The organism is Bradyrhizobium sp. NBAIM18, assembly GCF_020193825.1.
GTDB lineage: Bacteria > Pseudomonadota > Alphaproteobacteria > Rhizobiales > Xanthobacteraceae > Bradyrhizobium > Bradyrhizobium yuanmingense.
Genome location: NZ_JADYVO010000021.1, coordinates 1 through 113248, shown reverse-complemented (window position 1 = coordinate 113248; position 113248 = coordinate 1). Strand labels below are relative to the sequence as shown.

General features: G+C 65.6%; 105 protein-coding genes and 3 riboswitches (1 of these 108 cut by a window edge). Of the genes, 36 read left to right on the top strand and 69 right to left on the bottom strand.

Annotation, left to right across the window (positions count from 1 at the left end):
* The 4 genes in view from I6F17_RS31370 to I6F17_RS31355 are tightly spaced (at most 11 nt apart) and all read left to right on the top strand, a layout consistent with a single transcriptional unit that may run on beyond the window.
* On the top strand, window positions 1-371 hold the final stretch of the coding sequence (locus I6F17_RS31370; RefSeq protein ID WP_225127788.1) for a glycosyltransferase. The gene continues 760 nt to the left of window position 1, outside the view; only the last 371 of its 1131 coding nucleotides appear in the window; its start codon lies off the left edge, out of view; the stop codon is at window positions 369-371.
* On the top strand, window positions 368-1456 hold the full coding sequence (locus tag I6F17_RS31365) for a glycosyltransferase (RefSeq protein WP_225127787.1): 1089 nt from the start codon (window positions 368-370) through the stop codon (window positions 1454-1456). The genes I6F17_RS31370 and I6F17_RS31365 overlap by 4 nt, the downstream gene beginning before the upstream one ends.
* Window positions 1453-2577 (top strand): glycosyltransferase, encoded by a 1125-nt coding sequence (locus I6F17_RS31360; protein ID WP_036034787.1) that lies wholly within the window; start codon window positions 1453-1455, stop codon window positions 2575-2577. The genes I6F17_RS31365 and I6F17_RS31360 overlap by 4 nt, the downstream gene beginning before the upstream one ends.
* An 11-nt stretch (window positions 2578-2588) precedes the next feature.
* Window positions 2589-3653, top strand: a complete 1065-nt coding sequence (locus I6F17_RS31355) for a UDP-glucuronic acid decarboxylase family protein (protein ID WP_036034790.1) — start codon at window positions 2589-2591, stop codon at window positions 3651-3653.
* Between the two features lie 48 nt (window positions 3654-3701).
* On the opposite strand, the gene I6F17_RS31350 is transcribed toward I6F17_RS31355, so the two are convergent.
* Both I6F17_RS31350 and I6F17_RS31345 read right to left on the bottom strand, forming a co-directional pair.
* Window positions 3702-6014, bottom strand: coding sequence for a TonB-dependent receptor (locus tag I6F17_RS31350; protein WP_225127784.1), 2313 nt, complete (start codon window positions 6012-6014; stop codon window positions 3702-3704).
* A complete protein-coding gene (locus I6F17_RS31345) occupies window positions 5995-7059 on the bottom strand; it encodes a HoxN/HupN/NixA family nickel/cobalt transporter (RefSeq protein WP_225127782.1) in 1065 nt (354 codons plus the stop codon). Before I6F17_RS31345 ends, I6F17_RS31350 begins: the two co-directional genes overlap by 20 nt.
* A 123-nt stretch (window positions 7060-7182) precedes the next feature.
* On the opposite strand from I6F17_RS31345, the gene I6F17_RS31340 reads away from it, so the two are divergent.
* Both I6F17_RS31340 and I6F17_RS31335 read left to right on the top strand, forming a co-directional pair.
* Window positions 7183-7335, top strand: a complete 153-nt coding sequence (locus I6F17_RS31340; RefSeq protein ID WP_156447252.1) for a hypothetical protein — start codon at window positions 7183-7185, stop codon at window positions 7333-7335.
* A 72-nt stretch (window positions 7336-7407) separates the two neighbouring features.
* Entirely contained in the window at window positions 7408-7608 is a 201-nt protein-coding gene (locus I6F17_RS31335) for a hypothetical protein (RefSeq protein ID WP_036034798.1), read from the top strand.
* Window positions 7609-7623: 15 nt separating this feature from the next.
* Here the strand turns inward: I6F17_RS31335 and I6F17_RS31330 are convergent, their stop codons facing one another.
* The 10 genes from I6F17_RS31330 to I6F17_RS31285 form a co-directional block, all read right to left on the bottom strand.
* The gene (locus I6F17_RS31330) at window positions 7624-8625 is read right to left on the bottom strand and encodes a formate dehydrogenase subunit gamma (RefSeq protein ID WP_036034896.1); all 1002 of its coding nucleotides are present in this window, start codon (window positions 8623-8625) and stop codon (window positions 7624-7626) included.
* A 40-nt stretch (window positions 8626-8665) separates the two neighbouring features.
* The gene (gene fdh3B, locus I6F17_RS31325) at window positions 8666-9262 is read right to left on the bottom strand and encodes a formate dehydrogenase FDH3 subunit beta (RefSeq protein ID WP_036005105.1); all 597 of its coding nucleotides are present in this window, start codon (window positions 9260-9262) and stop codon (window positions 8666-8668) included.
* A gap of 13 nt (window positions 9263-9275) precedes the next feature.
* Window positions 9276-12218, bottom strand: a complete 2943-nt coding sequence (locus I6F17_RS31320) for a formate dehydrogenase subunit alpha (RefSeq protein ID WP_036034800.1) — start codon at window positions 12216-12218, stop codon at window positions 9276-9278.
* Between the two features lie 14 nt (window positions 12219-12232).
* Window positions 12233-12442: a twin-arginine translocation signal domain-containing protein gene (locus I6F17_RS31315; protein ID WP_036005112.1), complete on the bottom strand. Its 210-nt coding sequence runs from the start codon at window positions 12440-12442 to the stop codon at window positions 12233-12235.
* Between the two features lie 29 nt (window positions 12443-12471).
* Window positions 12472-13251: a molecular chaperone TorD family protein gene (locus I6F17_RS31310; RefSeq protein ID WP_225127780.1), complete on the bottom strand. Its 780-nt coding sequence runs from the start codon at window positions 13249-13251 to the stop codon at window positions 12472-12474.
* A gap of 129 nt (window positions 13252-13380) precedes the next feature.
* The gene (locus I6F17_RS31305) at window positions 13381-13992 is read right to left on the bottom strand and encodes a DUF3306 domain-containing protein (protein WP_225127778.1); all 612 of its coding nucleotides are present in this window, start codon (window positions 13990-13992) and stop codon (window positions 13381-13383) included.
* A complete protein-coding gene (locus tag I6F17_RS31300; protein WP_225127776.1) occupies window positions 13989-14504 on the bottom strand; it encodes a DUF3305 domain-containing protein in 516 nt (171 codons plus the stop codon). The genes I6F17_RS31305 and I6F17_RS31300 overlap by 4 nt, the downstream gene beginning before the upstream one ends.
* On the bottom strand, window positions 14501-15508 hold the full coding sequence (locus I6F17_RS31295; protein ID WP_225127774.1) for a DUF6352 family protein: 1008 nt from the start codon (window positions 15506-15508) through the stop codon (window positions 14501-14503). Before I6F17_RS31295 ends, I6F17_RS31300 begins: the two co-directional genes overlap by 4 nt.
* Window positions 15505-16044: a DUF6505 family protein gene (locus tag I6F17_RS31290; protein ID WP_225127772.1), complete on the bottom strand. Its 540-nt coding sequence runs from the start codon at window positions 16042-16044 to the stop codon at window positions 15505-15507. The genes I6F17_RS31295 and I6F17_RS31290 overlap by 4 nt, the downstream gene beginning before the upstream one ends.
* Complete coding sequence (locus I6F17_RS31285; RefSeq protein WP_225127771.1) at window positions 16041-16781, bottom strand: biotin/lipoate--protein ligase family protein; 741 nt, start codon at window positions 16779-16781, stop codon at window positions 16041-16043. The genes I6F17_RS31290 and I6F17_RS31285 overlap by 4 nt, the downstream gene beginning before the upstream one ends.
* Window positions 16782-16945: 164 nt before the next feature.
* Here I6F17_RS31285 and I6F17_RS31280 point away from each other — a divergent pair, with 164 nt between their 5' ends.
* A complete protein-coding gene (locus tag I6F17_RS31280) occupies window positions 16946-18916 on the top strand; it encodes a 4Fe-4S binding protein (protein ID WP_225127768.1) in 1971 nt (656 codons plus the stop codon).
* Between the two features lie 30 nt (window positions 18917-18946).
* On the opposite strand, the gene I6F17_RS31275 is transcribed toward I6F17_RS31280, so the two are convergent.
* The gene (locus I6F17_RS31275; protein ID WP_225127827.1) at window positions 18947-20236 is read right to left on the bottom strand and encodes a c-type cytochrome; all 1290 of its coding nucleotides are present in this window, start codon (window positions 20234-20236) and stop codon (window positions 18947-18949) included.
* A gap of 88 nt (window positions 20237-20324) precedes the next feature.
* Window positions 20325-20585, bottom strand: a complete 261-nt coding sequence (locus I6F17_RS31270; protein ID WP_128262436.1) for a hypothetical protein — start codon at window positions 20583-20585, stop codon at window positions 20325-20327.
* A 236-nt stretch (window positions 20586-20821) separates the two neighbouring features.
* Here I6F17_RS31270 and I6F17_RS37815 point away from each other — a divergent pair, with 236 nt between their 5' ends.
* A complete protein-coding gene (locus tag I6F17_RS37815; RefSeq protein ID WP_260346694.1) occupies window positions 20822-20944 on the top strand; it encodes a hypothetical protein in 123 nt (40 codons plus the stop codon).
* 6 nt (window positions 20945-20950) lie between these two features.
* On the opposite strand, the gene I6F17_RS31265 is transcribed toward I6F17_RS37815, so the two are convergent.
* Complete coding sequence (locus tag I6F17_RS31265) at window positions 20951-21094, bottom strand: hypothetical protein (RefSeq protein ID WP_193760202.1); 144 nt, start codon at window positions 21092-21094, stop codon at window positions 20951-20953.
* Between the two features lie 162 nt (window positions 21095-21256).
* On the opposite strand from I6F17_RS31265, the gene I6F17_RS31260 reads away from it, so the two are divergent.
* Entirely contained in the window at window positions 21257-22393 is a 1137-nt protein-coding gene (locus I6F17_RS31260) for a GNAT family N-acetyltransferase (RefSeq protein WP_225127766.1), read from the top strand.
* A 19-nt stretch (window positions 22394-22412) separates the two neighbouring features.
* Here I6F17_RS31260 and I6F17_RS31255 read toward each other — a convergent pair whose 3' ends face one another.
* The gene (locus I6F17_RS31255; protein ID WP_036034901.1) at window positions 22413-23630 is read right to left on the bottom strand and encodes an NAD(P)/FAD-dependent oxidoreductase; all 1218 of its coding nucleotides are present in this window, start codon (window positions 23628-23630) and stop codon (window positions 22413-22415) included.
* A gap of 409 nt (window positions 23631-24039) precedes the next feature.
* Here I6F17_RS31255 and I6F17_RS31250 point away from each other — a divergent pair, with 409 nt between their 5' ends.
* The 3 genes from I6F17_RS31250 to I6F17_RS31240 all read left to right on the top strand — a co-directional run bounded on the left by I6F17_RS31250 (window position 24040) and on the right by I6F17_RS31240 (window position 28333).
* Window positions 24040-25386 (top strand): polysaccharide biosynthesis C-terminal domain-containing protein, encoded by a 1347-nt coding sequence (locus I6F17_RS31250; RefSeq protein WP_225127756.1) that lies wholly within the window; start codon window positions 24040-24042, stop codon window positions 25384-25386.
* A gap of 206 nt (window positions 25387-25592) precedes the next feature.
* Window positions 25593-26768: a glycosyltransferase family 4 protein gene (locus I6F17_RS31245; protein WP_036034821.1), complete on the top strand. Its 1176-nt coding sequence runs from the start codon at window positions 25593-25595 to the stop codon at window positions 26766-26768.
* A gap of 29 nt (window positions 26769-26797) precedes the next feature.
* Window positions 26798-28333, top strand: a complete 1536-nt coding sequence (locus tag I6F17_RS31240) for a hypothetical protein (protein WP_225127754.1) — start codon at window positions 26798-26800, stop codon at window positions 28331-28333.
* A 135-nt stretch (window positions 28334-28468) separates the two neighbouring features.
* Here I6F17_RS31240 and I6F17_RS31235 read toward each other — a convergent pair whose 3' ends face one another.
* The 5 genes from I6F17_RS31235 to I6F17_RS31215 all read right to left on the bottom strand — a co-directional run bounded on the left by I6F17_RS31235 (window position 28469) and on the right by I6F17_RS31215 (window position 34591).
* On the bottom strand, window positions 28469-29416 hold the full coding sequence (locus I6F17_RS31235; protein WP_036023609.1) for an ABC transporter substrate-binding protein: 948 nt from the start codon (window positions 29414-29416) through the stop codon (window positions 28469-28471).
* Between the two features lie 99 nt (window positions 29417-29515).
* Entirely contained in the window at window positions 29516-30556 is a 1041-nt protein-coding gene (locus I6F17_RS31230) for a ribose ABC transporter permease (protein ID WP_128262443.1), read from the bottom strand.
* Complete coding sequence (locus I6F17_RS31225) at window positions 30549-32072, bottom strand: sugar ABC transporter ATP-binding protein (protein WP_225127752.1); 1524 nt, start codon at window positions 32070-32072, stop codon at window positions 30549-30551. Before I6F17_RS31225 ends, I6F17_RS31230 begins: the two co-directional genes overlap by 8 nt.
* 138 nt (window positions 32073-32210) lie before the next feature.
* On the bottom strand, window positions 32211-33656 hold the full coding sequence (xylB, locus tag I6F17_RS31220; RefSeq protein WP_225127750.1) for a xylulokinase: 1446 nt from the start codon (window positions 33654-33656) through the stop codon (window positions 32211-32213).
* An 11-nt stretch (window positions 33657-33667) separates the two neighbouring features.
* Window positions 33668-34591: a LysR family transcriptional regulator gene (locus I6F17_RS31215; protein ID WP_225127748.1), complete on the bottom strand. Its 924-nt coding sequence runs from the start codon at window positions 34589-34591 to the stop codon at window positions 33668-33670.
* 107 nt (window positions 34592-34698) lie between these two features.
* Here I6F17_RS31215 and I6F17_RS31210 point away from each other — a divergent pair, with 107 nt between their 5' ends.
* From I6F17_RS31210 to I6F17_RS31160, 11 genes are all read left to right on the top strand, one after another.
* Window positions 34699-35022, top strand: coding sequence for a Dabb family protein (locus I6F17_RS31210; protein WP_036034831.1), 324 nt, complete (start codon window positions 34699-34701; stop codon window positions 35020-35022).
* Window positions 35019-36098 carry a maleylacetate reductase gene (locus I6F17_RS31205; RefSeq protein ID WP_225127746.1) on the top strand — a complete coding sequence of 360 codons (1080 nt, stop codon included), beginning with the start codon at window positions 35019-35021 and terminating at the stop codon, window positions 36096-36098. The genes I6F17_RS31210 and I6F17_RS31205 overlap by 4 nt, the downstream gene beginning before the upstream one ends.
* Before the next feature lie 4 nt (window positions 36099-36102).
* Complete coding sequence (locus I6F17_RS31200; protein WP_225127744.1) at window positions 36103-37467, top strand: amidohydrolase family protein; 1365 nt, start codon at window positions 36103-36105, stop codon at window positions 37465-37467.
* A 20-nt stretch (window positions 37468-37487) separates the two neighbouring features.
* Complete coding sequence (locus I6F17_RS31195) at window positions 37488-38390, top strand: NAD(P)-dependent oxidoreductase (protein WP_225127742.1); 903 nt, start codon at window positions 37488-37490, stop codon at window positions 38388-38390.
* Between the two features lie 14 nt (window positions 38391-38404).
* Window positions 38405-39289 carry an intradiol ring-cleavage dioxygenase gene (locus I6F17_RS31190; RefSeq protein WP_225127740.1) on the top strand — a complete coding sequence of 295 codons (885 nt, stop codon included), beginning with the start codon at window positions 38405-38407 and terminating at the stop codon, window positions 39287-39289.
* A gap of 50 nt (window positions 39290-39339) precedes the next feature.
* Complete coding sequence (locus tag I6F17_RS31185) at window positions 39340-40734, top strand: FAD-linked oxidase C-terminal domain-containing protein (protein WP_225127738.1); 1395 nt, start codon at window positions 39340-39342, stop codon at window positions 40732-40734.
* 10 nt (window positions 40735-40744) lie between these two features.
* Complete coding sequence (locus I6F17_RS31180) at window positions 40745-42268, top strand: sugar ABC transporter ATP-binding protein (protein ID WP_225127736.1); 1524 nt, start codon at window positions 40745-40747, stop codon at window positions 42266-42268.
* Window positions 42261-43211, top strand: a complete 951-nt coding sequence (locus tag I6F17_RS31175) for an ABC transporter permease (RefSeq protein WP_036034844.1) — start codon at window positions 42261-42263, stop codon at window positions 43209-43211. Before I6F17_RS31180 ends, I6F17_RS31175 begins: the two co-directional genes overlap by 8 nt.
* Window positions 43208-44185: an ABC transporter permease gene (locus I6F17_RS31170; protein ID WP_225127734.1), complete on the top strand. Its 978-nt coding sequence runs from the start codon at window positions 43208-43210 to the stop codon at window positions 44183-44185. Before I6F17_RS31175 ends, I6F17_RS31170 begins: the two co-directional genes overlap by 4 nt.
* A 41-nt stretch (window positions 44186-44226) precedes the next feature.
* Entirely contained in the window at window positions 44227-45201 is a 975-nt protein-coding gene (locus tag I6F17_RS31165; RefSeq protein WP_193760200.1) for a sugar ABC transporter substrate-binding protein, read from the top strand.
* 68 nt (window positions 45202-45269) lie between these two features.
* On the top strand, window positions 45270-45557 hold the full coding sequence (locus tag I6F17_RS31160) for a YciI family protein (protein WP_036034851.1): 288 nt from the start codon (window positions 45270-45272) through the stop codon (window positions 45555-45557).
* Window positions 45558-45808: 251 nt separating this feature from the next.
* On the opposite strand, the gene I6F17_RS31155 is transcribed toward I6F17_RS31160, so the two are convergent.
* The 13 genes from I6F17_RS31155 to hydA form a co-directional block, all read right to left on the bottom strand.
* A complete protein-coding gene (locus tag I6F17_RS31155) occupies window positions 45809-46801 on the bottom strand; it encodes an oligopeptide/dipeptide ABC transporter ATP-binding protein (protein WP_225127732.1) in 993 nt (330 codons plus the stop codon).
* Window positions 46798-47787 carry an ABC transporter ATP-binding protein gene (locus I6F17_RS31150; protein ID WP_225127730.1) on the bottom strand — a complete coding sequence of 330 codons (990 nt, stop codon included), beginning with the start codon at window positions 47785-47787 and terminating at the stop codon, window positions 46798-46800. Before I6F17_RS31150 ends, I6F17_RS31155 begins: the two co-directional genes overlap by 4 nt.
* A gap of 31 nt (window positions 47788-47818) precedes the next feature.
* Complete coding sequence (locus tag I6F17_RS31145; RefSeq protein WP_036034858.1) at window positions 47819-48742, bottom strand: ABC transporter permease; 924 nt, start codon at window positions 48740-48742, stop codon at window positions 47819-47821.
* Window positions 48739-49680 carry an ABC transporter permease gene (locus I6F17_RS31140; RefSeq protein ID WP_036023577.1) on the bottom strand — a complete coding sequence of 314 codons (942 nt, stop codon included), beginning with the start codon at window positions 49678-49680 and terminating at the stop codon, window positions 48739-48741. The genes I6F17_RS31145 and I6F17_RS31140 overlap by 4 nt, the downstream gene beginning before the upstream one ends.
* A gap of 17 nt (window positions 49681-49697) precedes the next feature.
* The gene (locus tag I6F17_RS31135; protein ID WP_225127728.1) at window positions 49698-51302 is read right to left on the bottom strand and encodes an ABC transporter substrate-binding protein; all 1605 of its coding nucleotides are present in this window, start codon (window positions 51300-51302) and stop codon (window positions 49698-49700) included.
* A 146-nt stretch (window positions 51303-51448) separates the two neighbouring features.
* Window positions 51449-53119: an ABC transporter ATP-binding protein gene (locus tag I6F17_RS31130; RefSeq protein ID WP_225127715.1), complete on the bottom strand. Its 1671-nt coding sequence runs from the start codon at window positions 53117-53119 to the stop codon at window positions 51449-51451.
* Window positions 53116-53964 (bottom strand): ABC transporter permease, encoded by an 849-nt coding sequence (locus I6F17_RS31125; RefSeq protein WP_036005271.1) that lies wholly within the window; start codon window positions 53962-53964, stop codon window positions 53116-53118. The genes I6F17_RS31130 and I6F17_RS31125 overlap by 4 nt, the downstream gene beginning before the upstream one ends.
* Window positions 53961-54995 (bottom strand): ABC transporter permease, encoded by a 1035-nt coding sequence (locus I6F17_RS31120; protein WP_036034903.1) that lies wholly within the window; start codon window positions 54993-54995, stop codon window positions 53961-53963. Before I6F17_RS31120 ends, I6F17_RS31125 begins: the two co-directional genes overlap by 4 nt.
* A 28-nt stretch (window positions 54996-55023) precedes the next feature.
* Window positions 55024-56643 (bottom strand): ABC transporter substrate-binding protein, encoded by a 1620-nt coding sequence (locus I6F17_RS31115; protein WP_225127713.1) that lies wholly within the window; start codon window positions 56641-56643, stop codon window positions 55024-55026.
* Window positions 56644-56762: 119 nt separating this feature from the next.
* Complete coding sequence (locus tag I6F17_RS31110; RefSeq protein WP_225127711.1) at window positions 56763-58199, bottom strand: NAD(P)/FAD-dependent oxidoreductase; 1437 nt, start codon at window positions 58197-58199, stop codon at window positions 56763-56765.
* Window positions 58196-58945 carry an SDR family oxidoreductase gene (locus I6F17_RS31105; RefSeq protein ID WP_225127709.1) on the bottom strand — a complete coding sequence of 250 codons (750 nt, stop codon included), beginning with the start codon at window positions 58943-58945 and terminating at the stop codon, window positions 58196-58198. Before I6F17_RS31105 ends, I6F17_RS31110 begins: the two co-directional genes overlap by 4 nt.
* A 1-nt stretch (window position 58946) precedes the next feature.
* Window positions 58947-59921, bottom strand: a complete 975-nt coding sequence (locus I6F17_RS31100; RefSeq protein WP_225127707.1) for an NAD(P)-dependent oxidoreductase — start codon at window positions 59919-59921, stop codon at window positions 58947-58949.
* A 16-nt stretch (window positions 59922-59937) separates the two neighbouring features.
* Window positions 59938-61407 carry a dihydropyrimidinase gene (gene hydA / locus I6F17_RS31095; protein WP_225127705.1) on the bottom strand — a complete coding sequence of 490 codons (1470 nt, stop codon included), beginning with the start codon at window positions 61405-61407 and terminating at the stop codon, window positions 59938-59940.
* A gap of 56 nt (window positions 61408-61463) precedes the next feature.
* Here hydA and I6F17_RS31090 point away from each other — a divergent pair, with 56 nt between their 5' ends.
* Complete coding sequence (locus I6F17_RS31090; protein WP_036005298.1) at window positions 61464-62126, top strand: aspartate/glutamate racemase family protein; 663 nt, start codon at window positions 61464-61466, stop codon at window positions 62124-62126.
* Here the strand turns inward: I6F17_RS31090 and I6F17_RS31085 are convergent.
* From I6F17_RS31085 to I6F17_RS31040, 10 genes are all read right to left on the bottom strand, one after another.
* On the bottom strand, window positions 62123-62782 hold the full coding sequence (locus I6F17_RS31085; RefSeq protein ID WP_225127694.1) for a flavin reductase family protein: 660 nt from the start codon (window positions 62780-62782) through the stop codon (window positions 62123-62125). The two genes, I6F17_RS31090 and I6F17_RS31085, sit on opposite strands and share 4 nt — an antisense overlap.
* Before the next feature lie 5 nt (window positions 62783-62787).
* The gene (locus tag I6F17_RS31080; protein WP_225127692.1) at window positions 62788-63720 is read right to left on the bottom strand and encodes an N-carbamoyl-D-amino-acid hydrolase; all 933 of its coding nucleotides are present in this window, start codon (window positions 63718-63720) and stop codon (window positions 62788-62790) included.
* A gap of 103 nt (window positions 63721-63823) precedes the next feature.
* Window positions 63824-65500 carry a long-chain-fatty-acid--CoA ligase gene (locus I6F17_RS31075; protein ID WP_225127689.1) on the bottom strand — a complete coding sequence of 559 codons (1677 nt, stop codon included), beginning with the start codon at window positions 65498-65500 and terminating at the stop codon, window positions 63824-63826.
* Window positions 65497-66792 (bottom strand): aminotransferase class III-fold pyridoxal phosphate-dependent enzyme, encoded by a 1296-nt coding sequence (locus tag I6F17_RS31070; protein WP_225127687.1) that lies wholly within the window; start codon window positions 66790-66792, stop codon window positions 65497-65499. The genes I6F17_RS31075 and I6F17_RS31070 overlap by 4 nt, the downstream gene beginning before the upstream one ends.
* A gap of 10 nt (window positions 66793-66802) precedes the next feature.
* Complete coding sequence (locus I6F17_RS31065; RefSeq protein WP_225127685.1) at window positions 66803-68383, bottom strand: hydantoinase B/oxoprolinase family protein; 1581 nt, start codon at window positions 68381-68383, stop codon at window positions 66803-66805.
* Window positions 68380-70389, bottom strand: coding sequence for a hydantoinase/oxoprolinase family protein (locus tag I6F17_RS31060; protein WP_225127683.1), 2010 nt, complete (start codon window positions 70387-70389; stop codon window positions 68380-68382). The genes I6F17_RS31065 and I6F17_RS31060 overlap by 4 nt, the downstream gene beginning before the upstream one ends.
* Before the next feature lie 445 nt (window positions 70390-70834).
* Complete coding sequence (locus I6F17_RS31055; RefSeq protein WP_225127681.1) at window positions 70835-72352, bottom strand: PLP-dependent aminotransferase family protein; 1518 nt, start codon at window positions 72350-72352, stop codon at window positions 70835-70837.
* Between the two features lie 90 nt (window positions 72353-72442).
* Window positions 72443-73891, bottom strand: coding sequence for an NAD-dependent succinate-semialdehyde dehydrogenase (locus I6F17_RS31050; protein WP_225127679.1), 1449 nt, complete (start codon window positions 73889-73891; stop codon window positions 72443-72445).
* A 142-nt stretch (window positions 73892-74033) separates the two neighbouring features.
* A complete protein-coding gene (locus tag I6F17_RS31045; protein WP_225127669.1) occupies window positions 74034-75467 on the bottom strand; it encodes a PepSY domain-containing protein in 1434 nt (477 codons plus the stop codon).
* A gap of 12 nt (window positions 75468-75479) precedes the next feature.
* Window positions 75480-77837: a TonB-dependent receptor gene (locus tag I6F17_RS31040; RefSeq protein WP_225127667.1), complete on the bottom strand. Its 2358-nt coding sequence runs from the start codon at window positions 77835-77837 to the stop codon at window positions 75480-75482.
* 114 nt (window positions 77838-77951) lie between these two features.
* A riboswitch (cobalamin riboswitch) is annotated at window positions 77952-78154 on the bottom strand.
* Between the two features lie 72 nt (window positions 78155-78226).
* Here I6F17_RS31040 and I6F17_RS31035 point away from each other — a divergent pair.
* On the top strand, window positions 78227-78799 hold the full coding sequence (locus tag I6F17_RS31035) for a histidine phosphatase family protein (protein WP_225127665.1): 573 nt from the start codon (window positions 78227-78229) through the stop codon (window positions 78797-78799).
* Here I6F17_RS31035 and cobT read toward each other — a convergent pair.
* From cobT to cbiE, 8 genes are all read right to left on the bottom strand, one after another.
* Complete coding sequence (gene cobT, locus I6F17_RS31030; protein ID WP_225127663.1) at window positions 78792-79844, bottom strand: nicotinate-nucleotide--dimethylbenzimidazole phosphoribosyltransferase; 1053 nt, start codon at window positions 79842-79844, stop codon at window positions 78792-78794. The genes I6F17_RS31035 and cobT overlap by 8 nt on opposite strands.
* 5 nt (window positions 79845-79849) lie before the next feature.
* On the bottom strand, window positions 79850-80599 hold the full coding sequence (gene cobF, locus I6F17_RS31025) for a precorrin-6A synthase (deacetylating) (RefSeq protein ID WP_225127825.1): 750 nt from the start codon (window positions 80597-80599) through the stop codon (window positions 79850-79852).
* A gap of 45 nt (window positions 80600-80644) precedes the next feature.
* Window positions 80645-81322 (bottom strand): energy-coupling factor ABC transporter permease, encoded by a 678-nt coding sequence (locus I6F17_RS31020; RefSeq protein ID WP_225127661.1) that lies wholly within the window; start codon window positions 81320-81322, stop codon window positions 80645-80647.
* A 36-nt stretch (window positions 81323-81358) separates the two neighbouring features.
* Window positions 81359-81578, bottom strand: a riboswitch (cobalamin riboswitch).
* Window positions 81579-81623: 45 nt separating this feature from the next.
* Window positions 81624-82355, bottom strand: coding sequence for a uroporphyrinogen-III C-methyltransferase (gene cobA, locus I6F17_RS31015; RefSeq protein WP_036005341.1), 732 nt, complete (start codon window positions 82353-82355; stop codon window positions 81624-81626).
* Complete coding sequence (locus tag I6F17_RS31010; RefSeq protein WP_225127659.1) at window positions 82352-83662, bottom strand: cobyrinate a,c-diamide synthase; 1311 nt, start codon at window positions 83660-83662, stop codon at window positions 82352-82354. Before I6F17_RS31010 ends, cobA begins: the two co-directional genes overlap by 4 nt.
* Complete coding sequence (gene cobM, locus I6F17_RS31005; RefSeq protein WP_225111825.1) at window positions 83662-84444, bottom strand: precorrin-4 C(11)-methyltransferase; 783 nt, start codon at window positions 84442-84444, stop codon at window positions 83662-83664. Before cobM ends, I6F17_RS31010 begins: the two co-directional genes overlap by 1 nt.
* Window positions 84441-84809: a cobalamin biosynthesis protein gene (locus tag I6F17_RS31000; protein WP_225127657.1), complete on the bottom strand. Its 369-nt coding sequence runs from the start codon at window positions 84807-84809 to the stop codon at window positions 84441-84443. Before I6F17_RS31000 ends, cobM begins: the two co-directional genes overlap by 4 nt.
* Window positions 84806-85987, bottom strand: a complete 1182-nt coding sequence (cbiE, locus tag I6F17_RS30995; RefSeq protein ID WP_225127655.1) for a precorrin-6y C5,15-methyltransferase (decarboxylating) subunit CbiE — start codon at window positions 85985-85987, stop codon at window positions 84806-84808. Before cbiE ends, I6F17_RS31000 begins: the two co-directional genes overlap by 4 nt.
* On the opposite strand from cbiE, the gene I6F17_RS30990 reads away from it, so the two are divergent.
* Window positions 85986-86732, top strand: a complete 747-nt coding sequence (locus I6F17_RS30990; RefSeq protein WP_225127653.1) for a cobalt-precorrin-6A reductase — start codon at window positions 85986-85988, stop codon at window positions 86730-86732. The two genes, cbiE and I6F17_RS30990, sit on opposite strands and share 2 nt — an antisense overlap.
* Here I6F17_RS30990 and cobJ read toward each other — a convergent pair.
* From cobJ to I6F17_RS30955, 7 genes are read right to left on the bottom strand one after another with little or no spacing between them, the layout of a single operon-like run.
* Window positions 86708-87442 carry a precorrin-3B C(17)-methyltransferase gene (cobJ, locus tag I6F17_RS30985; protein ID WP_225127642.1) on the bottom strand — a complete coding sequence of 245 codons (735 nt, stop codon included), beginning with the start codon at window positions 87440-87442 and terminating at the stop codon, window positions 86708-86710. The genes I6F17_RS30990 and cobJ overlap by 25 nt on opposite strands.
* Entirely contained in the window at window positions 87439-88170 is a 732-nt protein-coding gene (locus tag I6F17_RS30980; RefSeq protein ID WP_225127640.1) for a precorrin-2 C(20)-methyltransferase, read from the bottom strand. Before I6F17_RS30980 ends, cobJ begins: the two co-directional genes overlap by 4 nt.
* A gap of 2 nt (window positions 88171-88172) precedes the next feature.
* Window positions 88173-88802, bottom strand: a complete 630-nt coding sequence (locus tag I6F17_RS30975; RefSeq protein WP_225127629.1) for a precorrin-8X methylmutase — start codon at window positions 88800-88802, stop codon at window positions 88173-88175.
* The gene (cobG, locus tag I6F17_RS30970; protein WP_225127627.1) at window positions 88802-89965 is read right to left on the bottom strand and encodes a precorrin-3B synthase; all 1164 of its coding nucleotides are present in this window, start codon (window positions 89963-89965) and stop codon (window positions 88802-88804) included. The genes I6F17_RS30975 and cobG overlap by 1 nt, the downstream gene beginning before the upstream one ends.
* Window positions 89962-93210, bottom strand: a complete 3249-nt coding sequence (gene cobN / locus I6F17_RS30965; RefSeq protein ID WP_225127626.1) for a cobaltochelatase subunit CobN — start codon at window positions 93208-93210, stop codon at window positions 89962-89964. The genes cobG and cobN overlap by 4 nt, the downstream gene beginning before the upstream one ends.
* A complete protein-coding gene (gene cobW / locus I6F17_RS30960; RefSeq protein WP_225127623.1) occupies window positions 93210-94244 on the bottom strand; it encodes a cobalamin biosynthesis protein CobW in 1035 nt (344 codons plus the stop codon). Before cobW ends, cobN begins: the two co-directional genes overlap by 1 nt.
* On the bottom strand, window positions 94241-94615 hold the full coding sequence (locus I6F17_RS30955) for a DUF1636 domain-containing protein (protein WP_036005458.1): 375 nt from the start codon (window positions 94613-94615) through the stop codon (window positions 94241-94243). Before I6F17_RS30955 ends, cobW begins: the two co-directional genes overlap by 4 nt.
* 94 nt (window positions 94616-94709) lie before the next feature.
* Window positions 94710-94930, bottom strand: a riboswitch (cobalamin riboswitch).
* Window positions 94931-94970: 40 nt separating this feature from the next.
* On the opposite strand from I6F17_RS30955, the gene cobO reads away from it, so the two are divergent.
* Together cobO and I6F17_RS30945 are read left to right on the top strand one after the other, a co-directional pair.
* Window positions 94971-95606 (top strand): cob(I)yrinic acid a,c-diamide adenosyltransferase, encoded by a 636-nt coding sequence (gene cobO, locus I6F17_RS30950; protein ID WP_225127621.1) that lies wholly within the window; start codon window positions 94971-94973, stop codon window positions 95604-95606.
* A gap of 5 nt (window positions 95607-95611) precedes the next feature.
* Window positions 95612-97060 carry a cobyric acid synthase gene (locus I6F17_RS30945; protein WP_225127619.1) on the top strand — a complete coding sequence of 483 codons (1449 nt, stop codon included), beginning with the start codon at window positions 95612-95614 and terminating at the stop codon, window positions 97058-97060.
* Here I6F17_RS30945 and cobD read toward each other — a convergent pair.
* Window positions 97049-98014: a threonine-phosphate decarboxylase CobD gene (cobD, locus tag I6F17_RS30940; RefSeq protein ID WP_225127612.1), complete on the bottom strand. Its 966-nt coding sequence runs from the start codon at window positions 98012-98014 to the stop codon at window positions 97049-97051. The two genes, I6F17_RS30945 and cobD, sit on opposite strands and share 12 nt — an antisense overlap.
* 11 nt (window positions 98015-98025) lie before the next feature.
* Window positions 98026-98967, bottom strand: coding sequence for an adenosylcobinamide-phosphate synthase CbiB (cbiB, locus tag I6F17_RS30935; protein ID WP_225127591.1), 942 nt, complete (start codon window positions 98965-98967; stop codon window positions 98026-98028).
* A 123-nt stretch (window positions 98968-99090) separates the two neighbouring features.
* On the opposite strand from cbiB, the gene cobU reads away from it, so the two are divergent.
* From cobU to bluB, 3 genes are read left to right on the top strand one after another with little or no spacing between them, the layout of a single operon-like run.
* Complete coding sequence (gene cobU, locus I6F17_RS30930; RefSeq protein ID WP_225127570.1) at window positions 99091-99594, top strand: bifunctional adenosylcobinamide kinase/adenosylcobinamide-phosphate guanylyltransferase; 504 nt, start codon at window positions 99091-99093, stop codon at window positions 99592-99594.
* Window positions 99591-100373: an adenosylcobinamide-GDP ribazoletransferase gene (cobS, locus tag I6F17_RS30925; RefSeq protein WP_225127568.1), complete on the top strand. Its 783-nt coding sequence runs from the start codon at window positions 99591-99593 to the stop codon at window positions 100371-100373. Before cobU ends, cobS begins: the two co-directional genes overlap by 4 nt.
* A gap of 4 nt (window positions 100374-100377) precedes the next feature.
* A complete protein-coding gene (gene bluB / locus I6F17_RS30920) occupies window positions 100378-101010 on the top strand; it encodes a 5,6-dimethylbenzimidazole synthase (RefSeq protein ID WP_225127565.1) in 633 nt (210 codons plus the stop codon).
* Window positions 101011-101097: 87 nt separating this feature from the next.
* Here the strand turns inward: bluB and I6F17_RS30915 are convergent, their stop codons facing one another.
* From I6F17_RS30915 to I6F17_RS30905, 3 genes are all read right to left on the bottom strand, one after another.
* On the bottom strand, window positions 101098-101370 hold the full coding sequence (locus tag I6F17_RS30915) for a hypothetical protein (RefSeq protein WP_225127564.1): 273 nt from the start codon (window positions 101368-101370) through the stop codon (window positions 101098-101100).
* A gap of 43 nt (window positions 101371-101413) precedes the next feature.
* Entirely contained in the window at window positions 101414-101890 is a 477-nt protein-coding gene (locus I6F17_RS30910; RefSeq protein WP_036005431.1) for a hypothetical protein, read from the bottom strand.
* Window positions 101891-102299: 409 nt separating this feature from the next.
* Window positions 102300-103229, bottom strand: a complete 930-nt coding sequence (locus tag I6F17_RS30905) for a LysR family transcriptional regulator (protein WP_225127562.1) — start codon at window positions 103227-103229, stop codon at window positions 102300-102302.
* A 128-nt stretch (window positions 103230-103357) separates the two neighbouring features.
* Between I6F17_RS30905 and I6F17_RS30900 the strand changes: the two genes are divergently transcribed.
* Window positions 103358-104296 (top strand): ring-cleaving dioxygenase, encoded by a 939-nt coding sequence (locus I6F17_RS30900; protein WP_225127560.1) that lies wholly within the window; start codon window positions 103358-103360, stop codon window positions 104294-104296.
* Window positions 104293-104919, top strand: coding sequence for an alpha/beta hydrolase (locus tag I6F17_RS30895; protein ID WP_225127549.1), 627 nt, complete (start codon window positions 104293-104295; stop codon window positions 104917-104919). Before I6F17_RS30900 ends, I6F17_RS30895 begins: the two co-directional genes overlap by 4 nt.
* Before the next feature lie 40 nt (window positions 104920-104959).
* Here the strand turns inward: I6F17_RS30895 and I6F17_RS30890 are convergent, their stop codons facing one another.
* Window positions 104960-105934, bottom strand: coding sequence for a magnesium transporter CorA family protein (locus tag I6F17_RS30890; protein ID WP_225127547.1), 975 nt, complete (start codon window positions 105932-105934; stop codon window positions 104960-104962).
* Between the two features lie 84 nt (window positions 105935-106018).
* Here I6F17_RS30890 and I6F17_RS30885 point away from each other — a divergent pair, with 84 nt between their 5' ends.
* On the top strand, window positions 106019-107038 hold the full coding sequence (locus I6F17_RS30885; protein WP_225127545.1) for an arginase family protein: 1020 nt from the start codon (window positions 106019-106021) through the stop codon (window positions 107036-107038).
* A gap of 220 nt (window positions 107039-107258) precedes the next feature.
* Here the strand turns inward: I6F17_RS30885 and I6F17_RS30880 are convergent, their stop codons facing one another.
* The 3 genes from I6F17_RS30880 to styA form a co-directional block, all read right to left on the bottom strand.
* The gene (locus I6F17_RS30880; RefSeq protein WP_225127543.1) at window positions 107259-107786 is read right to left on the bottom strand and encodes a flavin reductase family protein; all 528 of its coding nucleotides are present in this window, start codon (window positions 107784-107786) and stop codon (window positions 107259-107261) included.
* Window positions 107786-108088, bottom strand: a complete 303-nt coding sequence (locus I6F17_RS30875; RefSeq protein WP_225127541.1) for an EthD family reductase — start codon at window positions 108086-108088, stop codon at window positions 107786-107788. Before I6F17_RS30875 ends, I6F17_RS30880 begins: the two co-directional genes overlap by 1 nt.
* 69 nt (window positions 108089-108157) lie before the next feature.
* On the bottom strand, window positions 108158-109408 hold the full coding sequence (styA, locus tag I6F17_RS30870; RefSeq protein ID WP_225127538.1) for a styrene monooxygenase subunit StyA: 1251 nt from the start codon (window positions 109406-109408) through the stop codon (window positions 108158-108160).
* A 93-nt stretch (window positions 109409-109501) separates the two neighbouring features.
* Between styA and I6F17_RS30865 the strand changes: the two genes are divergently transcribed.
* A complete protein-coding gene (locus tag I6F17_RS30865) occupies window positions 109502-110398 on the top strand; it encodes a LysR family transcriptional regulator (RefSeq protein WP_225127536.1) in 897 nt (298 codons plus the stop codon).
* Window positions 110399-110577: 179 nt separating this feature from the next.
* Here I6F17_RS30865 and I6F17_RS30860 read toward each other — a convergent pair whose 3' ends face one another.
* Window positions 110578-111390, bottom strand: coding sequence for a nickel-binding protein (locus I6F17_RS30860; RefSeq protein WP_036034994.1), 813 nt, complete (start codon window positions 111388-111390; stop codon window positions 110578-110580).
* A 269-nt stretch (window positions 111391-111659) separates the two neighbouring features.
* Between I6F17_RS30860 and I6F17_RS30855 the strand changes: the two genes are divergently transcribed.
* Window positions 111660-112859, top strand: coding sequence for a hypothetical protein (locus tag I6F17_RS30855; protein ID WP_225127535.1), 1200 nt, complete (start codon window positions 111660-111662; stop codon window positions 112857-112859).
* Window positions 112860-113248: the final 389 nt, after the last annotated feature.

Sequence of the window (113248 nt, the reverse complement as noted above, 5' to 3'; positions counted from 1 at the left end):
GCGCGCGCGCGACCATCCATGTGCCGCGCGGGCCTTACGTCGCCCTGCTGCCGGGCATCCCGACCATCCGCGTCTTCGAGGCGCTGGCCTGCGGCATTCCCCTGGTTTCGGCACCCTGGTCGGATGAGGAAGGCCTGTTCCCCGAGGGCGCTTATCTCAGCGTTGGCGATGGCCAACAGATGAAGCATGCGCTTCGGTCCGTCATCGACGATCCGGAATTCTCTGCCGCGATGGTGGAGAACGGCCTGAAGGTCATCAGGGATCGTCATACCTGCCGCCACCGCGCCGAGCAGCTCATTGACATCGTCACCGACCTCAGGGATTCCAGCCGTTCGGCACGGCCTCAGCACGACATCGGAGCCGTCGCATGAAGATCTGCTTCTTCGGATCCAGCCTCGTCTCGTCCTACTGGAATGGCGCTGCCACCTACTACCGTGGCATGCTGAAGGAGATCGCGGCGCTGGGCCATGAGGTCACCTTCTACGAGCCCGACGCCTTCGACCGCCAGTCGCATCGCGACATCGACGAGCCGGATTGGGCCAGGGTGGTGGTCTATCCCGCGACCGCCGACGGCTGGCGCCGCTCGCTCGACACAGCCGCACAATCGGCCGACATGCTGGTCAAGGCCAGCGGCGTCGGCGTCTTTGATCTCGAGCTGGAGAACGCCGTCGCCGCGCTGCCCTCGCGGCTGACGCGGATCTATTGGGACGTCGATGCTCCCGCCACGCTCGAGGCGATGGAAAGCGATCCGCAGCATCATCTGCGTCGCGCGATCCCATACTACGACATGGTCCTGACCTATGGCGGCGGCGAACCCGTCGTCTCCGCGTATCGATCAGTGGGCGCGCGGGACTGCGTGCCGATCTACAACGCACTCGATCCCTCCACGCATTTTCCGTCACCGCCCAATCCGCGCTTTGCCTGCGATCTCAGCCTGCTGGCGAACCGCCTGCCCGACCGCGAGACGCGCGTCGAGCATTTCTTCCTCGACGTTGCACGCCATCTGCCCGAAAAGTCCTTCGTGCTCGGCGGCTCCGGCTGGGACGACAAGGACGCCTCCGCCAATCTGCGCAAGGTCGGCCATGTCGGTACCGCCGATCACAACGCGTTCTTCGGCTCCGCGCTCGCCACGCTCAACGTCAATCGCGACAGCATGGCGCGCTATGGCTTCTCACCGCCGACGCGGGTGTTCGAAGCAATCGGCGCCGGCGCGTGCCTGATCACCGACGAGTGGGCCGGCATCGATCATTTCCTCGAACCCGGCCGCGAGGTGCTGGTGGCCGCCGACGGAGCCGAGGTGGCCGAGCACCTCACCGCGCTCGATCCCGAGCGGGCCCGGTCGATCGCCCGCCGCGCCCGCGCACGCATCCTCAGCCAGCACACTTACCGGCAGCGCGCCCGCCAGTTCAACGATCTCTTCGTCGCCCACAGCTCCCGAATCGAGGCAGCAGAATGAACCTCTCCATCGTCGTCATCGGTCTTTCGGTCACTTCGTCCTGGGGCAACGGTCATGCCACGACCTACCGCGCCCTGATCGAAGCGCTGGCGCGACGAGGTCACCGCGTCACGTTCCTGGAGCGGGACGTGCCCTGGTATCGGGATCACCGCGACCTGACCAAGCCCTCTGCCTGGACTGTCGAATTGTACCAATCTTCGAAAGATGTTCCGCGCCAGTTCGGCAAGCTGATCCGCGATGCCGATCTGGTGATCATCGGCTCTTATGTTCCTGACGGGATCGCGCTCGCCGAATGGGCCACGACGCACGCGAGGGGCATCACCGCGTTCTACGACATTGACACGCCGGTCACTCTGGCGCGGCTGGAGCAAGGCCTCGCCTATCTCTCGGCGGCCATGATCCCGCGCTTCGATCTCTATCTGTCGTTCACCGGCGGACCGGTGCCCGGCATGATCGAGCAGAGCTACGGCAGTCCGCTCGCGCGTGTGCTTTACTGCAGCGCAGACGCGGAGATCTACGCGCCGAAGCAGGCACCGCCGAAATGGGCGCTCGGCTATCTCGGGACCTACAGCGAGGACCGGCAGCCCGTTCTCGAGGAGCTGCTGCTGGCACCGGCGCGCACGCTGCCGTCGGATCAATTCGTCGTCGCCGGTGCCCAATATCCGGACATTATCGCCTGGCCCGCCAACGTTACGCGGATCGAGCACCTCTCGCCGAAGCAGCACCCGGAGTTCTACGCGGCGCAGCGTTTCACGCTGAACGCCACCCGCGCCGACATGAAGGCGCTGGGCTTCTCCCCGAGCGTCCGGCTGTTCGAGGCGGCGGCCTGCGGCACGCCCGTGATCTCGGACCGCTGGCCGGGGATCGAGACGATCTTCGCGCCCTCGAAGGAAATCCTGCTGGCAGCCAGCCCGCGCGAGGTCGTCGAGATCCTGCGCGACATGCCGGAAGAGCAACGGCGCACGATCGCACACAACGCGCGGCGGCGGGTTCTCGCCGATCACACGCCCGACCATCGCGCACGGCAGCTCGAGACCTATTACGCCGAGGCAGCCGCGCGGCGCCGCCGCAAGACGGCGCCGCTCCCCGTCGTTCGCCCCATGCAGGTCGCCCAACTCTGAAAGGCCACGTCATGACGCTCCAGACCCGCATCCACGCATCCCGCCGCTCGCCGACGGTCCTGGTCGCCGGCGGCGCCGGCTTCATCGGATCGCATCTCTGCGACGCGCTCCTGCAACGCGGCAGCATGGTGATCTGCCTGGACAATTTGTTCACGGGAACCACCGACAACATCCGGCCCCTGCTCAACCATCCGAACTTCCGCTTCATCGAGCATGACGTACGCGATTCCATCGAGATCGAGGGCGAGATCGACCGGATCTACAGCCTCGCCTGCCCGGCCTCGCCCCGCCATTATCAAGTCGATCCGGTCGGAACGATGAAGACCTGCGTGCTCGGCTCGATCAACCTGCTCGAACTGGCGCGGCAGAAGGGCTCCCGGATTCTTCAGGCCTCCACCAGCGAGGTCTACGGCGACCCGGAGGTGCATCCGCAGCCGGAATCCTATCTCGGCAACGTCAATCCGGTCGGGCCGCGGGCCTGTTACGACGAAGGCAAGCGGGCCGCGGAGACGCTGATGTTCGACTATCGGCGGATGCACGGGACGGAGATCAAGGTCGCGCGCATCTTCAACACCTACGGCCCGCGCATGCTCGAGAATGACGGCCGCGTCGTGTCCAACTTCATCGTGCAGGCGCTGCGTGGCGAGCCGATCACGATCTACGGCCAGGGCACGCAAACCCGCAGCTTCTGCTTCGTTGACGATCTCGTGCGGGGGCTTCAGCTCCTGATGGAGAGCCCCGCCTCGGTCAGCGGTCCGTGCAATCTCGGCAATCCGCACGAGGTCACGATCGAGGCCATCGCCCGTGAGGTGCTGGCATGCACCGAATCCGCGTCCCCGCTGCGCTTCGAGCCCCTGCCGAAGGACGATCCCAGGCGGCGCAAGCCCGTGATCGATGCCGCCGAGAAGATTCTGGGATGGCGTCCGAGGGTGGCATTGAAGGACGGCCTTCAAGCGACCATTGCCTATTTTGCGCTCCGTCTCGCCGGGGAATCGCCCACGCTCGTGCCGGCCATCGCCACGCGCAGGACACGCCCTCCAGCACGCGGCCGCCTGACGATGTCCGAGCAACCGTGAAGGTCATTGCTTGGCAGGCTCGCCCGGTGAACCGCTCGCGCAATGAACCTAGAACGTCCCGGCCACAGTGACGCGGAACGTCAGCGGCTCCACCGGATGCAGCACGTAGTCCATGACGCCGTTCTGACAAACGGCCGCCGGCGCGGTACCCGATGTGCAGAGATTGTAGAGCGTGTCGGTCTTCAACAGCGAGCCATAGGCATAGGTGATCTGGTTCGCCTTGCTGTTGAAGAGGTTGAGCACGTCGAACTGGATGCGCCAGCCGTTCTCGCTGCGGTAGCCGAGCCGCGCGTTGACGAGGCCGGTCGGCCGCGAGCGGAACGCATTGTCCTCGGTCAACGGGCTCGCGCCGATGTAGCGCCAGCGCGCGCTGCCGAACCAGCCGGTCTTCTCGCCAAGCGTTATTCCGGCCGATGCCACCATCGCCGGGGCGTTGGGAATGTAGTTGCCGGGCGCATTGCCGATCTGCGCCTCGGGATAGCCGGCGAGCGAGGCATGGACCGCGGCCTGCTCGTCGTCACGGCCCCGGAAGCGCGCATGCGTCATTGCGAGATCTGCGTCGATGTCGATCCAGGACCGCGGCCGGTAATGATTGGTCCACTCGAAGCCGTAGCGGCGGCTGGCGCGGGTTGCCGAGGTATCACCGGCATCGCCGGAGAACAGGATCTCAGAATCCTGGTCCAGGAGGAAGAGGCTCAGAGAGCTGTCGAGGCCGGGAACGATCCTGCTGCGAACCCCGACCTCCCCGCCTCTGGTGCGCACCAGGAGCGGCGACGCCGTGACCCTTGTCGCGGGATCGGTGGGATTCTCCGTCGTGGTCGCACCGCGGGCATCGTTCGAGTGCATGCCGTAGCCGGCGCCGAGGAAGAATTCCGTATGATTGAACGGACCAAGCACCATCCTGAATTTCGGGCTGCCGAGCGCGGCATCGGCGCGACCGGAATTTGCGGCGTTGAACAGAGAGGTGACGTCGGCGGCGTAATAATCGCCCCGCCAGCCCAACGTCGTCCTGAGCCAGTCGGTCCAGCGCACCGTGTTCTCGGCAAAGACCCCGACGCTGCCCTCGCCGACCTTGTCGCTGCGGATATTGCCGATGAAGCCGCGCCGGAACGTATTGGTGAGCGCGAGGTCGATCGCATCATAACGCGATTGCAGACCGAAGGTGGTCTGCATCGGCAGGCCGGCAAAGGAGCCGTTCAGCGTGCGCGAGACATTGGCGCCCGCCATCAAGCGGTCGTCGTGCTGGTGGAACTGGTCGCCGAGCACGGGATCGTCGAGGAAGTAAGTGAAATTATTGAAGAGGTCGAGCTGGCTCTTCACCAGATAGGCGTTGGCTTTCCATGAACCGACGTCGTCGGTCTGCGCGATGCGCCCGGACAGCGCAAAGCGGTTGGCGTGGCCACCGTCGCTCGGATCTTCCGAACCATACCGGCCGATCAGGCCGCTGGTGATGGCGCGCTGCGGCACCTGGTCGGTCGCATTCCATTTGTTGACGTAGGCCATGCCGGTGAGCGACATGCCGTCGGTCGCGGTGCCCTGGCTGTAGCGCACGAGGCCGTTGAGCTTTCGCACGTTGTCCGGATTGTCCCACGGGCCGTCGTACGTACCGATCTCGCCGGCCACCAGCAGCGAACCGTCGCCAACTTTCGCGGAATCCATGCCGAGCAGACGGCGGTAACCGAAGCTGCCGGCGCTCACCTGCGCCAGCCGCCTTGTGCTGTCGATCAGGCCGATGTGAACGCTTCCGACCGAGGCGAAGTCGCCTTCGTCGGCGAAGTAAGGTCCCTTGCGCACGTCCATTGCGGCGATGGTTTCAGGGATCAGCCAGTTGAGATCGGCATAGCCCTGGCCATGCGCGTGGGTGCGCATGTTGACGGGGACGCCGTCGACGATGATCGCCAGATCGGTGCCGTGGTCGAGATTGTACCCACGCAGGAAATACTGGTTGGCTTTGCCCTCGCCGGAATGCTGCGTCACGATCAGACCGGGCACGGCTTCGAGCGCCTCGCCCGGCCGTGTGAAAGGGCGTGCGTTGATCTCATCGCCGGAGACGGTGATCTCGCTGGCCATGCCGGCCGCGGCCCTTGCACCCGAGCCGGCACTGCGCGGATCCGACGCCTGCGCCGTCGCGGAAGACACGAAGATGCGGCGGCCGGCCGCGGGCGATCTGGCGGCACGGCGCGATGCGGCCGTCATCTTGCGCCCGGGCGCGACGCCGCCACTGACCTCGACCGGCGGCAGTTCGCGTGAGGTGTCATTGCTCTGTGCAAGGGCGCGGCCGTCATCCGCGAGCAACGCCAAGACCGAGAGTGCCGTCAAAGCGCCGCCGTGACGACCGTGCTCAGGCCGCCTCGGTCGCATCGGTGCATTCCAAAACTTTCGTGCCGGCGTGGCGAGGCTCGTTCCCGAACATGCGGCGATAGAGCACGACCGAGACGAGCCATGCGACCGCAAACAGCGCGATCACGACAAAGCCGACATTGGCAAGCGACTCGTTGAGGTCCTCGACCAGCACCCATGCGCCGCCGGAGAGACCGAGCCGCTCGCCGATCAGGCCGAGCGCTTCGATCCCGCCGATGAACAGTGCAACCGCGACGGAGGCGCCGGTGATCGTGAGATTGTACCAGAGCTTGCGCAAGGGATCGACGAAGGCCCAGCGATAGGCGCTCACCATCAGCGCGGAATCGGCAGTGTCGACCAGCGCCATGCCTGCAGCGAACAGCGCGGGGAAAACCAGCACATCGGCGAGCGAGGCACCGCGCGCGGCTTCGCTGGCGGAAATGCTGAGCAGGCTGATCTCCGTCGCGGTGTCGAAGCCGAGGCCGAACAGGAAGCCGAGCGGGTACATGTGCCAGGGCTTCGTCACCAGACGGAACATGGGGCCGAGCAGCCGGGCCAGAATACCGCGGCTGGCAAGCAGCGCATCGAGCTGCGCAGCATCGTGAACGCCCTGCTCCCGCGCCGCGCGAAACGTCCGCCACAGGCCGACGAAAATGACGAGGTTGATCGCGGCAACCGCAAGCAGGAACAGCGCCGAGACTGAGGTGCCGATGAGACCGCCGACCTCCTTGAGCAGGCTGTCGCCGCCAAGGCTCACGACGCCCAGTGCCAGCAGCATGGTCGCCACCACGACGACGGTGGAATGGCCGAGCGCGAAATAGAGGCCGACGCTGCGCGGCGTCTCGCCGCCGTGCATCAGCTTGCGCACGACGTTGTCGATCGCGGCAATGTGGTCGGCATCGACGGCGTGACGCAGGCCGAACACCCAGGCCAGCAAGGCGGTCGCCATCACCGTCGGCCGCTCGCCGAACAGCGTGAAGGCCCAGGCCCATGCCGCGATGTTGGCGGCGACGAGCCCGCCGAGCAGCGCCGCCGTTCCGGGCTCGACCGCCCGCAAAGTCCGCATCGCTGCTCGTTCCATTCGCTCGCCCTTACAGTATGACGTTTATCAAAATTTCTCATACTGGCAAGAGCAAGAGCCGGACCAGTTTCGGTCTGCCCCCTGACGAGCCGACGGAATGCGAGCCAAATGGCGGGCCTGATGGAGGAATTCCGCGTCAGCGGGATCACCGCGCCGATGCGGGATGGGCGCTCGCATTGGCAAGCAGATATCCAGTTTGACGCCGAAGTTGACGGTCGTCAGGGGGAGCTAGACCCACGCAACTGGAACCCATTGCTGTGAAGCCGCTCACATCCGATTCGACGATCCCGATGTATTCATCGTGCCGGGTGGAGATGGCAGACGGAGACGCGCATGAAACTCCTCATGCTCTCGCTAATCGCAGCCATGCTTCTCGCCGGTGCGGCCAATAGCGTGTTCAGGCCGCAGGCAGTACCTCATTTCGGTCAGCCCGGCATGGCGTCCATTCAAAACATGCAGACGGGCCAAGCCGACAAGCTTCCCGAGCAGGAGCTGCAGGACCGCTCCGTCTTGTTTGCGAAAGAGCCGCGGTAGGCCGGCAGGTCCGCTTTATTCGGCCGCTGCGGTCGCGGGTTGCCGCTGCCCGTCGTTCGGTCCCGTTCGCGCCATCTGCTCGTCGAGCCAGAGGCTGTGGTGCTCGCGCGCCCAGTTGACGTCGACTTCGCCCGAGCCCATGGCCGCGAACGCACCTTCCATGCCGATGGTGCCGATATAGATGTGCCCGATCATCGCCGCGACGAACAGGACCGCCACAATGGAGTGGACGATCTGGGCCATCTGCATGCTTTCGATACCCGTGCCGTAGAACGGGAACATCAGCGCATAGCCGCTCGCCGCGACGAGCCCGCCACCGATCACGACGATCCAGTAGATCATCTTCTGGCCCCCATTGAAGCGATTGGCCGGCGGATGGTCATGCCCGATCAGGCCGCCACCCCGCTTGGCCCATTCGATATCCACCTTATTGGGGATATTGCCGCCGATCCACATCAGGAAGATCAGCACGACCCCCAGCGTGAACGGGAAACTCAGATAATTGTGGGCGTATTTGGCCCATTGCGACCATTCGGAAAAGGCCTCGAAACCGATCAGCGGCAATAGCAGTTGCCGGCCAAAGGTGACGTTGAGGCCGGAGATCGCCAGGATGATGAAGCAGGTTGCCGTCATCCAGTGCACGAAACGTTCGAAACCGTTGAAGCGCACGATGGTGCGGCCCGAGCGGCCGCTTTCCAGCCGAACCATGCCGCGGGTGAGATAGAAGATCATGATCAGGGCGATCATGCCGATGATGGCAACGCCGCCGATCCAGGGCAGCGTCACCATGCGGAATTCCCGCCATTCCCGCCCCTGCGGCTGCTCGAGAACGCCGGACCGCTGATCCGGAATGCTGACACGCCCTTGAATCCGGTTCAGCTCCTGCAGAAGCTGCTGTTCCTTGACCGAGCTTGCAGTCGGATTGACCTGCTGAGCACTCGCAGGCGCCGCCATCGCCAAGAGAAGCAGCGTGCAAACGCCGAACGCCAGGCGAATGAACCTTCCAAATGACGCCATCACGTCCTCCCCGGTATTTGCGCGCCCTTCTGTTGCCACCTCAGGACTCGATCGCCTCGCGATAAGCGGTCTTCCAGCCCCATGCACCCGAGCCATAGCCGCGCTTCATGACGCGCTCCTTGTAGATCTGTGCGATGATCTCGCCGTCGCCCGCCAGCAACGACTTGGTCGAGCACATCTCAGCGCACAGCGGCAGCTTGCCTTCGGCCAGCCGGTTCGCACCGTACTTCGCATATTCCTCCTTGCTGCCGTCGGCCTCAGGGCCGCCGGCGCAATAGGTGCACTTGTCCATCTTGCCCCGCGAGCCGAAGTTTCCGACCTTTGGATATTGCGGCGCGCCGAACGGACAGGCGTAGAAGCAATAGCCGCAGCCGATGCAGAGGTCCTTGGAGTGCAGCACCACGGCATCGGCCGTGGTGTAGAAGCAGTTCACCGGACAGACCGCCGCGCAGGGCGCGTCCGTGCAGTGCATGCAGGCCATCGAGATCGAGCGCTCACCCGGCTTGCCGTCGTTGATCGTGACGACACGCCGCCGGTTGATGCCCCAGGGCACCTCGTGCTCGTTCTTGCAGGCGGTGACGCAGGCGTTGCACTCGATGCAGCGATCAGCGTCGCAGAGAAACTTCATCCGAGCCATGTGCGTGCTCCTCTCAGGCTGCGACGATCTGACAAAGCGTGACCTTCGGCTCCTGCATGCCGGTTGCAGGATCGTAGCCGTAGCTCGTGATCGTGTTGGCGCTCTCGCCCAGCACGATCGGATCGGTGCCGGCAGGATAGTTCTTGCGCAGGTCGTTACCGCCGAGCCAGCCGCCGAAATGGAACGGCATCCAGGCGACGCCCTTGCCGACGCGTTCGGTCACCATCGCCTTCATCTTGGCCCGCGAGTTGTTCTCAGCGCCGCTCACCCAGACCCAGCCGCCGTCCTTGATGCCGCGATCGGCGGCATCAGCCGGGCTGATCTCGATGAACATGTCCTGTTGCAATTCGGCGAGCCACGGATTGGTGCGGGTTTCCTCGCCGCCGCCTTCGTATTCGACGAGACGTCCGGAGGAGAGGATCAACGGGAACTGCTTGGCGATCCCCTTCTCCACCGCCGCCTTCTGCACCGAGAAGCCGATGTTGGGCAGACGGAACTGCTTGGCATCGGGCAAGGTCGGATACTTCTCGACGAGGTCGACGCGCGGCGTGTAGATCGGCTCGCGGTGCACCGGGATCGGATCCGGCAGACCGAACGCATTCATGCGCGCCTTGCCGTTGCCGAACGGCACGCAGCCATGCTTCAGCGCGACGCGCTGGATGCCGCCGGAGAGGTCGAGCGCCCAGGACACCGCATCCGGATTGGCCGGGTTGACCCGCTGGATCGTCGCCATCTCGGCCTCGGTGAGATCCGCGTCCCAACCGAGCTTCTTCAGGCTCGCCAACGTGAACTCGGGATAGCCGTCCTCGATCTCCGAGCCCTTGGAGAACGACTTGTCGGCGAGCAGGCTGACCTTGCGCGTCGTGCCGTCGGGCAGCTTCTCCTCGCGCTCGATGCCGAAGCGCGGACGGAATGCGCCGCCGCCGTCCATGACGTGCAGATTGTTGTTGTAGAGCAGCGGCGAGCCGGGATGCTTCACCTCGGGCGAGCCCCAGCACGGCCAAGGCAGGCCATAATAATCGCCGCCGACTTCCGGATCGTCCTTGGGGGCGCGCATCGTCACCAGGTCGAACTTGTGCTGGTTCTTCATATGCGCCTTGATGCGCTCCGGCGACTGGCCGCAATAACCGGTCGACCAGCTTCCACGGTTGATCTCGCGCAGCACGTCCTCGGGGACCGGAAGGTTGTTCTCGACCTTGATGTTCTTGAACATCTTGTCGGCGAAGCCGAACTTCTTCGCCAGCAGATAGATGATCTCGAGGTCGTCCTTGGATTCGAAGATCGGCTTGACGATCTGCTCGCCCCATTGCATCGAGCGGTTGGAGGCGACGCGCGATCCCGCGCATTCGAACTGCGTCGCCACGGGCAGGATATAGACGCCGTCCTTGCGCCCGGCCTCGACCGCCAGAGACGCCCAGGTAGTCGGGTGCGGATCGGCGATCACCAGCAGCTCCAGCGCCTTCAGGCCCTTCAGCGATTCGGGAATGCGCGTGATGCTGTTGCTGGCGTGGCCTTGCACGAACACGGCCTTGACGTTGTCCTTCTGTGCGACGTCGGCCTTCGGCAACAGCGCGGCATCGAACCAGCGCGTCAGCGGGATGCCTGGCGTCTCCATCTGCTTCTTCTCGTCGAAGCGCGAGACGAGATAGTCGTAGTCGACCTCCCAGACCCGGGACCAGTGCTTCCAGGCACCCTCCGCGAGGCCGTAATAGAACGGCAACGTCACGATATCGAGGCCGACATCGGTCGCGCCCTGCACGTTGTCATGGCCGCGCAGGATGTTGGCGCCGGCCCCGGCCTTGCCGACGTTACCCGTCATCAGCAGCGCGATGCAGCTCGCCCGCACGTTGGCGGTGCCGACCGTGTGCTGGGTCTGGCCCATGCACCAGATGATGGTCGCGGGCTTGACCGTCGCGAACGTCTTGGCGACGCGCTCGAGCTGCGCGGCGGGCACACCGGTGACGCGCTCGACCTCCTGCGGATTCCATTTCTCGACCTCCTTGCGCAGGTCGTCGAAGCCGTAGACGCGCTGGGCGATGAATTCCTTGTCCTCCCAGCCGTTCTTCAGGATGTGCCACATCATGCCGTAGAGCACGGGAATGTCGGTGCCGGGACGGATGCGGACATATTCGGTGGCATGTGCCGCGGTGCGGGTCAGGCGCGGATCGAAGACGATGAAATTCGCCTTGTTGAGCTCCTTGGATTCGAGCAGGTGCTGCATGCTGACCGGATGCGCTTCCGCCGCGTTGCTGCCGATAAACAGCATCGTCTTGGAGTTGCGCATGTCGTTGATGCTGTTCGTCATCGCGCCGTAGCCCCAGGTATTGGCGACGCCGGTGACGGTGGTGGAGTGGCAGATCCGCGCCTGGTGATCGGTGTTGTTGGTGCCCCAGAACGCGCCCAACTTGCGGAACAGGTAGGCTCCTTCGTTGGTCATCTTGGCCGAGCCGAGCCAATAGACCGAATCGCTGCCCGACTTCTCGCGAACCTGCAGCAGCTTGTCGCCGATCTCGTTCACCGCCGTGTCCCACGACACCCGCGTCCACTGCCCGTTCACCAGCTTCATCGGATAGCGCAGGCGGCGATCGCTGTGCACGAGCTCGCGCACCGAAGCGCCCTTGGCGCAATGCGAGCCACGGTTGATCGGCGAATCCCAGCTCGGTTCCTGCCCGATCCAGACTCCGTTGAGGACTTCCGCCGTCACCGTGCAGCCCACGGCACAATGCGTGCAGATGCTCTTCTTGACGGTGGCGCCGGCCGCGAGCGGGCCGGCGGCGGCCGCCTCCGCCTTTCGCACGGTGCCGACCGGCATGGCCCCGAGCGCGGCGAGCGCGCCGCCGGCGAGGCCCGATTTGCGCAGGAATGTGCGGCGATCAAGTCCCCCGCCCTGCCCCGCGAGGGATTCGGCGACGGAGCCGCGGCGATCGGAACGCTGGTGTGTTCGCTTGATAAGCACGGGCAGCCTCCCTCTCAGGCCGGATAACGATTGACGCGGTAGAACGTCTTCACGTGATCGGATTCCTTGTAGCGCGCCTTGCGCTTCTCATCGTTGGTTTCACTGTCGGCTTGGGCGGACCCGACCAACGGTGTTGCAAGCGCCGCGCCGGCACCGGCGGTACCCAAGCCGACCTTGCGCAGGAAATCGCGGCGTCCGACCTTTGCTTTCGTCTCGTCACTCATCGCATCTCTCCCGGACCGAAGCGCCTCGGTCAGCTGGCGAATGTAAATGCTTCCGTCTCGATTTCGATGAAAGTGCGGCCGAGCGCGCCGACTGCGCTATAGAAACGGGCAGTCCCCGCGTTCTCGATGTCCGCGAACAATCGCCCTATCCATGGCGACACGTGCTTTTCGAAGAAGGCGCGCTGCGCCTCGTGCGAGGCATCGAAGCGGCCATCGGCAAGGCCCGACATGATCTCGCACAGGATGGCAGCGTGATCTTCGGGTTCGGAATCGTTGGCGATACGCTCGATGCCGAGCGTCATCAGGTCGCCGCGCAGGCGCGACAGGGGCCGTTCGTTGAGAAAGCCCGTGAGATAATAGGAGGCATAAGGCAGCAATTCGCCGCGGCCGAGCCCGACGAACAAATCGAAATACTCCCGCTCGACTTTCGACGGGACGGCGCTCGAGGCCGCGTCGGCGAGCGCCGCATGCGCGCGCCCGAGCGGCGTCGCGTCTCCGCTGAGCGCGGCGAGCTGCTCGAGAAGGCGCTTCGACGGAGGTGCAGACAGCAGCACCGCGAGCAAGGCGTATTCCCGCGCGCGCGCCGCATCGATGGGATCGACGAGCTCGGCGGAGCCGGCTTGCTCACTGTAAAGATCGGGCCGCAGATCGTTTCGGGAGACGCCGGTCGCCGTTTCGACTGCAACCACCCGTTGTGCGGGCACACGGGTCCAATTCGAGACGGAGGGCTGGCTGATGCCTATTTTGCGTGCAAGCTGAGCGATGCCGCCTGCGGCATCGATCGCTCGATCAAGTCCGTCATCGCGCACGTGGACCTCCCATCCCAGTCCCGTCTGCTTGATTATCGCTTTTGTTACAAAGCAGTAGGTAGCGTAATCCGGGTTCCAGCAACGGTCAATCGCCTGCCATAGCCTGTCCCTATAGTCTTTGGTCGTGGTTCAGCGCGGCAGTGCACCACCATGCGTGCGGGACCTCACAGGCTCTGCAGAATCCGCAGGTCTTTCACCCACTGTCGGTTGCACTGCAGCAGGGATTGCCAGGTGCTGCGTCTCATCGGGCGGCTCAACGACATTGGAAACAAGTGCCACATCGGCTTGATGCGATTCCGCCGGAGAATCGGCCGTTTCGATCGACGCCTCAGCAAGAGTCTGGGCCGCCTCGCGCACGCCGCCGACAATGCGATCGACCAGTGCGGCCAGCTCCTCCGAGGAACAATCCAGCGGGCCAAATCCCGGCATCGCCGTCGGGTCATTGAAGTCCCATGCATTCTCCGCGAGCCCGACGAAGTCGCGAATCGCGGGATCGGTCGCCCAAGCGCGGCGAAGGGCCGCAAGGCTCAACTCCCGAGGGATCCCCTTGCCGAGGAAGGCCGTGATGTCGGTGGCAGCATTGATCTCGTCGATCGACGGCAGGCTCGACAGATCGAACTCGGTCTCGTCCTTTTTTGTTTCGGACGGCGGCGTCGGCTGCGCCGGGGCAGGTTTCGCCGGCTCCGCTCGCGACTGCTGTTTGCGGCGGGACCAACGCGCAAGGAAGTCCTCCTCACTCATTCCTTTCCGCCTTCATGTTCGCGCCGCGCCAGCGCCTCCGGATCGGCACGGCGCCGCTTGCGCTTGACGAATTCGCGCTCGACATGGTGCTCGGCCACGAAGCTTTCAATCGCTTCGCGCAGCACTTCCGGCATCGGCACGGCCTCGACGAGATTGTCGGCGGCTTCGGTAAAGCCTTCGCCCTCGGCGGGGTCGGCGGTCACCGCGGTGACGGCATAGGGCCAGGCGCCTTCCGCGGGCGACAGCACGACCCAGATGCTCGGACGGCCGGAGGCCAGATTGTCGCGATAGCGCGCCGTCTCCGACGGATAGAGATCGATGGTCGCGCTTCCGGCATAGAACAGGGTCGTGCCGTCCTGCTCGCGAAGCACGGTCCAGGGTTGGGTCGACGGCTCGTCCGGCAGGACGGCAATTCCGCGCCAGATGAAATCGACCCAAGGCGAGTCGGCACGGCGCCGCTCGACCACGACGCCGACGGCAATCGAGAGAGACGGCAATGCCGCGGGGCTCATGTCGCCATCTCCAGGCGCTTCACCGGCAACCCGGTCAGCAGATTCTGTGGCTTCATCCGCAGCTTCTGATCCGCCGTCATCGACAGGATCAGGTAGACCGGCTCATCCCCGACATCGTCGAGGGCACGGCTGGAATCCGCAAACGTCAGCCGGAACAGCGCGAGCACGCGATCGGCGTCGCGCTCGCCGAGCTCTTCGCCGTGCCACAGACGGTCGCCGAGCCTCGTGGCATCGGCATCGAGCCCGACATACCAGGTCAGCTTCGCCTCGTGCAGCGCCCGTAGCGGCTCGATCACGACATCGATGCCGAGCAGATGGGAGACCCAGCGCGTCATCGCCTGCGCCAGCGCTACAGGTCCGCGGCCGTCGGCGGTCAGGTCGAGGGCCATGTCGAACTGGTCGCTCCGGTGCCAATAGGCCTCGGCATTCTCCTCGCCCAACACCTCGACTACCGCATCGGTGGTGGCGCCGAGCATCGACATCAGCGAGAGCACCGGGGTCGGGCTCCGGCCGCCGACGACCTCCTCGTCTCCCAGCAACAAAGCGTGCTCATGTGGGAGAACGCGCTGGATCCGGAAGAACAATTCGGCCGCGCGCAGCACGAACGGGTCGTCGCAGCCGTCGAGCGCGTTGCGCAGGATGACGTGCACGAGCTGGTTGACGAACAGCGGCGGCAGATCGTTCGCCCCTGAGCGGAGCCAGGCAAGATAGGCCGCTTCGAGCGTCGGATGCCGCAGCAGAAGATTGCGGAACGCCAGCACGAACTGCCAATTCTCCCTGGCATCCGCATCGGCAATCGCGGCGATCTCGCCGGCGTTAACGACTTGGCGCGGGTCTGCAAGCAAATCGCGGTGCAGCCGGCGTTCGACCGGGCATGCGTCGTCCGGAGGCATCAGCTCGGGACGGGCAAAATAGGCTTTGAGAAATTCGTCCGTGACACGCAGGCCGCCGCTCTCGTCGCGATCGAGCAGGTGGTGACCACAGGCGATCCAGAAATCGTTCATCGGACGGTCGGCTCCCGGCCGAGATCCGCAAGCCTGAGATCGCCGTCCGGCTCGACGTCGTCCTCCATCTCGATGAACGAGAACGCCTTGCCATGCCCCTGGCCTTCCCGAAGCTGCAGCCGGCGGAACGACTCGCGGACCGCCCCATCGCTCGAGGTGCGGTGCACTGCAATAAGCGAGCTGATGGGATGGCTGCAGAGCGACTGGGCGAAAGCGACCTCCTCTTCGGCGGCCGTTTTCGCCGCCGCCATGTCCGGCGCGCCGAAACGATCGACCAATTGCCTCGACAGCAAATCGACCAGGCCGTGGTAATCGTCCGCGGTCGCCGGAACGATCTGCGCCAGGGTCGACCAGCCCCAGGATTGCACCCCGAGGAACCCACCGCGAAACGCCGCGCGGGCCTTGCCCTCGAGCTTCGCGCCATCGCAATCCCAGAAGCGGAAGGCGCCGGAGACGGCCCATTCGCCCGGCTCTGCCGCCACGTCGAACGCGAAGGTGTCTGACGGATCGAGCGCGATCGTACGCAGGAGCTTCACAGGCGCGGTCCTCCGAGGGCCGGATCGAGCCAGGACGGCACCGCGAGCGCCCGGACCAGGTCGCTTCGTTCGATCGTCTCCGTCCCGATGCGGCGCGTCAGGAGGTCGCCGCAATCATCTATGCGCTGTATCGTCTGCCTTTCACGCGGCATTCGCGTGAGATAGTCGCGCGCGACGCTGTCGAAGCCGTCGACCCGCCAGCCGTCCAGCGCCAGCATCAGATGCCGGGCGAAGCTTTCCGTGATCTGCGCCGCGCCCGCCTCGCCAAAGCCTTCCTGGTCAAGCGCCGAGGCCAGCGGGTGGACGCCTGGATCGTCATCGTTCATGGCAACCGTCCGTATCATCGCGCCGAAGACCAGCCAGGGCGGCGGCGCCTCCTCGTCAGCTCCGGAACACCAACCCATCCGTCCGCCGCCGACCAGCCCCCCGTCGATCCTGACCGCATCCGGCCAGCCGATCGTGATCGGCTTGCTCGGCGGTGCATAGGCGCGAAGCGCGTCGGTGAGCGCGACCATGCCTGCGTAGAACGCGCGCCGCGCGCTGCGCAACGGCTCGGCCGGCTCGAGCACCACGGCGAACTCGGCGAGGTCGAAGCGGCCGACATAGACGAGCGTTCCGGCGCCGCTCTCCGGTGCGATGCGGCATGCATGGGCAAAAGCGTCGCCGCTCTCGCGCAATCGCACCAATGTGAACGGCGGCGGCAGGTGGATCGGTTCCGCCGCGGAAACATGGCTCACTGGGATCGACGGCAGACCGTCCTCCGCTTTCCTTTTCTTCCCGATGGATAATGTCTATACGAGGCGAAGGGCCGGCGCGAGTCCGTCGTCGTCGTCCGAAAGGCGGAGGAGTTAACCTGGAGCAGCCGTCGAAGACCATCCTGATCTGCTCGTGCGAAGACACGATGCGCCTCGACGTGGCTGCAATCCGGCGCGCATGTCCGAACAGCGAGGTCAAGAGCTTCCGCCACCTCTGCGGGGCGGAGCTCGATCATTTCCGCAACATGGCCGCGACAGAAGGCGTGTTGACGGTCGCCTGCACGCAGCAGGCGGCGCAGTTTTCGGACGAGGCCGGCGAGCGGCCTGACGCGATCGGCTTCGTCAATATCCGCGAGACGGCCGGCTGGTCCCGCGACGGCGCGCACGCCGGCGCAAAAATGGCCGCCCTGCTCGCATCCGCCTCCATCCCCGCCCCGGACTATCCGCTCGTCACCTTGTCGAGCGAGGGCGTCATCCTGATCTACGGGCGCGATGAGGCCGCGATCGAGGCCGGCCGCCTGCTTGCCGATCACCTCGACGTCACCGTGATGCTGAAGCAGCTCGATGACACCGTGCCGCCGGTTGCCACGGTGTTCCCGATCGTGAAGGGCACGATCCGCTCCGCGAAGGGACATTTCGGCGCGTTCGAGCTGGTAATCGACGATTATGCGCGTCCCCGCCCCTCCTCGCGCGATCGCTTCGTGCTCGACTCGCCGCGAAGCGGGGTCACCTCGCGCTGCGATATCGTGCTCGATCTTTCCGGCGGTCTGCCAATGTTTCCCGCCCACGACCTGCGCGACGGCTATCTCCGCGCCGACACGAAAGATCCCGCCGCGGTGCTGCGCGCGGTGCTGACCGCGCGCGATCTCGTCGGCAGCTTCGACAAGCCCAGATATGTCGAGGTTGCGCCGGCGCTTTGCGCCCATTCGCGCTCGAAGCGTACGGGCTGCCATCGCTGTCTCGATCTTTGCCCGACCGGGGCGATCACGCCCGTCGGCGATCATATCGCAATCGATCCGAACATCTGCGCGGGCTGCGGCCAATGCGCGGCGGCCTGCCCGACCAGCGCAGTCTCCTACGCGCTGCCGCCCGCCGATACGCAGCTCCAGAAACTTCGCGCCATGCTGCTCGCCTATCGCGAGGCCGGCGGCGCGAATGCGGTGCTGCTCTTTCACGACAGCCCGCACGGCACGCCGCTGATCGACGCCCTCGCGCGGCATGGCGACGGCCTGCCGGCGAACGTGCTTCCCTTTGCCGTCAACGAGCTCACGCAGGTTGGGCTGGAGGCGATCGTCGGCGCCTTCGCCTATGGCGTCTCTGCCGTGCGCTTCCTGCTCCGTGGCAAGCCGCGCCACGACGTGACCGGATTGACGCAGACGATCGCGATGGCTGACGCCATCCTCGGCGGCCTTGGATTTGCGGGCCGTCGCCTCGCCACCATCGAAACCGACGATCCCGACGCGCTCGGCGCGCATTTGACTGATATCGGCACGCTCGCCGCGGTCCTTACGGCGGCAACTTTCAAGACCGTCGGCAAGCGGCGCGATCTCTTGCGGTTCGCCCTCAGCGAGTTGCACCGGCTGGCGCCGCAGCCGGTCGACGTCATCGCGCTGCCGCAAGGTGCGCCCGTCGGCGCAATCAGCGTCGAGACCGATGGCTGCACGCTGTGCCTGTCCTGCGTCTCGGCCTGCCCGACCGGCGCATTGCGCGACGATCCCGAGCGGCCGGTGCTGAAATTCATCGAGGATGCCTGCGTGCAGTGCGGCCTGTGCCAGAGCACCTGTCCGGAAAAGGTCATCAGCCTCAAGCCGCAGATCGATTTCCGGGCGGCGCGCGCGCCTGCCGTTGTCATCAAGGAGGAGGAGCCCGCGCTCTGCGTCCGCTGCGGCACGCCCTTCGGCGTCAAGAGCACGATCGACCGCATCGCCGCCAAGCTCGAAGGCCGGCACTGGATGTACCCGGCCGGCGACAAGCGAATCGACGCGCTCAGGATGTGCGCGGACTGCCGCGTCGTGGTCATGAGCGAACAGCAATTCGATCCGTTCAAGGGCGTTCCGGAACGAACGCCGCCGCGAACGACGGATGATTATCTCCGCGAACGCAACGGCAAGGACTAAAGCGGACGCCGTCGAATCGGGGCAAGGCAATCATCTCGACGTCGCGCGGGCCAGAAATTCGGTCAGCGCGCGCCGGTCCTCGGCCGAGCCGATGCGCTGCTCCGGCATCTTGGTGCCGGGGGTGTAGGCATTCGGCCCGATTTCGAACAATCGTGCGACGGTTTCCGGCGTCCAGACGATGTCCATCGTTTTCAGTGCATCAGAGAAGCGATATCCCGGCACCGAAGCGATCTTGCGGCCGTAGAGTCCCGCAAGTGTGGGACCCGCACGCTGCACCTCCTTGTCCGAGAGCGTGTGGCAGGCAACACAGGCCCGAAACACATCGGCGCCGTGATCGCCGGCATAGGCCGCAAGCGGGTCGGCCGGTGTGCCGACCAGGCTTGAACCGATGGGATTGCCGGTGCGGGCATTCCAGCGCCTGATCCTGCCGTCCGCACCACCCGTCATCAGTGTCTCGCGATCGGCAAGGAAGGCGACCGCCCACACCGGCAGCCCGGGCCCAACCAGGGTGCGCAGCAGGTTGCGCGACTTGCGCTCGATGATCGCCACCGTGCCGCCGATCCCGGCCGCAGCGATCAGTGCACCGTCCGCCGACATGGCCAAGGCCACCACCGGCGTCGGACTGGCTGCGACCTCGCCGCTGACCTTGCCGTCCGTTGTCAGCATGCGCAGCCTGCCATCGACCGCGCCCGTGACGATTTCACCATCCGGCGCGACAGCCACCGCGTTCAGCGGCGCCGGCAAAGTCACGATGTCAGGTTGGCCATCCGGCAAACGCCAGATGCGCAGCGCAAGATCGTAGCCGACACTGACGAGCCTGCCGTCCGGCAGGAAAGCGACCCCATTGACGTTCTGCGTATGCCCCTCGAGCATGCGGGATGTGCCGTCCGACAGCGACCAGAGCCGCACTGTCTGGTCCCATGACGCCGATGCGAGAAGCGTCCCATCGGACGACACAGCAAGCGCCGCGATCGGTGCGACATGTCCCTCCAGCACCCGGTCCGGTTCCGGCCGGCCCGCCGTCCACACCGCAATGCGCGCATCGGCGCCGGCCGTGATCATGCGGCCGTCTTTGAGAAAGGCGACGGCATTGACGCCATCGGCGTGATACCGCAGCACGTGCTCTGCCGTATCCGTCCTCAGCGACCAGCGGATGACGGCGGTGTCGAAGCTGCCGGAGAGAAGGCTGTCGTCATCGGGCGAAATGGCGAGAGCCCGTATCGGGCCGCCGTGTCCGACCATGTCGGCATGCACGGACGATGCGGCAAAGATGGCCCACAGCACTGCGGCCACCTTAGTGCACAGAGCTGATCTGTTCATTCCTGGCCGCCCGCTGACATTCACCCCCTCGAGATTGCCAGAAGAGGCAACGGAAATGAATATCCTGGAACGGTCTACTTGAAACAGTCTACTTGGCCGGTGCCGTCGTGGTCTTGGACGACCCCTCCGGCGCGGGCTGCATTCCGGGCGGACTCTGGCCCTGGGGGCTTTCGGGCGGCGCACCACCCGAGCCGGTATTGATCGGACCCGTCCAACCTTGCGGCTGGAGCTGGCCCTTGTCCTCGGGAGGCGTTTGCCCCGTCGGCGAGTTGGTTTGCGCCGGCTGGGCCAGGGCGCCCTCGACAATGCAAAGTGCTGCGAAGCACAGGATCGTTCTCGGTAATTTCACGCCAAGCCTCCGATGCGCTCACCAGGCCTGCAGAAAACTTGCAAGACCCGCATCCGTTCCGGATCGTGCAGCGCAGCAGCGCCGAGCTCCGGTCCCTTGGCTCGATGGGCGATGCGTCTTTCCGCCGATCCCGTGTTCAAAAGCCCATAGCGGGCGGATGGCTGATGCGATCGACGAGCTTGCTCGCCGCAGGCCCTGTCGTATAGATGGCGTGGTCCAATCGAGGGAGGCTGAGGATGAAGGCTTTTTTGCTTGGCTGCGTCGCGGCCGTGGTGATCGCGGTTGGTGGGATGGTGATCCTCGATCGCGTGCAGGAGCCCGCCGCGCACGCGTTTGCCACCACCGGGGTGCGTCTCTAAGAAGGCTCACTCGCGCTTGAGCCCGATCGGCCCGAGGATCGGAGCGGAGGGAACGAGCTCGACCTTGCGAACCATAGCTTCCTGCAGCCGAGGATCGTAGATCATTGCCTGCGCCGTGCAGACGATGGCACCGCGCAAGGTGCGCTCCACGCGCCATTTCCGCCTCCGGCTTCAGAATTTGGTAACCATACGAGCATGGTTGAACGCATTGACGCAAATCGCGCGGCGGCAGTGTCTGACCTGTAACGGCCCTGGTATAAGCGCAGCTACGGTTCGAACGACGTTCGCGGATGATCCGGTTTCCTTGTGCGCATGAATAAGCCCAGCAATACGTTCGAGATCGCCATCGAGCCGTCGTTCGACTTTCTGTCTCCGGAATATGCAGAGCTGTTCGATCGTTCGGCTGCCACTGCCTTCCAGCATCCGGTCTGGCTGCATAGCCTCTACACCAGGCTCGCGCCTGAAACGGGTGCAACGGCCCTGGTCGTCATCGTGCGCGACCGCGACACCGGCACGCTTGCGATGGTGTTACCGCTGCTCCGAATCCGGCGCGGTCCAATACGAACCATCGAGTTCGCCGACCTCCGCGTCTCCGATTATCTGGCACCGGTTTGCAGCCCGGACGTGTTTTCACGATTGCTCGATGATGCGGCTGCGTGCGCGCAGATTCGTCGCCTTGTCCGCCCCTTCGATCTGCTCCGGATGGCCAAGCTGCCTGACGGACGGCTTCCGATCGAGGACCTCCTGGCCACGTCCCGCCGTGTCTCGATGAACACCAATGCTTATGCCACGGTTCTGGTCGCGCCGTATGAGCAATGGCGGGCCAGTGCGATGGATCGCTCCTACCAGAAGGAGCTCGCCAAGAAATATCGCCAGCTGCAGAAGAAGGGCGCGCTGAGCTTCTCATGCTGCAGCGACAGCGCCGCCGTGCTCGAGACGATGGAGGTGATGAGGAAGTTTCGCGGCCCGCGCTTTCACGCACAAGGCGACGGAGACCTGCTGCAGCGGCCCGAATATTACGGCTTCTATTCCGACGTCGCCCTTCGGGGCCTCGGCTCCTTCGTCCGCCTCTATGCCATGAAGATGGATGGCGAAGTGATCGCCGCCGTGCTCGGATTGTGTCACCGCGGCAGCTTCCTCGTCATCATGAGCGCCTTCGACATCGCCGGCTACAAGAGCCAGTCCATCGGCGCGCTGATGTTCGAAAAAGTGGCGCGAGATTGTATCGAGCGCGGAGATCAGATGCTCGACTTCACCATCGGCGACGAGCCATACAAGAAATCGTTCGGCGCACAGCCTTCACCGATGTGGGAGGTCACGCAGGTCGGCAGCGCCGCAGGCGCAATCGCCCTCTTCGCGCTGAAGCAGGCGCCCTGGCTCAAACTGGCGGCCAAGCGGCTATCGGATCTGAAGGTTCAACCCGCGCACACTGCGACGCCCACGCGCTGACCGGCGAAAGTCGCAGAGTTCAAGCGCGCAGCGCGCCGCGGACACGCCCGAGCCAGCCCGGATGCATCTGATCGACGCGGTGCGCAAGACTGCGCCGCAGGAAGTGCAACCGTCGCCGCACGTCCCAGCCGATATCGGCGCGCGAGGTCAGCGCCTGGCGGAAGCGTGCCATCTTCAGCGACTGCTGATCCGCCGCGATCTTGTCGCGATCGGCATAGAATTGCGAGATCTTCTCCAGGCCCATGCCTGCAGTCATGAGCCATCGCGGCACATATTCGGTGCAGAGACGGTCGACGTCCACGAGCAGGCGGGCGACGCCCGTTCCGGCCGCGGGACAATTGGTCTGGAACGCATCGCCGATGAGCACGATTCCGGGCCGGAGATGCCCCTCGACGACGGTCAGATCCATCACCCAGTTCTGGACGCGATCGGTCACACGGAAATCGCCGAGGTAGCTCCGCAATCCCGGCAGCAGGCGCAAAACTGTCGCCTCCGGCTCGCGGCGCAACTCGCGCATGATCGGATCGGTCGGATCGCGGAACATGAAGAGATTGGCACGCATTCCGGCGTGGACGGGAAACAGGCTGAGATAGTCTATGCCATCGGCGGTGCGTTCGCCGTAACAGGTCAACGCCTCGAAATCGAACGGCGTGCCATCCTTGCGCGCGATCGTGAAACCGAACGACACCGAATGGCGCTCGGCAAGCACGCGCCGCCTGATGCCGAGCTTGTAGCCCAGGGCTCCCGCCATGCCGGTGGCCAGAACGACGAGGCGCGCCGTCACGCGCCGTCCGGAGGCGAGCTCGAGATGCTGGACATCGCCGCTGCTGCCAATCGCTGTGACCTCGTCGACGATCAGGTTGGAAGGATCCGGAAGCTGGCGACGCGCCATTGCGACGAGATCGGCATAGGCAAATCCGTAAGCCCTGCCGATGCTGACATCGACCACCTTGCCCTCACGGATGTTGAGCACTTGATCATATCGGCACGCGACATCTTCGAGCGCATCGAGAAAGCCGAGCTTGCCGAACAGCTCCAGCTGATGGCCGCCGATCTTCTCGACCCGAAACTCATCCGGATGGACTGCCCGCTTGTCGATCAGAGCGACGCGACGCCCTGCCCGCGCCAGCACGGCCGCCGCAAGCGATCCCGCAAGACCGCCACCGACGATGGCGACGTCCGAGCCGATGGTTGCGGTCTCGTCCCCGTCAACCGGCTCGGTCACGGTTCTCGTCATGGCTCCGGCTCCCACGGTTAACAGCGTCTGCAGTGCAATTCTCTCGCCTGATGTCGCATCGCAGGGCCGGGTGCGAACATTTCCTGAGATTGAGGTTAATGACCGCAGGTGCCCAGTTCGCCGACTCGCCGCGGCACGCGTCTTGCTGTCCCGAATCCATTCTGCACGCGAGCCCCAGATCTCGCCTTCTCAGTCGTCGATGCGGCGCTATGCCGTCCGTCGCGCGCGTTGGAACTCGCAGATGTTGGACAATGGAGACAGCGATGTTCCAGAACGAAGCAACCCGTATCACCGCGATCGCCGAAATCCTCCAACTCGTCCATTAACACTCGCGGTTGCTCGACATGCTAGATTCTCGCCGGTATCGGAACATGTCTCGTCAGGGGAGCGCGGCTCCCTTAACCCTTCCATGATCGCATCCATTCTCCAGTTCATGCGGCGCGACGTCACGCGCGGCGTTGCCGGGACCATCCTGCTCAAGGTCGGCAGCGGCGTGCTCGCGTTCGCGTTGTTCTCGCTGGCTGCGCGGACGATGTCGCCTGACGGCTTCGGCATCTTTGCGACCTGGCTGTCGGTCGCGCAGATCGCAGCCGTCGTGGGACTGGTCGGCCAGGAATCCCTGCTGGTGCGATTCCTGAACGAATACCAGGTCGGCGAAAGGCCGGACCTTACCAAGGGCGTGCTGCAATCGAGCTTGAAGATCGCCTCGCTCGCAATGCTGATCGTGATCGGCGGGATCGCGATCGTCGCGAGCATGAGAGGCGACTGGTGGCTGCTGATCCTTGCGGTGTCGGCCTACACGGCCGTCAATGCCGGATTGATGCTCGGCAGCCAGATCGCGCGCTCGCTGGTCAGCATTCTCATGGGCGAAGGAAACCGCGAGTTCCTTTGGCGGGCCCTCGTCGTCGTGTTCCTGCTCGTCATGCTGCTCGCCCATCGCCAACTCGATCCGGCCGAGCTGTTCGCGGCGATGACGGTCGCCATGTCGGTTGGCCTTGTTGCGCAGGTCGTATCCGTCGCGCGCGTGCTGCCGGATCTGCGCAGTACGCCGGCGCGCTCGGAGACGTCGCGCTGGCGATCAAGTGCCCTGCACTTCTGGCTCGCATCGATCCTCGAAGTCGCCAATCAGTATCTCGACGTCATTCTGGTCTACTGGATGCTGGATCCGACGACCGCGGGAATCTACTTTGCCGCCTCGCGCCTCGCCAACATTTTCGCCATGGTGTCCGCGGCGCTTTACACGTTCGGTGCGCGCCGGCTCCCGTCGCTCTATTTCAGCAAGAACCACGGGGAGTTCGAGCGGACCTCGCGCTTGATGGCGGAAGTGACTGGGCTCTGCGTCGTCGCCGGTCTCGCCACGATCTGGATCGGCGGCCCCTATCTCCTCAACCTGTTCGGACCGCATTTCGCCGAGCAGCATTCGGTCCTGATCGTGCTTGCGATCGGAACCGCCATCCAGGCGGCGGGGGGCCCGGCTGCTGCGATCCTGCAGCTGACCGGTCATGAACGAATCTATGTGCCGGTGGTCGCTGCCAACGTCGGGCTGCGGCTCGTCGGATTTCTCGTCCTGGTCCCCTTCCTCGGCGTGCTTGGCGCGGCGATTTCGACGACCGTGTCGCTCGCGCTCGCGACCATCGCCCTGAACGTCCTCTGCCGCCGGCGCAGCGGGGTGGATCCTTCCGTTCTGGTGCTCTTGCGCTTCCCAGCATCGAGGCGCGGCAATTATGCCGTTCGCAGCGCGGACTCGCGTGACTAGGTGTCAGCACGCGCCGCCGGGGTGAACGCGCAGGACCGATTGGTTAACGCGCCAGCCGGGAACCAGCGGAAATGCTGCGCCAACGACACCGTCGCCATCGCGCCGCATTAACTCCGTTTGTTGCTAGCCGGTGTCCGCGGGATGCCCGCATGATAGGTACGGAGTTAAGAAGGTGAAGATTTCGTTGCTTTAGCGGGTCGGGATCCGTGCTCCATTATCAGCCGAACAAGGACCTGGACGAGACGAGCGCGACGGCACCTGCGCGGCCGAACGGCAGTGGGCGAAAACTCCACGTGCTTCTTGCGCAAACCCAGGCCGAGAACGCCGGTGCACAGGAGATATCGCGGCTGCTCGGCGCCGGGCTGACCGCGCGCGGTCACCGGGTCACCAATCTGTTCTTCTTCCGCAAATCGGACTCCTTTGACGAACCGCCCGCCACGCTCTATTGCGCGCCGAGCCGGCCGGGCAATCCGCTGGCGCTGCTGCGGATGCTGTGGACGCTCGGCCGCCACATCAGAACCACCAGGCCCGACGCCGTCCTGACCTTCCAGCATTTCGGCAACGTCATCGGCGCCGGCGTCACGCGCCTCGTCAGCCGTGCACCCGTCGTCGCCAATCAGGTTTCATCCGCGCTGGCGATGAGCTGGCCGGTCCGCACCGCCGACATCGCCATGGGCAGCCTCGGCTTCTTCGACTGCATCACGCTCAATTCGCAGGACATGGAGCGCGAATATTCGCGCTACCCCGCGGCCTACCGGTCGCGCATGGTGCATGTGCCGCACGGCTTCGACGACAAGGCCCTTACCCTGTCGAAGGAGGCGGCACGAGGTCAATTCAACCTGCCACCGGACCGCGTCCTGCTCGGTTGCGCGGCACGGCTGCATCCGCACAAGCGGCTCGATCTGGCGATCGGTCTGCTGCCGGATCAACCGTCCTGGCATCTTGCGCTGGCCGGCCAGGGAGCCGACGAGGCCCGGCTGAGGCAGCTCGCGAACGACTTGAACGTCTCGGACCGTCTGCATTTGCTGGGAGAGATTCCTCCTGGCCGGATGGCGGACTTCCTTGCTTGTCTCGACGTGTTCGTCTTTCCGACCCAGGCCGAGACCTTCGGTCTGGCCGCGGTCGAGGCTGCCAACGCCGGTGTTCCCTCCGTCGTGACCGATCTTCCCGTCCTGCGCGAAGTATTGTCCTACGAGGGCAGACCGACGGCGCTCTTCGTCGATGCCTCCGATCATGCGAAGCTCTCCGCGGCGGTCTCCAGGCTGGTAACCGACAAGCAATTACGTGACGAGCTGCGACAAAACGCCAAAGGCCTGCGGCTGCGCTATTCGGTAGATGCCATGGTCGAGGAATACGTCCGGATTCTCGACCGGGTCGTTTGACCTGATACGTCGGAACAGATTGGCTCGACATGATCATCGAGTTTCGCTGTGAACGTGACTATGCGCGGCGCTGGATGGACCGCAGGACGCTGTCGGTCGACGGCCGGGACATGCCGGTGCAAGTTGCATGGACGGCAACGGCGGAGCCGCGGCCGGCAGGTCTCGATGCGCTGTTCGAGCTCGAACGCATCGTGTTGCACAAGGGCAAGCACAGCGCCGCCGACAGGCTGACGATCAGCTCCGAACCAGCACGGGTCAGCATCGGCACCGCCGACGTAATCGTCGATTTCACGAATGCCCCGCGCGATCCGGCGAGCCCGGCCCGGCTGTATCTGCGGCCGCTGTTCAACGGCGTCGCAGGCGAAAATGCCGCGCTCGCCGCCATCCTCGCCGGCGACCTGCCCGTGATCGAGATCGTCAACGAGATCGACGGTTCGGTCCTCGACCGCGGCCATCCGTCCGGTGAGATTGCTGCGGGCCTCAGTGGTGCGCTCGAAACGATCATGGCGCGGACCCTGACCATGCTGGCGGCGATCCTGTCGGGAAGGCCGCGCATCGTGCCGCACCTGCCGCGCCCCGCTTCAACTGTCCCGCACCGCGGACCCGTTAGCTACGTGGCGCGCGGCCTTGCCGTATCGATCGCCAAGGAGATCTATCGCCTCTGCTGCTATGCCCCGCATTGGCATGTCGGATGGCGCTTCAACGACGGCCCGGGCGTCTGGCAGACCGGAGACCTGTCAGGTCCAAGCTGGAACGTTCTGGGAGATCCTGGAAACCACTTCTACGCCGATCCCTTTCCCGTCACGTGGCAGGGACGGACCTTCGCCTTCTTCGAGGATCTCGATCACCGCGTCGGAAAAGGTATCATTTCCGCGATCGCGTTCAACGACGCGGGGCCGATCGGCGAGGTGATGCCAGTGCTGGAGGAGCCCTGTCACCTCTCCTATCCGTTCCTGATCGAGGACGATGGCGAGCTGTGGATGATCCCGGAGAGCTCGACCCGCGGGGACGTCGCCCTCTACAAATGCACTCGGTTTCCGGACAAATGGGAGCGATACGCAACGCTCCTTTCCGGCCTCGAGCTGGCCGACGTCACGATCACGCGCCACAACGGCCTGTATTATCTGTTTGGCGCCTGGCGCGACGGAACGGGTGGCTATTCGGATTCGCTGGCGATCTATTACGCCGATCGCCTCCTGGGGCCCTGGTTGCCCCACGCCAGCAATCCCGTCCTGATCGACCGCGCCAGCACGCGGCCGGCAGGAAATTTCGTCACGCTCGATGACAGACTGTGGCGGCCGGTCCAGGATTGCACCGACGGATACGGCGCAGCGCTTGCCCTGGCGGAAGTGGTCGAGCTGTCGCCGACGGCATTCAAGCAGGTCGTCCGCCACTCTCTGAAGCCCGGACCGGCATGGCCCGGCAGGAAGTTGCACACCTTGAATCGCTGCGGGCGGCTCGAGTTGATCGACGGATCGCGCGTCCAGCCCAAGACCAGTCTCTTCGCAAGCGCAATTCCATCGGCCGTGTCACCTGCGCGAACCAATCCCTCCACCGCGCGCTAACTAAGGCGCGATGCGCTCAGAATGAATCGTCATCGCGCTTTAGCGATCAGCGCGGGTACTGGCGCGGGCGGCGCGATCGAACCGCCGCCCGTCATCTCTCGTGCTTCGAACGCCGCCCCAGCAGCGGACGATGCCTTATTGCGAGCGATCCGAGGTCCAGCCCTTGTACGCGGCGACGTTGTCCCGTGTCACCAGCTTGGACGGCAGCAGCTCGACGGTCGAAGCCGGCTTCTGGCCGTTGAGAATGCCGACGCCGACCTGCACGGCGCGCCGCGCCATGAAGAACGGATCCTGCGACGCGGACGCCTGAATCTGCGGCGACTGCGGATCTTTCAGCGCCGCCTCGATATCGGGCGCGCCGTCGACGGCGGTGATGATCATGCCGGTTCGGTTCTGCTGGCGTGCCGCAAGGTCGGTGCCGATCGCCTGCGGATCGTTGATGGCGAAGATGGCGTCGATCTTGGGGAAGCGGGTCAGATAGCCCTGCGCGACGGTGAGGCCGCCCTCGCGCGAGCCCTTGCCGTCCTGGTCGCTCGACAACACCTTGATGCCGGGATTCTTCGCGAACACGTTCTTGCAGCCGACCACACGGTCGATCACGGCGGAGACCTGCGGCCCGTTCTCGATGATGACGTCACCCTTGCCGCCCAATTTGTCAACGATGTACTGGCAGGAGATCTCGCCGGCCTGCACGTTGTTCGTGGTCACGGTGGCATCGGCGCCCTCGGCCGCGGTGTCGACCGCGACGACGACGATGCCTGCGGCTTGCGCCTTCTTGATGGCCGGCCCGATCGCCTTGGGATCGCCGGGATTGAGCAGGATCAGGTCGACGCCAGCGGCGATGAAATTGTCGATCTGGGTGACCTGCTTGCCGAGGTCGTATTCGAAGCCGACCGTCGTGATCTTCACGTTGGGATTGGTCTTCTTGGCCTCGAACTCGGCGCCCTTCGACAGCGCGACGAAGAACGGGTTGCCCATCGATCCCAGCGAGACGCCGATCGACTTGAGCTCCTTGGCGAAGGATGGTGCGGTGGTGAGGGCAAGCGCCATGGCGGCGCCGGCGAGCATGATCGTCTTCAACATGGACTTCCTCCCTGGTCTGTCTTCGTCCCCGGCGCGGCAGACCAGTTGCCGCAACGGAATCTCGTCTCAAGCCATGCGCACACCGCTGCGCGCCAGGCTTCAAGTCCTCGCGGAGCCTTGCAGCCGATAGCGGTCCAGCGCCACGGCGCCGATGATCACCAGGCCCTTGATCACGTATTGCCAGATGTCGGAAACGCCGATGAGGATGAGGCCGTTGGACAGCACGGCGATGATCAGCGCCCCCACCAGCGTGCCCCAGATCGAGCCGATGCCGCCAACGAACGAGGTACCGCCGAGGATCACCGCAGTAATCGCATCCAGCTCGTAGGACTGGCCGAGCTGGAGGCCGTTGGCCGCATAGAGCCGCGCCGCCTGCATGGCGCCGCCGAGCCCGGCGAAAAGTCCGGAGATGCCGTAGACGAAGATCAGGACGGCCCAGACCTTGATTCCGGCCAGCCGTGCTGCGCTCTCGTTTCCGCCCACGGCATAGATATGCACGCCGAGCACGGTTCGGCGCAGCACCAGCCAGGAGACGAGAATGACGAGCAAGGCGATCACCGAGAGCCACGGGATCGACGCGACGCCAGGAATGAGCGTCAGCGAGCCGTTGCCGATGAAGGCATAGGGAATGGAGGGATTGAACACGGTGGTGTCGGCCCCGAGCAGCCGCGCCAGGCCGCGCACCGCGGTGAGCGAGCCGAGCGTGACGATGAAGGGCGGCAGGCGCAGCAGCGCAATCAGCGCGCCGTTGACGATGCCGAAGACGAGGCCGGTGAGCAGTGCGGCCGGCAGCCACAGCATTCCGAGCTCCGGCATCTTGGAGAGCGTTAAACCCGCCATCGCGGAGGCCGCCAGGATCGAGCCGACCGACAGGTCGATGCCGCCGGTGAGGATGACGAAGGTCATGCCGGCGGCGAGCACGGTGTTCACAGCGGCCTGCTGCAATACGATGCCGAGATTTTGTCCTGTGAAGAAGCGGCCTTCGGACAGCACGTTGAAGCCGATGCAGAGGATCAGCAGCACCGGCAACATGCCGAGCGCGCTGATCAGCATCCTCATCCGCTGGCGTCTTGTTTCCGCGGCAGCGCCGTTGGTCGTCGTCGATGCCGGCTTTGCCCCCACAGCACCATTGTCAGGCATCGAGACGCTCCATCCCCGTGGCAAGCCCCATGATGTCTTCCTGCGCCAGCGGCGAATGCGGACCGCGGCTGACCTCGCCGGCGATGTGCCCGGCACGCATCACGATGACGCGGTCGCAGATGCCGATGATCTCGGGCAAATCGGACGAGATGACGAGGATCGCGGTGCCGGCCTTGGCGAGATTGTCGATGATCGAATAGATTTCCGACTTGGCACCGACATCGACGCCGCGCGTCGGCTCGTCGAGAATCAGGACCTTCGGCGCGATGGCGAGCAGCCGCGACAGCAGCACCTTCTGCTGGTTGCCCCCTGACAGGCCGCCGGCGGGAACGCCGGCATTGGCGGCGCGGATGCTGAGGCCTGCAAAGGCACGGTCGGCACGCTCGCGTGCCTTGTCGCGATCGAGAAACCAGCCGAGCTTCGCATCGCGGCCGAGCACGGCGAGGTTGATGTTGTCCAGACACGACATGTCGAGAAACAGGCCGAGCGCTTTCCTGTCTTCCGTCAGATAGGCGATGCCGGCCTCGAGCGCCTCGCCCGGCGTGCGGATCTCGACCGGACGTCCCTCCAGCTCGAGCCGGCCGGAGGTTTTCGGTGACGCACCGATGATGAGATGCGCAAGCTCGGTGCGACCGGCGCCGATCAGGCCGGCAAGGCCGACCACCTCACCCGCATGCACGGTGAGCGAGCAGCCCTTGACGCGCCCGCCATCGGCCATGTCGATCGCCGCGAGCACGGGATGCCCCCGCCCCGCCTCCGGATCATGGTCCTTCTTGTAGAACGAGGAGACGTCGCGACCGACCATCAAACGAACGATGGTATCGGCGCGGATCTCGGGCTTGTCGAGCGAGCCGACCAGGCGGCCGTCGCGCAGCACGGTGACGCGATCGCCGAGCGCATAGACCTCGTCCATGCGATGCGAGATGTAGATGATGGCAAGCCCCTCGGCGCGAAGCTGGCGGATCAGCGCAAACAGCCGTTCGCTTTCGGCGGCCGACAGCGAGGTGGTCGGCTCGTCCATGATGAGGATTTTCGATCTGACGTGCAGCGCACGCGCGATCTCGACCAGCTGCCGCTGCCCCATGGACAGATGCGCCACCAGCGTCGAGGGCAGGAAGTCCGCGCCCAGGCGCTTCAGGATCGGGCCGACGCCCTCGCGCATGGCGCCGCGCGCCAGCAAGCCTGATCGCGATATCTCCCGTCCCAGATAGATGTTCTCGGCAACGCTGAGATTGGGAGCGAGCGACAGCTCCTGGTAGATGATGGAGATGCCCGCCGCGCGGCCGCCGAGCGGGCCTTCGATCCGCACCGCCCTGCCCTCGATGCGGATCTCGCCGCCCGGGTCGGGCCGGTAGGCGCCGGACAGGATCTTCATCAGCGTCGACTTGCCGGCGCCGTTCTCACCCATCAGGGCGTGAATTTCGCCGGGATAGACGGTGAGATCGACGGCCCGCAGCGCCTTGATGCCGAAGAAGGTCTTCGAGACCCCGCGCATCTGGAGGATCGGATCGTTCATCGTGCCTCCCGGCGCACAATGCGTTTCCCACCCGCGTCTCGTTTCTCGGCAACGCGGTTTGGTCATTAAACAAAAGCGGGTGACGCAGGGCAATACCGAAGGCGAGTATACCGAAGTATGCAAACCAGATTGGGCCAGCTAGTGGCGCGGCCGATACAGGTCGCGCCAGGCGGGAAGCCGTTCGGCGTAGGCATCGATCAGTGCAGCGTCGGGCTCGAATGTTTCGATGCGCTGCGGCTGCATGCATACGTCACCGATTGCCTCACCCGTGACAGCAAGCCGCCCCAATCTCGCCGCACCGAACGCGGCGCCGGTCTCACCTCCGGCAAAGCGGTGGACCGGAACGTTCAGCACGCTCGCCAGCACCGACAGCCAGAAGGCAGAGCGTGAACCGCCGCCGATCACGTCGGCCTCCGCAATCCCGATGCCGGCATCCGCGAGCGCATCGCGGCAATCGGCAAGCGCGAAGGCAACGCCTTCGAGCACCGCCTGCACGATCGCCGCGCGATCGGTGCCATGGCTCAGACCATCCAGCATGCCGCGCGCGACGGGGTCGTCGTGCGGCGTCCGCTCACCGGCGAGATAAGGCAGGAAGCTCACCGGCGACGGCGCCTGAGGTCGCGCTCCAAGCGGCGCCAGCAGCTCGGCCTCCGTCGCGCCGAACAGGCGCGCGAGCCAGGCGAGGCAGGAAGCGGCCGAGAGGATCGCGCCGGCCTGAATCCACATGCCCGGAATGGCGTGGCAGAACGTGTGCACGACACGGTCGGGATTGGCGGCGATCCGGTCGGTCGGGACCATGAGCGCGCCCGAGGTTCCCAGCGACACGAAAGCGGCTTCCGGCCGGATTGCGCCGATGCCGATGGCGCCCGCGGGATTGTCGCCGGCCCCACCCGCGATCACCGGCTGCCTGATCATCCCCCAGCGCCGCGCGAGCTCGCTGCGCAGCGTGGTTGCGGGCGCGCATCCCTCGACCAGGCGCGGCATGTGCTCGCGCGACAAGCCGCTCGCTGCCAGCGCTGCGTCCGACCAGTCGCGGCGCGCGACGTCGAGCCATAGGGATCCCGAGGCATCCGAGACGTCCTCGACAGCCTCGCCCGATAGCACCAGTCGCAGATAGGCCTTTGGCAGAAGAACGAGTTTCGTCGCCGCGAAGATCTCGGGCTCGTGCGTGGCGATCCAGAGCAGTTTTGGCGCGGTGAAGCCCGGCATCGCCTTGTTGCCCGTCACCTCGCGCAAGGCGGGCCAGCGTTGCTCCAGGATACGGCACTCGCTGGCCGATCGTCCGTCGTTCCAGAGAATGCAAGGCCGCAGCGGCCTCAAGCTTGCATCGAGCAGCGTAGCGCCATGCATCTGGCCGGACAGCCCGATGCCTGCGACCGCTGCTAACGCATCGGCATGCGACGCCTTGAGAGCATCCAGCGTGGCGAAGGTCGCATCGATCCACTGCGCCGGATCCTGCTCGGAATAGCCCGGTTGCGGCGAGACGGTCGCGAGCGACCGGCTCTCGCTTGCGATCACGCGCTGGGCATCATCGACGAGAACCGTCTTGACCGCCGACGTGCCGAGATCGATGCCGAGATACATGCTGCTTCCGCTCACTTCGCCGCGTCGATCCAGATCCCCGGCTCTGAATGCTCCCGGATGTAGCCGACGAGGAAGTCGGAGAACACCCTGATCTTGGCAGGCAGCCTGACGCGGTTCTGATAGGCGATGTTCATGGTGAGCAACGGCAGCTGCCAATCGCTCAGGACAGGCACCAGCCGCCCAGCCGCGATATCGCCCTGCACGATATAGAGCGGCTGGATCAGGATGCCGAGCCCCGCGCGCGCCGCACCACAGATGATCTGGCCGTCGTTGCTGTCGAGCGTCGGCGCGATCCGGATCGTCTGCGTCGTGCTGCCCTGGCTCAGCCGTAGCGAATAGGGATCATTGGCGAGATTGTAGATCAGCATGTTGTGACGGGCGAGATCGGCGGGATGCTCCGGCCGGCCGTGCTTCTCCAGATAGGACGGAGCGGCCGCGAGCACGCGGTGCATTTGCCCGATGCGCCGGACGATGATGTTGGAATCCGGTTCGTGCTCGCGGGTACGGATCGCAACGTCAATGCCGGCTTCGATGAAATCGAGGTAGCGGTTCGCGCTGATGATCTGCACGCTGAGATCAGGATAGAGCGCACGGAAGGCTGGCAGCATCGGTGCGAGGTAGATCATCGCAAAGGAGAGCGAGCTCGTCACGCGCAGCATGCCCTTCGGCGACAGCGCGCGGTCGGAGACGGCGTCCTCAGCCTCGGCGAGCTCGTTCAAGAGCGTGCTGCAACGCTGCAAAAGCTCCTGCCCGGCTTCGGTCAGCCATTGCCGGCGCGTGTTGCGCTCGATCAGCCGGACCGCCAGCCGCTCCTCCAGCGCACTGAGATGGCGGCTCGCGGCCGCATTCGACATCCGTAGGATTTCGGCGGCCTTGGAAAGGCTGCCGAGCTCAGCGGTTTTGGAAAAGACCTCGAGTTGGAGCAGCCGGTCCATTTTTGCGAAATAAGGAAAAGAGACTTACAAATTTTGACCTTTATTTCCGATTTCTGCAAGGCAAAATGGCACCAACAAAGCACCATCGCAGGCGAGGAAATCAGGAAATGTCGGGCCCGATCAGGCACATCGTGATGTGGCGACTGCGCGGGGAGACGCCCGCGGAGCGCTCGGCCGCCCGGCTCAAGGTCAAGACCCTGTTCGAGGGCCTCAAGGGCCGGATCGACGGCCTCACCCATATCGAAGTCGGCATGGACGTCAGTGCGGTCGATTATGCCTGCGACGTGGTGCTGTTCTCCGAATTCACCGACCAGGCGGCGCTCGCCGCCTATGCCAATCACCCGGAGCACCTGCGCGTGCGCGAGGCGCTGGGCGACTTGCGGATCGGGCGCTTCCAGGTCGATTATCCCATCAAAGAGACCGGCGCATGATCGGCTCGTTCACCTTCGAAAACCTGCCCTGCCGCGTCGTGTTCGGCAGCGGCACGCTTGCCTCAGCCAAGGCCGAGGTCGAGCGGCTCGGCGGCAAGCGTGCGCTGGTGCTGACGACGCCGCAGCAGGAGGCACAAGGCAAGAGCTTGGGAGCCGCGCTCGGCCCGCTCTATGCCGGCATCTTTTCCGGCGCCACCATGCACACGCCGGTTGAGGTCACGGACCGCGCGCTCGCGGCAATGAAGGCATGCGAAGCCGATTGCGTCGTCTCGCTCGGCGGCGGCTCGACCACCGGGCTCGGCAAGGCTTTGGCCTTGCGCACCGGCGTCAACCAGCTCTGCATTCCCACCACCTATGCCGGCTCGGAGATGACGCCGATCGTCGGCCAGACCGAGAACGGGCTGAAGACCACGGTGCGCGATGCAGCCGTGCTGCCGGAGACCGTGATCTACGACGTCGACCTGACGCTGACGCTGCCGGCGAGCCTCGCCGCAACCTCCGGCATCAACGCGATCGCCCATGCCGTCGAGGCGCTTTACGCGCGCGACGCCAACCCTGTCACCTCGCTGATGGCCGAAGAAGGCATCCGCGCGCTGGCGCGCGCGCTGCCCGCCATTGCCGCCAGGAGCGACGATCGCGAGGCTCGCACCGAGGCGCTCTATGGCGCCTGGCTGTGCGGTGTCTGCCTCGGCACTGTCGGCATGGCGCTGCATCACAAGCTCTGCCATACGCTCGGCGGCACCTTCGACCTGCCGCACGCCGAAACCCACACCATCGTGCTGCCGCATGCGCTGGCCTACAACGCGCCGGCCGTGCCCGACGCGATGGTGCGGATCGCGCGCGCGATCGGGGCAGCCGATGCAGCTCGGGGGCTTTTCGAACTTGCGAAGCGGCTGGGTGCGAAGGTCGCGCTACGCGATGTCGGCATGCCCGAGGGCGGCATCGACAAGGCGGCTGACCTCGCAGTCACGAATGCCTACTGGAATCCGCGCCCGCTCGAGCGTGGCGCCATTCGCGACTTGATCGCACGCGCCTGGGCCGGCGAACCACCCGGCGCCATCAAAGCGGCAGCTTGAAGCGATGCGGCGCACCCTGATCAGATCCGCCACCGTCATCAGCATGGATGACGCGATCGGCGATCTCTCGACCGGCGATGTGCTGGTCGAGGGCAGTCGGATCGCCGAGGTGCGCCCGTCGATCGACGCTGCGGCCGACACGGCGGTCGTCGACGGCACGGGCCGCATCGTCATTCCCGGCCTGATCAACGCACATATGCACACCTGGCAGACGAGCTTGCGCGGCTTTGCAGCGAACTGGACGCTGCTGGAATATTTCCGCCGCATGCATGTGGGCCTCGCCACCGTGTTCCGGCCTGACGACATCTACATCGCAACCCTCGTCGGCGCGCTGAACCAGATCAATCACGGCGTCACCACGCTGGTCGACTGGTGCCACAACAACCCGACGCCGGATCATACCGACGCCGCCGTGCGCGGCCTGATCGAAAGCGGCATCCGCGCCGCGTTCTTCCACGGCTCACCGAAGCCCGAGCCGAAGCCAGGCGAGCCGCATTTCTCGGAAGTGCCGCATCCGCACCGCGAGGTCGAGCGGCTGCTGGTGGGCCCCCTCGCCGACCGCGAAGGACTCGTCACGCTCGGGCTCGCCATTCTCGGCCCGCATTACTCGACGCTCGACGTCGCCATGCACGATTTCCGCCTGGCGCGGGAGCTGAACCTGATCGCCTCGATGCATCAGGGCGGCGGTCCGGCCAAGACGCCCGGCGGCTGGGAGAAGCTGCTCGAGGCCGGCCTCGTCGGCCCCGGCATCAACATCGTCCATGGCAACGATCTGCCCGATGATCTGCTCGATCGTCTCGTCGATCTCGGCGTATCGTTCTCGGTGACGCCCGAGAACGAGATGATCCAGGGCCATGGCTTTCCGATCACCGGCCGCCTCCTGAAGCGCGGCGTGCGGCCGACGATCGGCATCGATCTCGAATCCGTGCTGGCCGGCGATCTCCTCTTCGCCGCGCGCGTTGCGCTGTCGATGCAGCGGGCACTGGACAATGCGGAATCGCGCAAAGCGAGTGGCGCCATTCCGGCGACGACCACGATTCCCGTGCGTGAAGCGCTGCGCTGGATCACTTCGGAAGGCGCCCGCATGCTCGGGCGCGAGCACCAGATCGGCTCGCTGACGCCGGGCAAGCTCGCCGACCTCGTCGTCATCAACGCCTCCGATCTCAATCTCCATCCAGTGCACGATCCCGTCGCGACCGTCGTGATGCAGACGAGCCTCGCCAACATCGAGGCCGTCATGATCGGCGGCGCCTGGAAGAAGCGCAACGGCCGGCTGCTGGTTGACGGGCTGGAGACGAAGAAGGAGTTGCTGGCGCAATCCGGCCGGCGGCTGGTGCAGGATATTGAACGACAGGGACGCGCCGCCTGAGGCGCCAATGGACAAGAACAATGACTGACGCTCTGAAAACAGTTGGTTTCATCGGGATCGGCAAGATGGGCCTGCCGATGTCGGTGCTCGTCGCCAAGGCGGGCTTTGCCGTTACCGCGTTCGACCAGAGCGCGGCGCGCATCGACGAGGCACGCGCGCAGGGCATTGCGATTGCCGCCTCGCCGGCCGAGGCCGTGAGCGGCAAGGCCGCTGTGATCACGTCCCTGCCCGACGACGCCGCTTTGCGCGGCGCGCTGCTCGGCTCCGCCGGCCTGATCGCCGCGATGGCACAAGGTGCCGTCTTGATCGAAACCAGCACCGTGAGTGTCGACGCCTCGGCTGAGGTTGCGGCCGCCGCGCAGGCGCGTGGCATTGCCTATTTGCGCGCGCCGGTCTCCGGCAATGCCAGCATCGTGCACACGGGCGCGCTGACCTGCTTCGTCTCGGGGCCGAAGGACGCCTTCGAGAGCGCCAAGCCGCTGTTCGCAGCTTTCACCCGCGCCCAGACCTATCTCGGCTCCGCCGAGGAAGCGCGCTTTGCAAAACTCTCGGTCAATCTGATGATCGCGGTGTCGGCCGCGATGATGGCCGAGAGCCTGGCGCTGGCGCGCAAGGGCGGCATCGCCTGGCAGGACATCCTGAAAGTGCTCGACGACAGCGCGGTCGCCTCTCCCATGGTGAAGTACAAGACCGCGCCGCTGCGGACTCGCGATTTCGAGTCCACCTTCTCCTGCAAGCAGATGGCCAAGGATCTCGACCTGATCTTGGGCGCCGGCCACGCCGTCGGCGTGCCGTTGCAGCTCGCCGCGCAAGTGCGCGAGACCTATGGCGCGCTGGTCGCGCAGGGCGACGGCGAGACCGACTTCATCGCGACCGTCAAGCATCTCGAACGGCTGTCCGGCCTCGGCGAACCAAAACCCTGATCGCGGAGATACACATGCGTAACTTCAACGAAAACACGATCACGGACGCCGTTCTGGAGCGGATCGCGGGCGCGACCGATCCACGCATCAAGCAGGTGAGCGAAGCGCTGGTGCGGCACTTGCACGCCTTCGTCCGCGAGGTGCGGCCCACCCAGAAGGAGTGGGAATACGGCATCGACTTCCTGACCCGCACCGGGCACATGTGCAACGACAAGCGCCAGGAGTTCATCCTGCTGTCGGACACGCTCGGCGTCTCCATGCTGGTCGACGCCATCAACCATCCGGTGCCCGAAGGCGCGACCGAGACCACGGTGCTCGGGCCGTTCTTCGTCCAGGCCGCGCCGGAGAAGGACAGCGGCGCTGACATCTCCGGGCCGATGGATGGCGATCCGATGCTGGTCACCGGCTCGGTCTCGGCCGTGGACGGAAAGCCGCTCGCCGGCGCCATCGTCGACGTCTGGCACTCCGACGACGACGGTTATTACGACGTGCAGCAGCTCGATGAGATCGGCGATCTCGCGATGCGCGCCCGCTTCCATACCGACGCCAACGGCCGCTTCCATTTCTGGTCGATCAAGCCGGCCGCCTACCCGATTCCGCACGATGGACCGGTCGGCGAGATGCTGGAGGTGCAGGGACGCCATCCCTGGCGCCCGGCGCACGTGCACTTCATGATCTCAGCGCCCGGTTTCGAGCAGCTGGTGACGCACGTGTTCGTTGCCGGCGACCAATATCTCGACAGCGACGTGGTGTTCGGCGTCAAGGACAGCCTGATCCGCGAATTCGTCCGTCATCCCGCCGGCCGTGCGCCGGATGGTCGCATGGTGGAGCGCGACTATTTTCATCTCAACTATGATTTCGGCCTGAAGCAGGTCGCAAGCAACGCAAGAGCCGCTTAAGCTCAACGACGGACCAACAAGAGTCCGTAAAACAGGGACGGGAGCTGAGGATGGGACCGCGGGTCAGCACGGGCATTGTGGCCGAGCGCCTTGCCGGCATGATCGGTCCGCGCGCGAGCGTCGCGCGCGGCGTGCTCGATCAGCACGGGCAGAGCGAGTCGCACTATCAGAGCCTGCCGCCCGACATCGTGGTCTTCCCCGAGACCACGCAGGAGGTCGCCGAGATCGTCAAGCTCTGCGCCGGCGCGGGCATGCCGATCGTCCCGTTCGGCGCCGGGACCTCGCTCGAAGGCAATGCGGCGGCGGTCGCCGGCGGCGTCTGCTTCGACTTCGCGCGCATGAACAAGGTGCTCACGGTGCACGACAGCGACATGGACGTCGTGGTGCAGCCCGGCATCACGCGCAAGCAACTGAATGCGGAGCTGCGCAACACCGGCCTGTTCTTCCCGATCGATCCCGGCGCCGACGCCTCGATCGGCGGCATGACTTCGACGCGCGCCTCGGGCACGATGGCGGTGCGCTACGGCACCATGAAGGACAATGTCATGGCGCTGGAGGTGGTGTTGGCCGACGGCCGCGTGATCCGTACCGCCCGGCGGGCGCGCAAATCGGCGGCCGGCTACGACCTGACGCGCATGTTCGTCGGTGCGGAAGGCACGCTCGGCGTCATCACGGAGATCACGCTGAAGGTACACCCGGTGCCGCAGGCGATCTCGGCGGCAGTCTGCAGTTTCGACACGCTGCACGATGCGGTGGACACCGCGATTTCAGTGATCCAGTCCGCGATCCCCGTGGCGCGCGTCGAGCTGCTCGACGACGTTATGATGCGCGGCATCAACGCCTACGCCAAGCTCGGCTATCGCGAGGCCCCCACCCTGTTCTTCGAATTCCATGGCTCCGAGACCTCCGTCGCCGAGCAGGCCGAAGCCGCGCAGGCGATCGCGGCCGAGCATGGCGGCCATGGCTTTGCCTGGGCCAAGGCGCCGGAAGACCGCAGCCGGCTCTGGCATGCCCGCGACAACACCCTGTACGCCGGCCTTGGCTTGCGGCCCGGCGCGCGCGCTGTGATCACCGACGTCTGCGTGCCGATCTCGCGTCTGGCGGAATGCCTGATCGAGACGCGTCGCGACGGTGACGAGCACGGCTTCACCGCACCGATCGTCGGCCATGTCGGCGACGGCAATTTCCACATGCTGATCCTGATCGACCCGACAAAGCCCGAGGAGGCCGAAGGCGCCAAAGCGCTGCAGGCCCGCATGGTCGCGCGCGCCATTGCCATGGACGGCACCTGCACCGGCGAGCACGGCATCGGGCTCGGCAAGATCGACTATCTGACCGACGAGCTCGGCGAGGCCGTGGACGTGATGCGATCGATCAAGGCGGCGCTCGATCCCGACGGATTGATGAACCCCGGAAAGATCTTTGCTGGCAGAGCCAAAACATGAGCAACAAGCCATGAGCGACGCGCTCCCGATCGAGGTCACCTCGCCCGCGCCGCTGCTGGAACTGCGCGGCATCAGCAAGGAGTTTCCCGGCGTCAAGGCGCTCGACGACGTGTCCTTCGCCGTCTACCCCGGCGAGGTCCATATGTTGCTGGGCGAGAACGGCGCCGGCAAGTCGAGCCTGATGAAAGTGCTGTGCGGCGCCTATCGCGCCGACGCCGGCGAATTCTACTACAAGGGCGAGAAGGTCGCGATCAATTCCACCGCGGATGCGCAGAAGCTCGGCATCGCCGTGATCTTCCAGGAATTCTCGCTGGTCCCCCATCTCGACATCGCCCAGAACATCTTCTTGGGACGCGAGCCGAAGGGCCGCATTCCCGGCACCATCGACCGCCGCAGGATATTGGCTGACGCAAGGCGCGTGCTCGACACCATCGGCTTCGACATCGATCCCGCCACCACCGTCGACAAGCTCGGCGTCGCCCAGCAGCAGATGGTCGAGATCGCCAAGGCGATCAGCCAGAACGCCCGCATCCTCGTCATGGACGAGCCGACCGCGGCACTGTCCGACCGCGAGACCGAGCTCCTGTTCGCGCTAATCGCGCGGCTGAAGGCGGACGGCGTGTCCATCGTCTATATCTCGCACCGCATGGCCGAGGTGTTCACGCTCGGCGATCGCATCACCGTGCTGCGCGACGGCCGCCGCATCGACGGGGTCCGGCCCGCCGACGTCACGCCGGACCAGCTGGTCCGCATGATGGTCGGCCGCAACGTCGACATGACCTATCCGCGCCATTTCGCCGAAAAGCCCGGCGAAGTGTTGCTCGAGGTCAAGGGCCTGAGCGCGCCCACCGGCATCTCCGACATCAACATCGAGGTACGCCGGGGCGAGATCGTCGGGCTATGCGGCCTGGTCGGCTCCGGCCGCAGCGAGGTCGCCCGCGCCATCTTCGGCGCAGATCCCGTGACCTCGGGCGAGATCATCTTCGACGGCAAGAGCATTTCCGGCGAACCGGATATCGCCGCCCGCCGCGGCATCGCGCTGATCCCCGAGAGCCGCAAGAGCGAAGGCCTCGCGCTGCTCCGATCCGTCAGCGACAATCTGGTGGTATCGGCGCTGAAAAAGCTGTTCCCGACCGGGCTGTTCGACCAGCGCTCGGCCCAGCGTACTGCAGACGGCCTGATCCGGCAGCTCCGCATCGCGACACCAAGCGCACGCCAGACCGTCGGACTGCTCTCGGGCGGCAACCAACAGAAGGTCGTGATCGGCAAATGGCTCGCCGCCGGCTCGAAGCTCTTCATCTTCGACGAGCCGACGCGCGGCATCGACATCGGCGCCAAGTCGGAAATCTTCGCGCTGATCGACCGCCTCGTCGCCGACGGCGCGGCGGCGCTGATGATCTCGTCCGAACAGGTCGAGATCTGCCATGTCTGCGACCGCGCCTATGTGATGCGCGAGGGGCGCATCGCCGGACACCTGACACGCAACGAATTGACCGAGGAGAATATCGTGCGACTGGGGATGCATCATGCGTGAAGCCGCGATCGTCTCAGAGCCCAATCCGCTGCAGCGCATTCCCGGCGTTGCCATGGTGCTGGTGCTGCTGATCGCGCTGTTCAGCGTGATCGCGCCCGGCTTCCTGTCGGTCGCCAACCTCTCCAACGTGCTGGTGCAGTCGACCATCCTGACCATGCTCGCGCTGCCGATGACGCTGATCATCATGACGGAGGGGCTGGACCTGTCGATGGGCGCGGTGCTGACGCTGACCTCGCTCTGCGTCGCGATCGTGTCGCTTGCGACCAAGTCGATGCTGCTGGGCCTCGGCGCCGGCCTTCTGGTCGGCACCGCCTTTGGTGTCGCCAACGGCTGGCTGGTCGCGATTCTCGGCATACCGCCCTTCGTCGCGACCCTCGGCACGCTCGGCATGGCGCAGGGCCTGTCGCTGATCGTCAGCGACGGCCAGAGCGTGGTCGGCATTCCCCACAGCGTGCGCGACATCTACTCGGCGACGCTGCTCGGCATTCCAGTGCCGATCGTGATGGCGCTGGTGACTTATGCGATCTTCCACGGCCTGCTCTATCACACCCGCTTCGGCACCTACATCTTCGCCCTCGGCGGCAACCGCGAGGCGCTGCGCTATGCCGGGCTCTCGCCCAACAGGCTGCTGATCGCGGTCTACGCGATCGGTGGCGCCATGGCCGGAATCGCAGGCCTGTTGATGACCGCACGCATGAACTCCGGCCATCCCACCGCCGGCCTCGGCCTGGAATTCGATGCCATCGCGGCCGTCGCCGTCGGCGGCACCTCGTTCGAGCGCGGGAATGGTTGGCTACTCGGTACGCTGCTCGGAGTCCTTTCCGTCGGCGTGTTGCGCAACGGGCTGAACCTGATCTCGCTCCCCTCCTCGGTGCAGGTCGCCAGCGTCGGCGTGCTCGTGATCGTTGCCCTGTTCCTCGACGGCCTCAGGAGCCGCACATGACCGACATCACCAAGGGCGCCATGGCGCCGCCCCGCTCTTTCCTGTCGCAGGACGCGGTCCAGCTGTTCTATCGCCTGCTCGCCGCTTTCCTGATCTGCGCCGTGCTCGCCGTGCTCAGCGATTCCTTCCTGAGCCTCGGCAACATCCTCAACGTGCTGAGGCAGGCGAGCCTGACCTTCTTCATCGCCTCCGGCCTGACGCTGGTGGTGCTCACGGCCGGCCTCGATCTCTCCGTCGGCGCCAATGTCGCGCTGTCCGCCTGCCTCGCCGGCACCGTGATCCACCAGACCGGCTCGCCGGCGCTCGGTATCCTCACCGGGCTTGCCTGCGGCGGCATCGTCGGCCTGATCAACGGCGTCATGGTCACGGCGCTGCGCATCCCCTCCTTCATCGCCACCTATGGCATGCTCTGGGTGCTGAACGGCCTGACCTATTGGTACATGGCGGGCGAGACCCTGCACGGTTTCCCGGCCGGCTTCCGCCAGATCGGCAGCGGCTATCTGTTCGGCCTGCCCATTCCGGTCTACCTGCTCCTGGTGTTCCTCGGCATCGGGACGTTCTTCGCGCAGCGCACGGTCTGGGGCCAGGAGATCTACGCGATCGGCGCCAATCCTGTCGCCGCACGACTATCAGGCATTCCCGTCGCACGCCGCCTGCTGCTGGTCTACGCGGTCTCAGGCACCATGGCGGGACTTGCCTCGATCATCTTCCTGTCGCGGCTCAATTCGGCCGAGGCCGATATCGGCGAGAGCCTGACGCTGCCGGCGATCGCGGCCGTTCTGATCGGGGGCACCTCGCTGTTCGGCGGCGTCGGCACCGTGTTCGGCACCTTCATCGGCGCGCTGATCCTGACCCTGGTGCTGAACGGCATGAACCTGCTCGCGGTCAGCGCCAATTGGCAGCCGCTCGTCACCGGCGTCATCGTCATTCTCGCGGTCTGGCTTGACATGAAGACCCGCCGCCGCGCGCAATGAGTTCTGGCAATCCAACAAGCAAAATGAGGGATGGAGGCAATATGAGAAAGACAATTGGCTATGTGGCGCTGCCGCTGCTGATGGCGGCCGCGTTCACGAATGCGGCACATGCGGACGGCGAGACCATCGCCGTCTTCACCAAGAACCAGACCAATCCGTTCTTCCAGACCGTGCGGGTCGGCGCCGACAACATGGCGAAGGTGCTGAACGCGAAGACGCTGCAGTACATCCCGACCAAGCCGGACTCGATCCCCGAGCAGCTTAGCCAGATCGAGGACGTCGTGGTGAAGAAGCCGAGCGCGATCGTGTTCACGCCGGTCGATTACAAGGCGATGGTGCCGGGCGTCGAGAAGATCAACGAGGCCAAGATCCCGGTCGTCAACATCACCGACCGTTCTGCCGGCGGCAAGTTCCTGTCCTTCGTCGGCGCCGACGATTACAGCCTTGGGCTGGAGACCGCGCGCTTCCTGCTGAAGACGCTCGGCGGCAAAGGCAACATCGTCATCATCGAGGGCGTCAAGGGCTCGCTGACCAATGTCGACCGCGTCCGCGGCTTCAACGACGCGCTAAAGGAAGCGCCCGGCGCCAAGCTCTTGGCCTCGCAGCCCGGCAACTACCAGCGGCTCCAGGCGCTCCAGGTGATGGAGAACTTGATGCAGTCGAATTCGCAGATCGACGGCGTGTTGGCCGCCAACGACGCCATGGCGGTCGGCGCGATCGAGGCGCTCGACGGTGCCAACCGCAAGGCGCAGGTGATCGGCATCAACGGCACCAAGGAGGCGATCGACGCGATCAAGTCCGGCAAGCTGCTGGCGAGCGGCGACTACAACGGCTTTGCGCAAGGCTGCCTCGGCACCATGATGGCAATCCGCTCCTTGCGGGGCCAGCCTGTCATCAGCGAGATCGTGCTGAAGCCGACGGTGATCACCAAGGACAATTACGGGCCGTTCGACGTGCCGCTGGAGCAGCGGACCTGCCCCACCTTCGAGGACGCCGGCAAGCTCAGCGCGAAGTAGATCACCCCAAACCCGGACGGCCGCAGCCCGCGGCCGTCCCAACAATGAAGCCAAGAAACGGAGACAGCATGCTGTTCGCCATTCACGCCCTCGACCGCACCGGCGCGTTGCCGACGCGGCTCGCCAATTACGACGCCCACAAGGCTTTCCTCAGCGACACCTCGCGCTTCGGCGTCAAGATCGTGATGTCCGGTCCGCTCGTCTCCGACGACGGCCAGACCATGATCGGCAGCCTGTTCCTGATCGAGGCTCCCGGCCGCGCCGAGGTCGAAGCCTTCAACCGTGCAGATCCCTTTGCCGCGGCCGACATCTGGGACAAGGTCACGATCACTGGCTTCCTGCGCCGGCAGGGTTGAGGTCCGCCGCCACAAAAGTGCGAAAACAACCCCATGCACAGTAGAACGGGGCTTGTTCTTGCTGACGAATTTCCGATGCGCCGCGCGGCCTCGCATTCGAGGCCAATGCCGACCCAGATCGGCGGTGGATTTTGACTCGTCGGGCAAAACAGGGGCATAATGCAATCATCACCCGATGTCAGTCCGGTCCTCCGTCCAGGCACCGCCACGCGTCGGCGTGAGTGTGCGACGCGCACTGGCGTCAGGTCCCTTCAGCTGCTCATTGCCGGCGCAGCTTCTTCCAGATGACAGGCCACCCACTGGTCGGCTCCTGCCGCGCGCAGCGTCGGCTCCTCGCTCCGGCAGCGGTCGAACACGAACGGGCAACGGGTGTGAAAGCGACACCCCTTCGGCGGGTTGATCGGGCTCGGCACGTCGCCCTTGAGAATGATGGGATTGCGCTGGGCTCCGGGCTCCGGCAGCGGCACGGCCGAAAGCAGCGCCTTGGTGTAGGGATGCCTTGGCGCGGCAAAGATCTCGCGGCGCGGAGCCACCTCGACGATCTTGCCGAGATACATCACGGCGACGCGGTGGGTCATGTGCTCGACGATGGCGAGATCGTGGCTGATGAAGAGCAGCGCTAGGCCGAACTCGCGCTGCAGGTCCTGCAAGAGATTGACGATCTGCGCCTTGACTGAAACGTCGAGCGCGGAGACCGCCTCGTCGCAGACGATCAGCTCGGGCTCGGCCGCCAGCGCCCGCGCGATGCCGATGCGCTGACGCTGGCCGCCGGAGAACTCGTGCGGCCTGCGGTTCAGCGCCTCGCGCGGCAGGCGCACCGTGTCCATCAGCGATGTGACACGGACCTCAAGATCCTCGGCAGATTTGGCGAGGCCGAAATTGCGGATCGGCTCGGCGAGAATGTCGCGCACGCGCATGCGCGGATTGAGGCTGGAGAACGGGTCCTGGAACACCACCTGCACGCGGCGGCGCATCTGGCGCATCGTGCCCGGTGCGGCGTCATCGATCCTCTGGCCATCGAGGATGACCTGGCCCGAGGTGATCTCGAACAGCCGCAGGATGGCGCGGCCGACCGTCGACTTGCCGCAACCGGACTCGCCGACCAGCGACAGCGTCTCGCCGCGTGCGATCTCGAAGGAGACGCCGTCCACCGCATAGACGAACTCGGACTTGCGGCCGAACAGGCCGCTCTTGACCGGAAAATGCTTCTTGAGGTCGTTGACCTGGAGCAGCGGAGGACTCATGCCGCGACGGCTCCCTTGGCGGCGTAATGGCAGGCGGCGACGTGGCGCGGGCCCTTCTCTTCAAGTCCGGGCGCATATTGCCGGCAGACGTCGGTCGCGAGCTCACAGCGGCCGGCAAAGACGCAGCCTACAATCGGCTTACGGAGATCAGGCACCTGCCCCGGGATCTCGGCGAGGCGGGTCGCGGTGCCCGCGAGCGAGGAGCCGAGCTTCGGCACCGCGCCCAGCAGGCCTTGCGTATAGGGATGGCGCGGGGAGCGGAACAGCTCGGCCACCGGCGCCTCCTCGACCTTGCGGCCGGCATACATCACCATGACGCGCTCGGCGATCTCGGCGACGACGCCGAGATCGTGGGTGATCAGGATGATGGCCGCACCGACCCGGCGCTTCAGGTCCAGCATCAGCTTGAGGATCTGCGCCTGGATTGTCACGTCGAGGGCGGTCGTCGGCTCGTCCGCAATGAGAAGCTTCGGATTGCAGGCCAGCGCAACCGCGATCATCACGCGCTGGCGCATGCCACCGGACAGCTGGTGCGGATATTCGCCGACGCGCCGTTTCGGCTCGGGAATGCCGACCAGTGTCAGCATCTCGACCGCGTGCGCTTCCGCCGCCTGCTTGTCGAGGCCCTGATGGATCATCAAGGTCTCGCGGATCTGGCGGCCGACGGTGAGCACCGGGTTCAGGCTCGTCATCGGTTCCTGAAAGATCATCGAGATGTCGTTGCCGCGGATCGCGCGCATCTCGCGGTCGGACAGTTTCAGCAGATCCCTGCCCGCGAAGCGGATGCTGCCTGCGATCCGGCCCGGCGGCTCCGGAATCAGCCGCATCAAGGACATCGACGTCACCGACTTGCCGCAACCGGACTCGCCGACGATGGCGAGCGTCTCACCCTCGTTGACATGGAAGGATATCCCGTCGACCGCGCGGTTGATGCCGCCGGGCGTGCGGAAATGGGTCTGGAGGTTCTCGACTTCGAGCAAAGCCATCGCAATCAGCCTCGATCCATCACAGACAACATCACAGGCTTTTGGCCATGCGCGGGTCGAGCGCATCGCGAAGGCCGTCGCCGAGCAGATTCACGGCGAGCACGGTGACGGACAGGAACGCCGCCGGGAAGAACACGATGTAGGGCTTCACCTGCCAGAGCGCGCGGCCCTCGGCCATGATGTTGCCCCAGGACGGAATGGTCGGCGGTGTGCCGGCACCGATGAAGGACAGGATCGCCTCCGTGATCATGGCGCTGGCGCAGATGTAGGTCGCCTGGACCAGCATCGGCGCAACCGTGTTGGGCAGGATGTGGCGCAGGATGATCATCGGAGTGCGCGTGCCGCAGGCCACGGCCGCGTCCACATAGGGCTGCTCGCGCAAGGACAGCACGACGCTGCGGACGAGGCGCGAGACGCGCGGAATCTCGGCGATGGTGATCGCCAGGATGACGTTGCCGACGCTGCCGCGCGTCAGGGCCATGAGCGCGATCGCCAGCAGGATCGGCGGAATCGACATCAGCCCGTCCATGAACCGCATCAGGATGCCGTCGGCCCAGCGGATGAAGCCGGAGACCATGCCGATGGCAAGGCCGATCGCCGAGGCGCAGATCGCCACCGACAGGCCGACCGTGAGCGAGACGCGCGCGCCGAACAGCACGCGCGAATAGATGTCGCGGCCGAGCACGTCGGTGCCGAACCAGAAATCGGCCGACGGCGCGCGGGTGCGCTTGGCGGGCGCAAGCGCGGTCGGATCGACCGTGCCGAGGTACGGCGCAAAGATCGCGATCAGGACCAGCATCAGCAGCAGCGCGCCGCCGATCGCGACCGTCGGGTGGCCGCGCAGGAGGCCGACGAAGCCGCGCCGTATCCTGACCGGCCGCAGGATCTCGGGCAGTTGCGGCGCAAGGACGAGGCCGGCCGGAAGCGAATGCGGATTAACGGTGGTGTCGGTCAATAGCGGATCCTCGGGTCAACGAGCGTGTAGACGACGTCGATCATCAGATTGACGAGGACGTAGACGAAGCTGAACAGCAGCACGATGCCCTGAATCACCGGATAGTCACGGCGCAGGATGGCATCGATGGTGAGGCGGCCAAGGCCGGGGATCGCGAACACGCTCTCGGTAACGACCGCGCCGCCGATCAGGAGCGCGATGCCGATCCCGATCACGGTGACGATCGGCACCGCCGCGTTCTTCAGAGCGTGAATGAACAGGATGCCGCCCTGCCCGAGGCCCTTGGCCTTGGCGGTGCGGATATAGTCCTGCTGCAGCACTTCGAGCATGGCTGCCCGCGTGATGCGGGCGACCAGCGCGATGTAGACGCAGCCGAGCGCGATCGCCGGCAGGATCAGGTTTTCCAGCCATGGCCAGAAACCCTGGGCCAGCGGCGTGTAGCCCTGCACCGGCAGCCATTCCAGCTCCAGCGCGAAGATGTAGGCGAGCATGTAGCCGACCACGAAGACGGGCAGCGAGAATCCGAACACGGCAAAGCCCATGATGACGCGATCGATCAGGCTGCCGGCCTTCCATGCCGCCACCACGCCGAGCGGCACTGCCACCACGATCGTCAGCAGCAGCGTGACGATCATCAGCGACAGCGTCGGTCCGAGACGCTGCCCGATCATCGCCGAGACCGGCAGGTTGGTGAAGATCGAGGTGCCGAGATCGCCGTGCAGGATGCGCCAGACCCAGCCTCCGAACTGGACCAGGAAGGGCCGGTCCAGCCCGAGGCTCTGGCGGATGCGCTCCACATCCTCCGGGCTTGCCTGATCGCCCGCGATCACCACGGCCGGATCACCGGGCGCGATGTAAAGCAGGCTGAACACGAACAGCGCGACGATCGCCATGACTGGCAAGGTCGCAACGATGCGACGGAGGATGTAGGAGAGCATCTGGCCTCAGCGCACGATCATGCGGACTTCGACACGCCCCAGAAGAACGGCAGCGGTCCCTTGGCAACGCCGGAGACGTTCTTGCGCCACGCGGTGTAGCTCAGGAAGAAGCCCGTGGGCGCGTAGACGACGTCATCGATCGCCGCCTTGTTGAGGCGGCCCATGGCGGCCTTCTCCTCGTCGACGTTCTTGGCCTCGAACCACGAGGCGACCTCCTTTTCGGTGGCCGCGCTGGTCGGCCAGCCGAACCAAGCCTTGTCGCCGTTGGCACGAATGGCGGTGTAGGGAGCCGGATTGACGCAATCCGCGCCGGCGTGCCAGGTGTGGAACATGTTCCAGCCGCCCTGTCCCGGAGGCGTCTTCTGCGCGCGGCGGGAGCCGACCGTGCCCCAATCGGTTGCGACGAAGTCGACATTCATGCCGAGCTTCTTGAGAAGGTCGGCGGTAACGTCGCCCATTGCCTTGGTGATCGGTTGGTCCTGCGCGACGAGGCAGGTCACCGGCTGGCCGGAATAGCCGCTCTCGGCGAGCAGCTTCTTGGCGGCGTCCAGATCGCGCTTGCCCTTCAGGATCTCGCCGCCCACTTCGGTGTAGAGCGGCGTATCCGGGGTGAAGTAGCCGGGCAGCGGCTTCCACAGCGAATTGTCGTCGCCGACGATCGCGCGCATGTAGTCTTCCTGGCTGAGCGCCATCAGCACCGCACGCCGCGCCTTGACGTCGTTGAACGGCGGATACAGGAAGTTCATGCGGAACGAGCCGATATTGCCGAGGGGATCGCCGATATCGACGCTGATATTCTTGTTCTTCTTCAGAACCGGAACGAGATCCGCGATCGGGTTCTCCCACCAGTCGATCTCGCCGTTCTGCAACGCGGCCGCCGCGGTTGCCGGATCCGGCATGATCACCCACTCGACGCGGTCGACCATCACCTGCTTGCCGCCAGCAAGCCAGGACGCCTTCTCCTGCCGCGGTGAATAGTCGGCGAATTTCTCGAACACGGCCTTCGCACCGGGGACCCACTCGCTCTTGGCGAACTTCAGCGGACCGGAGCCGATATATTCGGAAATCTGCTTGAACGGATCGGTCTGCGCGATGCGCTCCGGCATGATGAAGCTGCAAGGCGAATTGTTCTTGCCGAGCGCGTAGAGCAATTTCGGGAAGGGCTGCTTCAGCACCCATTTGAAGGTGCGGTCGTCGACGGCCGTGAGCTCCTGCTGGAGCGCCTTGATCATCAGGCCCATCGGATCGCGCGCCGACCAGCGCGTCAGACTTGCCACGACGTCCTTGCTGAGCACCGGCTCGCCATCGTGGAACTTGAGGCCGGGCCGCAGCTTGAACGTCCAGGTGGTGCCGTCGTCGGTCACTTCCTCGGACTCGACCATCTGCCGCTGCGGCCGGAACGAGGAGTCGATGCCGTAGAGCGTGTCCCAGACCATCGCGGCGGCATTGCGCACGACATATTGCGTGCCCCAGATCGGGTCGAAATTGGCGAGATTGGCCTGGGGCACGAAACGCAGGGTGCGCGCCGCCGCACCCTGGGCGATCGCCGGGGCCGACAGGCCACCCGTCAACGCCAGGCTGCCCGCGCCAGCCAGTCCCTTCAATACCGTCCTGCGATCCATGAAGTCCTCCCAGAAATGCCGTGATGCCAGCTATTGGCAAAGGGCAAGTGAAACCGAACCCATTTGCAAGCAAATGGTATGCCACTAAATGCGGCTTCGCCAGCGGGATCTCGCCATTTGGCGGTCCAGGAATGCGAGTTCGGGGCTCACAGAGCGGCCGCCAGCGTCGGCCCGGTCTCGATGTGCGGGATCGCCTCCACCAGTTTGCGCGTGTAGTCGGTCTTTGGATTATCAAACAGCGCCCGGCTCTCGCCCTGCTCCACGATGCCGCCGTTGCGCAGCACGATGGTGCGGTCGCACAGCATGCGCACGACGTTGAGATCGTGGCTGACGAACAGCAGCGCAATGTCGTTCTCGCGCCTGAGGCGATCGAGCAGTTGCAGCACCACCGCCTGCACCGAGACGTCGAGCGCGGCGGTCGGCTCGTCCAGCACCAGGAGCCGCGGCCGGCAGGCGATGGCGCGGGCGATGCCGACGCGGGCCTTCTGCCCGCCGGAGAGCTGATGCGGAAACCGCGGCAACAGATCGAGCGGCAGCCCGACCCGCTCGGCGCAGTCTTCCACCCGTTTGCGCAAGCCTTCGCCCGCGCGCATGCCGTCGAGCCGCATCAAGGGATGGGCAATGCAATCGAACGCCGTGAAGCGCGGGTTGAGGCTTTCGTTGGGGTCCTGAAAGACCATCTGGATGTCTTTGCGCAACGGCGAGCGGTGGAAATCGCGCGCCGCCACGTGCCCGATCGACTGCCCGTCGAACACGATGTCGCCCTCGCTCGGATCGATCAGGCGGCAGATCATGCGCGAGGTCGTGCTCTTGCCCGAGCCGGACTCGCCGACCAGCCCGACACTCTCGCCGCCCGCCATCGTCATCGAGAAGTCGGCAACCGCAGCAGAGCCCTGATCGAAACGCTTGGCGAGCTTGCGCACTTCCAGCAGCGGCGGCGTGCCGTGCGCTCGCTCCTGCCTGGGCCTGGTGACGACAGTGGCGTAACGCTCTCTGTCCTCCTCCGTCACGAGATCTTCGATCCGTGACGTCGCCGTCGGCGACGCCGCAACCAGGCGCCTCGTATAGGCGTGCTGCGGCGCGCTGAAGAGAATGCCGGGGCTCGCCTCCTCGACGACGCGGCCGCGCTCCATCACGGCGATGCGGCGGCAATAGCGCGCCGCAAGGCCGAGGTCGTGCGTGATCAGGATCGTGGCCATGCCTCGCGCGGCGGCAATGTCAGCCAGCAGATCCATCACCACCTTCTGCGTGGTGACGTCGAGGCCGGTGGTCGGCTCGTCCGCGATGAGCAGTGCAGGATTGCAGGAGATCGCGATCGCGATCATGACGCGCTGGCACATGCCGCCGGAGAGCTCGTGCGGATAGGCGTTCATCCGCGCCTCGGGATCGCGGATCTGAACGGCGCGCAGCAGGTCCAGCGCCTCGGCACGCGCGGCCTCTTTCGAGATACGCTTGTGAGTGAGGATCGCGTCCGCGATCTGCAGGCCGATCGCGCGGATCGGATTGAGCGCCGCCCGTGGATTCTGGAAGATCATCGACATCGCGGCGCCCTGCAGCTGGCGCAGATCATCGCCGCGGAGCTTGGTGACGTCCTGCCCACGGAACAGGATCTTGCCGCCGGTGACGCGGCCGGCTGCATCGAGCAGTCGCGTCGTCGCAAAGCCGGTGACCGACTTGCCCGAGCCGCTCTCGCCGACGAGACCGAGCATCTCGCCGGGCTTGACGGTGAGGGTCACGCCGCGCACGGCCTCGACCATGCCCCGCCGCGTCGAGAACGCGACGTGGAGGTCGTCGATCCTGAGCAGGTCCTCGCTCATGTGCGCATCCGCGGATCGAGAATGTCCCGCATGCCGTCGCCGAGGAGGTTGAAGCACAGCACCGCCAGCATCAGCGCAAGGCCCGGAAAGGCCACCAGCCACCAGCGTCCGGTGGAGATGAAGCGCGCCCCTTCCGCGACCATGATGCCCCATTCCGGCGTCGGCGGCTTGACGCCGAGACCGATGAAGGACAGGCCGGCGGCATTGAGAATGGCCCAGCCGAGATTGAGCGAGATCTGCACAGCCATCGCCGGCAGGATGTTCGGCAGCAGGAAGCGCAGCACCACCGAGAAATGGCTCTCGCCGCAGGCGCGCGCGGCTTCGACCCAGCCGACATTACGGCGGACGTTGACCTCGGCCCGTGCGAAGCGGATGTAGAACGGAAGATTGATGATCGCGGTCGCGATCACGATGTTCTCGATCCGGTTGCCGAGCGCGGCGACCATCGCCATTGCCAGCACGAACAGCGGAAAGGCCATCATCACGTCGACGAAGCGGCCGACGGCGCGATCGAGCCGTCCGCCGGCATAGCCGCAGAACGCGCCGACGACGGCCCCGATCACGAAGGAAATTCCGACCGCGGAGACAGCGATGGCAAGGTCGAGTCGTGCAGCGATGATGAGGCGGCTGAACACGTCGCGGCCGAGCTGGTCCGTGCCGGCAATATGCGCCGCGCTCGGCGGCAGCAGCGCCTCCGAGACGTTCGAGGCCACGGGGTCGTAAGGCACGATCCACGGTCCGAAGATCGCGACCAGGACGAACAGCGTCACCCCGGCCGCGGCCACCGCCGTGAGCGGATTGCCGCGCAGGATCCAGACCGAGTGGCGAAGTGTGGCGCTGGTCATTCGATCGACACCCTGGGATCGGCGATGCCGTAGCAGATGTCCACGACGAGATTGACCAGCACGAACAGGCTGGCCATCAGCAGCACGAAACCCTGCACCGGCGCATAGTCGGAGGACAGCAACGCGTCGAGCGCATAGGAGGCTACGCCCGGCCAGGAGAACACTTTCTCCACCAGCACGTTGGCGCCCAGCATGGTCGAGAACACGATGCCGGCGATGGTGATGACGGGCAGGATCGCATTGCGGAGCGCATAGGTGACGACCACCTTGCGCCAGGACAATCCGACCGATCGCGCGGTGCGCACGAAATCGCTGCCGAGCGAGACCAGCATCGAGGCCCGCGTGATCCGCGCCAGCGGCGCGATCACGAACAGCGCCATGCTCACCGCCGGCAGGATCAACTGCCTGCAGGCAGCCCACCAGCCCTCGAAGTCGCCGGCAAGCAGGAAATCGATCGAGAGGAAGCCGGTGCGCTGCGGCGGCAGCGACGTGAACACGTCGATCCGCCCGGTCGGATCAGGGGCCAGCCCGAACAGATAATAGAAGACGTAGATCAAGAGCAGGCCCGAGACGAAAGTCGGCACGCAGACGCCGAGTGCGCAGAACAGCCGCACGCCGTGGTCGATGATCGATCCCGGCCGTAGCGCCGCCAGCACCCCAAGCGGCACCGCCGCGATCAGCGCGATCAGCAGTGCGGTGAAGGTGAGCTCCAGCGAAGCCGGCAATCGCTCGCGCAGGTCCTTCAGCACCGGCTGTCCCGTCATCATCGAGCGGCCGAGATTGCCGTGGCCGATGTCGGAGAGATAGAACACGAGCTGCTCCGGCACGGATTTGTCGAGGCCCATCTGCTTGCGGATCTGCTCGATCTCCTCCTTGCCGGCATTGGGCCCCGAGGCGAAGAACACCGCGGGGTCGCCGGGCAGGACGCGCATCAACAGGAAGGTGAAGACCAGCACACCGAACAGTGCCGGCAGCGACGACAAGAGCCGCCTGCCCGCCCGCACCATCGTTGCACCAAGACCGGTCGTCACCATTCAGCGTCCCTGCTCGCCGCGGATGTCACTTGCGGCTGACATCGCGATAATCCACCTGGCGGTGGAACTCATAGGTGTAGCCTTCGATCGACGGTGCCATCACCGCGTCCTGATTGGGCTGCCAAAGCATGATCTGCGGCATCAGGTCGACATGCATCGCGTTGAGCTTGCGGCCGGCTTCCTCGTACTTGGCCTTATCCGGCTCGAAGCGGGCCTCCTGCGCAATCGCGGCAAGGTCCGGATTGTTGATCGAAGAGTAATTCCAGCGCTGAGTGCCGGTGTAGAAGTTGCGGTAGAAATAGTCGGTCGACGGCAGCCATGCGACGATGCCTTCGGTGAAGAACGGCAGCTTCTTCTCGTTGATCTGCGTCGACATCTGCGCGTCCGGCAGTTTCTGGATCTCGACCTTGATGCCGATCTTGCCAAGCGATTCCTTGACGAGGGCGGCCATCGGCTCGGCCGTCGCGGCCTGGCCGACATTGAAGCTGAAGGTGGTCGAGAAGCCTTCGGGCAGACCTGCAGCCTTCAGGTACTCCCTGGCCTTGTCGAGATCCATCTTCACCGGCTGCTGGAACGGATAGATGCCGTTCGCCGGCTTGCCGTCCGGCCAAGTCGCGCCGAACAGCGGCGCGCCGCGGCCGAACAGGGCCGCCTTGAACATGTCCTCATAGGGCAGCGCGGAAGCGATGGCGCGGCGGACATTGACGTTGTCGAAGGGCGGGATCTGGTTGTTCATCGAGACGTAAGTGACCGCGTTGTATTGCGGCGTCGAGATTACCTTGAGCTTGCCCTTGGCCTCCAGCGACTGCACGTCGCTGGCCTGCAGGTCGAGCACGAGATCGGCATCGCCGCGCTCGACGAGGTTGGCGCGGGTCGCCGGCTCCGGCACCGATTGCACGATGACGCGCTTGAAGTACGCCGGCTTGCCCGGCGATCCGCGGTTCCAGGCCTCGTTGCGCTTGATGATCACCTGCTCGCCCGGCTTGAAGCTCTCGACCGCATAGGCGCCGCTGCCGGCGGTGTGCTCCTTCAGCCAGGCCGTGGCCCAGGGATCGTCAGCCGTCGCGTGCTGTTTCGCCACTTTCGAGTTGATGATCATCGGGTAGACGGTGGCAAGATTAGGCAGCGCAAGCTTGTCGGGTTTTGGAAGCGTCACCTCGATGGTGAGGGGATCGATCACCTGGAACTGATCGGCCGACGTCAGCGAGCCCGTGAGCAGCTGCGCCTTGCCGAGGACCGGCGCGGTGACGCAGCGGTCGAGCGACCACTTGACATCCTCGGCCGTGACTGGCGAGCCGTCCTGGAACTTTGCATCGTTGCGCAAGCGGAAGGTGATCTTCAGGCCGTCGGGACTGACGTCATAGGATTCGGCGAGCTCGCCGGTGATCGTGTCGAGGTCGAACACCCATTTGCCGTTGAGCTGCTTGCGGCCGAATGCCACCAGCCGGTCATAGGTGCTCATGCTCAACGCGAAGGATTCGCGGGTCGAGCCGGGGATGTTGGGATCGAGCGTATTGACGGAGGCGCCGGTGACGTAGCGCAAGGTCTCTGCCCTGGTTTGCGCTTGCGACGGCGCAGTGGCGACGAGCAGCAGCGCAGTGGTAGCGAGAACTGAGGTCGCCAGTCTGAAAGACACAAAACGCATTGGTTTTTCCCTGAATTTCGAACGAGAACGCCAGCAAGGCAGGTTCAGAAGGAAGCAAGTTGCGCGCCAGTCCGATCGGACATTTCGGGGGACGCGAGGTCGTGACGGCGCATGGGTGATCACAGCGATTCCCCCATTTCTCGCGCCTGACGCGTCACCACGGCCTGCGGCACGTCATAGGCGCTGAGCGAATCCCAGTGCCGTTCGACATCGGCGCGAAACAGGCCGCGCGTCAGGCCGTGGACCAGCTTTGGAACGGCCGTCGTCATCGCATTGATCGACGATCCCGACGGACCGAAGCTCATGGTCGAGGCGATGGCGAACAGATGGATGTCGGCGATCCACGGCGTCATTCCCTGCTCGCGCTCGGTGAAGGCATAGTCGTCGGCGAGATAGGGAAAGCGGCCGAGCCGTTCGTTGCGTTCGTCTTCCGGCGGCTGGTAGCGGTCGGCCCAGGTCGCGATGTTGCCGGCACATTGGGCGAGCTCGCCGCGGCCGGCAAAGTCCATGTCGATGCCGGTGCCGCAGATGACGAAATCGGCGGTGATGGCGCCGCGCGGCGTCTGGAGTTTAACGCCGTTATCGGTCTTGCGCGCGGCTTCGACCGGCGCGCTCTCGTGCAGTGTGAAGTTGGCGTGACGCGCACAGCGGTCATAGGTCGGCTGCGGAAATCCTTCCCGCATCTCGAGGATCTTGCGCATGAAGCGCCAGCGCCAGGCATCGTCGAGATCGCTGAGATGACGCAGGAAGCCACGAAAGGTCAGCCAGCGATAGGGCTGGATCACCTGGATCTGCGCACGGCGGCACAGCAAGTGCACCTCGGCGGCCCCTGCCTCCAGCGCGGTTGCGGCGTTGTCGAAGGCGGAAGCGCCGGCGCCGATCACGGCGACGCGCTTGCCGCGCAGGCTTTCGAAATCGATGTCGTCGGCGACGGTTGCAACAGAGCTCGCCGGCAGATGCACCAGCTGCTCCGGAATCATCCAACCGCCCATGCCCTCCTGCCCTGTCGCAAGCACGATTTTCCGCGCATAGAGCGTTTCGACCTCTCCTGCCCGTTTCACGCGCGCAGCGAGCAGGCCGTCAGCCGCCGGCGCGATCTCCTTGAGCTCGCAAGCGTTGCGCACCGGCAAGCCGACCGTGCGCCGCAGCCAGAGCAGATACTCAGCCCAATGCTCGCGCGCGATCAGGCCGAGCTCCTGCCAGCTCGCCTTGCCGAAGCGGGCCTCGTGCCAGGACTGGTACGTCAGGCCGGGGATGTCGAGGTCGGGCCCGGTGTAGTCCTTCGGGCTGCGGAGCGTCGGCATCCGGGCGTAGGTGAGCCACGGGCCCTCCTTGCCCTCTTCGGCCTTGTCGATCAGCAGGATGTTGCTGACGCGCGAGCGCAGCAGGCCGAAGCCGATGGCGATGCCGGACTGGCCGGCGCCGATGATGAGAACATCCAGCGCTGGCTTGCCGTCTGGCCCCGCTTTCGGTTCGAGCCACGCCGCGCCGGGATGCGCGATCCGAGCGAGATCGGCGTGAATGTCGGCTTCGAGCTGGGTCAGCGTCTCACTCATGCGGCGAGCCAGCCTCCGTCGACTACCATCACGGTGCCGGTCGTGAACGACGAAGCATCGCTCGCGAGATGCAGCGCGGTTTGCGCGATCTCCTCGGCCTGGCCGAAGCGCTTCATGGCGTGGCGGTTGCGCGAGGCCTCGCGCACTTGCTCGGAATTGGCATGACGGGCAAAGCTGCGGCGAAGCATCGGCGTCTCGATTGCGCCGGGCGCGATCGCGTTGACACGGATGCCGTCGGTTGCGAAATCCACCGCCATGGTCCGCGTCAGGCTGATGATCGCGCCCTTGGCGGCGATATAGGCGCTGTTGCCCTTGCCGCCGGCAATGGCGAGCTGCGATGCCAGCGTGATGATCGAGCCGCTGTTCTGCCGCTGCATCTGCGGCACCGCGGCGCGCGCCCACAGCCAGGTGCCGCCGACATTGGCGCGGAACACCGCGTCCCAGTCTTCCAGGCTCGTCGTCAGCACCGTGCCACCACAGGAGAAGCCAGCCGCGGTCATGAGGATATCGAGCCGACCATGCCGGGCCACGACGTCGCCGACGACGGTTTCGGCGAATGCGCCATCGCCGACGTCGCCGATCTGCCTCGTCGCTTCGCCGATAAGGCTCAGCGTTTCCTCGAGGCCCGCGGCGTCACGATCGACCAAAGCAAGGCGCGCGCCCTCCTCCGCGAACAGTTTTGCGCTGGCGCGGCCGATGCCGGAGCCCGCGCCGGTGATGATGGCCGTGCGCCCCTGCAGCCGCATCTCAGATCCCCTCCCTGTGCTGCATCCACCAGGCGCTCATGGCGGCAGCTGACTCCGCACAGCCGAACCGCGCGCGCCAGCCGAATTCGTCGGCCATTCGCGTCACTGAGAGCGGCGCGCGATCGCCTCCATGAAGCTTGATGAAGGTCTTCTCGTCCGGCTCCGCCAGCCGACACTCCAGCCCGGGATGCAGCGCCGCAAAAGCCTCGCCCCATTGCAGCGCCGACCAGGCCGCGCCGCTGGAGATATTGTAGAGCCGATGGCGCGGCCGCTCGGCTTCGATCAGCACAGCCACGGCCTCGGCAGCGTCCGGCGCGTAGGTCCAATCCTTGATGCCTGGCGCCGGCAGCAGCGCCGGCTCGCCGCGCGCGAATGCGGCCAATATCTGATATTGGAGGCTCGGCGTATCGCGCACCGAACCTGGCCGCTCCCACGGACCAAATACGGCACTTAAGCGCACACTCAGAAAATCGCCGCCAAACAGCTCGGCATGCCGCGCCGCCGACCGCTCGGAAGTGAACTTGCTGATGGCGTAGAACGAGACGGGATCGCAGGGCGTTTCCTCGTCGAGGATCTGATGACGCTGACCCGCAGCACCATAGGCTGAGGCCGACGAGAGATTGACAACGCGGCGAACGCCATGGCGGATCGCGGCTTGCAGGATCGGGATCTGGGCCATGACGTTGATCTCGAGAACGCGCGCGGGCGATGCCCGTTCGAGGTCATCGCCGGCGGTGACCGCGGCACCCAGTACGATCGCATCGCAGCCCTTTGCAATCAGGGCGTCGATGGTGTCTGTGTCGCTAATATCGCCCTGCACGGCATTTATCCGCGCGCCGTAGTCAGCCAGAGATCTTTGTGCACTCGCCGGCAACGCCGCACGATCATGCAGCGTCACCTCGTGCCCGCGCGCGAGCAGCACCTCGGCGAGATTGAGGCCGACAAAGCCGGTGCCGCCGAAGATGACGATCCTCATCGCGCGCGATCCATCATCACAGCAGCTTTGCTCCGAAATTCCGCTCCGGATCCATGTCGGCAACGAGCCGGCCGGTGGGCCTCGCCGCCTCGCCGCCGCTGCGCGCCAGGAATTTTCCGCTGCCGGCGCTCGCGAGGCACTTGTCGCCCTCGATGATCACGCGGCCGCGCGACAGCACCGACACTGGCCAGCCCTTCAGCTTGCGCCCCGCGAACGGCGTGTAGCCGGCGAGGTCGTGCATCATCTCGTCGGCGATGGTGACCTCGCGGTTTGGATCCCAGATCGCGATATCGGCGTCGGCGCCGACGGCGATCGAGCCCTTGCGCGGATGCAGGTTGTAGATCTTTGCCGGGGCGGTCGCGGTCAGCTCGACGAATTTCTCCAGGCCCAGCCGGCCCTTCGACACCATCGCGTCGAACAACAGCGGCAGCCGCAGCTCCAGGCCCGGCAGGCCGTTGGCGACCTGCTTGAAATTCGGATTGGGGCCGGCGCGCAGCTTGCCGGTCTCGTCATAGCGATACGGCGCGTGGTCCGACGAGATGGTCTGGAGATCGCCGAGCGAGAGCGCCTGCCACAGCGCCTCCTGGTCGGCATGCGTGCGCGGCGGCGGGCTGCACATCCACTTCGCCCCCTCGGCGCCAGGCTTATCGAGATCAGCGGCGGTCAGGAACAGGTATTGCGGGCAGGTCTCGGCAAAGACCTTGAGCCCCTGTCCGCGCGCGTCGCGGATCACCTTGGCGCCTTCGGCGGTCGAGACGTGGAAGATCATGATCGGCTGGTCGATCAGCGCGGCCATGCCGATCAGCCGGGTGAAGGCTTCGGCTTCCGACACGCGGGCGTGGCTGACGGCGTGGTATTTCGGCATGGTGTAGCCACGTGCGAGCAGCCGCTTCACCATCCAAGCGATGATGCCGTGGTTCTCGGCATGGGCGCACAGCATCGCGCCGGACTGGCGCGCCGCGAGCAGGATGTCGAGCAGCGGCTCGTCATCGACCTTGAGGCGGTCATAGGTCATGAAGATCTTGATCGAGGCATGGCCCTGCTTCACCAGTGCGGGAATGTGTTCCTCGACCGTCTCCTTGGTCGCGTCCGCAATTATCATGTGAAAGGCGTAGTCGATCACCGCACCCTTCTTCGCCAGTGCGTGATAATCCTCGACGACCTCAGGCAGCTTCATGCCGACATGTTGAGCTGCGAACGGAATCACCGTGGTGGTGCCGCCGAAGGCGGCGGAGACGGTGGCGCTCTCGAACGTATCGGCGTTCATGATGCCGGCGGCCGACAGCTGCTCGATATGGGCATGGCTGTCGACCCCACCGGGCAGCACCAGCTTGCCGCGCGCGTCGATCTCGCGCTTTGCGGGCGGAAGCCCGCGGCCGATGGCCGCAATGGTCTCGCCGGAGATGGCGACGTCGGCCTCGAAGACGTCTGTGGTGGTGGCGACGCGGCCGCCGCGGATGATCATGTCGTAAGCGGGTTCAGTCATGCGGCACTCCGTGATAGGCTCAAGGCACGTTCGCTAAATCTCGCAGGAAGATCATCATGTCCCGGCCGCGCATTCTCGTCATCAACCCGAACTCCAACCACAAGGTCACGCAGGGGCTGGAGGATGCGTTGAAGCCGCTCGATTTCGAGGGCGGGCCGGAAGTGGTCTGCCAGACGCTGGCCGAAGGTCCGTTCGGCATTGAAAGCCAGGCGGACGCAGACAGCGTTGCGATCCCACTGCGAAAGCTGGTCGAAAGCGACAACAGCTCGGCCGCCTTCGTCATCGCCTGCTACAGCGATCCCGGGCTGCAAGTTTGCCGGGAAGGCACCGACCGCCCCGTGTTCGGCATCGCCGAGTGCGGCGTGCTGACGGCGCTTTCCCGCGCGGAGACTTTTGGCGTCATCGCGATCGCCCAGCGTTCGATCCCGCGTCACATGCGCTATCTCAGGCAGATGGGCCTGACCGACCGCTTCTCCGGCGAGCGGCCGCTGAACATGAGCGTCGCCGAAACCGCTTCGGGCGAAGGTACGCTCGCCAAGATGATCGAGGTCGGCCGCGCGCTGCGCGACGAGGACGGTGCCCGCGCCGTCGTGATGGGCTGCGCTGGCATGGCGCGCCATCGCCGCGCGCTGGAAGACGCGCTGCGGATTCCCGTCATCGACCCGACGCAGGCGGCCGTTACCATGGCGCTGGGTACGGTGCAGTTCTCGGCTCACTAGGCGTCCTTTAGCTCTTTGGCACCCTGGCGCGCGAGCCATTGCGCATGGCTCTCGCGGACAAGGGCAAACGTGTCCCGCTGGGTGGTGTAGAGATTGCCGAACATGCGGCCGATCGGCCGATAGGCGTCGAGATCGACATACATGTTGGCGGTGTCGACAAGCCCCTCGCGGGCGTGAACCCGCAAGAGCTCGCCGACCAGGAGCTCGCGATCCGGCGAGAAGGTCAGCACGACATGGCGCCGGCATTCCAGCGCGAAGGGCGCCGCGGCGAGACGCGGCACCTTCACGTCGACGGAGGGAAGCGTCGCCAGGCCCGTCGCGGCGACCTCGCTGTCGCCGGAGGGGAAATCGACCGCGCAGTCGTTCATCGCGCCCGACAGCGCCTCGTCCACCATGTGCACCACGAACTCGCCGTCGCGATGGATGTTGCGGGTGGTGTCCTTCGGCGAGTGATCCGGCTTGTGCTGGAGCCCGAGCACGATCAGCGCCGGACTTTCGGAGAACACGTTGAAAAAGCTGAACGGCGCGGCATTCACCGCCCCGTTCTCATCCAACGTCGTCACCAGCGCGATCGGCCGCGGCACCACCACGCCGCAAAGCAGCTTGTAGCGATCGCGCGGATCGAGTTCACGCAAGGATATGCCCTTGTCAGCCATCGGCGTCACTTCTCCGGCGGGGGCACCGCGCCGGTCTGGCTGGTGATCAGACCGTAATGCTCGATGCGGCGATGCCGGGCGAAATCGAAGATCGTGGTCTTGCCGAACGTCGTGGCATCGAGGTCGCAGGGATGAACCAGAACTTCGTCATCTTCGGTCTTCGCCTCCGCGACGATCTCGCCGTTGGGATCGACGATCAGGCTGCCGCCGAACAGCGGGTGACCATCCTCGACGCCGGCCTTGGCGACCGCGACCACCCAGGTCGCGTTCTGATAGGCGCCGGCCTGCACCGAGAGGCGGTTGTGGAACAGGCGCTTCTCGACGCCCTCCTCACTCTTCTCGGCATTTACGGACGGCGTGTTGTAGCCGATCAGCACCATCTCGACGCCCTGCAGGCCCATGACGCGATAGGTCTCGGGCCAGCGGCGGTCGTTGCAGATCGCCATGCCGATGATGCCGCCGAGCTCGCGCCAGACCTTGAAGCCGAGATCGCCCGGCTCGAAATAGCGCTTCTCCAGGTGCTGGTGCGAGCGCTTGCTGTCGTATTCCACATGGCCAGGCAGATGCACCTTGCGGTATTTGCCGACGATCCTGCCGGTTCTGTCGGTCAGGATCGCGGTGTTGAAGTGGTGGCCATCGGGCGTCAGCTCGGCATAGCCGAAATTCATCGCCATTCCGTGCTGCGCCGCGCGCTCGAACAGCGGCCTGGTCGCTGCGTTCGGCATTTCGCGCTCGAACCAGATGTCGAACTCGGCGCGGTCCTCGACGTACCAGCGCGGGAAGAACGTCGTCAGCGCCAGCTCGGGATAGACGATCAGGTCGGCACCCTTGCTCTTGGCTTCGTCCATCAGCGCGATCATGCGCTTGACCACGGCCTCGCGGCTGTCGGCTTTCTGAATCGGGCCCATCTGGGCGGCGGCGACATTGACGATGCGCATCAGCGAGTTCCTGGTGATGTCTGGGGGGAAGCGTCGGCTTGCAGGATCTTCCGCGGCGCCGAGCATAACGCGGCTCCGTGCCGATATTCCAGCCAAGCAGCTTTCATGCCGTCCGCCCCCATTCGGCATCCTGCAACAGCCGCCAGTTGATCTTGTTGCTGGCGGTGCGCGGCAGGGACTCGACGAAGACGACGGCGCGCGGCGCCTTGTAGCTCGCCATCGCGCTGCGCGCCCAGCCGACGATGTCGCCCTCCGACGTCGTCGCGCGCGCGGCGTCATCGAGCACCACTAGCGCCTTTACGGTCTCACCGCGATAGCCGTCCGGCGCGGAAACGATGCAGCATTCCCGGATGGCGCGGTTCTGGTACATCGCCGCCTCGACCTCGGCCGGCCACACCTTGAAGCCGCTGACATTGATCATGCGCTTGAGGCGGTCGACGGCGAAGAAATAGCCGTCGGCATCGCGATAGCCGAGATCGCCCGTGCGCAGGAACCGCTTGCCGTCCCGTTCGATGAAGGCTTCGGCATCCGCCTCCGGCCTATTCCAGTAACCCTGCAGCACCTGCGGCCCGTGCACGATGATCTCGCCGACCACATTGTCGTCGAGCTCGATCAGGCTCTCGGGATCGATCACCCGGGCGTCGGTCTCGTGCACGGCGATGCCGAGGCACTGCCGCTTCGGCGCCGCCATCGGATTGAGGTGCGTCGGAGACATCGTCTCGGTCATGCCGTAGCCCTCGACGAAATCGAGCCCAAACCGCCCCTTCAGCCGTTCCGCGACGGCTGTCGGCATCGCCGCGCCGCCACCAGTCAGCACCTTGAGCTTCGCAAAACATTTGTCGCGGAAGCCGGCGCTGGCGAGCACATCCACGATCATGGTCGGCGCAGCGTTCCAGAACGTGACGCCATAGGTCTCGAACAAATCCGGCAGCAGATCCTTGTCCCAGCGCGCCATCAGCAGCAGCGTGGCGCCGGAGACGATGGCGGCATTCATCGAGCCCTGCATGCCCGCGACATGGAACAGCGGCATGAAGCCGGTCATCACGTCGCTGCCATTGAGCCGATACCAGCGCGCCTGCAAGACGGCGGTGAACAGCGCGCTGCGATGGGTGTGCATGCACGCCTTGGGCTTGCCTGTTGTCCCTGAGGTATAGGGCAGGATCATCAGATCCGCCGGCCCCGCCTCCATCGCACCCGGCTGCAGGCCCTGCACTATCGCGGGCGACCACGAATACCAGCCCGGCGATGACGGCGGCTCCAACGGCGCCTCGGTCACGCATGATGGCAGTGTGTAGGGCGTCGCGGCTGGAACTTCGTCGCGGTACTGCGCGACAATCGCATGCGTAATCGCCTCGCCCACCAGCGGTGCAAACACATCGCTTAGCTCGCTGCCGATGATTGCAACCCTGGCGCCGCTGTCCGCGGCGAGATGCGCGATCTCGGCGGTCTTGTTCATGGGATTGACCGGCACGATCACGGCGTTCGCCCGCATCGTCGCATAGTAAGCGATGACGTATTGCGGCGAATTCTGCAGCGCGATCATGACGCGGTCGCCGCGCTTCACGCCGCAAACGCCTTGCAGAAAGCCGGCCATGGCATCGACGCGGTCGCGCAGCTCGGCGTAGCTCAGGCTCGCCCCGTAGAACATTGTGGCCGGATGCGTTGGCCGTTCACCTGCAGCGCGCGCCAGCGCGTCGTAGAGCGTCCCCTCCGGCATCGCGAGATGCCAGGGCTCGTCCGCCGGCCAGGCCGGTGACCTCAGGGACTTTGTGTGATTCACCCGCGCTCCTCGTCGGCGATATCAAGACCGTGGTCGAGCGCGTCCAGAAGCTGGTTAGCCTCCCACTCGGAAATCACCAGTGGCGGCGCCAGGAAGAGCGAGGTCTGCTCGCCGCTGGTGCCGATCACGGCGCCGGCTTCCAGCGCGCGCTCCGCGACGCGCGAGGCGATCGGCACCTCGGTGGTGTCGGCATGCCAGCTGCGCCAATCCGGGCCATGCAGCTCCACCGTCCAGTGCAGCCCCTGCCCGGCCACGCGCTGCACGCTCGGGTGCTTTTGCGCGATTGCGAGGAGGCGGCGGGTGAACAGCTTCTCTAGATTGTGCACGTGGTCCAGAATCCTGTCCTTACTGATGACCTTCAGATAAGCGCTCACCGCCGCCATGCTGATCGGATGGCCACGCAGCGTGCCGTAGTTCTGCCAGCTCGTGCCCTTCAGCCGCTCGACGATGTCTTTGGACACCACGACAGCGGCCACGGCCGCCGCGCCGCCGCCGAGCGACTTTCCGAGCGTCACGATATCGGGCCGGCTCTGCGCGCCCTGGAACGCGAACCAGCGGCCCGCGCGGCCGGCGCCCGTGACGATCTCGTCCGCGATCCAGTACGAGCCGGCCTGCCGCGCGCGCTTTGCCACTTCATCCTGATAGGCCCCGTCGTAATAGATGCCGCCTTGCGTGTAGTCGATGATCGTCGCCGCCGTGTCCGAGAGCAGGCGCGGGGCGTCCGCGAGATATTCGCTGGGCGGGGTGTTATTGGCCGGCGCGCCATAGATCGCCCCATCCGGCGCTGGCAGGATCCGCACCGGCGCCATCGGTGCCGGTAGTTTCGAGCCGCCGGCGTGCACTGCGAGGCCACCGTGCCATTGCGGCTGCACCGTCATGCTGCGCGACAGCCCAGTGATGCCGTGATAGGCGCGCTCGCGCGTTGCCAGCGCCGAACGCTGCGTCAGCGCCTGGCAGAGCGACAGCGCCATGTCGTTGGCCTCGCTACCACTGATGCAGAAGCGCACCGCGCCGACCCAGTCCTCTTCGCCCTTGAAGGCGGCGGTCATCAGATCGTCGGCGGCCTGCTCGCGGCCAACCCAGGTCCACCCTTCATTGACGACGGGCGTATCGGCCGCGCGGCGGATCGCCTCCACCATTGCAGGATGGCGATGGCCGAGACCGCCGCCGGTGTTGCTGCCGTCGATCAGCTTGCGGCCGTCCGCAAGGTGAAAGTAGACGCCCTCGCCGCCGACCACGGCCATCGGCGCAGCCTCGCCCGCATTCAGCCCGGTTCGCAATAATCTGCTCATCGCCACTGCCTCACTCCGCCGGAACGGCGCCGTAGCCACCGCCACCGCACATCTCGATCGTGACGAGATCGCCTTGCTGCAACACGAGGTTCGACTTGCCGTCGATGGCGACGTTGGCGCCCTGCCGGACCAGCGAGATGCGGCAGGCCTTGCCGGGAGAGCCGCCCTGCATGCCCCACGGCGCCATCACCATGCGTTCGACGCAGGTGGTCAGGTGCATCGAGGGCGCCAGGATGCGGTAGGTGCGGACCGAGCCGTCACCGCCGCGATGCGCGCCCGCGCCGCCGGAATTCCGGCGGATGGCCTGCTGCTCGAGCCGGATCGCGTAACTCGCCTCGATCACCTCGACCGGCGTGTTCGAGGTGTTGGACAGATGCACGCGGGTCGCGGACGTGCCGGCCCGATCGTGCCGCGCGCCTTCGCCGCCGCCATGAACTTCATACAGCATCTTCCACGACCCGTTCGGCCGCGGCTCGGCGAAAAACAGCACGCCCGCGGTGGTCGCCCCGCCCGCCGACAGGCGCTCGGGGATCGTGTCCTGCATGGCACGGAAAATCGCATCGACGATGCGCATGGAGGTCTCGTGATTGCCGGCCGCGACCGATGCGGTCCAGCCGGGCTCGAGGATCGAGCCCGGGCGCGTGATGATGGTCAGCGGCCGCAGTGCGCCGGCATTCTGCTGCATGTCGCGTCCGCTCATGATGCGCGCGGCATAGGCGACAGCCGAGCGCGCCATGAACGGCGTCGTGTTGCAGAAATTGGAGACGCGGTCGCAGCTTCCGGAGAGATCGAAGGTCGCTTCGTCGCCGCGGATGGTGATCTTGACATGGATGCGCGCCGGCGCGTTGTTTGCGCTGCCGTCGTCGAGATAATCCTCGCCCTCATAGATGCCATCCGGCAGATCGCGCAGCGCTTCCCGCATCTCGATTTCGGAGAGGTCGTGGAGGCGCGACTGCGCCGCCATGAAGACCGCCTTGCCATGCTCGCGGCAGAGCTCGACGATGCGCTTCTCGCCGGCCTTGGTCGCCGCGATCTGGGCAAGAAGGTCGCCCTCGCAGGATTCGGCATCGCGGACATTGGCCTTGAGCAGCTGCACGATCGGCGTGTTGAGGCCGGCTGCGGTTGCGATCAGCACCGGCGGAATCCGCATCGCCTCCTGGAACGTATCGACCGCCTTGGCGAAATAGCTGCCGGGCCAGGTGCCGCCGATGTCGGGCCAATGCGCGAGGCTGACTGCAAAGGCGACGATCTCGCCGTCGAAGAAGACGGGACGCACGACCTTGACGTCGTTGAGATGATTGCCGCCGAGCGCGCCAACATTGTAGATCACGACGTCGCCGTCGTTCAGGCCATCGCGCGGCATCACCTTTAACAGCTCGGGGATGGTGTAGGCCATCGCGCCGAGGTGAATCGGGATGTCGCGGCCCTGCCCGACCAGGCCGCCGTGGCCGTCGGTGATCGCGGAGGAGAGGTCGCCGGCCTCGCGCAAGAGCGGCGAGCGCGCCGAACGCGTCATGACGAGGCTCATCTCTTCGGCCGCGGCGGAGAGCCCGTGCCTGATGACCTCGACGACGAACGGATCGAGCTTCATGCCGCCCTCCGCGTCAGGAACAAATTGCCTGATGTATCCGGCTTTGCCTGCCAGCCCGGCGGCACCACCACGGTCGACCAGGCGTCTTCGATGATGGCGGGACCATTGATGGTCTCAGTGAGCGAGGCGCGGTCGATGATCGCGGTCGCGATGTCGTGGAAGCCGTCGAACGAGCAGGTGCGCGTGCCCGTAAACACCGCCCTTGCCGCAGTCGCCGGCCGGCTGACAATTGTGGTCGACGGGCGACGCGCCTGCACCCGCACCGATTCGATGACGCAGGGCTCGCCGGTCGCATAGCCGAACAGCTCATGATGTCGCGTCAGGAAGTCCTGCTTCAGCCTGGCAACGTCGAGCGGCAGCGTGAAGGATACCGGAATGGCGTCATTCTGCGCCGCGTAGCGCATCAAGGCCGCCAGCTCGACCTGGATCTCGGCCTTCGCAACATTGTTGGCGAGAAGCGGCGCCGAGGCATCGGCAATCAGGGCCTCGATCCGTTCCGAGACGCGCGCGAGATCGATGCCGTCAAGGGCGGCGCGAAGGGTCTGCTGCTGCAGGAAGCTGAAATCGGCGGTGAGGCAGCCCAGCGCCGAGAATGCGCTCGAGGCACTGGGCACGACCACCTCCGCAATGCCGTAGAGATCGGCAAGGCCCGCGGCATGCATCGGGCCGCCGCCGCCGAAGGCCAGCAGCGTGCAATCGCGCCCGTCGATGCCGCGCTCGACCGTGACGCGGCGGAGCGCGCGGGCCATGGTCGCGTTCGCGACCTTGATGATGCCGAGCGCCGTCTCCGTCAGGCTCAGCCCGAGCGCGCGGGCAATCGGCGCGATGACGCGCTTTGCGGCCGCGATGTCGATGCCGATGCGGTCGCCAAGCTTGGTCTCGGGATTGAGATAGCCGAGCACCGCATTGGCATCGGTGATGGTCGGCTCCGTGCCGCCACGGCCATAGCAGGCCGGGCCCGGTTCGGAGCCGGCGCTCTCCGGCCCGACCGTCAGCCCGCCGGGACCGTTGCGCACGATCGATCCACCGCCGGCGCCGATCGAGTGCACCGCGAGCATCGGCTGGCGCAGCGGCTTGTCGCCGAGCATGCGGCCGTCGGTCATCTCGGCCTGGCCGTCGACGATCAGGCACACGTCCGTCGTGGTGCCGCCCATGTCGAAGGTCAGCATCCGCGCGCAGCCGAGTTGGCGCGCGATGCTGACCGACGCCGAGACGCCGGCCGCCGGGCCCGACATCGCCATCACCAGCGGACGCTGCTTCACCGCCGAAATCGGGACCATGGCGCCGGCGGAGTGAAACACCTGCAGGCCGGGCCCGATCGGCAGCCGCTGCTCCAGCTCGCTGAGATATTCCACCGCGATCGGCATCGCGGCCGCGTTGAACACGGTTGCCGAGGTTCGCTCATATTCGCGCGCCTCGGGATTGACCTCGTGCGAGAGCGAGACGTGGGCGACGACGCCCCTGAGCCGCTCGCCCAGCATCTTCTCATGCACCGGATTGGCATAGGCGTGAAGGAGTGCGACTGCGACGCTCTGCACGCCGGTCCCCTTCAGCCACGCCACCAGGCGTTCAACCTCCGCTTCCTCGAGCGCCTTCAGCACCCGCCCCTCATGATCGAGGCGCTCGGCGAGCCCAAAGCAGCGTTCAGGCGGCACCAAAGGCGGCGATTTCGGCGGAATGTCGAGCCGGTAGAGGTCTCGGCGGCGATAGCGGGCGATCTCCAGCACGTCGGCAAAGCCTTCGGTCGCGACCAGCGCCACCTTCGGCAGCCGGTTCTCGACGATCGCGTTGGTCACGCGCGTGGTGCCGTGGACGAAGCGCTTCACCTCGCTCTTGCGCAGGCCGACCGCCTCGATCGCCTCCAGCATCGCTTGCACCGGTGCGTCGGGGCGCGACGGCACCTTCGCAATTCGCGCTTCCGCGGAATCGCGCCGTATCGCGATGATGTCGGTGAAGGTGCCACCGATATCGGTGCCGACCTCCCAGTGATTGCCGGAATCGCTCATCTGCACAGTCAGCTACGCGTGACGTACGGGCCCGACGCCGGGTCCTTCCCGGCCGTCGCAACCTCGAATGCCGAACCGAGAGCGCTCATGATGCATCCCCTCTCATGCCATCGTCTGCGAGCGTGCGACAGAGCGCTGGCCTACGATAGGGCCAGAGTTGTCGCAATTCGCTGGACCAGCAAGCTGCCGGCGCAGCGCAGCGCGCCAACGGGTGCACGTTTTGGTGCAGCGGTGCCTGCACAGACAGCACGCGAGTGCACGCTGCTCCACACCGGAGACGTGCGGCGCACCACGGATTTCTCTGAGGAAATCGCGATGTCTGTTGCACCGCAATCCGAGCGACCGGTTCGGCTGTCTAATTTGCGGGCGATCAATCGGCAGCGCGGGACTTGTAATGCCTGCGAGCTATGCACGGCGGTCGGCTCAGCCTCTCTTTATTGTACGATCAGTAAGAGAGCGGATTCGATGGTGCGTTGCGAGAAGCGGCGCTGATGCAGGCTGCGATTCTCGCAAGCAGCGGAGCAGCATCTTCGACGCGCAGCCGGCCGTAGCCGAACACCAGGCCTTGCCGCGTCGGCCGTTGCAGAAAATTCTGCGCCAGCGGTTGCACGTGGATGCCGGCCCGCTTCAGAACCGCGGCCGCCTCGCGATCGCTCATCCGCGCCTGCATCGTCTCGGTGAACAGCGCCACCAGGTGCAGGCCGGTGACGGCGGAGGACACGGTCAGGTCATCCGGCATCAGCGCTGCGATCGCATCGATCAGCGCCTCGCGCCTGGCAGCATAGACCCGCCGCATTGCGCGCAAGTGGCGCAGCAGATGCCCTTCCCGCATGAATTCTGCCAAAGCGAGCTGCCCGATGCCGGAGGTGTGCACGTCGATGCGCGCGCGGCCCTTGGCGAATCCTGCGATGAAATGCCTGTTCGCGACGAGGTATCCAAGCCGCAGGTTCGGCATCATGATCTTCGAGAAGGTGCCGAAATAGATTACCCGGCCCTCGCGATCGAGCGAGCGCAGCGAGGCAATCATGCTGTCCTGGTGCCTGAACTCCGAATTGTAATCGTCCTCGATCACCCAGACGTCGTTCTTGTTCGCCCAGTCGAGCAGCTCGAGCCGCCGCTCCAGCCCCATGCTGACCCCGAGCGGATATTGATGCGACGGTGTGACCACGATCAGCCGCGCACCCGGTGCGCGCCGAATTCCCTCCGAGACGACCAGCCCCTTGTCGTCGACCGGTACAGGAACGAGCCTCGCGCCAGCCGCGGTGAGCGCCCATCGCGCTTCGACGAAGCCGGGCTCTTCGACCCAGACCTCGTCGCCGGGATCGAGGATCATCCGGCTGCAGAAATCCAGTGCCCCCGATGTGCCGGAGGTGACGACGACCTCTTCCGGCGAGCAAACGAGACCGCGCACGGAGCCGAGGAAGTTCGCGATCTCGCTCCGCAATTGCGGATGGCCTTCGGGCGGAAGATCGAGGCACTCCTGCTCTCTTGGATTTTGCCAGGCCTGGCGCAGCAGGCGCGACCATTGCTTGAACGGGAAAGTTGAAACGTCGGGCGCGCCGGGAGCGAACACGGACGGCCAATTGGTCTCGTAGTCGAGGCCGAGCAGAGATCGCCAACGCTCCGACATGTTGGCAGGCTCGGCCGCGGGCGAGGCGGCGGACGGCGGCTCCACATGCACAGCCGCAACGGCGGCCACCATGACACTGCCGCGGGGCGTCGATGCGAGATAGCCTTCGGCATAGAGCAGATCCCAGGCGGTCAGCACCACAGTGCGCGAACAGCCCAATTCGCGCGCGATCTCGCGCGATCCCAGAAATTGCGTCCCAGCCGGAAAGACCCCGCGCAGGATGCTATCGCGGATATGGGCCGCGATCTGCAAATGCAGCGGCACGGCCGAGGTCCGGTCGATATGCATTCCCGCGAGGGATACACGCTTGCTCGGGTGACGGCTGTTGTCCATGTCCCGCCCATTAGGCAATGCAGGTACCATTCACCGTCATTCCGGGGGCGCGCATTTGGCGCGCGCCCGGAACGCCACCCGCGTCTGGTCTTACGCGCTCGCCTGGGTCACGAACTTCGTGTTGAGGTACCCTTCGATCGCCTCGAGGCCGCCTTCGGAGCCGTAGCCGGAATCCTTGATGCCGCCGAACGGCACTTCCGGCAGGGCGAGACCGTGATGGTTGATCGAGACCATGCCGCTCTCGATATCCGCACCGATCGCCTGCATCGTCTTGGTCGAGGTGGTGTAGGCATAGGCGGCTAGCCCGTAAGGCAGACGGTTGGCCTCCGCGACCACCTCGTCATAGCTGCGGAAGGCGGTGATCGGCGCCAGCGGGCCGAACGGCTCCTCGTTCATGATGCGCGCATCGCGCGGCACGTCGGTGAGCACCGTCGGCTCGAAGAAGAAACCTTCGTTGCCGATGCGCTTGCCGCCGGCCTTGACCTTGGCGCCGCGCTGGACCGCGTCGGAGACGAAGCCCTCCATGGCGTCGACGCGGCGCGGATTGGCCAGCGGGCCCATGCGGGTGTCCTTGTCGAGACCATTGCCGACCTTGAGGCTCTTGGCCGCGGCGACGAACTTGTCGACGAAGGGCTCGTAGACGCTCTCGTGCACCAGGAAGCGCGTCGGCGAGACGCAGACCTGGCCGGCGTTGCGGAACTTGTTGGCCGACAGGATCTTTGCGGCGTTGTCGAGGTCGGCATCCGCGAACACGATCGCCGGCGCATGGCCACCGAGTTCCATGGTGACGCGCTTCATGTGCAACCCGGCGAGCGCGGCCAGATGCTTGCCGACCGCAGTCGAGCCGGTGAAGCTGATCTTGCGGATGATCGGGTGCGGGATGAGATATTCCGACACTTCGGCCGGCACGCCGAACACCAGCTGGACGACGCCGGGCGGAATGCCGGCATCAGCATAGGCGCGCACCAGCTCCATGCAGCTCGCCGGGGTCTCTTCCGGTCCCTTGACGATGATTGAGCAGCCGGCGGCGAGCGCGGCCGAGATCTTGCGCACCGCCTGATTGATCGGGAAATTCCAGGGCGTGAACGCCGCGACCGGACCGACGGGCTCCTTGGTCACGAGCTGGGAGACATTGCCCATCCGCGGCGGGACGATGCGGCCATAGGCGCGGCGGGCTTCCTCCGCGAACCAGTCGATGAGGTCGCCGGCCAGCATGGTCTCGCCCTGCGCTTCCACCACGGGCTTGCCCTGCTCCATGGTCATCACCGGCGCGATCTCGGCGGCGCGCGAGCGGATGATGTCGGCGGCCTTGCGCATCAGCTTGTAACGGTGGAACGGCGAGGTCTTGCGCCAGACGTCGAAGCCGGTCTTCGCCGCCTCCAGCGCACGGTCGAGGTCGGCGCGCGAGGCATGCGGGGTCTTGCCGACCGGCTGGCCGGTCGCGGGATTGAGGATGTCCTCCGACTTGCCGGACGACCCATCGGTCCACTCGCCGGCGATGAACATCTGAACTTTCGGATACATCCTTGCTGCCTCCATGGTTTCGGTCGTCGGCGAGACCAGCGTCCGCCGTTTCAAGCGGCCGCAGAGCTACACTGAAAGACAGTCGGCGAAAAGGGATCGTGATGCCGCTCCGCGCATCGCTGCTCTGCCGACCCATACGTGTCCTTTGCGGCACGCCTCAGGCTGCCAGCCATGCCCGCAAGCGCCGCCAGCCGATGACGATGCCGGTGATGGAGAACATCAGCCCGAGCGTACAGAGCCCGACAATGAGAGCGTCACGCAGCCGCGCATGAGCCAGCAGAATCGGGAAATCAAGCGTGTGCAGCGCACTGTAGAGCCAGCGATAGACGCGGCGCGACGGGTCCAGTCTTTGCAGCACCTTGCCATCGGCGGCATCGACATCGAACCAGAGATCGCCGCAGGTCGTGCGGTAGACAGGAGCCCCCGGAAGTGCGGATTGCGCCGGATAGTCGTCGTTGCCGGCGAGCAGCAACGGTGCGGCACAGCCGGCGCCAAGGCGCGCCGTCAGGTCGCCGATCTCCTGCCTATCCAGGTATGTCGCCGGTCCATCGCGCGGCGCGTCCCCTGCCCTGATCAACGCCTGACGGCCGAGACCAACCCGGTCGCGCCGATAGACATGGCCGTTGAAGGCGAACCATTCGACCTCGCGGGCCAACGGCGATATTGGCTGCGGATCGAGCGACGACGCGTCTCGCCAATCCGGGGCGGCATCGACCACGCCGGCCTCTGTCGGAGTCAGTTGCCCGCGCGAGAACAGGCGGCCGTGATCCATCGACAGCCAGCCGCTGAAGATCCAGCTCAGCACGAACACGGTCGCGACGAGACCGATGATGTGATGCAGGGCGTGCCAGCCCCGATAGGGCGACGAGAGCTGGCGTCCCCGCATTTTCACACGCACGATTCCGAGCACCGCACCAAGCAATGCCGCGATCAGGGCCAGCAGCGACAGCGTCCAGACCACGCCATCCCACAGCGCCCAGCTGCTGCGCAGAATTGTCGGATAGATCCAGTGCAGCACGCTGCCGGCCCAGTTCCACGCGCGCTCGCTGCGCGTCGTATCCAGGACGACTTCGCCGGTCAGCGACGAAACGTAGACCTCCGTTCCAGGGGCATCGCCGAGAGCGGCGCGAGACAAGGGGCGATGCCGATCAAAACCGTTCGGCACGCTCCACTGATCGTAATCCGACTGCGCGACGATCGCGGCGCGCGGCGCGTCGAGTTCGCGCTGACGTGAATAAGCTTGCACGATGGTGAGCGCGACATCGGCTGATGTCACCGACGCGTCTCCTCCATCGGAGGCGCGAACCGCTCGCGAACCTGCGGAGCCCGAGACGACGTAGACCGGTCCATCGCTCCGCTGGATCAGCCGAACACGCGTGGCATCGGCAATCCCGCTCGCCGCAACGGCGTCCGCGACCGAGATCCTCGTCCCGTCGCGATCGACCGGCACAAGTCCGGCAAATCGCTCCGCTTCCGTCAGCGACGGAAACGGGACGAAGTGCATCACGATTCCCGTCGCGAACCACATCGCGAACAGCAGGCAGAACGCGATGCCGAGCCAGCGATGCGTGAGGACGATCGCGCCCATCATGCGCTCAAGGCCTCACCATTTGAACGCGGCCGATATTTCATAGGTGCGCGGCGCGCCCAGGAGGATCTGGTCCGGATAGAACGGATCGCCCCAGATCGCGTAGCGCTTATCAGTGATGTTGCGGACACGGAAGGTCAGGCGGGCCTGGTCGACCGCATTGAACGCCGTCTTGGGGATGTCGACGAAGGCGTAGACGTCGGCCACGGTGTAAGCCTTCATCGTCACGACGTTGGCGTCGGTGTTGTAGCGGTCGCCGACATGACGGCCGGTGATGCCAAGCTCCACCGGCCATGGTGTGAAGAAGCGATACGACGCGCCGGCATTGGCGACGATACGCGGCACGTTTGGCGGCGTGTTGCCGGAGAACGAGCCGCCGGCAAGATTGTAGTCGGCATAGCGCGCATCGACATAGGCGATGTTGCCCCACAGCCGCAGCGGCTCGATTGGGCGTATCGAGGCGGCAAGCTCGACGCCTTTCGACTCCTGTCGTCCGGCGATGTTGAGTTGCATGCCGCCGGCGGCCGCATAGACGTTCTTGCGCAGGATGTCATAGGCCGAGAACGACCACTCCGCCCGATTGTCCCAGAACAGGTGCTTGACACCGGTCTCATAGGTGCGCGCGGTGGTCAGATCGAGCGGCTGGGTGGGCGAGAGCAGGAAGATGTTGTTGGCTGCGACGTCGGCGCCGGTGGCGTATTGGCTGAAGAAGGTGAGGCCGGGAACGGCCTCCCAGGTGTAGCCGATGCGCCCCGTGACCGGCGCCCAGTCTTTCGTGAACGGGAAGCCCGCCTTCACGATCCCGTTCTTGTCGGTCGAGTTGCGGTCGAGCCCGATGTGCTCGACACGAAGGCCGCCGATCAGCGCGAAGCTGCGCGTCAGCTTGAGCCGGTCCTCGAATGACAGCGCCTCGTTGTCGATGCGCGCGGTCTGCTGCTGTGTCGTGAGCAAGCCGTAGAAACCGCGGTTGGGGTCGACCAGCGAAACGGAATCGCCGGGAAAGTTTGCCGCACCGAGCCTGACGAAATCGAGATAGCTCGACGACAGCGTCGTCACGAGCCGATTGTCGAAGCCCGCAATATTTGTATCCCAGATCAGGTCGGTGATGTTGCCGACCAGTCGCTGACTGTGGGCGACATAGAAACGCTCGCGATCGACCAGGTTCGTGGTGGAATTGAACGCCTCGATCTCGTTATTGAACCAGGTCCGTTCCGCGCCATAGCCATAGGCCTGACTTTTCAGCGTGAGGTCAGGCGCGAGCTTCAGCTCGAAGCCGCCACGCAGCCACACTTCCTGCGCCACGTTGCGGTTATCGAGAACGTTGTAATTGGTGTTGAAGGTGCGGTCGTCGATGGTGACGGCACCGAGATTGGTTCCGTTGTAATTCGAGACGTAATTGCCGGAGACGATCCCCGTCGTCGCATGCGAACCGCTGAAGGTGATCGGCACCAGCGGCGCGCCCCAATAGGCCTTCGAGCGGTCTTCGCGATATTCGACCGCACCCCAGATCCTGAGGCTGTCGGAAACACGGTAGTTGAGCTGGCTGGACGTGCCGAACGTCTTGACATTGGTGTCATCGGCAAAGCCGTTGAGGGCGGAACGGCTGATGTCGAAGCGATAGTCCAGGCCCTGCACATTGGTGCTGCCGCCGGAGCCGTAATGGGCACGGAACGAATTCAGCGAGTCCCAGGAGAAATCGGCCTCGTTGCGGACAGCTCCGGTGTGGGGCTGCTTGGTGACGAAGTTGATGACACCGCCCGCGGCGCCCTCGCCCGAGATCAGCGAGGCCGGGCCCTTGAGGAATTCCACCGCCTCCAGATTGGCGGTATCCACGATCCGCGAGGTCATGTTCTGCGGACCCATCTTGATGCCGTTGTAGAGCGTGTTGATCTGGCTGTTGGTGAAGCCGCGCATCGAGAAGGCGGAAGGTTCGGCGGGGTTGTCGCCGGAGGTGACGCCGGCGGCGCCCTGCGCCACCTCGGACACGGTGCGATAGCCCTGCTCGCGCATGGTTTCGGCGGAGACAACTTCGACGGTCGCGGGAGTCTGCCGCACCGTCAGGCCGAGCCGCGAGGCGCTTTCGGCAACGGCGTTGGAGTTGAGCGGCGTCTGCACCGTCGAATCCGGCGTGACGGGTCTTGGCGCTGCGGATACAGCCGCAGGCCTGCGCGCTGCCGCGCGGCGCGCGCTCTGCGCCGTTCCTGCTGCCGGTTTGGCCGGCTTGCGGGCCTGGGCGGGCGACACCTCGATGGGCGGCAGCGGCTCTCGGGCCTGCTGCGCCAGAGCGGCAGGCGGAGCAAGAGCGGCGAAGGACGTGAACGCGGCGGAGGCAAGCAGGACGCGGCGCGGTCGTGCGATACGGATGGAAGACACAGGTCAAAACCTCGGTATGACGTCAGTGGCACGTCACAGCGAACGAGGTCTCACCTTTGGCCTTGCAGCCGTCCGATGAAGCCGAATGTCTGTACTCCCCGACCGACATCTTCGCGTGTGACCACGGCTGACGGCAGGTCTCCTGGCTCGCGGGTCGTGACCGCTTCGTCGCCTTCCCGGGACCGAGGACCCAGTGGCTCGTGACGAAGGATTCACCGCTTACAGTTGCGGGGGCAGCCGCGGCATTGGGGACATTTTCCCCGCACCGCATTCCCTTTTCATTCCCTCTCGGGAAAACCGTCATGAGCATCTAGGATTACCGCCAAGACAGAGTCAATGTGCCAGTTGCGGCGTTGTGGCAACAGCAACCAACTTCCTTGGAGATGAGCATGGAAGGCGAGACCTTCCTCTGGTTGATCAGGCATGCGGCCGTCGCGGGCGTGACCGGGACGATCCATGCGGCTGATGCGCGGGCCGACCTCGGCGATTACGCGGCATTGGCGGCCCTAAGGCGGCTGTTGCCCACGGATGTCGCCGGCTATGCCAGCCCGTCGCGGCGCACGGTCGAGACGGCGCGCGCCCTGGGACTCGAACCGGAGCTGATCAGCGAGTTTCGCGAGCAGGATTTCGGCGACTGGACCGGTCATCGGCATGACGAGCTCGCCGCGACCGGCGGCGAGGCCTACGCGCAGGTCTGGCGCGATCCGGCGCACGGACGGCCGCCGAACGGCGAGAGCTTTGCGGATCAGGTCGCCCGCGTCCGCCTGGGCCTGGCGCAGATTGGCGCAGGCTCCGCGGCGCTGGTCGTTCATTCCGGCACCATTCGTGCCACGCTCTGCATCGCGCTCGATCTCACACCGGACGCCGCGCTGCGCTTCGTGATAGATCCGCTGTCGCTGACCCGGATCGACCGGCTGGCGGGCGGTTGGCGCGTCGTCTGCGTGAATCAGCGAGTTAGCTAGGCCGATCCGGCACATTGGCCTGCGCGAACGTCGCCATGCCATTGTGAAGTGCGCACGCCGAGCGGACCAGCGGCAGCGCGATCGCGGCACCCGATCCCTCGCCGAGCCTGAGATCGAGGCTGATCAGCGGCTGCACATTCAGCGCGCGCAACACCAGCCGATGTCCCTGCTCCGCCGATTGATGCGAAGGTAACAAGAACGGCTGGCAGGACGGGTTGAGGCGCGCCGCCGCCAGCGCCGCCACCGAGACGATGAAGCCGTCGATCAACACGGGGATGCGGCGTTGCGCGGCCGTGATGATCGCGCCCGAGATCGCCGCGATCTCAAAGCCGCCGACCGCGCACAGGATCTTCTCGACCGACGCTCCGGCGACGCCGTGGCGCGCGATCGCCGCATCGATCACCCGCGCCTTGTGCGCGCGGCCGGCCGCATCGACGCCGGTGCCGCTGCCCGCGATCTCGTCGGCACTCACACCGAGCAGGCTCGCAGCAATCGCCGCCGATACCGTGGTGTTACCGATGCCCATCTCGCCGAAGATCAGCAGATCGGGTTGACTGGCCCCGGCGCGCGCCACCGCGCGCTGGCCGGCCTCGAAGGCGAAGGCCAATTCCGTGGGCGTGAGCGCGGCCTCGACACTGAAATCGCGGGTGCCGCTGCGCGGCTTGTCGGTGACGATTCCCGCGATCTGCGCCTCGGCCAGCGTGCCGGCGTCGACCACCTCGAGGCTCGAACCCAGCTCGCGCGCCAGCACCGAGATCGCGGCGCCGCCGGCAGAAAAATTCGTCATCATCGCGATGGTGACGGCTTGCGGATAGGCCGACACGCCCTGCGCGACGATGCCGTGGTCGCCGGCGAAGATGATGATCGGCACCCGCGCGGCGCGCGGCTGCTCGGTAGCCTGCAGGCCCGCAAGCTCGATTGCGAGCTGCTCGAGCCGGCCGAGCGCGCCGGTCGGCTTCGTCAGTTGCGCCTGCCGCGCAATGGCCGCCTCGCGATGAACCGCGGAGACCTCGGGGCAGTTCTGGGTAACCCATTCGGGAAGCATGCTGCTCAACGCCTGCGTTTGATGATGTAGCTGTCCATGATCCAGCCGTGCCGCTCGCGTGCCTCCTCCCGCACGGCGGCAATGCGCGCGCCCAGTTCAGCCAGCGCGCCGAACATGAGGATCTGATCGGGCATGCCAAGATAGGCTCCCCACCAGATGTGAAGTCCGGCCGGATCGAGCGACTGGAACGCCGTGCCGCCATCGAGCATCACGACGACGGTGTCGACGCCCTGCGGCCAGCCGCCTTCGCGCAAGCGCCGCCCTGTCGTGACCAGGAACGGCTCGCCGATGTCGTTGATCGGCAGCGCATGCGCCGCGCACAGCGCCTGAATCGAGGTGATGCCTGGCACAACTTCGATCTTCGGCAATGGATCGAGCCGCCGCGCAATGCGCAGCGAAGAATCATAGAGCGAAGGATCGCCCCAGATCAGCAGCGCGACCTTGCCCTCATCTTCGAGATGCCCAGCGATCGTCTGCGACCAAATCGCGGCCACCGCATCGTGCCAATCGTCGACGCCCTTGCGGTAGTCCGCCTCGGTCGCATCGCGCACGGGAAGATCGAATTCGGCGATGCGCGTCGTTTTGTTGGTGAGCACACCGGCGCAGATCGTTCGCCTGAGATCGGCGAGATCGGATTTCGCAGTCCCCTTGCGCGGGATCAGGATGAGATCGGCGGCGTTGATGGCGTCAACGGCGGCGCGCGTGAGCTGCGCGGGATCGCCGCAACCGATGCCGATCAGGGAGAGCGTTAGCATCGCGAGCGCGATGGGCGGCCACACCGGCCGCCCATCGCTGATCTCTTACGCCGCGTTGTGCAGGCGCGGGGTGACGAGGCCGGGCGCGGTGACGCCGCGCAGCGACTTCGCCAGCGCCAGCACCGCGAGATCGGCGAGCGGTTCGATCACGATCACCAGCGCATAAGCGGCAGCGAACGTCCCGACGCTGGCGAGGTTGCTGATCGCAAAGCCGGAGCCATAGAGCGCCCAGAACGCCACCCATGCGATCACGCCGGCCTGGTAGGTCGTCGAAAGCGCCAGCGCCTGACCGTATTTCAAATCGACATAGGCGGTGTTGCGAGGGATGATCCGCGTGGCGATCGCCTGGATCGCGAACAGCGGCACCAGCAGCGTGGTGACGTTCATGCCGTATTGCGGCAGATCGACTGGCTCCAGCAGCACGCCCTGAAGCAGCAGGCCAAATGCAAGGCCGAAGGCGGCGGGCGCAGCACCAAAGAGCAGGAACAAGGTCGAGCCGAGGATGAAGTGCACCTCTGATACCCCAACCGGAAAGTGCGGCAGGATCTCGAAGAAGACGAAGACGAGAGCGGTGGTGGCCAGTGTCCGCGCCGCGAACGAGCCGGCGCCCTGCTCGCGCACGGTCTCGACCGCGAGCTTCAAGGCAACGCCGCCTGCGGCGATGCCGGTTGCGTAACTCAACACGAGCTTGGCGCCCGTCACGATCCCGGGTTCGATATGCATGGCTCAATTCCTTTCCGCCGTCACACCCGACGGCCTTGGCCTCAATACGTGCACGGCCGGTCTCCTGGCTCGCGGTTCACTGGGTTCTCCGGCCTTCCCGGACCTTGCGGTCCAGTGGCGGTTCGGAGGCCCTCACCGCTTACAGTCGCGGGGGCGGCTGGGGTTTTGGGCGCCGCAACTGGGTCCGCCCATCCCCATTCCCGATTATGCTCCGGCGCTTTGCGCCGCGTCGAGCACCATGCCGCTCTTGTGTGCCCCTTTCGTATCGCGGGCGTCAAGGGGCGAACCGCTGCCGGAGCCGTCATGCCGGATATTCTCCCGCCAGCGCGCCGAACAGGATGACGGCCGCAGTGGAAGCGGCGCCGCCGCGCCCAAGCTGTTCGGCGAGCTCGGCAATCGTGGTGCGGACCAGCCGTTCGTCGGGACGCCCGAGAGATTCGGCGAACAGCGCCGGAGTGCTGGGAGCGAGGCCGTGCGCGATCAATTTTGCGGCAAGCGCCGGAAAGGTGCGCCGGCCCATATAGACCACGGTCGTGGCCTCGGGATCGGCCAGTGCCGCCCAATTCAGATTGGGCGGCAGCTCGCCCGTGACGTCAGCGCCGGTGATGAACTGCACCCGGCGGGAGGTATACCGGCGGGTCAGGGGAATGCCGGCCTGGGCGGCGGCGACACAGGCGGAGGTGACGCCGGGAACGATCTCGTAGCCGATGCCGGCCTCGCGCAGCGTCTCGATCTCCTCCTCCAGCCGGCCGAAAATGCCGGCATCGCCGGACTTGAGCCGCACCACGCGCGCGCCGGTTGCGGCATAGTCGACCAGGAGACGGTTGACGTGGTGCTGCTTGGTCGAAGGACGCCCGGCCCGCTTTCCCACCGCGACGAGATTGGCGCCGGGCCGTGCGAGATCGAGGATCGCGCCGGAGGCAAGATCGTCATAAAGCACGACGTCGGCCTCGCGCAGCCGCGTGGCGCCCTTCACCGTGAGGAGCTCGGGATCGCCCGGACCGGCGGAAACGAAAGAGACAAAACCGCTCACCGGTCCTCCGCGATCAGATGGAAGAACGTGCCGGTGGCATGGCCACGGCGCGAGCCGGTTTCGGCAATGACCGCGCCGGTGGCATCGTGCACGACCGCGAGCGGCGTATCGCGCTGGGCGAGGATGGTCGAATAGTGGAACTCGTGGCCGCGCAGGCGCGCGCCAGGCTGATGCCCCGGCATCGGCGCAGCCAGTTCAGCAAGACGATAGCCGAGATGCATGCGGCGCTTGGCAAAGCTGGTCTCGAGGCCAAGCAGCCCCGCCATCTCATGGCTGATACCGTCGGCGTCGGTCAGGCCTGCGCCCAGCACCATATAGCCTCCGCATTCGCCATGCACCGGCCGCGTCTCGGCGAAAGCGCGCAAGCCGCTGCGAAAGCGCGCATTGGCCGCGATCTTTCCTGCATGAAGCTCGGGATAGCCGCCGGGCAGCCAGCACACGTTGGCGCTCGCATCGGGCGCTTCATCGGCCAGCGGCGAGAACGGCACGATCTCGGCGCCCGCGGCGCGCCAAGCTTCCAGCATATGCGGATAGACGAAGGAGAACGCCGCATCGCGCGCCAGCGCGATGCGCTGGCCGGGCGGCGTCACGTTCAATCCGTTCGCCGCAGCTTGCGGCGACCATTGGCCTGCCGAGTGGAGCACCGCATCGAGATCGACGTGCTCGGCGACAAAGCGCGCGGCCTCGTCGATCAGCTTGCCGATCTCGGCCTGCTCCTCGGCCTGCACGAGACCGAGATGCCGCTTCGGCAGGCTGATCTCGGCATGGCGCGGCAGCGCGCCGAACACTTTGATACCGGCCTCGTTCAGCGCGCGCCGCACCAGATCCTCATGGCGCGGGCTGGCGACGCGATTGAGCACGACGCCCGCAAGGCGCACGCCGGCGCGGTAATCGCGAAGGCCGGCGGCGATCGCCGCCGCAGTCTGCGCCTGGCCGGAGGGATCGATCACCAAAACCACCGGCCAACCCAGCATCTCCGCGATATCAGCGGTCGCTCCCGTGCCGGAGACACCGCGCGCGGCGACACCGTCGAACAGGCCCATCGATCCCTCGGCGAGCACGACATCTGCATCGCCGCCACGGCTGACGAGATGCGCGATGGTGCTGCGATCCATCGCCCAGCTGTCGACGTTGACCGAGGCGCGTTCCGTGGCCGCGGCGTGGAAGGCGGGATCGATATAGTCGGGGCCGCTCTTGAAGCACTGCACGTTCAAGCCGCGCTTGCGCCAGGCGCGGGCGAGCGCCAGCGTCAGCGTCGTCTTGCCGACGCCGGAGGCCGGCGCGGAGATGACAAGGCTCGCCGGCATCACGACGCCTCCGGAAAGCGCGGCTCGGCACCGACCGGCCGGTAGCGGCGGTCGTAGTCGGCGGCATAGAGGCGGCTCTCGTCAAAATCGGCAGCGCCAAGCGTCTTGCCGACCAGGATCAGCGCCGTGCGCTCCATCTCGCCACCCACGAACGCACCGAGCGTTGCAAGCGTCGCGCGCACGATGCGCTGCTCCGGCCAGCTCGCGCGCCAGACGATCGCGACCGGGCAATCCGCGCCGTAATGCGGCGTCAGCTCGGCGACGACCTGGTCGAGCAGATGGATCGACAGGTGGATCGCGAGCACCGCGCCGGTCGCAGCGAACGCGGCGAGCTTCTCGCCCTCGGGCATCGCGCTGGCACGGCCCGGCGTGCGCGTCAGCACGACCGTCTGAGCAAGACCGGGCAGCGTCAGCTCAGCCTCCAGCGCGGCCGCGGCAGCCGAGAACGAGGGAACGCCGGGTGTCACCGAGTAGGGAATCCCGAGCGCACGCAAACGGCGGAGCTGCTCGCCCATCGCCGACCAGATTGAGAGATCGCCGGAATGCAGCCGCGCGACATCCAGGCCTGCCGCATGCGCGGCTGCGATCTCGGCGATGATCTCGTCGAGCGACATTGGCGCGGTGTTGACGATACGTGCGCCGGGCGGGCAATGCGCCAACACGCCCTCCGGCACCAGCGAGCCGGCATAGAGACAAACCGGACTGGCCGCGATCAGGTCGCGGCCGCGCAACGTCAGCAGATCGGGTGCGCCCGGCCCGGCACCGATGAAATGCACCGTCATGGGCCGTCTCCTTCGGCAATCGCGGCGGTCGCGGTGCGATCCTGCGAGACAACCCGTGCTGCAATCAACCGCGCGCGCGGACCGGCGACCGCGAGCGCAGCAGCCTCGGCTACAGATCCGGTGCCAAATTTCTCCGCGATGAGCTTCGATTGCGTGGGCGTGTCGATGCCGGCCAGTGTCGCGACCGGAACGGCCCTGATCGGCACGCCGCATTCGCGTGCGAGCTGCTTCAGCGCCTCGGTATCGGCCTTGTCGCTGACGGTTGCCATCGCCGCAAGCCCTTCCGTACCGCCGGTAGCGAGCAGCGCTTCGCGCAGCGAAGCCAGCGTCACATCGCGCTTGAAGCCGAGTCCGGCGACCTTCATCGAACCACACTCCACTGCACCACGGGGCGTGCTGCCTCCCAAGACCGATAGCGGCCGAGCGGGGCGGCATGCGAAATTTCGGCCCGCATCAGTTCGCCGCCGTGACGCTGATGCAGCTCGCCGAGCAGCGCTTCCGTCTCCAGCGTGACCGAATGTGCGACGAGCCGTGCTCCAGGCGAAAGCCGCGTCCAGATCGCATCAAATAACACTTCGTCGAGACCACCGCCAATGAAGACGGCATCCGGCGCTTCCAACCCGGCAAGAGCTTCCGGTGCCCTGCCCGTGACGACTGTGATCCGATGCGCCAGACCGAATGCGGCTGCATTCTTGCGGATGTTCGCGGCGCGATCCTCGCGCGCTTCGACTGCACTTGCCCTCCCACCACACAGCGCCCACTCCACGGAGATCGAGCCTGAACCAGCGCCGATATCCCACAGCCGCTCGCCGGCACGCGGCGCCAGCGCCGAGAGCGCAAGCGCGCGCACCGGCCGCTTGGTGATCTGGCCGTCGTGAACGAAGAGGTCGTCCGGCAGGCCCGAGCTGCGAGCAATGCCATGTGCGCCCCTCGCCTCCACGGCTACTGCCACTGGGTTTCCCGTGAGACCACCAGAATAATCCTTAGCGCGATACTCCCTGACACTTTCGCGCGACCCGCCGAGCGCGGCGAGAGTCCAGAATGTCGAGGAGCCCCAGCCGCGTTCCGTCAGCCATTTCGCAAGATCGCTGCCGGCCTTGCCATCGCGTACCAGGCAAATGATGCGCGCACCGCGCGCAAGATAAGGAACCAGACGTTCGAACGGGGCAGCGTGCAGGGCGAGGCAAATGGTGGACTCCAGACGCCACCCCAGCTGCGCGGCCGCAAGCGAGAAGGTCGAAGGTGCGGGATGCGCGATCCATTCGCCGCTATCGAGCTTCTCGGCGAGGCTTGCGCCAGCGCCATGCCAGAACGGATCGCCAGAGGCGAGCACCACCGTCGGCCTGCCGCGACAGCTCAGAACGACATTGGCATCGAACGGCACCGGCCACGGACGGCCGCGGCTGCCAATTTCGGCAAGCGCAAGATGGCGCTCGCCGCCGAACACGGTTTCGGCCCTGGCAAGCGCCTTTCGGCTTGCCTCCGACAGGCTGGCAAGGCCATCTTCCCCGATACCGATGATGGTCAGCCAGGGATCAGACATGATTCGCGCCCTCATTCTGGGCGGAACGGCCGATGCGAGCCTGCTCGCAGCGGAGATCGCGCGCGCCGGCATCGACGCCGTCTATTCCTATGGCGGCCGCACCCGCGCGCCCGCCGATCAGCCGCTGGCGACGCGCATCGGCGGTTTCGGCGGCGTGAGCGGACTTGCGGATTACATCCGCGCCGAAGGCATCACGCATGTGATCGATGCGACGCATCCCTTCGCGGCCGAGATGAGCCGCAACGCGGTCGACGCCTGCACCCAGACGGGCACGCCGTTGCTTGCGCTGGAGCGCGCGCCCTGGATCAAGGCATCCGCCGACACCTGGATCGAGGTGACGGATGTCGACACTGCCGTCTCCGCACTGCCCGACGCCCCGGCAAACGTGTTCCTCGCCATCGGCCGCCAGCACATCGCGCCATTCGCGACGAAGCCGCAGCACGCCTACACGCTGCGCTTCGTCGATCCGCCCGACGCGCCCCTGCCCTTCGCGGCCGATGTGATCGTGTCGCGTGGACCGTTCACGCTTCATAGTGAGCTGGCGATGATGCGCACACGCGGCATCGCCTGGATCGTTGCCCGCAATTCCGGCGGCGACGGCGCACGCGCGAAGATCGACGCGGCGCGCATGCTCGGCCTGCCCGTGATCATGATCTCGCGACCAGAGCTGCCCGAGCGCCGACGGGCCGAGCGCGTCGCTGACGTGATGCAGTGGCTCGGTCATTCTGCCCGCCTCGGCGCATAGACCCAGCGGCCGAGGCGGCGCGTCTGCGAGTTGCCGAGGATCACCAGTGTGCGCATGTCGGCCATCTCGGGCGTCGCCTGGTTCAGCGTCACGATCTCGATCTTTTCATCGGCCGCGCTGATCGCGCGCGCGAAAATCACGAGACGCTCGCCGCAGCCGGCCTCGCGAAGCAGCGCAAGCGCACGGCCGAATCCTTCCGGGCGGCTGGCCGAGCGCGGGTTGTACATCGCGATGGCAAAATCGGCTTCCGCCGCGAGGCGCAGGCGTTTCTCGATCACCGCCCACGGCTTGAGATTGTCGGAGAGGTTGATCGCGCAGAAATCATGGCCGAGCGGCGCGCCGGCACGCGCGGCGGCCGCCAGCATCGCGGTGACGCCGGGCAGCACACGGATCGAAAGCTCACGAAATTCCGGCGCCTGCTCGAGTGCCTCGAACACGGCGGATGCCATCGCGAACACGCCGGGATCGCCAGAAGAGACGACGACGACCTGGCCGCCTTCGGCGGCAAGCCGCAGGGCTTCGCTCGCGCGTTGCAGCTCTTCGCGATTGTCGGATGGATGCAGGGTGAGCCCAGGCCGCGGCGGCACGCGCGCGACATAGGACGCATAGCCCAGAATGTCGGTCGCGGTGGCCAACGCAGCGGTGACCTCGGGCGTCACCAGCGCGTCGCTGCCGGGGCCGAGGCCCGCGATGGTCAGGGTGCCCGTCATTCGGCGGCGTCCAGATGCCGGCCCTTGCCGTGCACGAGCACGATCGCGAAATAGGGACAGTCGGCCGCATCGATCTCGGCGAGCCGCACCACGCGCTCGCCTGGCATGGTGCCACGCTCAACCAGCCAGGCATCGGCGAGCCGCCCGGCGGAGCTGAGCGCCCGGCGCACCTTTGCCAGGTTGCGGCCGGTCTTCATGACGACCAGTGCATCGGAATCGCGCATGCGCCGTTCGAGCTCGGCCTCGGGGAGCGTCCCCATCAGCACCGTCGTCACGTCGTCGCCGAGCGCGATCGGCTGCCCGACGCCGTTCCAGCAGCCGACCATGCCGGGAATGCCGGCGATCACCTCGATCTCGACGCGGCCTTGCAGGCGCGTGTGGAGGTGCATGAAGGAGCCGTAGAAGTAGGGATCGCCCTCGCACAGCACGACGATGTCGACGGCGCGCGCAAGCCGCGCCAGGCGCTCGGCCCACTCGTCGTAGAAGCCTGCGAGCAGCTGGACGTATTCCGCGCTGTCGAAAGCAATCTCGGTCGTAACCGGATATTCCATTGGATATTCGGTAACGCCGCTCGCGAGCATGCCCTCGACGATGCGGCGCGCCTGACCGAGCCTGCCCTTCTTGCGAAAATAGGCGACGTGGCTGGCGCCCCGCACCGTACGATCGGCACGCACGCTCATCAGATCAGGATCGCCGGGGCCGAGACCGCAGCAGATGATGCGTCCCATGGCTATTCGCTCCGGCTTGCCAGCGCGTTCACGGCAGCAACCGTGATGGCGGAGCCGCCGAGGCGGCCTTCGACGGTGAGCGCCGGTGCCGGCGGATCGGCCATCAGCGCGGCCTTGGATTCGGCCGCGCCGACGAAGCCGACCGGACAGCCGATGATCGCAGCCGGCCGCGGGCAGTCGCGATCCTCCAGCATGTTGAGCAGATGAAACAGCGCGGTCGGTGCATTGCCGATCGCGACGATCGCGCCATCGAGGTGCGGTCTCCACAGTTCCAGCGCGGCGGCCGAGCGCGTGTTGCGCATGGACTGTGCCAGCGCGGGCACGGCGGGATCGCCGAGCGTGCAGATCACGGCATTGGCGGCGGGTAGTCTTGCCCGCGTAATGCCTTCGGACACCATGCGCGCGTCGCACAGGATCGGCGCGCCCTTCTGCAAGGCCGCGCGCGCGGCAATCGCCATATCAGGGGTGAAGCGGATATGCGCCTCGAGGCCGACCATGCCGGCGGCATGGATCATCCGCACCACCACCTGCTCCTCGTCCGGCGCGAAGCGGGCGAGATCGGCCTCGGCCCGGATGGTGGCAAAGGATTGCCGGTAGATCACAGCGCCGTCGGTCTCGTAGGTGTGCGGCATCAGTTCCCTCCGACCAGGATGGAGGGATCGCTGACGATGTCGGCGCCGTTCAACCCGCGCAGCACCGGCGCGTCGCGGGTCGAGCCGTCGCGGACGAGATCGAACCCGGCACGCGTCGCAATCAGGGTAACCGCAGCCGCGCCGGAATGGGCGCAGCCCTTGCCGCAGCCGGAGACATGGAGCCGCGCGTCGGCGGGGATGCGCGGCGCGAGCGCCGCGGCCAGCGCGCGCGTATCGGCATGGGCCTCGCGGCAGCGCGGCGCGCCGCTGCAGGCGATGACGCGTAGGGCCGGATCGAACGGCTCGGTGATGAGCCCCGTCCCGCTCGGCATCTCGCGCTTGCCTTCGCTCAGCACCATCCGCCACGGGGTCATGCGCAGCGCATGGCCGCAAGCAGAGAATTGATGCAGCGTCGCGTGCAGCATCTGCCCGAACGCCACCCCGACCATTGCACCTTGCGGATAGTGTCCCGGCCGCACCGCGGCCATCACCGGCGCTGGCTCGGTCTCGCCGCGCAACGATTGAGGCAACACGGCGCCGGATGCGATGTGGGCTGCCATGCGCCCTCGCCCGCCGTTTGCACCGCCGGAGATGATGAACCAGCTTGCGAGCGCCAGCGCCGCGCTCACGGCCTGTCCGCGTTCAACGGAACGACCGAGCTTGGCGCCATCGGCCCGCACCAGGAGACCGCCCGAGCGGTCGCGCTCGATGCGGATGTCGGCGGAATCGCCAGCGAGAACACGCGACCGCCCGTCATCGATGGCGAAGCCGAACTTGGTGGGAAGCGCCAGGCCAGAATCGGCAAGCGCCTCCTCGAGCTCCGCGGCGAGCGACTGCGTTTCGTCGCCGTTGCTCCAGAATGGCGTCACCAGGATGTTGCGCCTGGCTTCGATGTCGGCGTCGGGATCGAGCAGTGCCAATCGCGCAAGACCATCGAGCAACGGCCGATGGCCGTCCTCATTCACGCCCCTGATCTGCAGATTGGCCCGGCTCGTGACGTCGATCAGACCATTGCCGAAGCGCTCGGCGAGTTCCGCAAGCCCGGAGATTTGCGGCGCTTCAAGGCGCCCACCGAACGGGCGCACGCGCACCACGAGCCCGTCGCCCGATTGCATCGGGCGCAGCGCGCCCGGACACCAACCCTTGACCGTGGTCGCGCTCATGAGGCCTCCCGCAGCGCCGCTGCAATCGAATTGCGGCGGGTTCGCCAGAGCGAGGCTTCGTGCAGGCGCGTGAAGCAGGTTTCCATTGCGGCGAGTGCGGACGGATTTTCGCGCGCCATGAAGGCGCGGACGTCGTCGTTGCCGAGTGTCGTGTCGTAATAGAGGTCGAACAGATGCGGCGGCACGGCGCCGGCGAGATGTGCGAAGGCGGCCATGTGCTCCAGCGTCGCGGTGATCTCGGCGGCGCCGCGGAGACCGTGGCGCATCATGCCGGCGATCCAGGCCGGATTGGCCGCGCGTGCGCGAACGACGCGCGAGATCTCCTCCGTCAGCGTGCGCGCATGCGGTTCGCCGGGCCGCGTCGCATCGAGGTGATAGAGCGACGGCGCGCCTGCCCCGAGATGCGCGGCTGCTGCGGCGATGCCTGCCTCATGCGCGGCATAATCGGTGGCCAGCAGCAGATCGGTTTCGGGCAAGTCCTGGACGTGGACAAAAGCGTCGGCGGACGCGAGACGCTGTTCGATACCTTCGCGATCCGGCTGCATCGCGCCATCGGCAGAGAACGCCCAGGACGACGCCGACAGCCACGCTTCGCCTGCGGCCTCGCGCGTCTCCGGCGTGAAGGCATCCGGGATCGCCGAGAGGCCGACGCCGTAGTGTCCGGGCCGCGGCGCGAACACGCGGGACGCACGCTGGCGATAGGGATTCTCATCGCCCTCGTCCTCGCGCGCGGCGAGCGCCTCGGCGGCGGCTTCGAACAATTGCGCGAGCCCTGCGAAGACATCGCGGAACAGGCCGGATACCCGCAGGGTGACGTCGATGCGCGGACGGCCGAGCTCGGCCGGGGCGATGATGTCGTAACCGGTGACGCGGCCGGACGCATGATCCCAGCGCGGCGCAAGGCCGGCCAGATGCAGCGCCATCGCGAACTCTTCGCCTGCGGTGCGCATCGTCGCCGAGCCCCAGAGATCGACGACAAGGCCCTTCGGCCAGTCGCCGTGATCCTGCAAGTGACGGCGCAGCAGCTCTTCGGCGAGTTTTATCCCCTCCGCATGCGCCGACGGTGTCGGCACCGCACGCGGGTCGACGGCGAAGAGGTTGCGCCCTGTCGGCAGCACATCCTGACGCCCGCGATACGGGGAGCCCGACGGCCCGGGGGCAACGCGTTTGCCGGCGAGCACGGAACGCAATGCGTCCCGCTCCTGATCGCCGCACGTGCCGCGGCCGAACACATGCAGCCCGTCGCCGAACTGGCTCTCCTTGAGGTCGCAGACGAAGCGGTCGATCCGTGGAATCGCTTCGGCCGGTGCGGCCGATGCATCGAGGCCGAGATCGTGTTCGAGGCCCGCCGCGCGCGCTTCATCGCGGATCGCCGCAATCAGGCGCTGGCGACGGGCGGGATCGAGACCGTCAGCGGTCGAATATTCGTCGAGCAGCCGTTCGAGCCGACGAAGCCCCTCCGGCACCGCTGATGTCTCAAGCGGCGGTGGCAAATGGCCGATGGTGACCGCGCCGATGCGCCGCTTGGCCTGCGCGGCCTCGCCGGGATCGTTGACGATGAAGGGATAGATGACGGGGAGATCGCCGATCAGCGCTTCCGGCCAGCACGCTTGCGACAGCGCCACGGATTTGCCGGGCAGCCATTCCAGCGTGCCATGTGCGCCCATATGCACGATGGCATCGCAGCCTTGCTGCCTGAGCCAGAGATAGAATGCGACATAGGCGTGGCGCGGCGTGCGGGCGAGATCGTGATAATCGGCATCGCGCGAGGCCGCGTCGCCGCGCTCGGGCTGGACTGCGATGACCGACCGGCCGCACGCCATGCTGGCGAAATGGAATAGGCCGTCGCAGCAGCTCGGATCATCCTCCGGCGCGCCCCAGGCTTGCGCTAGATCGTCCTGCAAGGATTGCGGTAGGCGCGACAGCCCCGTGCGATATTCGGCGACGCTCCAGGTCAAGCTCTGCGTCAATAGTTTTGCGCCGAGCGCATCGACCGGCGCAACGTCGAAGCCGACCGCCGCGAGATCGGAGATCAACGCCTCGACCGACGCCAGCGCGTCGAGCCCGACGGCGTGCGCGATCTGATGCGGCCGGCCCGGATAGTTCGAGAGGACGATCGCCAGCCGCTTCTCGCCGGGCGGCTTCTCCGCAAGACGCCGCGAGGCCGCGACGCGCGCGGCAACGGCGTTGACACGCTCCTCATCCGGCCTGTGCGCCAGATGCGCAAACTGCAAATCCGGATCGCGCATCCCGGCCGATTTGAAGCTCACCACGCCGGCGAAAAGGCGGCCGTCTACTTCCGGCAGCACCACATGCATCGCGAGATCGCCGGGCGACAGGCCACGCAGTGATTCCGCCCAATCCTCGCGCCGCGCCGTCGAGAGTGCGACCTGGAACACCGGACAGGACGCGGCATCGAATGGCGTCGTGCCGTCGTCGCCAAGGGCCGAGAACGCCGTCGCATTGACGATCGCCGCCGCAGGATGTTGCGCCAAATGCGCGCGCAGCCAGTCGGCAACGCCTGGCGCCTTCAGCGAGGTGACGAACGCGCCGTAGGCGTCAAATCCCTTCTCGCGCAGCGCGGCAATCAAGGCGTCGACCGGCCCCGTATCGGCGGCCGTGAGATAGGAGCGATAGAACGTCACGAGCGCGCGCGGCTTCCCCTCGCCGCCCACTGGCGCGGCAATGACGCCGCGCCCGGGATCGTAGAATCCCATCTCGGGCACGGTCATCTCGCCGATGACCGGGCCGGCATAGAGGCCCGAGGCCAGCGCGAGCTGCGCGATCGCGGCTTGCGCGGCGACCGGGCCACCGGAGTCGCAGAGCACCTTGAGCCGCCGCAGCGTCGAGACCGGCAGGGTCGAGTACGCATCGAGCCGCGTGTCGTCGCGGCCGTCCGCCGGCAGCACGGCGAGCACGATGTTGCGTTCTTTCGCGAGTTGCTGGAGCGCCGCAAGCCCGTACGCCCAATAGGACTCCCCGCCGATCAGGCGCACCAATATGCCGCGGGCCTGCGACAGCGTGCGCTCGATATAGGTGTCGACCGACAGCGGATGCCGCAGCTCCGCGAGATTGGCGAGCCGCAGCGACGGCAGGCTGCCCCGGCCGCGCCGCCAGCCGGCCGCGAACGCGGCAAGGTCGGAATCCGAATACGAGAGCACCACGAGATCGGCCGGGTCCTGGCCGATGTCTCTTGGCGTCGCGGTCTCCTCGAGACCGCGGCTCTCGCGGAAGACGACGTGCATCAGATACCAAGTCCCGCCTTGATCGCAGCCTCGTCGATGTCGCCGTGCTCACCGATCACGACGAGCTTCGACTGCCTGTGACCAGCGCCCCAAGGCTTGTCGAACTGATGGCGCACCCGCTCGCCGACGGCCTGCAGCAGCAGGCGCATCGGCTTGCCCGCGACCGCGATATAGCCTTTAGCCCGCAGCACGTTCTGCTCGCGCGCCAGCTTCTGGACGGAGGCGACCAGTGCCTCGATATCCGCCACCTCCGGAAGGTCGATCACGACGGAGGCGAAATCATCATGCTCGTGCTCTTCCTCGCCGTCGTGATGGGAGGGCCGCGCGGCGAGATCATTCTCGGCGGCCGCACCGAGACCGAGGATGACGCGCGCGTCGATCGCGCCATCGGTGACCGGCAGCATCGGCACGCGGCGCGGCATCTCGGCGATGATCGCCGCCTTTGCGGCTTCGATTCCGGCTGCGCCCGCAAGGTCGGCCTTGGTCAGCAGCACGATGTCGGCGCAGGCGATCTGGTCCTCGAACACTTCCGACAGCGGCGTCTCGTGATCGAGGTTTTCGTCGGCCGCGCGCTGCGCTTCCACCGCAGCCGGGTCCGGCGCGAAACGGCCGGCCGCGACGGCCTCGGCGTCGGCCAGCGCGATCACGCCGTCGACCGTGATGCGCGAGCGGATCTCCGGCCAGTCGAACGCCTTCAACAGCGGCTTCGGCAGCGCCAGGCCCGAGGTCTCGATCAGGATGTGATCGGGCCGCACCGGGCGGGCCAGCAATTGCTCCATGGTCGGTATGAAGTCGTCAGCCACCGTGCAGCAGATGCAGCCATTGGCGAGCTCGACGATGTTCTCCTCCGGACAGTTCGCATCGGCGCAGGACTTCAGGATCTCGCCGTCGACGCCTTCGCTGCCGAACTCGTTGACGAGCACCGCGAGCTTCTTGCCGCCGGCATTGCTGAGCAGATGCTGGATCAGCGTCGTCTTGCCGGAGCCGAGGAAACCGGTGACGACCGTAACCGGGACTTTTGCGAGCGAGTTCATTCAGCGGCCTCCGGCACGACGGTCACAGGGGGAATACGGGCAAGCGACTGCTTGCGGAAGATTTCGGGACGGCTGCGCCACGGCACGATGCCGTCGGGCGCGGCCGCATAGGCCGCAGCGCCCGCGACCACGTCCTGCGCATTGGCATCGGACAGGCGGCCATAGACATAGGACCAGCGGCCGGGCGCGCTGAGCGCAACGGAGCAGCCCTGGCTGCAGGCCGACAGGCATTCGACGGGAACCACGCTGACGCCCTCGGGCACGCCGGCCTCGAGAATCGCGCCATGCAGGCGCTTGCCGGGCGTCGTCTCGCCCTCGCCAAGCGTCTGGCCGGCGCGGCAGGTGATGCAGACATGAAGTGTGACGGTCATCGCCTCTTCCAGATAACAGCGGGAGGCGATGAGGCGCACGGACCATTCTCCAGAAAGGCCCGCTTCCCCGTCGCGGAACACCCCGTCCGCCGGTCCAAAACTCGTCCGCGCTGGCAGGTCTCCCGGCTTGCGGAGCAGGGTTTTGGCCCTTCGATCCCCGCCTTCCCGATTCCGTAAGGAATCAGTGGCCTCGGGCATCTCTCCGGTCACGGTCGCGGGGGCGGCTGCAGTTTGGATCCAGATCTGCCGATTCGGACCCTATCGCATTCCCTCTTCGCCTGTCATAGGACAGGAACCAACGCCGGGCCACCATTTGCCGGTGGCCGCCACTTGTCAAGCCGAAGGACCGGGTCCCATGACATCTGAACCGGATACCCAAACAGCCGAGGAAACCGACATCAGGCACGCCCAGAAAATGGCGAAGAAGAAGGCCGCCCGCGACAAGATCATGGCGACCAAGAGCGGCGAAAAGGGCCTGATCATCGTCCATACCGGCGCCGGCAAGGGAAAATCCTCCTCGGCCTTCGGCATGATCGTCCGCTGCGTCGCGCATGGCTTCCCTTGCGCGGTGGTGCAATTCATCAAGGGCGCCTGGGACACCGGCGAGCGGCGCCTGCTCACCGGCCATTTCGGCGATCTCTGCCAGTTCCATGCGATGGGCGAAGGCTTCACCTGGGAGACGCAGGACCGCGCCCGCGACATCGCCGCCGCGCGCGCCGGCTGGGAGAAGGCCAAGGAACTGATCCTCGACGAGCGGCTGCGCATGGTCGTGCTCGACGAGATCAACATCGCGCTGCGCTACGACTATCTCGATATCGCCGAAGTCATCGAGTTCCTGACGACGCAAAAGCCTGCGATGACGCATGTCGTGCTCACCGGTCGCAACGCCAAGGACGAGCTGATCGAGATCGCCGACCTCGTCACGGAGATGACGCTGGTCAAGCATCCGTTCCGTTCCGGCATCAAGGCGCAGGCCGGCGTCGAGTTCTAGGTTCAATGGCACGCGCAATGATGATTCAGGGGGCCGGCTCGGACGTGGGCAAGTCGCTCATCGTCGCCGGCCTCGCGCGCGCCTTTACGCGCCGTGGTCTGCGCGTGCTGCCGTTCAAGCCGCAGAACATGTCGAACAACGCCGCGGTCACCGTCGATGGCGGTGAGATCGGCCGCGCCCAGGCGCTGCAGGCCCTCGCCGCCGGTGTCGAGCCGCACACCGACATGAACCCGGTGCTGCTCAAACCCGAGACCGATGTCGGCGCGCAGGTCGTGGTCCACGGCAAGCGCATCGCGACCGCACGCGCGCGCGACTACGCGGCGATGAAACCGTCGCTGATGGGCGCGGTGCTGGAGAGTTTCGAACGGCTGAAGGAGCGCGCCGATCTGGTGCTGGTCGAAGGCGCCGGCAGCCCGGCCGAGGTGAATTTGCGCAAGTCCGACATCGCTAATATGGGCTTTGCCCGTAAGGCGAATGTGCCGGTGGTGCTGGTCGGCGACATCGACCGTGGCGGTGTCATTGCCCAGCTGGTCGGCATCAAGACGGTGATCGACCCCGACGATGCCGCGATGATCTCTGGCTTCGTCATCAACAAGTTCCGCGGCGATCCCACGCTGTTCGACGACGGCTACAGGCTGATCGAGCAAAAGACTGCATGGCGCGGCCTCGGCGTGCTGCCCTGGTTCCCGCGTGCCGGCGAGCTGCCGGCCGAAGACGCGCTCGGCCTGCGCGATGCGCGCAAGCCGGGCCAATGCAAGATCGCCTGCCTCGCGCTATCGCGCATCGCCAATTTCGATGATCTCGATCCTCTCAAGCTCGAGCCGGGCGTCGATCTCGTGATGGTGCGCCCAGGCGAGGCGATCCCGGGCGACGTGCGCCTCGTCATCATTCCCGGCTCCAAATCCACCCGCGGCGACCTCGCCTTCCTGCGCGCGCAGGGCTGGGACATCGACCTGCTCGCGCACCACCGCAGGGGCGGCCATGTGCTCGGCCTCTGTGGCGGCTATCAGATGCTGGGACGCAGCGTCGCCGACCCCGAAGGCATCGAGGGACCTGCGGGCGACACGCCGGGCCTCGGGCTCCTCGATGTCGAGACGGTGATGAGCCCGCAAAAAACCCTCACGCGCGTTGCGGCCGTGCATGCCGCGACGGACCAGCCGATCCAGGCTTACGAGATCCACATCGGTCGCACCGAAGGACCCGATCGCGCCCGCCCCTTCGCGAAGCTGGACGGCGAGCCTGAAGGCGCGATCTCGCGCGACGGCCGTGTGCAGGGCAGCCATCTGCACGGCCTGTTCACGTCAGATGATTTCCGCAAGGCCTATCTCGCCAAGCTCGACATTCCCGCGGGCGACGAGCCCTATCACGCCAGGGTCGAGAGCGCGCTCGAGGCGCTGGCCGATCACATCGAAAAGCATCTCGACGTCGAAGGCCTGCTCGCGCTAGCGCGCTAGCGACTCGGCAAGGCGCGTCCATTCGGCTTCGCTGCCGGGAAGTCCTAGGCGCAGCCATGTCGGCTGTTGCGCGAAGACGCGGGACCAGATGTGGGCGCGCGCGAGCCTCTCCTGCGCAGCCACCGCGTCAGCCGTTTCGTACAAGCGAAACAGCGGTGTGCCGCCGATGAGCCGCCAGCTTCGCGAATGCGCCATCGCATCGAGGCGAACACAGTCGCGCGCGAGCCGCGCCGACGTCGCCTCGGCCCAAGCCTGATCGCGCAAGGCACGACAGCCGATTTCGATCGCCGCGCCCGAAACAGGCCATGGACCCGACATGGCGGCAAGCTTGTCGATGTCGGCGGCATCACCGATGGCGAAGCCGAGCCGCAGGCCGGCCAAGCCATAAAACTTTCCGAAGGAACGCAGGATCAACAGTCCTGGTCGATCCGCGTCCAGTGCAAGCGACAGCTGCGGATCGGGATCGGCAAAGCTCTCATCTACGACGAGACGGCCGACGCGCGGCAACAGCGCGAGCAGATCCTTGCGCGAATGGCACCGCCCGTCGGGATTGTTGGGATTGACGACGATGGCGAGGTCCGCACCCGCCAGCGCATCGAGCTCGGCAACCTCCTGGATATCCCAGCCCGCGGCCGACAGGACGCCGGCATATTCATTGTAGGTCGGCGCGAGGATGCGCGCCCACCCCGGCGCCGCGAGTTGCGGCAGCAATTGAATGGCGGCCTGAGCACCGCCCATCGCAACGATCGGTGCGCTCGTGCGGTAGCCGTGCCGCGCCGCCTGATGCAATGCCTCGATCTCGGCGCGTGACGGCAGCGCGCTCCACGCGCGTGCGCTTACCTCGCCCACGGGATAGGGCATCCGGTTGATCCCGGTCGACAGATCGATCCAATCCTCTGCGCGTCCGCTGAAACGCCGCTGGGCCAGATCGAGATTTCCACCGTGCTCGCGCATGCCCCGTTGTTTCACGCGAAAGCCAGGATCGCAAGCACGCCGGCGACCAGCAGCATGGCGCGGCGATAGACTGTCAGCGCCTCGGTGATATCGGCGGCGCGCGGATCGCGCGCACCCTCGTTCAGCCAGGGCTCGTTGGTAATGCTGCCGTGATAGATGCGGGGGCCGCTGAGCCGCACGCCGAGCCCGCCCGCCATGGCCGCTTCCGGCCAGCCGGCATTCGGCGAGCGATGACGGCGCGCATCGCACGTCATGCAGGCCAATGCTTCCGACCGCTGTGGTGCCAGCAGCACGAAGAGGAATCCGGTCAGCCGCGCCGGGATGAAATTGGCGACATCGTCGATGCGCGCTGCCGCCCAGCCAAAGGCTTCGTGCCGTTCGCTGCGGTGGCCGATCATGGAGTCCAGCGTGTTGATGGCCTTGTAGCCGAGGATACCGGGCAGGCCGAACAGCGCTCCCCAGAACACCGGCGCGACGATGCCGTCGGAAGCGTTCTCGGCAAGGCTCTCGATCGCCGCGCGCGCGATGCCGGCGTCATCGAGGCTTGCGGGATCGCGGCCGACGATGCGCGAGACCGCATCGCGCGCCGCTGCAACGTCGCCGGCCAGCAAGGGCGTGGCGACGGCAGCCACATGATCATGCAGCGAGCGGAGCGCGACCAACGGCCACGCCAGGATGCCAATCAGCACGATCTGGACCCAACCCGAAGGAAGCAGTGATTGCAGCGCCCAGCCGACCGCAACGGAGAGCGCGATCACCGCAAGCGCGCCGGCGATTCCGGCGGCTCGACGCAATGCCGGCGGCTCGGACGCGCGATTCCAGGCATTGTCGATGGCCGCAATCAGCCCGCCCAGCCAGGTCACGGGATGGCCGATCCGCGCGAACAGCGCGCCCGGCCAGCCCAGAAGGGCATCCACCGCCATCGCCACCATCATCGCGCCCGCAAAGCCCACACCCTGCCTCCTGTCCCGCCCCTGTTGCGCAAAGCGAAGGCGGAGCGCAACCCCCCGGCGGCCTGATTTCCGCTTTGTCTTTGGCTGCGATTGGTGATTAGTGCTGGCAGACAGGAGAGTTTCATGGCCGTCATCTTGATCACGGGTGGAGCGCGGTCGGGCAAGAGCACGCGGGCGGAGGCTCGCGCGAGGGTTTTTCCCGGCCGGCCCGTCTATATCGCGACGGCGGAGGCGCTCGATGCCGAAATGGATGAACGCATCGCCAAGCACCGCGCACGGCGCGAAACAGACTGGATCGAGCGCGAGGTGCCGCTCAACCTGGTATCCGCGCTGGTCGCAACCGACGGCCGCGGCCCACGACTGGTGGACTGCCTGACCCTGTGGCTTTCCAACCTCATGCATGCGGAGCTCGACTGGTGGGACGAGGTGACCGCGCTAGCCGCCACCCTGATCAACCTCAGGAGCCCGGTCGTGCTCGTCACCAACGAGGTCGGGCTCGGCATCGTGCCCGACAACGCGCTGGCGCGCAGCTTTCGAGACGCCGCCGGGATCATGAACCAGACCATCGCCGAGCTCGCAGACGAGGTCGAGTTCGTCGTCGCGGGCCTGCCGATGAAGCTGAAATGATCCCGCGCGCCGAGCTGCTCAAAGACATCGTTGCCGATCTCAGGATGGCGACATCGTTCGTGACGATCCTGCCGGTGGCATCCTCGAAGCCTACGGGCGACGGCGCCGTTGCGCGGGCAATGTGGGCGCTGCCGGTCGCGGGACTGCTGGTCGGCCTCGCCGGCGCCCTCACTTACAAGATCGCCATTCGCTTCGGACTGACGCCGAGCCTCGCCGCCTTCCTCGTGCTAGCCACGACCGCCCTCATCACCGGCGCGCTGCACGAGGACGGACTTGCCGATACCGCGGACGGCCTCGGCGGCGGCCGCACGCGCGAGCGCAAGCTCGAGATCATGCGCGACAGCCGGATCGGGACCTATGGCGTCTGCGCCCTGATCCTATCGTTCGGTCTGCGCTGGAGCGCGCTTGCGACGATCGCAAATCCATGGGCCGTCATGCTCGCGCTGTGCGCGGCGCACGTTGCCGCCCGTGCCGGCCTGCCGGCCTTCATGTCGCTGGTCCCGTCGGCGCGGCCTAATGGCCTCTCTGCCGGCGCCGGGGCGCCGCCTGGGCGCAGCGTGGCCATCGCCTTCGCGCTTGGAACGCTTGCGCTTGCCCTGACGTTGGGGCCGGGCAAGGCGCTGGTCGGCCTGATCCTGCTGTCACTTGCCGGCCTGCTGCTGGCGCGGCTTGCCATCCGCCAGATCGGGGGGCAGACCGGCGACATCCTCGGCGCGTTCGAGCAGACGGGCGAGATCCTGATCCTGCTGGTGGCCGCGTCCTTCCAGATGGGGCGATGACCTCATGGTCGAGTTCGACGACAATTTCCGCCAGCACTTGCGCGAGCTGTTCGTGTGGCGTCGCGACGTGCGCCGCTTTCGCAGCGATCCGCTGCCGGAGGGGACTATCGATCGCCTGATCGAGACCGCCTGCCTCTCGCCTTCGGTCGGCCTCAGCCAGCCCTGGCGCTTCGTGATCGTCAATGATGCCGCAACGCGCCGCACCGTGGTCGAGGATTTCAGGACGTGCAATGCCGACGCGCTGAGCTGCTACTCCGGCGACCGCGCCGCACGCTATGCCACCTTGAAACTGTCCGGCCTCGAGCAGGCGCCCGCCCACCTCGCGGTGTTCGCGGACAAGGCCAGCGACATCGGCCACGGCCTCGGCCGCGCGACCATGCCGGAGACGACCGAATATTCCGTGGTCGCCGCCATTACCGCAATGTGGCTCGCCGCCCGCGCCGAGGGCATCGGCATCGGCTGGGTGTCGATACTGAACCCTGCGCGCATGCACGCTGTTCTCGACGTGCCTGACAGCTGGAAGTTCATCGCCTATCTCTGCATTGGCTATCCGGAAACCGAGTGCGATCAGCCCGAGCTCGAGCAGGCGAATTGGGAGCACCGGCGCAGCGCGGACGCGTTCACGCTGCGGCGCTAGGCCGCCGGGCGCCGGGCGCCGGATCGAAAGCCTGCGAACGAACATTCACATGCGCCTTTCGCCGATTGTGGGCCCCCCGCTTTCGCGCTAAGCATCGAGCAAAGCAAGGCGATCGTGCAACTTAGTCTCCATGACGGGGCGATCTTTCGTTTCCTCGGCGGTCAATCGCCGCGGCTTCATTCGCCTCGCGACTGCATCGGTCGCGGGATGGATCGCGCTCGGCGCAACGCGGAAATCAACAAGCTCCAGCAGCTCCGAGTCAGTTGCCCAAGCGGGAGGATCAATCTCACGGCTCCAGCCCTTCTTCAGCAGGTTGCCCGGCCGGCGATGTGTTTCCGACCGGGCCAACGCGTCACGCAAAGGGATCAACTGCCTTTGTGCGGGACCTGATGGCATTCGCTGTTCACGAGCCCGAGGTTTTAACGACGAGCTTTATATTTAGCAGATTGACGCCTTTGAACGGGTTCGGCGCGCTTTCGATGGTTCCCGTACCCGTTGCATTCGCGTAGGCACCAGTGCCCGACAGAATCGTGTATTCGCCCGTCGATTTGCCGTCTTTTGCCGATCCGGTGTAGCGCGCCGTAATCGAGCCTTCCTCGAACGTGTAAGTGCTATAGCCGAAGAAGGGGCCAGACCCTTTGAGCTGGTCCGAACTATTGACGAACTCTTTCACGCCGATACGGCCATCGCTGAAGACGGCCACTCCGAAGAATTTCCCGGACACGACCGTCTGTCCTTCAACGTTTGCGGCCTCTATGACCTTGAGGTCGAGCGGCTTGGTGACGAGCTTGAACTCGAGCACCCGCTCACCGGCTACGGCGGTTGACGCCGCGACGGCCAATGCCACACCAGAAAGGAAAAAGGTGAGAGACTTCCGCATAGCTTCCTCCTGCGCTTGTTGAAACCAAGTCGAGAAGTGCGGGCGACTCATCGAGCCAGGCTCTTCGCGGTGGCACGGAAGAGAGCCCTCGGCAACGCCCGACAGCGGCTGAACTCTCTCTGTCCTGAGGCGAAGTCGGGACGCGAATATGGGTCCCAAGCCACGGGAAGAAAGTTCAAGTCTCCGTTGCGATATAATCGTATCCAGCCACTGCGCGGGACTCTCAGCAGAGGCACAATCATCATGGCCTCTGCTGGTTGCCAGACTTCATCTTATCATTCGCGCAAGAGTAATTCCGAGGAATCACTGTCAACAACGCTGACAATGGGAGAACCCATGCCACTCACAATTTCAGCGGCAGAGTCCCTAGACTGGCGCTGCGAGCCGTTGCCCCGGCAGATTCGTGGCTTCACGACCCAGCCTCCGCACGTCTGCGCCCGCCAACTTCCTCATCCTCCCGCCCGAACCGCTCCACCAGAAAATCGATGAACAGCCGCACCTTCACCGACAGATGCCGCGTCGGCGGATACACCGCATAGAGCGCAAGCGGCGGCGCGGAATAATCATCCAGCACTGTCCGCAACTCGCCTTTCCGCAACGCATCGGCCGCAATGAACTCCGGCAGCAGCGCCAGTCCCCTGCCCTTGATGGCGACATCGCGCAGCACCTCGGCATTGTTGACGCAGAGCGACCAGGCCGGCTGGATCCAGTGGTCGCCGTCGTTGCCTGTGAGCTTCCACTGATTGCCCGTGAGCAGGAAGCCGTAGGTCAGCGAAGCATGCTCGCGCAGATCCTGCGGATCTTTTGGCGTGCCGTGCCGGGCGAGATAATCCGGCGACGCACAGATCATGCGCGCCACCGGCGTGATCTTGCGCGCGATCAGGCTGGACGATTCCAGCTCCGCAATCCGCAAGGTCACGTCAAAGCCGTCCTGCACGGGATCGAGCAGATCGTCGCTGAGCACGATCTGGAGCTGCAGCTCCGGGAAGCGCGCCATGAAATCGGCGAGGACCGGCCCGAGCCGCATCGTGCCGAACGACATCGGCGCGTTGACACGCAGCAGCCCCCGCGGCGCCGATTGCGCCTGCGTCACCGCCTGGTCCGCCGCCTCGATCTCCGAGAGGATCACGACCGCGCGCTCGAAATAGCGCTGGCCGTTCTCGGTTGGGCTGGCGTGCCTTGTGGTGCGGTTCAAAAGCTGGACGCCGAGGCTCTCCTCGAGGTCGGCGATGTACTTGCTGATCGCCGAGCGCGACAGCCGCAGCTGCCGGCCGGCTTCGGCAAAGCTGCCGCTTTCCACCACCTTCACGAAGGCCTGGAGGCTGCCGAGCTTATCCAAGGGGGCGCCCCGTTGACTGTTTCCAAATCGTAGACATAGCCGTCATATTTGCATGGATTGTCTCCAATCCAAAGCGGAACGATATTTCCGGCCAGAGCAAGACCGCTCCCCGAATCTGGAGGACGACAATGTCTGGACTGCACCATGTCACCGCGATCGCCGGCGATCCCATCCGCAATTTCGGCTTCTACACGCGGGATCTCGGCCTGCGCTTCGTCAAGAAGACGGTCAATTTCGACGATCCCGGCACCTACCACTTCTATTACGGTGACGAGACCGGCCGCCCCGGCAGCATCCTGACCTTCTTCCCCTGGGCCGGCGTCTCGGCCGGGCGCCGCGGCGTCGGCGAGACCCATCAGACCGCCTTCCGCGTACCGCAGCGCTCGCTCGGCTATTGGACCCAGCGCTTTACCGAGAAGGGCATCGCGTATGAGGCGCTGGAGAAGCGCTTCGGCGAGTCCGTCCTGCCGTTCACCGATCCCGATGGCATGGCGCTCGCGCTAGTCGGCATTCCCGGCGCCGAGAATGAGCCGGGCTGGAGCAATGGCGACGTGCCGGCCGAGCATGCGATCCGCGGCTTCCACGGCGTGACCCTGCTGCTCGACAGCGCCGCGAAGACGGCGGCCATCCTCACCGACGTGTTCGGCTTCAAGGAGACCGGGCGGGAGGGCTCGGTGATCCGCTTCAAGGCGCCCGGCGATGCCGAGGGCAGCGTCGTCGACATCTACGAAGCCAAGGGCTTCCTGCGGGGCCATCAGGGCGGCGGCTCGGTGCATCACATCGCCTTCCGTGCGGCCGACGATGCCGAGCAGGGCCAGATGGCGCAGAAGCTCGTCAGCAATCACGGCCTGCATCCGACCGAGCAACGCGACCGCAACTACTTCCGCTCGATCTACTTCCGCGAGCCCGGCGGCGTGCTGTTCGAGATCGCGACCGACATCCCCGGCTTCGCGGTCGACGAGCCCGTGGCGAGCCTCGGCCGCGAGCTGAAGCTGCCTGCTTTCCTCGAACCGCACCGCAAGCAGATCGAGGGCGTTCTGCCGAATCTGGAAGAGACCGCGTCATGACCGAGACTGCATTCATCCATCGTTTCGAGCCCGCAGGCGACGCGGGCTCTCCACCTCTGTTGCTGCTGCACGGCACCGGCGGCGACGAGAACGACCTGCTCGGCCTCGGCCAGATGATCTCGCCCGGCTCTGCCCTGCTTTCGCCGCGCGGCCGCGTGCTCGAGCACGGCATGCCGCGCTTCTTCCGCCGTCTCGCCGAAGGCGTGTTCGACGAGGAGGACGTACGTCGCCGCGCGAACGAGCTCGGCGACTTCGTCGCGGAGGCGCGGCAACGCTACGGCCTCGCCGCGCCGATCGCGGTCGGGTTCTCCAACGGCGCCAACATCGCGGCCGCGCTGTTGCTGCTGCAGCCGGACGTGCTTGCCGGCGCGGTCCTGCTGCGCGCGATGGTGCCGTTGTCGGATCCGCCAAAGGCTGCGCTCGGCGGCAAGCCGGTGCTGCTGCTCTCCGGCCAGGCCGACCCGATCGTGCCGGCGAGCAATTCGGCACGGCTCGCGGCGTTGTTGTCGGACGCCGGCGCGCGCGTCGATCACAAGGTGCTGCCAGCCGGCCACCAATTGTCGCAGGCCGATGTGACGCTGTCCCGCGACTGGATCAGCAAGGCGGACGCCAAGGCCGCATGATCGAGCAGCGGCGCATCGTTTGAACGATGCGCCGCTGCCATCACTCGAACCAGCCGCGCCGCTTGAACCAGATCAGCGGCAACAGGCCGCTGGCGATGATTGCGAGCCAGGCCAGCGGATAGCCGAAGCTCCAGTCCAATTCGGGCATGTGCTTGAAGTTCATGCCCCAGATGCCGACCATGATGGTCGGCGGCACGCCGACGACGGACACGATGGTGAGGATCTTGAACAGCTCGTTCTGCTGGATGTTGATGAAGCCGAGCACGGCATCGAGCAACAGCTGGATCTTGTCCGACAATCGCGTCTCGTAATCGCTGAGCGAGACGACGTCCTTGGACACGGCTTCCAGACGCTTCTTCGAGGATGCCGTGATCCACTCGCTGCCGACGTCGCCGGCAAACGCGGCAACGCGGCCCACCCCGAGCAGGACATCGCGCGCCTTGGCGAGCCGGTCGGCCAGCTCGCCGACAGTCTCCAGGGCCTCCCGCATCCTGCGGCTGGAGCGCACCGGGCGCTGGGTGCGCACCATGCCGCCTTTGAAGACACCCCGCGAAAGCTGATCGACCTTGCCGCCGAGATGCTCCAGGACATCGGCACCGCGATCGATCATGGCCTCGAGCAGGCTGACGAACACGCACATGCCGTTCTCCAGGCTGTCATCGGAGCCGATGCGCTTGCCGATGTCGTCGAAGATCGGCAGCTCTGCGAAGCGCACCGTCACCAGCACATGCGGACCGATGACGAAGCCCACCGGCGTGATCTCGGCCTCGTCGGCCTCGGTGACCCGGACCGCGGGCGAACTGAGATAGAGCGTGCCGTGGTCGAAGATCAGGCGGCTCGACGCCTCGATCTCGCTGAGCGAGTCTTCCGAGGGAATGCGGATGCCGAGCAGCCGCTCGACGAACTGCTTTTCCTCGTCGGTACCGTTTAGAAGATCGGCCCAGATGACCTCCGTGGGCATTTCCGCGCCGATGCCGTGCCAGTCGTCGGACGGCCACCTGTAAAGTCTAAGCAAGAACCGAACTCCGTGGCCGCATCGTCATGCCGGATGGCGCCGCCGACTAACGCATGAGAGTTCCAGACGTTCAAGACTCTCCAAGTGACAGCGGTATTCCAGGGGACATCGAGATACCGACCGGAACACGGTCGAGCGATGCACGTTGACGGACGCGCGGGTGATCCATGGATACGCGTAGTGCATCCCGACATGACGACATTCCTGGGTGTTGAGGCCTGCGACTTGACCGCCCCACTGCCGGCGGCTGACGCGATCCTGTTCGGCGCGTCGGATGCCACCCCGTACCTCGCAGGTCAGACCAGCCATGCCGCAAGAGCGCCCGACGTCATCCGTCGCGCGCTGCGTCACTATGAGAGCGATCTCACCCGCTGGGATTTCGATCAGGACGCCGAGCTGCTCGATCCGAGCAAAATGACGGTCTTGGACGGTGGAAACGTCCCGACCGACCCAATGACGCCGGAGAGCAACCGTGATGCCATCAGAGCAGCCACGCAGGCCGTCCTTTCGGTCGGCGCCGTTCCGATCCTCCTGGGCGGTGATGATTCCGTCCCCATTCCTTTCTTCGAGGCGTTCCAGGACTGCAAGGGACTGACCGTCGTGCAGATCGACGCCCACCTTGATTGGCGGGATCAGCGAAACGGATCGGGCTATACCTTCTCCAGCACGATGCGGCGCGCCAGCGAATTGCCCTGGGTCAAGCGCATCGTGCAGGTCGGCTTGCGCGGCATCGGCGGCTCCGGTCGCGCCGAATTCGACGATGCAAAGGCGTGGGGCGCGAAGATCTTCACGGCAAGACATGTCCAGCATCACGGGATCGCAAGCGTGCTCGACGCGATCGAGGATGACGGCGAGTGCCTGATGACCATCGATTGCGACGGTCTCGATCCATCGGTCATCCCCGGCGTGCTCGTCCCACAGCCCGGCGGCCTGTCCTATTTCGACGTGGTCGATCTCATACGGGGTGTCGCGGCAAAGTCCAGAATAGTCGGCCTGGACCTCGTCGAATTCGTTCCAGAGCGCGATGTGCAGAATCTGGGAGCGATTGCGGTCGCGCGGATCATCTGCAATGTGCTGGGTTGTGTTCGCAAGCGGAAGGTATAATTGCTACCGCATTTGAATCGTGGCGGCGATCGGTGCGCACGCCTCGTCCTTCGAGACGGCGCTAACGCGCCTCCTCAGGATGAGGCTCATCAGCATCAGTGCCCGTTGAAACTGCTTCCGCGCATTCGATCCTCATCCTGAGGAGCCCGCCCAAAGCGGGCGTCTCGAAGGATGGCCGCAGCGAAAGCGCCCAAATGCTTCTGCCGCAACAACAGAGGTCTCAAGTCCACCATCCCTCACCCGGATAGGCAACACTTTCCGCGGAAGAGATTTCCATCCCCACGCCCCTTCGAAGACGGCTGGCGTAGAATGCGAGAGGCGTTCCCTCATTGTGACGGCACCAGCGCACCTCGCCGATGAAGAGCGTGTGGTCGGCGATATCGATCGATTGGACCACCTCGCAGGCGAACTGCGCGATCGCCTGCGGGAGCACGAAAAATCCCTGGCGAGGCACGAGCGGCGGAGCGTCGCGCAACAGAGGTCTTCCGGCAAAGTGCGCGCAGAGCGCTGCGTCTTCCGCATGCAGGACATTGACCGAATAGACGCCGGACCTGGCCACAGCCTGCCACGTCCGCCCAAGCATGAGAGAGACAAGCACCGTCGGCGGATCCGCCGAAACAGTCGTGAAGCTGTTGGCGGTCATGCCGAGCGGCGCGCCATCCTCATCGACGGTCGCGACGACCGTAATGCCCGTCGCGAACCGCGATGCGGCTGCCCGAAAACCGGCCGGTTCGGCAACGTGACCCATTACGCGCCTTCGATCTTGAAATGGCAGAGTGTCGCCCCCTTGGGCGAATAGTTTGGCACGTCGGCTGCGACCTTCCGGCCGATCTCCGAACCGAGCGCCGCGTCCATCGCAGCCGCATCGGAGAAGAATGCCTGGAAGATGCAGAAAGGCGCCTCCCCCGGTCCGAGTCGTTGGGGGAAAGCGTAGTGATGACGCACCAGACTGGGCAGCGTCGCGGCCAAGGGGACGTGCTTGTCTACGTAGTAGGCCCTGAAGGCTGGTGGATCGTCGGGCGTCGGGTAAAGAACGGTCAGGCAATGCATTGGTGTTCCTCTCAGACATGGTTCAGCATCCGCCAAGGAGCGGAACTGAGTCCGTACGGCGGTTCGTCGTCAGGCGGCGATCCTGCCGCTTCTATCGATCCAGGCGTGGATGCGTTTGTCGCTCGCCAGACGATCCCACTGGCGCTCCGGATAATTGAAGTTCTCGGTGAACTCGTCGCAAAGCTCCCGGTCCTGCGACATGGCGAAGATCAGCCGGCCCATGGCTTCCGATGGCGGCTGCAGCATCATGTTGGTCCAGCGGGCAGCGGCAAGCACGCGGTTCTCGCGCGCACGGTCGACGTCCTCGACGAAGCGCGCATCGAATGCCACCGCGTCGGTGATCGCCTTGCCGAGCTCGAAGGCCGCGTATGAAGCCATGTTGGCGCCCTGGCCCATCAAGGGATCGACGACGGAGTGAACGTCGCCCAAGGCAATGGCGAGCTTGTCGCCGTCGAAAGCCACCCAGGACTGCCGCACCGTTGGCACCACCGCGCCTTGAAGCAGGTCGAGAGGCTGGGCCAGCCCGAAGCGGTGCGTGTCGATGCGGTTGTAGGTGTGCGGATGATGCTTTTCCAGCTTATCCAGAAGGGTCTGGCGGAATGCTGCCGGGTTGGCATCGTAGCTGAGCGAGACCAGGTCGGCCATGTCGCCGCCTGGAATGTTTTCCATCAACAGCGCCGTTTTCATCCCGCCGAAGCTCAGCGTCGGAATGACGATCATCTCGCCATGGCCGGGCGAGACGGACAGGGTGACGCCGCGCGGATCGTCGTCATCCGGGCTGCCGTGATCGACGCCGTCATACAGGCCGACGCAAAGCAGGCGCTGCGGCCGCGTGTACGGAGAGAGTTCGGGCCGGTGAGCGAACATGCGACCGAGGGCGCCCTTGCCGGTGGAGACGACGAGAAGGTCGAAGCGCGAGACCAGCGCGGGGATGTCGTCATCCTGAATGCTGGCATACTCGATCAGGCCGCCACGATCCTCGAAGTCCTTCATCAGGGCCGGCAGGTAGATCCGATAATCCACCGCGCGGCTCGGCCGCTGAAATGCACCGCGGAACAGCAGCCCGCTATCCGGGAAATTGAAGAAATGATCGTGATGGTGATAGACCACTTGGGGATCATCCCAGTGGTTCACGCCAAGCTCGTTCTCGCGCGCGATGGTGACGCTGTGATGCGCGACGGTGTTCATCAGCCGTGTCGCTGCATACTGCTCCGGGGCGCGGTCCGTCAGCACGGATGCCGCGATGCCCTGCTTCTGCAGGTAGAGCGCCAGATGCAGGCCGCCGATGCCGGCCCCGAGAATGCCGATCGATTTGCTCATTCGTGTCCTCCCCTGAACGCAGGAAAGGCTAGACCGGACCGGCCGTGCCGTATATGGAATGGTCAGAATATTATAAATTCCGGCGAGGAATGAATGGACCGGATCGAGGCGCTGCAGACCTTCATCCGGGTGATGGAGGCAGGGAGTTTCACCCAGGCCGCCGACGACCTCGGTTTGGGGCAACCGGCGATCAGCAAGCGCATCGCGCTGCTGGAAGCCGAGTTTCGCTGCCGGCTGTTCGTGCGCACCACGCGCAAGCTGCGGCCGACCCCGGAAGCCGACCGCGTCTTGAAGTACGCCAAGGACATTGTCGCGCTGCTCGAGAGCGCGGGCGCGCCGACGCAGAGCCGGATCGGCAATCCGTCAGGGACGTTGCGCATGACGGTGCCGACCTCGTTCGGCCGCTTCTTCTTCCGTGAGATCTTCGCCGAATATACCCGCCGCTATCCTGATGTCCGGCTGGACGTCAGCTTTACGGAACAGTTCGTCGACCTGATCGAAACCGGGACCGAGCTTGCGATACGGATCGGCAGCCTCAATTCGAGTTCGCTCGTGGCGCGGCGGGTGGGCACCATCAAACGCCTGCTGGTGGCGGCGCCCGGACTGCTTGCGCGTCATCAGGTGCCCTCGTTGCCGGATCATCTGCGCCGCATGCCCTGCGTCACCTACTCACGCCTGTCGCAGAAGAATCAGTGGACGTTCGAATCCGAAACCGGCCGTTACGTCGTGGACATCGCGCCGGCGATGACCTGCGACGATGCGGACGTGATGACGCTGGCTGCATTGGAGGGGATAGGCGTCGCCGTGCTGCCGAACTGGTGCACCGTCGAGCACATTGCGGCCGGCCGTCTCGTCCACGTGCTGCCCGACTTCGTCGTGCCGCCGCTGCCCATGCATGTCGTCTATCCCGACCCGCAATGGATGTCACACCGGGCACGACTGTTCCGCGATCTGATCATCGAACGTGCGGACGTCTTTGCGCTCGCCTGATCGCTTTCGAAACGCTGATCTCGCCTCTTCGGCAACCAGCGAAACTGGCTTGTTCCGTCGAGCGTTCGACGTCTGGAAAGGATCAAAGGCGGCGGTCGAGGTAACTACGGCTCCGCGTCCGGTCGACCCCTGAGAGCCAACATTGCGATGGCCTCAGCATTGATCGGCTCAGGGGCAAGTTAACGCCATTCGATTCCGTATGCATCAATGGGCTGCTGAAAGCCTTTGAGATGGTAGGCACCCAAGCTTAGCACTTGCACGCGATCCCGGATGCAATCCTGTACAGCCTTCGACACGAGAATAGCTCCCGGTTCGGCCAACTGACACAAACGAGCGGCCAGTTGAACAGTCGCACCGAAAAGGTCGTTGCTGTCAGCAATCGGTTCGCCGACATCGATGCCAATTCGCACCTGAAGCTTCTCCTTGCTCGCCAGATTGAAGGCTTCAAATGCGCGCTGGATGGCGCGGGCGCATTGCACGGAGGCGGATGCGTCGGCAAAGGATGCCATGATACCATCGCCGGTGTGCTTCACCACATGCCCGCCCTCGTCCTTCAAGGCCCGGCGCACCAGCGCGTCATGAGCCCGAACCATCTCCACTGAACGGGCATCGCCCAGACGCTCCGTCATGCTGGTAGAGCCAACGATGTCGGTGAACATGATAGCTCGCAGCGCCGAATCGAATTTGACATCGTTTGCCGCACTACTAGGCGCCGGGTCGGACACCCTCCCCAGAAACGCCTGGACCGCCGAGAGGTCGACCTCGATGACATCTTTCGCTACGTCGCCATGAGCTTCATCATGAACCCTCATCGCCGTTCGGATATCCGGTGCGTCAATGAGACAGAAGCCCGTGCCGCGCGATTCATCAAACCAGTATGTTAGAAAACGAACGCCGTATCGATCTTGCACTTCCAAATCTTTGCGATGCGCCTCGGCGATATCGGCAGCCGTCAGCCCCGAGAGATCGTGTCGGTCAAGGAAAATTGGCATTGGCAGCACCCTATCCAATTCTTCGAAATATGACCTGAAGTCTGCACCAAGCTCGAAGTTCCCGAAAGTGCCAATCCCTGCGTCCTGATGTCAGCTTCGGGTCAAAGCTGCCTCAACTCGCTCGTATCACCCTGTTCGAGTCACCTACGGGAAGCAGACCTCGACGCTTTGAGCCAGGGCCAGCCTCGGGCCACTTCCAGACATCGCGATGGGTATATAGAATCATCGTCCACCCTGGAGAACAGCAAGTGGCCCGAATAGAAACATTCGTGTGGATCGTAACGACTTTCATAATCATGTTCGTCACTCCACCCCGGGCTCAAGCAACACCGGAAGCGTCAGCGTGCGGATACCTCGCAGGCCTGATCGATAAGACATCACCATCTGGGCCACTGTTCCTGCCCAGCTATCCCACCGTCGAATCGGGGCCTCTCCATACCGCCGCCTACCTCTATGACAATGCGGTAGCCGTCATCGCATTGGTCGGTTGCGGCGAGCGAGACAAAGCATTTCGAATTGCCTCGGCAATTCTCTGGGCCATCGATAACGACCGCACCTGGCATGATGGCCGCCTCAGGAACGCTTACGCGGCGGGCGTGGTGGTGAACGGCCCCGTCAAACTTCCAGGGTGGTGGGACAAAACTCAAAACAAATGGCTAGAGGATCGATATCAGGTGGGCAGCGATGTTGGTAACGTGGCATGGGCCATGTTGGCGTTGCTGTCGATCGATGACGTAAACACCGGCTCTCGGTTCCGCGATGGTGCAGCACGGCTTGGCGCCTGGGTCGCGCAATGGGCCGATACGCGCGGTACTGGCGGTTTCACGGGTGGTACGTTTGGGCACGAACCGGCGCCGGACGTGCGAACCTGGAAATCGACTGAACATAATACTGACCTCGCCGCCGCGTTTGGCCTTCTTGCGATCCGTACGGGCGATGCGCGCTGGCGCGATAAGGCAAATGTTGCCGAGCATTTTGTAAATACGATGTGGGATCAGGGGTGCGCCTGTTTCGCCGCAGGGACCGCCGAAGACGGTGTCACGCGTAATCCGATTTTGGCTCTGGATGCCCAGATCTGGCCTTTAACGGCGCTTCATGGAGCGGCCGGGAAATTTGCATCGGCAATAACGACCGCCGAACAGCGAATGAGTGTCGGCGGAGGCTTCTCTTATGGTGAAGACCGGGACGGCGTGTGGACCGAAGGTACCGGCCAAATGGCTCTCTTGATGAAATTGCTCGGCAAGCTTGAGAGGGCAGAATCGTTGATCGCTGTCATCGAATCCCAGAGGTCGCCCGATGGTGGGTTCTATGCCACGAATGTCCGCGCGTTACCGACGGGGTTCGTGTTGGACACCGACCCGACCAAGCCGCGAAACTATTTCCGATTGGCACATCTTGGCGCAGCTTCGTGGGCTGCTCTCGCGGAACGTGGATTCAACCCCTTTACGATGACAAAAGGACTTCCGTAGTTGGGCCGCAGTGCTTCGCGTCTCGGCCGTTTCGGTCTGTCTCGATATGTCCGCAAGGGGTCAAAAAGCCGCCGGTTTGCCCAGCAGTCGGGGCGCTTCCGGTTTACCCCGCTTCCGGACAACTCGTCGCTACGCCCTAGCGGAACGATGGGCCGACAGCGGAAGTCGCGCTCATTCGATCACCTCGTTGCGCAGATAAGTCCTTGGCTCAGATTTCATTTCGGCAGCCCGGGGCAATGTGCCGCACGCCGGTTGATGGAAACGCGGTTCGGGGATGAGAAAAAAGGAGCTTCCGATTTCGGCGCAGCGGAGTTGATACCGCACGGGATCACCACAGTGGCGCCTGACCTTCCGCCGCCACTGTGGGGCCAAGTCGCTCGGGCGGGGGG

Coding starts and splice junctions, on each gene's coding strand:
- cobN (WP_225127626.1), bottom strand. CDS start 93,210: ATGCACGTCGTCTTCCGCGAGAGCCGCGGTCTCGAGGAGACCGCGACG.
- I6F17_RS31235 (WP_036023609.1), bottom strand. CDS start 29,416: ATGTTGAAGACGATCATGCTCGCCGGCGCCGCCATGGCGCTTGCCCTC.
- I6F17_RS30980 (WP_225127640.1), bottom strand. CDS start 88,170: ATGGGACGCATCATCTGCTGCGGTCTCGGCCCCGGCGATCCTGATCTG.
- cobS (WP_225127568.1), top strand. CDS start 99,591: ATGATCCCGCGCGCCGAGCTGCTCAAAGACATCGTTGCCGATCTCAGG.
- I6F17_RS31065 (WP_225127685.1), bottom strand. CDS start 68,383: ATGAAGCTCGATCCGTTCGTCGTCGAGGTCATCAGGCACGGGCTCTCC.
- cbiE (WP_225127655.1), bottom strand. CDS start 85,987: ATGTCTGATCCCTGGCTGACCATCATCGGTATCGGGGAAGATGGCCTT.
- I6F17_RS31195 (WP_225127742.1), top strand. CDS start 37,488: ATGACTGACGCTCTGAAAACAGTTGGTTTCATCGGGATCGGCAAGATG.
- I6F17_RS31020 (WP_225127661.1), bottom strand. CDS start 81,322: ATGCATATCGAACCCGGGATCGTGACGGGCGCCAAGCTCGTGTTGAGT.
- I6F17_RS30945 (WP_225127619.1), top strand. CDS start 95,612: ATGGCACGCGCAATGATGATTCAGGGGGCCGGCTCGGACGTGGGCAAG.
- I6F17_RS31210 (WP_036034831.1), top strand. CDS start 34,699: ATGTCGGGCCCGATCAGGCACATCGTGATGTGGCGACTGCGCGGGGAG.
- cobG (WP_225127627.1), bottom strand. CDS start 89,965: ATGAGCGCGACCACGGTCAAGGGTTGGTGTCCGGGCGCGCTGCGCCCG.
- I6F17_RS31335 (WP_036034798.1), top strand. CDS start 7,408: ATGAAACTCCTCATGCTCTCGCTAATCGCAGCCATGCTTCTCGCCGGT.
- I6F17_RS31255 (WP_036034901.1), bottom strand. CDS start 23,630: ATGACGAGAACCGTGACCGAGCCGGTTGACGGGGACGAGACCGCAACC.
- I6F17_RS31085 (WP_225127694.1), bottom strand. CDS start 62,782: ATGGCTGACAAGGGCATATCCTTGCGTGAACTCGATCCGCGCGATCGC.
- cobM (WP_225111825.1), bottom strand. CDS start 84,444: ATGACGGTGCATTTCATCGGTGCCGGGCCGGGCGCACCCGATCTGCTG.
- I6F17_RS31035 (WP_225127665.1), top strand. CDS start 78,227: ATGGAAGGCGAGACCTTCCTCTGGTTGATCAGGCATGCGGCCGTCGCG.
- I6F17_RS31340 (WP_156447252.1), top strand. CDS start 7,183: ATGGCGGGCCTGATGGAGGAATTCCGCGTCAGCGGGATCACCGCGCCG.
- I6F17_RS31140 (WP_036023577.1), bottom strand. CDS start 49,680: ATGCTCTCCTACATCCTCCGTCGCATCGTTGCGACCTTGCCAGTCATG.
- I6F17_RS31060 (WP_225127683.1), bottom strand. CDS start 70,389: ATGAGCGATTCCGGCAATCACTGGGAGGTCGGCACCGATATCGGTGGC.
- I6F17_RS31330 (WP_036034896.1), bottom strand. CDS start 8,625: ATGGCGTCATTTGGAAGGTTCATTCGCCTGGCGTTCGGCGTTTGCACG.
- I6F17_RS31115 (WP_225127713.1), bottom strand. CDS start 56,643: ATGCGTTTTGTGTCTTTCAGACTGGCGACCTCAGTTCTCGCTACCACT.
- I6F17_RS31260 (WP_225127766.1), top strand. CDS start 21,257: ATGAATAAGCCCAGCAATACGTTCGAGATCGCCATCGAGCCGTCGTTC.
- I6F17_RS31175 (WP_036034844.1), top strand. CDS start 42,261: ATGCGTGAAGCCGCGATCGTCTCAGAGCCCAATCCGCTGCAGCGCATT.
- I6F17_RS31125 (WP_036005271.1), bottom strand. CDS start 53,964: ATGACCAGCGCCACACTTCGCCACTCGGTCTGGATCCTGCGCGGCAAT.
- I6F17_RS31215 (WP_225127748.1), bottom strand. CDS start 34,591: ATGGACCGGCTGCTCCAACTCGAGGTCTTTTCCAAAACCGCTGAGCTC.
- I6F17_RS30990 (WP_225127653.1), top strand. CDS start 85,986: ATGATTCGCGCCCTCATTCTGGGCGGAACGGCCGATGCGAGCCTGCTC.
- I6F17_RS31185 (WP_225127738.1), top strand. CDS start 39,340: ATGGGACCGCGGGTCAGCACGGGCATTGTGGCCGAGCGCCTTGCCGGC.
- cobT (WP_225127663.1), bottom strand. CDS start 79,844: ATGCTTCCCGAATGGGTTACCCAGAACTGCCCCGAGGTCTCCGCGGTT.
- I6F17_RS30975 (WP_225127629.1), bottom strand. CDS start 88,802: ATGCCGCACACCTACGAGACCGACGGCGCTGTGATCTACCGGCAATCC.
- cobD (WP_225127612.1), bottom strand. CDS start 98,014: ATGCGCGAGCACGGTGGAAATCTCGATCTGGCCCAGCGGCGTTTCAGC.
- I6F17_RS31225 (WP_225127752.1), bottom strand. CDS start 32,072: ATGAACGATCCGATCCTCCAGATGCGCGGGGTCTCGAAGACCTTCTTC.
- I6F17_RS31170 (WP_225127734.1), top strand. CDS start 43,208: ATGACCGACATCACCAAGGGCGCCATGGCGCCGCCCCGCTCTTTCCTG.
- I6F17_RS30875 (WP_225127541.1), bottom strand. CDS start 108,088: ATGCATTGCCTGACCGTTCTTTACCCGACGCCCGACGATCCACCAGCC.
- cobF (WP_225127825.1), bottom strand. CDS start 80,599: ATGCTAACGCTCTCCCTGATCGGCATCGGTTGCGGCGATCCCGCGCAG.
- I6F17_RS31070 (WP_225127687.1), bottom strand. CDS start 66,792: ATGAGCAGATTATTGCGAACCGGGCTGAATGCGGGCGAGGCTGCGCCG.
- styA (WP_225127538.1), bottom strand. CDS start 109,408: ATGAGCAAATCGATCGGCATTCTCGGGGCCGGCATCGGCGGCCTGCAT.
- I6F17_RS31300 (WP_225127776.1), bottom strand. CDS start 14,504: ATGAGCCCCGCGGCATTGCCGTCTCTCTCGATTGCCGTCGGCGTCGTG.
- I6F17_RS31230 (WP_128262443.1), bottom strand. CDS start 30,556: ATGCCTGACAATGGTGCTGTGGGGGCAAAGCCGGCATCGACGACGACC.
- I6F17_RS31045 (WP_225127669.1), bottom strand. CDS start 75,467: ATGATGGGCGCGATCGTCCTCACGCATCGCTGGCTCGGCATCGCGTTC.
- I6F17_RS31080 (WP_225127692.1), bottom strand. CDS start 63,720: ATGCGCATCGTCAATGTCGCCGCCGCCCAGATGGGCCCGATTCAGAAA.
- I6F17_RS31180 (WP_225127736.1), top strand. CDS start 40,745: ATGAGCGACGCGCTCCCGATCGAGGTCACCTCGCCCGCGCCGCTGCTG.
- I6F17_RS31280 (WP_225127768.1), top strand. CDS start 16,946: ATGCGCCTCGACGTGGCTGCAATCCGGCGCGCATGTCCGAACAGCGAG.
- I6F17_RS31205 (WP_225127746.1), top strand. CDS start 35,019: ATGATCGGCTCGTTCACCTTCGAAAACCTGCCCTGCCGCGTCGTGTTC.
- I6F17_RS37815 (WP_260346694.1), top strand. CDS start 20,822: ATGAAGGCTTTTTTGCTTGGCTGCGTCGCGGCCGTGGTGATCGCGGTT.
- I6F17_RS31305 (WP_225127778.1), bottom strand. CDS start 13,992: ATGAGTGAGGAGGACTTCCTTGCGCGTTGGTCCCGCCGCAAACAGCAG.
- I6F17_RS31240 (WP_225127754.1), top strand. CDS start 26,798: ATGATCATCGAGTTTCGCTGTGAACGTGACTATGCGCGGCGCTGGATG.
- I6F17_RS31165 (WP_193760200.1), top strand. CDS start 44,227: ATGAGAAAGACAATTGGCTATGTGGCGCTGCCGCTGCTGATGGCGGCC.
- cobJ (WP_225127642.1), bottom strand. CDS start 87,442: ATGACGGGCACCCTGACCATCGCGGGCCTCGGCCCCGGCAGCGACGCG.
- I6F17_RS31130 (WP_225127715.1), bottom strand. CDS start 53,119: ATGAGCGAGGACCTGCTCAGGATCGACGACCTCCACGTCGCGTTCTCG.
- I6F17_RS31345 (WP_225127782.1), bottom strand. CDS start 7,059: ATGCGGACTTTGCGGGCGGTCGAGCCCGGAACGGCGGCGCTGCTCGGC.
- cobO (WP_225127621.1), top strand. CDS start 94,971: ATGACATCTGAACCGGATACCCAAACAGCCGAGGAAACCGACATCAGG.
- I6F17_RS30955 (WP_036005458.1), bottom strand. CDS start 94,615: ATGACCGTCACACTTCATGTCTGCATCACCTGCCGCGCCGGCCAGACG.
- cobW (WP_225127623.1), bottom strand. CDS start 94,244: ATGAACTCGCTCGCAAAAGTCCCGGTTACGGTCGTCACCGGTTTCCTC.
- I6F17_RS31135 (WP_225127728.1), bottom strand. CDS start 51,302: ATGGATCGCAGGACGGTATTGAAGGGACTGGCTGGCGCGGGCAGCCTG.
- I6F17_RS30900 (WP_225127560.1), top strand. CDS start 103,358: ATGTCTGGACTGCACCATGTCACCGCGATCGCCGGCGATCCCATCCGC.
- I6F17_RS31155 (WP_225127732.1), bottom strand. CDS start 46,801: ATGAGTCCTCCGCTGCTCCAGGTCAACGACCTCAAGAAGCATTTTCCG.
- cobU (WP_225127570.1), top strand. CDS start 99,091: ATGGCCGTCATCTTGATCACGGGTGGAGCGCGGTCGGGCAAGAGCACG.
- I6F17_RS31055 (WP_225127681.1), bottom strand. CDS start 72,352: ATGGACAACAGCCGTCACCCGAGCAAGCGTGTATCCCTCGCGGGAATG.
- I6F17_RS31355 (WP_036034790.1), top strand. CDS start 2,589: ATGACGCTCCAGACCCGCATCCACGCATCCCGCCGCTCGCCGACGGTC.
- I6F17_RS31100 (WP_225127707.1), bottom strand. CDS start 59,921: ATGAGGATCGTCATCTTCGGCGGCACCGGCTTTGTCGGCCTCAATCTC.
- I6F17_RS30880 (WP_225127543.1), bottom strand. CDS start 107,786: ATGGGTCACGTTGCCGAACCGGCCGGTTTTCGGGCAGCCGCATCGCGG.
- I6F17_RS31010 (WP_225127659.1), bottom strand. CDS start 83,662: ATGCCGGCGAGCCTTGTCATCTCCGCGCCGGCCTCCGGCGTCGGCAAG.
- I6F17_RS31105 (WP_225127709.1), bottom strand. CDS start 58,945: ATGCGGCTGCAGGGGCGCACGGCCATCATCACCGGCGCGGGCTCCGGC.
- I6F17_RS31000 (WP_225127657.1), bottom strand. CDS start 84,809: ATGAAGGTCGCCGGACTCGGCTTCAAGCGCGATGTGACGCTGGCTTCG.
- I6F17_RS31160 (WP_036034851.1), top strand. CDS start 45,270: ATGCTGTTCGCCATTCACGCCCTCGACCGCACCGGCGCGTTGCCGACG.
- fdh3B (WP_036005105.1), bottom strand. CDS start 9,262: ATGGCTCGGATGAAGTTTCTCTGCGACGCTGATCGCTGCATCGAGTGC.
- I6F17_RS31190 (WP_225127740.1), top strand. CDS start 38,405: ATGCGTAACTTCAACGAAAACACGATCACGGACGCCGTTCTGGAGCGG.
- I6F17_RS31360 (WP_036034787.1), top strand. CDS start 1,453: ATGAACCTCTCCATCGTCGTCATCGGTCTTTCGGTCACTTCGTCCTGG.
- I6F17_RS31295 (WP_225127774.1), bottom strand. CDS start 15,508: ATGAACGATTTCTGGATCGCCTGTGGTCACCACCTGCTCGATCGCGAC.
- I6F17_RS31110 (WP_225127711.1), bottom strand. CDS start 58,199: ATGAGTGAGACGCTGACCCAGCTCGAAGCCGACATTCACGCCGATCTC.
- I6F17_RS30910 (WP_036005431.1), bottom strand. CDS start 101,890: ATGCGGAAGTCTCTCACCTTTTTCCTTTCTGGTGTGGCATTGGCCGTC.
- I6F17_RS31090 (WP_036005298.1), top strand. CDS start 61,464: ATGTCCCGGCCGCGCATTCTCGTCATCAACCCGAACTCCAACCACAAG.
- I6F17_RS30895 (WP_225127549.1), top strand. CDS start 104,293: ATGACCGAGACTGCATTCATCCATCGTTTCGAGCCCGCAGGCGACGCG.
- I6F17_RS31350 (WP_225127784.1), bottom strand. CDS start 6,014: ATGCGACCGAGGCGGCCTGAGCACGGTCGTCACGGCGGCGCTTTGACG.
- bluB (WP_225127565.1), top strand. CDS start 100,378: ATGGTCGAGTTCGACGACAATTTCCGCCAGCACTTGCGCGAGCTGTTC.
- I6F17_RS30865 (WP_225127536.1), top strand. CDS start 109,502: ATGGACCGGATCGAGGCGCTGCAGACCTTCATCCGGGTGATGGAGGCA.
- I6F17_RS31250 (WP_225127756.1), top strand. CDS start 24,040: ATGATCGCATCCATTCTCCAGTTCATGCGGCGCGACGTCACGCGCGGC.
- hydA (WP_225127705.1), bottom strand. CDS start 61,407: ATGACTGAACCCGCTTACGACATGATCATCCGCGGCGGCCGCGTCGCC.
- I6F17_RS31050 (WP_225127679.1), bottom strand. CDS start 73,891: ATGGAGGCAGCAAGGATGTATCCGAAAGTTCAGATGTTCATCGCCGGC.
- I6F17_RS31275 (WP_225127827.1), bottom strand. CDS start 20,236: ATGAACAGATCAGCTCTGTGCACTAAGGTGGCCGCAGTGCTGTGGGCC.
- I6F17_RS31315 (WP_036005112.1), bottom strand. CDS start 12,442: ATGAGTGACGAGACGAAAGCAAAGGTCGGACGCCGCGATTTCCTGCGC.
- xylB (WP_225127750.1), bottom strand. CDS start 33,656: ATGTATCTCGGCATCGATCTCGGCACGTCGGCGGTCAAGACGGTTCTC.
- I6F17_RS31150 (WP_225127730.1), bottom strand. CDS start 47,787: ATGGCTTTGCTCGAAGTCGAGAACCTCCAGACCCATTTCCGCACGCCC.
- I6F17_RS31365 (WP_225127787.1), top strand. CDS start 368: ATGAAGATCTGCTTCTTCGGATCCAGCCTCGTCTCGTCCTACTGGAAT.
- I6F17_RS30860 (WP_036034994.1), bottom strand. CDS start 111,390: ATGCCAATTTTCCTTGACCGACACGATCTCTCGGGGCTGACGGCTGCC.
- I6F17_RS31200 (WP_225127744.1), top strand. CDS start 36,103: ATGCGGCGCACCCTGATCAGATCCGCCACCGTCATCAGCATGGATGAC.